The sequence below is a fragment of the Bradyrhizobium sp. sBnM-33 genome, from assembly GCF_032917945.1.
GTDB lineage: Bacteria > Pseudomonadota > Alphaproteobacteria > Rhizobiales > Xanthobacteraceae > Bradyrhizobium.
In genome coordinates this window covers 4574751-4685237 of record NZ_CP136624.1, presented here as the reverse complement: position 1 = coordinate 4685237, position 110487 = coordinate 4574751, and the positions used below count along the sequence as shown (strand labels likewise).

General features: G+C 62.5%; 119 protein-coding genes, 1 tRNA gene and 3 pseudogenes (2 of these 123 running past the window's edge). 29 read left to right on the top strand and 94 right to left on the bottom strand.

The genetic code is table 11. The features are described 5' to 3' along the window. The 9 genes from RX328_RS21695 to RX328_RS21655 all read right to left on the bottom strand — a co-directional run. Positions 1-551 carry the 5' portion of an SDR family oxidoreductase gene (locus RX328_RS21695; protein WP_213245393.1) on the bottom strand. It extends 328 nt beyond the left edge of the window, so 551 of the gene's 879 nt are visible here — the first part of the coding sequence; the start codon lies at positions 549-551; its stop codon lies beyond the left edge, outside the window. A 156-nt stretch (positions 552-707) separates the two neighbouring features. Beyond that, on the bottom strand, positions 708-1568 hold the full coding sequence (locus RX328_RS21690) for a MaoC/PaaZ C-terminal domain-containing protein (RefSeq protein WP_213245394.1): 861 nt from the start codon (positions 1566-1568) through the stop codon (positions 708-710). Between the two features lie 197 nt (positions 1569-1765). Continuing rightward, positions 1766-2155 (bottom strand): Zn-ribbon domain-containing OB-fold protein, encoded by a 390-nt coding sequence (locus RX328_RS21685; protein WP_213245395.1) that lies wholly within the window; start codon positions 2153-2155, stop codon positions 1766-1768. Next, positions 2155-3306, bottom strand: a complete 1152-nt coding sequence (locus RX328_RS21680) for a thiolase domain-containing protein (protein ID WP_213245396.1) — start codon at positions 3304-3306, stop codon at positions 2155-2157. The genes RX328_RS21685 and RX328_RS21680 overlap by 1 nt, the downstream gene beginning before the upstream one ends. Positions 3307-3549: 243 nt before the next feature. After that, positions 3550-3879, bottom strand: coding sequence for a GcrA family cell cycle regulator (locus RX328_RS21675; protein ID WP_213245397.1), 330 nt, complete (start codon positions 3877-3879; stop codon positions 3550-3552). A gap of 205 nt (positions 3880-4084) precedes the next feature. After that, on the bottom strand, positions 4085-4657 hold the full coding sequence (locus RX328_RS21670; RefSeq protein WP_213245398.1) for a hypothetical protein: 573 nt from the start codon (positions 4655-4657) through the stop codon (positions 4085-4087). Between the two features lie 47 nt (positions 4658-4704). Next, positions 4705-6306 carry a hypothetical protein gene (locus RX328_RS21665; RefSeq protein ID WP_213245399.1) on the bottom strand — a complete coding sequence of 534 codons (1602 nt, stop codon included), beginning with the start codon at positions 6304-6306 and terminating at the stop codon, positions 4705-4707. 584 nt (positions 6307-6890) lie between these two features. Next, a complete protein-coding gene (locus RX328_RS21660) occupies positions 6891-7871 on the bottom strand; it encodes a CorA family divalent cation transporter (RefSeq protein ID WP_213245401.1) in 981 nt (326 codons plus the stop codon). A 235-nt stretch (positions 7872-8106) separates the two neighbouring features. Then, positions 8107-11613: an indolepyruvate ferredoxin oxidoreductase family protein gene (locus RX328_RS21655; RefSeq protein WP_213245403.1), complete on the bottom strand. Its 3507-nt coding sequence runs from the start codon at positions 11611-11613 to the stop codon at positions 8107-8109. A 288-nt stretch (positions 11614-11901) separates the two neighbouring features. On the opposite strand from RX328_RS21655, the gene RX328_RS21650 reads away from it, so the two are divergent. Then, positions 11902-13128 (top strand): cytochrome c, encoded by a 1227-nt coding sequence (locus RX328_RS21650; protein WP_213246292.1) that lies wholly within the window; start codon positions 11902-11904, stop codon positions 13126-13128. Positions 13129-13425: 297 nt separating this feature from the next. Next, on the top strand, positions 13426-13836 hold the full coding sequence (locus tag RX328_RS21645) for a hypothetical protein (protein ID WP_213245405.1): 411 nt from the start codon (positions 13426-13428) through the stop codon (positions 13834-13836). A gap of 64 nt (positions 13837-13900) precedes the next feature. Here RX328_RS21645 and RX328_RS21640 read toward each other — a convergent pair whose 3' ends face one another. Continuing rightward, a complete protein-coding gene (locus RX328_RS21640) occupies positions 13901-14713 on the bottom strand; it encodes an oxaloacetate decarboxylase (protein WP_213245407.1) in 813 nt (270 codons plus the stop codon). A 68-nt stretch (positions 14714-14781) separates the two neighbouring features. After that, complete coding sequence (locus RX328_RS21635) at positions 14782-15090, bottom strand: NIPSNAP family protein (RefSeq protein WP_213245409.1); 309 nt, start codon at positions 15088-15090, stop codon at positions 14782-14784. 162 nt (positions 15091-15252) lie between these two features. Between RX328_RS21635 and RX328_RS21630 the strand changes: the two genes are divergently transcribed. The 3 genes from RX328_RS21630 (at position 15253) to RX328_RS21620 (ending at position 17439) form a co-directional block, all read left to right on the top strand. Then, complete coding sequence (locus RX328_RS21630; RefSeq protein ID WP_213245411.1) at positions 15253-15957, top strand: ArsR/SmtB family transcription factor; 705 nt, start codon at positions 15253-15255, stop codon at positions 15955-15957. A 133-nt stretch (positions 15958-16090) separates the two neighbouring features. Beyond that, a complete protein-coding gene (locus RX328_RS21625; RefSeq protein ID WP_213245413.1) occupies positions 16091-17101 on the top strand; it encodes an alpha/beta fold hydrolase in 1011 nt (336 codons plus the stop codon). Between the two features lie 83 nt (positions 17102-17184). Further along, complete coding sequence (locus RX328_RS21620) at positions 17185-17439, top strand: GCG_CRPN prefix-to-repeats domain-containing protein (protein WP_213245414.1); 255 nt, start codon at positions 17185-17187, stop codon at positions 17437-17439. Positions 17440-17509: 70 nt separating this feature from the next. Here RX328_RS21620 and RX328_RS21615 read toward each other — a convergent pair whose 3' ends face one another. Continuing rightward, complete coding sequence (locus RX328_RS21615) at positions 17510-17851, bottom strand: twin-arginine translocation signal domain-containing protein (protein WP_213245417.1); 342 nt, start codon at positions 17849-17851, stop codon at positions 17510-17512. Positions 17852-18069: 218 nt separating this feature from the next. Further along, on the bottom strand, positions 18070-18384 hold the full coding sequence (locus RX328_RS21610) for a hypothetical protein (protein ID WP_213245418.1): 315 nt from the start codon (positions 18382-18384) through the stop codon (positions 18070-18072). 206 nt (positions 18385-18590) lie between these two features. Here RX328_RS21610 and RX328_RS21605 point away from each other — a divergent pair, with 206 nt between their 5' ends. Beyond that, positions 18591-19838: a glycerophosphodiester phosphodiesterase family protein gene (locus tag RX328_RS21605; protein ID WP_213245420.1), complete on the top strand. Its 1248-nt coding sequence runs from the start codon at positions 18591-18593 to the stop codon at positions 19836-19838. 114 nt (positions 19839-19952) lie between these two features. Here RX328_RS21605 and RX328_RS21600 read toward each other — a convergent pair whose 3' ends face one another. Next, positions 19953-20942: a Bug family tripartite tricarboxylate transporter substrate binding protein gene (locus tag RX328_RS21600; protein ID WP_213245422.1), complete on the bottom strand. Its 990-nt coding sequence runs from the start codon at positions 20940-20942 to the stop codon at positions 19953-19955. 327 nt (positions 20943-21269) lie between these two features. On the opposite strand from RX328_RS21600, the gene RX328_RS21595 reads away from it, so the two are divergent. Further along, positions 21270-22025, top strand: a complete 756-nt coding sequence (locus tag RX328_RS21595; protein WP_213245424.1) for a ThuA domain-containing protein — start codon at positions 21270-21272, stop codon at positions 22023-22025. Positions 22026-22065: 40 nt separating this feature from the next. Here the strand turns inward: RX328_RS21595 and RX328_RS21590 are convergent, their stop codons facing one another. The 7 genes from RX328_RS21590 to RX328_RS21560 all read right to left on the bottom strand — a co-directional run bounded on the left by RX328_RS21590 (position 22066) and on the right by RX328_RS21560 (position 29028). After that, positions 22066-22653 carry a GNAT family N-acetyltransferase gene (locus tag RX328_RS21590; protein ID WP_213246294.1) on the bottom strand — a complete coding sequence of 196 codons (588 nt, stop codon included), beginning with the start codon at positions 22651-22653 and terminating at the stop codon, positions 22066-22068. A gap of 126 nt (positions 22654-22779) precedes the next feature. After that, positions 22780-23499, bottom strand: coding sequence for a DUF899 family protein (locus RX328_RS21585; RefSeq protein WP_213245426.1), 720 nt, complete (start codon positions 23497-23499; stop codon positions 22780-22782). Between the two features lie 125 nt (positions 23500-23624). Next, complete coding sequence (locus tag RX328_RS21580; protein WP_213246296.1) at positions 23625-25172, bottom strand: FAD-binding oxidoreductase; 1548 nt, start codon at positions 25170-25172, stop codon at positions 23625-23627. Positions 25173-25281: 109 nt separating this feature from the next. Then, positions 25282-26019, bottom strand: a complete 738-nt coding sequence (locus RX328_RS21575; RefSeq protein WP_249725964.1) for a protein-L-isoaspartate(D-aspartate) O-methyltransferase — start codon at positions 26017-26019, stop codon at positions 25282-25284. 166 nt (positions 26020-26185) lie between these two features. Further along, positions 26186-27001: a hypothetical protein gene (locus RX328_RS21570; protein WP_213245428.1), complete on the bottom strand. Its 816-nt coding sequence runs from the start codon at positions 26999-27001 to the stop codon at positions 26186-26188. A gap of 224 nt (positions 27002-27225) precedes the next feature. Beyond that, positions 27226-28473, bottom strand: a complete 1248-nt coding sequence (gene ftsZ, locus RX328_RS21565; protein WP_213245430.1) for a cell division protein FtsZ — start codon at positions 28471-28473, stop codon at positions 27226-27228. Positions 28474-28521: 48 nt separating this feature from the next. Then, positions 28522-29028: a hypothetical protein gene (locus RX328_RS21560; protein ID WP_213245432.1), complete on the bottom strand. Its 507-nt coding sequence runs from the start codon at positions 29026-29028 to the stop codon at positions 28522-28524. A gap of 238 nt (positions 29029-29266) precedes the next feature. Here RX328_RS21560 and RX328_RS21555 point away from each other — a divergent pair, with 238 nt between their 5' ends. The 3 genes from RX328_RS21555 to RX328_RS21545 all read left to right on the top strand — a co-directional run bounded on the left by RX328_RS21555 (position 29267) and on the right by RX328_RS21545 (position 30700). Next, on the top strand, positions 29267-29476 hold the full coding sequence (locus tag RX328_RS21555) for a hypothetical protein (protein WP_213245434.1): 210 nt from the start codon (positions 29267-29269) through the stop codon (positions 29474-29476). 201 nt (positions 29477-29677) lie between these two features. Further along, positions 29678-30028: a cupin domain-containing protein gene (locus tag RX328_RS21550; protein WP_213245436.1), complete on the top strand. Its 351-nt coding sequence runs from the start codon at positions 29678-29680 to the stop codon at positions 30026-30028. A gap of 210 nt (positions 30029-30238) precedes the next feature. Beyond that, positions 30239-30700 (top strand): VOC family protein, encoded by a 462-nt coding sequence (locus RX328_RS21545; RefSeq protein ID WP_213245438.1) that lies wholly within the window; start codon positions 30239-30241, stop codon positions 30698-30700. 112 nt (positions 30701-30812) lie between these two features. Here the strand turns inward: RX328_RS21545 and RX328_RS21540 are convergent, their stop codons facing one another. Continuing rightward, entirely contained in the window at positions 30813-32345 is a 1533-nt protein-coding gene (locus RX328_RS21540; RefSeq protein WP_213245440.1) for an acyl-CoA carboxylase subunit beta, read from the bottom strand. A 138-nt stretch (positions 32346-32483) separates the two neighbouring features. Between RX328_RS21540 and RX328_RS21535 the strand changes: the two genes are divergently transcribed. Then, a complete protein-coding gene (locus RX328_RS21535; protein WP_213245442.1) occupies positions 32484-32891 on the top strand; it encodes a DUF4260 domain-containing protein in 408 nt (135 codons plus the stop codon). A gap of 106 nt (positions 32892-32997) precedes the next feature. Here RX328_RS21535 and RX328_RS21530 read toward each other — a convergent pair whose 3' ends face one another. Beyond that, positions 32998-34236, bottom strand: a complete 1239-nt coding sequence (locus tag RX328_RS21530) for a serine hydrolase (RefSeq protein ID WP_213245444.1) — start codon at positions 34234-34236, stop codon at positions 32998-33000. Between the two features lie 264 nt (positions 34237-34500). On the opposite strand from RX328_RS21530, the gene RX328_RS21525 reads away from it, so the two are divergent. Then, positions 34501-34989 carry a hypothetical protein gene (locus tag RX328_RS21525; RefSeq protein ID WP_213245446.1) on the top strand — a complete coding sequence of 163 codons (489 nt, stop codon included), beginning with the start codon at positions 34501-34503 and terminating at the stop codon, positions 34987-34989. Between the two features lie 7 nt (positions 34990-34996). Here the strand turns inward: RX328_RS21525 and blaOXA are convergent, their stop codons facing one another. The 7 genes and pseudogenes from blaOXA to RX328_RS21490 all read right to left on the bottom strand — a co-directional run bounded on the left by blaOXA (position 34997) and on the right by RX328_RS21490 (position 41399). After that, entirely contained in the window at positions 34997-35815 is an 819-nt protein-coding gene (blaOXA, locus tag RX328_RS21520) for a class D beta-lactamase (protein ID WP_213245448.1), read from the bottom strand. 132 nt (positions 35816-35947) lie between these two features. Beyond that, the gene (locus RX328_RS21515) at positions 35948-36214 is read right to left on the bottom strand and encodes an EscU/YscU/HrcU family type III secretion system export apparatus switch protein (protein ID WP_213245450.1); all 267 of its coding nucleotides are present in this window, start codon (positions 36212-36214) and stop codon (positions 35948-35950) included. Beyond that, positions 36211-37800 (bottom strand): flagellar hook-length control protein FliK, encoded by a 1590-nt coding sequence (locus RX328_RS21510; RefSeq protein WP_213245452.1) that lies wholly within the window; start codon positions 37798-37800, stop codon positions 36211-36213. Before RX328_RS21510 ends, RX328_RS21515 begins: the two co-directional genes overlap by 4 nt. Before the next feature lie 72 nt (positions 37801-37872). Beyond that, positions 37873-38646 carry an ATP12 family chaperone protein gene (locus RX328_RS21505; protein ID WP_213245454.1) on the bottom strand — a complete coding sequence of 258 codons (774 nt, stop codon included), beginning with the start codon at positions 38644-38646 and terminating at the stop codon, positions 37873-37875. Between the two features lie 218 nt (positions 38647-38864). Then, a pseudogene (locus tag RX328_RS21500) lies at positions 38865-39299 on the bottom strand (amidohydrolase family protein); the annotation flags it as partial. Next, a complete protein-coding gene (locus RX328_RS21495) occupies positions 39197-40087 on the bottom strand; it encodes a hypothetical protein (RefSeq protein ID WP_249725965.1) in 891 nt (296 codons plus the stop codon). The gene RX328_RS21495 and the pseudogene RX328_RS21500, both read right to left, overlap by 103 nt. Before the next feature lie 115 nt (positions 40088-40202). Continuing rightward, a complete protein-coding gene (locus RX328_RS21490) occupies positions 40203-41399 on the bottom strand; it encodes an RluA family pseudouridine synthase (RefSeq protein ID WP_213245456.1) in 1197 nt (398 codons plus the stop codon). 133 nt (positions 41400-41532) lie between these two features. On the opposite strand from RX328_RS21490, the gene RX328_RS21485 reads away from it, so the two are divergent. From RX328_RS21485 to RX328_RS21465, 5 genes are all read left to right on the top strand, one after another. After that, positions 41533-42468, top strand: coding sequence for an alpha/beta hydrolase (locus RX328_RS21485; protein ID WP_213245457.1), 936 nt, complete (start codon positions 41533-41535; stop codon positions 42466-42468). A gap of 128 nt (positions 42469-42596) precedes the next feature. Beyond that, a complete protein-coding gene (locus tag RX328_RS21480; protein WP_213245459.1) occupies positions 42597-43031 on the top strand; it encodes a hypothetical protein in 435 nt (144 codons plus the stop codon). A 24-nt stretch (positions 43032-43055) separates the two neighbouring features. Continuing rightward, positions 43056-43736 carry a winged helix-turn-helix transcriptional regulator gene (locus RX328_RS21475; RefSeq protein WP_213245461.1) on the top strand — a complete coding sequence of 227 codons (681 nt, stop codon included), beginning with the start codon at positions 43056-43058 and terminating at the stop codon, positions 43734-43736. 11 nt (positions 43737-43747) lie between these two features. Then, positions 43748-44143, top strand: coding sequence for a TfoX/Sxy family protein (locus RX328_RS21470; protein ID WP_213245464.1), 396 nt, complete (start codon positions 43748-43750; stop codon positions 44141-44143). Beyond that, the gene (locus tag RX328_RS21465; RefSeq protein WP_213245466.1) at positions 44140-44427 is read left to right on the top strand and encodes a hypothetical protein; all 288 of its coding nucleotides are present in this window, start codon (positions 44140-44142) and stop codon (positions 44425-44427) included. Before RX328_RS21470 ends, RX328_RS21465 begins: the two co-directional genes overlap by 4 nt. A gap of 18 nt (positions 44428-44445) precedes the next feature. On the opposite strand, the gene RX328_RS21460 is transcribed toward RX328_RS21465, so the two are convergent. From RX328_RS21460 to RX328_RS21445, 4 genes are all read right to left on the bottom strand, one after another. Then, entirely contained in the window at positions 44446-45162 is a 717-nt protein-coding gene (locus tag RX328_RS21460) for a tetratricopeptide repeat protein (RefSeq protein WP_213245468.1), read from the bottom strand. Further along, on the bottom strand, positions 45159-46496 hold the full coding sequence (locus tag RX328_RS21455; protein WP_213245470.1) for a replication-associated recombination protein A: 1338 nt from the start codon (positions 46494-46496) through the stop codon (positions 45159-45161). Before RX328_RS21455 ends, RX328_RS21460 begins: the two co-directional genes overlap by 4 nt. Then, positions 46493-47890 carry a DegQ family serine endoprotease gene (locus tag RX328_RS21450; protein WP_213245472.1) on the bottom strand — a complete coding sequence of 466 codons (1398 nt, stop codon included), beginning with the start codon at positions 47888-47890 and terminating at the stop codon, positions 46493-46495. The genes RX328_RS21455 and RX328_RS21450 overlap by 4 nt, the downstream gene beginning before the upstream one ends. 82 nt (positions 47891-47972) lie before the next feature. Next, positions 47973-48350, bottom strand: coding sequence for a winged helix-turn-helix transcriptional regulator (locus RX328_RS21445; RefSeq protein ID WP_213245474.1), 378 nt, complete (start codon positions 48348-48350; stop codon positions 47973-47975). 128 nt (positions 48351-48478) lie between these two features. On the opposite strand from RX328_RS21445, the gene RX328_RS21440 reads away from it, so the two are divergent. Further along, entirely contained in the window at positions 48479-49492 is a 1014-nt protein-coding gene (locus RX328_RS21440) for a zinc-binding alcohol dehydrogenase family protein (protein ID WP_213245476.1), read from the top strand. A gap of 211 nt (positions 49493-49703) precedes the next feature. Beyond that, positions 49704-50072 carry a hypothetical protein gene (locus RX328_RS21435; RefSeq protein ID WP_213245478.1) on the top strand — a complete coding sequence of 123 codons (369 nt, stop codon included), beginning with the start codon at positions 49704-49706 and terminating at the stop codon, positions 50070-50072. A gap of 53 nt (positions 50073-50125) precedes the next feature. Here RX328_RS21435 and RX328_RS21430 read toward each other — a convergent pair whose 3' ends face one another. The 34 genes and pseudogenes from RX328_RS21430 to rpsL all read right to left on the bottom strand — a co-directional run bounded on the left by RX328_RS21430 (position 50126) and on the right by rpsL (position 70594). After that, the gene (locus RX328_RS21430) at positions 50126-50470 is read right to left on the bottom strand and encodes a DUF1236 domain-containing protein (protein ID WP_213245480.1); all 345 of its coding nucleotides are present in this window, start codon (positions 50468-50470) and stop codon (positions 50126-50128) included. Between the two features lie 149 nt (positions 50471-50619). Next, a pseudogene (locus RX328_RS21425) lies at positions 50620-50918 on the bottom strand (DUF1330 domain-containing protein). A gap of 27 nt (positions 50919-50945) precedes the next feature. Beyond that, a complete protein-coding gene (gene greA, locus RX328_RS21420; protein WP_213245482.1) occupies positions 50946-51404 on the bottom strand; it encodes a transcription elongation factor GreA in 459 nt (152 codons plus the stop codon). 124 nt (positions 51405-51528) lie between these two features. Beyond that, the gene (gene rplQ / locus RX328_RS21415) at positions 51529-51945 is read right to left on the bottom strand and encodes a 50S ribosomal protein L17 (RefSeq protein ID WP_028349036.1); all 417 of its coding nucleotides are present in this window, start codon (positions 51943-51945) and stop codon (positions 51529-51531) included. Positions 51946-52105: 160 nt separating this feature from the next. Continuing rightward, positions 52106-53146 (bottom strand): DNA-directed RNA polymerase subunit alpha, encoded by a 1041-nt coding sequence (locus tag RX328_RS21410; RefSeq protein ID WP_213245484.1) that lies wholly within the window; start codon positions 53144-53146, stop codon positions 52106-52108. 109 nt (positions 53147-53255) lie between these two features. Further along, complete coding sequence (gene rpsK / locus RX328_RS21405) at positions 53256-53645, bottom strand: 30S ribosomal protein S11 (protein ID WP_006021048.1); 390 nt, start codon at positions 53643-53645, stop codon at positions 53256-53258. A 129-nt stretch (positions 53646-53774) separates the two neighbouring features. Continuing rightward, positions 53775-54143, bottom strand: coding sequence for a 30S ribosomal protein S13 (gene rpsM, locus RX328_RS21400; protein ID WP_171578040.1), 369 nt, complete (start codon positions 54141-54143; stop codon positions 53775-53777). A 185-nt stretch (positions 54144-54328) separates the two neighbouring features. Then, a complete protein-coding gene (locus tag RX328_RS21395) occupies positions 54329-55210 on the bottom strand; it encodes an adenylate kinase (RefSeq protein ID WP_213245486.1) in 882 nt (293 codons plus the stop codon). A gap of 77 nt (positions 55211-55287) precedes the next feature. Further along, positions 55288-56619 (bottom strand): preprotein translocase subunit SecY, encoded by a 1332-nt coding sequence (gene secY, locus RX328_RS21390; protein WP_213245488.1) that lies wholly within the window; start codon positions 56617-56619, stop codon positions 55288-55290. Between the two features lie 145 nt (positions 56620-56764). Beyond that, positions 56765-57253, bottom strand: coding sequence for a 50S ribosomal protein L15 (gene rplO / locus RX328_RS21385; protein WP_213245490.1), 489 nt, complete (start codon positions 57251-57253; stop codon positions 56765-56767). 20 nt (positions 57254-57273) lie between these two features. Next, entirely contained in the window at positions 57274-57468 is a 195-nt protein-coding gene (gene rpmD, locus RX328_RS21380; RefSeq protein WP_213245492.1) for a 50S ribosomal protein L30, read from the bottom strand. 37 nt (positions 57469-57505) lie between these two features. Then, positions 57506-58081 carry a 30S ribosomal protein S5 gene (gene rpsE, locus RX328_RS21375; protein WP_029081759.1) on the bottom strand — a complete coding sequence of 192 codons (576 nt, stop codon included), beginning with the start codon at positions 58079-58081 and terminating at the stop codon, positions 57506-57508. A 62-nt stretch (positions 58082-58143) separates the two neighbouring features. Next, positions 58144-58503 (bottom strand): 50S ribosomal protein L18, encoded by a 360-nt coding sequence (gene rplR / locus RX328_RS21370; RefSeq protein ID WP_213245494.1) that lies wholly within the window; start codon positions 58501-58503, stop codon positions 58144-58146. 11 nt (positions 58504-58514) lie between these two features. After that, positions 58515-59048: a 50S ribosomal protein L6 gene (gene rplF, locus RX328_RS21365; protein ID WP_213245495.1), complete on the bottom strand. Its 534-nt coding sequence runs from the start codon at positions 59046-59048 to the stop codon at positions 58515-58517. Between the two features lie 16 nt (positions 59049-59064). Continuing rightward, positions 59065-59463 carry a 30S ribosomal protein S8 gene (gene rpsH, locus RX328_RS21360; protein WP_028349046.1) on the bottom strand — a complete coding sequence of 133 codons (399 nt, stop codon included), beginning with the start codon at positions 59461-59463 and terminating at the stop codon, positions 59065-59067. Between the two features lie 14 nt (positions 59464-59477). Further along, a complete protein-coding gene (rpsN, locus tag RX328_RS21355; RefSeq protein ID WP_065728822.1) occupies positions 59478-59783 on the bottom strand; it encodes a 30S ribosomal protein S14 in 306 nt (101 codons plus the stop codon). Positions 59784-59826: 43 nt separating this feature from the next. Continuing rightward, entirely contained in the window at positions 59827-60384 is a 558-nt protein-coding gene (gene rplE, locus RX328_RS21350; protein WP_213245497.1) for a 50S ribosomal protein L5, read from the bottom strand. After that, entirely contained in the window at positions 60377-60691 is a 315-nt protein-coding gene (gene rplX, locus RX328_RS21345) for a 50S ribosomal protein L24 (protein ID WP_213245499.1), read from the bottom strand. Before rplX ends, rplE begins: the two co-directional genes overlap by 8 nt. Beyond that, a complete protein-coding gene (rplN, locus tag RX328_RS21340) occupies positions 60691-61059 on the bottom strand; it encodes a 50S ribosomal protein L14 (RefSeq protein ID WP_011473865.1) in 369 nt (122 codons plus the stop codon). Before rplN ends, rplX begins: the two co-directional genes overlap by 1 nt. Before the next feature lie 75 nt (positions 61060-61134). Beyond that, entirely contained in the window at positions 61135-61383 is a 249-nt protein-coding gene (rpsQ, locus tag RX328_RS21335) for a 30S ribosomal protein S17 (RefSeq protein ID WP_009797129.1), read from the bottom strand. A gap of 11 nt (positions 61384-61394) precedes the next feature. Continuing rightward, positions 61395-61601: a 50S ribosomal protein L29 gene (gene rpmC / locus RX328_RS21330; protein WP_213245501.1), complete on the bottom strand. Its 207-nt coding sequence runs from the start codon at positions 61599-61601 to the stop codon at positions 61395-61397. Between the two features lie 5 nt (positions 61602-61606). Next, positions 61607-62020 (bottom strand): 50S ribosomal protein L16, encoded by a 414-nt coding sequence (rplP, locus tag RX328_RS21325; RefSeq protein ID WP_057843582.1) that lies wholly within the window; start codon positions 62018-62020, stop codon positions 61607-61609. Between the two features lie 30 nt (positions 62021-62050). Then, the gene (gene rpsC, locus RX328_RS21320) at positions 62051-62755 is read right to left on the bottom strand and encodes a 30S ribosomal protein S3 (protein WP_057843581.1); all 705 of its coding nucleotides are present in this window, start codon (positions 62753-62755) and stop codon (positions 62051-62053) included. 19 nt (positions 62756-62774) lie between these two features. Further along, entirely contained in the window at positions 62775-63161 is a 387-nt protein-coding gene (gene rplV, locus RX328_RS21315; RefSeq protein WP_028349054.1) for a 50S ribosomal protein L22, read from the bottom strand. Positions 63162-63171: 10 nt separating this feature from the next. Next, on the bottom strand, positions 63172-63450 hold the full coding sequence (rpsS, locus tag RX328_RS21310) for a 30S ribosomal protein S19 (RefSeq protein WP_025588653.1): 279 nt from the start codon (positions 63448-63450) through the stop codon (positions 63172-63174). A 12-nt stretch (positions 63451-63462) separates the two neighbouring features. After that, a complete protein-coding gene (gene rplB, locus RX328_RS21305; protein WP_213245503.1) occupies positions 63463-64296 on the bottom strand; it encodes a 50S ribosomal protein L2 in 834 nt (277 codons plus the stop codon). A 12-nt stretch (positions 64297-64308) separates the two neighbouring features. Then, positions 64309-64608 carry a 50S ribosomal protein L23 gene (locus tag RX328_RS21300; RefSeq protein WP_028349056.1) on the bottom strand — a complete coding sequence of 100 codons (300 nt, stop codon included), beginning with the start codon at positions 64606-64608 and terminating at the stop codon, positions 64309-64311. Next, a complete protein-coding gene (gene rplD / locus RX328_RS21295) occupies positions 64605-65225 on the bottom strand; it encodes a 50S ribosomal protein L4 (protein ID WP_213245505.1) in 621 nt (206 codons plus the stop codon). The genes RX328_RS21300 and rplD overlap by 4 nt, the downstream gene beginning before the upstream one ends. A gap of 1 nt (position 65226) precedes the next feature. Continuing rightward, a complete protein-coding gene (gene rplC, locus RX328_RS21290) occupies positions 65227-65949 on the bottom strand; it encodes a 50S ribosomal protein L3 (RefSeq protein ID WP_057843579.1) in 723 nt (240 codons plus the stop codon). A gap of 52 nt (positions 65950-66001) precedes the next feature. Then, positions 66002-66310, bottom strand: a complete 309-nt coding sequence (gene rpsJ / locus RX328_RS21285; protein ID WP_002712302.1) for a 30S ribosomal protein S10 — start codon at positions 66308-66310, stop codon at positions 66002-66004. 93 nt (positions 66311-66403) lie between these two features. Continuing rightward, on the bottom strand, positions 66404-67594 hold the full coding sequence (gene tuf / locus RX328_RS21280) for an elongation factor Tu (RefSeq protein ID WP_213245507.1): 1191 nt from the start codon (positions 67592-67594) through the stop codon (positions 66404-66406). A gap of 40 nt (positions 67595-67634) precedes the next feature. Next, positions 67635-69707 carry an elongation factor G gene (gene fusA, locus RX328_RS21275; RefSeq protein ID WP_213245509.1) on the bottom strand — a complete coding sequence of 691 codons (2073 nt, stop codon included), beginning with the start codon at positions 69705-69707 and terminating at the stop codon, positions 67635-67637. Positions 69708-69736: 29 nt separating this feature from the next. Beyond that, positions 69737-70207: a 30S ribosomal protein S7 gene (gene rpsG / locus RX328_RS21270; protein ID WP_028349061.1), complete on the bottom strand. Its 471-nt coding sequence runs from the start codon at positions 70205-70207 to the stop codon at positions 69737-69739. 15 nt (positions 70208-70222) lie between these two features. Beyond that, the gene (gene rpsL, locus RX328_RS21265) at positions 70223-70594 is read right to left on the bottom strand and encodes a 30S ribosomal protein S12 (protein WP_027536823.1); all 372 of its coding nucleotides are present in this window, start codon (positions 70592-70594) and stop codon (positions 70223-70225) included. A 680-nt stretch (positions 70595-71274) separates the two neighbouring features. Here rpsL and RX328_RS21260 point away from each other — a divergent pair. After that, positions 71275-71450 (top strand): annotated as a pseudogene (locus RX328_RS21260) (FAD-dependent monooxygenase); the annotation flags it as partial. A 99-nt stretch (positions 71451-71549) separates the two neighbouring features. Here the strand turns inward: RX328_RS21260 and RX328_RS21255 are convergent. The 7 genes from RX328_RS21255 to rplJ form a co-directional block, all read right to left on the bottom strand. Then, positions 71550-73577, bottom strand: a complete 2028-nt coding sequence (locus RX328_RS21255) for an ABC transporter ATP-binding protein (RefSeq protein WP_213245511.1) — start codon at positions 73575-73577, stop codon at positions 71550-71552. A gap of 157 nt (positions 73578-73734) precedes the next feature. Beyond that, the gene (locus tag RX328_RS21250; RefSeq protein ID WP_213245512.1) at positions 73735-75789 is read right to left on the bottom strand and encodes an FAD-dependent oxidoreductase; all 2055 of its coding nucleotides are present in this window, start codon (positions 75787-75789) and stop codon (positions 73735-73737) included. Between the two features lie 251 nt (positions 75790-76040). Next, positions 76041-77138, bottom strand: coding sequence for a helix-turn-helix transcriptional regulator (locus RX328_RS21245; protein ID WP_213245514.1), 1098 nt, complete (start codon positions 77136-77138; stop codon positions 76041-76043). A 141-nt stretch (positions 77139-77279) separates the two neighbouring features. Then, positions 77280-81479, bottom strand: coding sequence for a DNA-directed RNA polymerase subunit beta' (gene rpoC, locus RX328_RS21240; RefSeq protein WP_213245516.1), 4200 nt, complete (start codon positions 81477-81479; stop codon positions 77280-77282). A 152-nt stretch (positions 81480-81631) separates the two neighbouring features. Next, complete coding sequence (rpoB, locus tag RX328_RS21235; protein WP_213245518.1) at positions 81632-85750, bottom strand: DNA-directed RNA polymerase subunit beta; 4119 nt, start codon at positions 85748-85750, stop codon at positions 81632-81634. Between the two features lie 370 nt (positions 85751-86120). Beyond that, on the bottom strand, positions 86121-86498 hold the full coding sequence (gene rplL / locus RX328_RS21230; RefSeq protein ID WP_213245520.1) for a 50S ribosomal protein L7/L12: 378 nt from the start codon (positions 86496-86498) through the stop codon (positions 86121-86123). Between the two features lie 50 nt (positions 86499-86548). Next, the gene (gene rplJ, locus RX328_RS21225; protein ID WP_213245522.1) at positions 86549-87067 is read right to left on the bottom strand and encodes a 50S ribosomal protein L10; all 519 of its coding nucleotides are present in this window, start codon (positions 87065-87067) and stop codon (positions 86549-86551) included. A gap of 645 nt (positions 87068-87712) precedes the next feature. On the opposite strand from rplJ, the gene RX328_RS21220 reads away from it, so the two are divergent. Genes RX328_RS21220 through sigJ form a run of 3 tightly spaced genes read left to right on the top strand, consistent with a single transcriptional unit; the run spans position 87713 to position 89490 of the window. Continuing rightward, positions 87713-88090: a hypothetical protein gene (locus RX328_RS21220; protein ID WP_213245524.1), complete on the top strand. Its 378-nt coding sequence runs from the start codon at positions 87713-87715 to the stop codon at positions 88088-88090. Then, positions 88083-88628, top strand: a complete 546-nt coding sequence (locus RX328_RS21215; protein WP_213245526.1) for a hypothetical protein — start codon at positions 88083-88085, stop codon at positions 88626-88628. The genes RX328_RS21220 and RX328_RS21215 overlap by 8 nt, the downstream gene beginning before the upstream one ends. Further along, positions 88606-89490 carry an RNA polymerase sigma factor SigJ gene (sigJ, locus tag RX328_RS21210; RefSeq protein ID WP_213245528.1) on the top strand — a complete coding sequence of 295 codons (885 nt, stop codon included), beginning with the start codon at positions 88606-88608 and terminating at the stop codon, positions 89488-89490. The genes RX328_RS21215 and sigJ overlap by 23 nt, the downstream gene beginning before the upstream one ends. 5 nt (positions 89491-89495) lie before the next feature. Here sigJ and RX328_RS21205 read toward each other — a convergent pair whose 3' ends face one another. From RX328_RS21205 to secE, 5 genes are all read right to left on the bottom strand, one after another. Next, complete coding sequence (locus tag RX328_RS21205) at positions 89496-90449, bottom strand: 2-hydroxyacid dehydrogenase (protein WP_213245530.1); 954 nt, start codon at positions 90447-90449, stop codon at positions 89496-89498. Between the two features lie 116 nt (positions 90450-90565). Continuing rightward, positions 90566-91258 carry a 50S ribosomal protein L1 gene (rplA, locus tag RX328_RS21200; RefSeq protein WP_057843562.1) on the bottom strand — a complete coding sequence of 231 codons (693 nt, stop codon included), beginning with the start codon at positions 91256-91258 and terminating at the stop codon, positions 90566-90568. A 6-nt stretch (positions 91259-91264) separates the two neighbouring features. Then, positions 91265-91693 (bottom strand): 50S ribosomal protein L11, encoded by a 429-nt coding sequence (rplK, locus tag RX328_RS21195; protein WP_213245532.1) that lies wholly within the window; start codon positions 91691-91693, stop codon positions 91265-91267. 244 nt (positions 91694-91937) lie between these two features. Further along, the gene (gene nusG, locus RX328_RS21190) at positions 91938-92468 is read right to left on the bottom strand and encodes a transcription termination/antitermination protein NusG (RefSeq protein WP_057849226.1); all 531 of its coding nucleotides are present in this window, start codon (positions 92466-92468) and stop codon (positions 91938-91940) included. A gap of 20 nt (positions 92469-92488) precedes the next feature. Next, entirely contained in the window at positions 92489-92680 is a 192-nt protein-coding gene (gene secE, locus RX328_RS21185) for a preprotein translocase subunit SecE (RefSeq protein ID WP_213245534.1), read from the bottom strand. A 356-nt stretch (positions 92681-93036) separates the two neighbouring features. On the opposite strand from secE, the gene RX328_RS21180 reads away from it, so the two are divergent. Next, the gene (locus tag RX328_RS21180; RefSeq protein ID WP_213245536.1) at positions 93037-93222 is read left to right on the top strand and encodes a hypothetical protein; all 186 of its coding nucleotides are present in this window, start codon (positions 93037-93039) and stop codon (positions 93220-93222) included. Between the two features lie 73 nt (positions 93223-93295). Here RX328_RS21180 and RX328_RS21175 read toward each other — a convergent pair whose 3' ends face one another. The 5 genes from RX328_RS21175 to RX328_RS21155 form a co-directional block, all read right to left on the bottom strand. Further along, the gene (locus tag RX328_RS21175) at positions 93296-94033 is read right to left on the bottom strand and encodes a hypothetical protein (protein WP_213245538.1); all 738 of its coding nucleotides are present in this window, start codon (positions 94031-94033) and stop codon (positions 93296-93298) included. Further along, on the bottom strand, positions 94030-94425 hold the full coding sequence (locus RX328_RS21170; protein WP_213245540.1) for a phage holin family protein: 396 nt from the start codon (positions 94423-94425) through the stop codon (positions 94030-94032). Before RX328_RS21170 ends, RX328_RS21175 begins: the two co-directional genes overlap by 4 nt. Continuing rightward, positions 94422-95033 carry a hypothetical protein gene (locus RX328_RS21165; RefSeq protein WP_247510269.1) on the bottom strand — a complete coding sequence of 204 codons (612 nt, stop codon included), beginning with the start codon at positions 95031-95033 and terminating at the stop codon, positions 94422-94424. The genes RX328_RS21170 and RX328_RS21165 overlap by 4 nt, the downstream gene beginning before the upstream one ends. Positions 95034-95046: 13 nt before the next feature. Continuing rightward, entirely contained in the window at positions 95047-96075 is a 1029-nt protein-coding gene (locus RX328_RS21160; RefSeq protein WP_213245542.1) for a DUF3618 domain-containing protein, read from the bottom strand. 174 nt (positions 96076-96249) lie between these two features. After that, complete coding sequence (locus tag RX328_RS21155) at positions 96250-96552, bottom strand: YhjD/YihY/BrkB family envelope integrity protein (protein ID WP_213245544.1); 303 nt, start codon at positions 96550-96552, stop codon at positions 96250-96252. Positions 96553-96948: 396 nt separating this feature from the next. Between RX328_RS21155 and RX328_RS21150 the strand changes: the two genes are divergently transcribed. After that, positions 96949-97161, top strand: a complete 213-nt coding sequence (locus RX328_RS21150) for a DUF3072 domain-containing protein (RefSeq protein WP_213245546.1) — start codon at positions 96949-96951, stop codon at positions 97159-97161. Between the two features lie 93 nt (positions 97162-97254). Here RX328_RS21150 and RX328_RS21145 read toward each other — a convergent pair. Then, positions 97255-97330, bottom strand: a tRNA-Trp gene (locus RX328_RS21145). A 149-nt stretch (positions 97331-97479) separates the two neighbouring features. On the opposite strand from RX328_RS21145, the gene RX328_RS21140 reads away from it, so the two are divergent. Then, positions 97480-98700: a serine hydrolase domain-containing protein gene (locus RX328_RS21140; protein ID WP_213245548.1), complete on the top strand. Its 1221-nt coding sequence runs from the start codon at positions 97480-97482 to the stop codon at positions 98698-98700. Positions 98701-98870: 170 nt separating this feature from the next. On the opposite strand, the gene RX328_RS21135 is transcribed toward RX328_RS21140, so the two are convergent. Then, positions 98871-99638 (bottom strand): SDR family NAD(P)-dependent oxidoreductase, encoded by a 768-nt coding sequence (locus tag RX328_RS21135; protein ID WP_028349077.1) that lies wholly within the window; start codon positions 99636-99638, stop codon positions 98871-98873. Positions 99639-99727: 89 nt separating this feature from the next. Beyond that, positions 99728-100438 (bottom strand): histidine phosphatase family protein, encoded by a 711-nt coding sequence (locus RX328_RS21130; RefSeq protein WP_213245551.1) that lies wholly within the window; start codon positions 100436-100438, stop codon positions 99728-99730. 140 nt (positions 100439-100578) lie between these two features. On the opposite strand from RX328_RS21130, the gene RX328_RS21125 reads away from it, so the two are divergent. Continuing rightward, positions 100579-101364, top strand: coding sequence for an SDR family NAD(P)-dependent oxidoreductase (locus RX328_RS21125; protein WP_213245553.1), 786 nt, complete (start codon positions 100579-100581; stop codon positions 101362-101364). 148 nt (positions 101365-101512) lie between these two features. Here RX328_RS21125 and RX328_RS21120 read toward each other — a convergent pair whose 3' ends face one another. From RX328_RS21120 to RX328_RS21105, 4 genes are read right to left on the bottom strand one after another with little or no spacing between them, the layout of a single operon-like run. Next, positions 101513-101869 (bottom strand): NIPSNAP family protein, encoded by a 357-nt coding sequence (locus tag RX328_RS21120; RefSeq protein WP_213245555.1) that lies wholly within the window; start codon positions 101867-101869, stop codon positions 101513-101515. Between the two features lie 45 nt (positions 101870-101914). Continuing rightward, positions 101915-102790: a DMT family transporter gene (locus RX328_RS21115; protein ID WP_410734051.1), complete on the bottom strand. Its 876-nt coding sequence runs from the start codon at positions 102788-102790 to the stop codon at positions 101915-101917. Between the two features lie 54 nt (positions 102791-102844). Further along, positions 102845-103903: a phosphotransferase family protein gene (locus tag RX328_RS21110; RefSeq protein WP_213245559.1), complete on the bottom strand. Its 1059-nt coding sequence runs from the start codon at positions 103901-103903 to the stop codon at positions 102845-102847. 57 nt (positions 103904-103960) lie between these two features. Next, positions 103961-105193 carry an acyl-CoA dehydrogenase family protein gene (locus RX328_RS21105; RefSeq protein ID WP_213245561.1) on the bottom strand — a complete coding sequence of 411 codons (1233 nt, stop codon included), beginning with the start codon at positions 105191-105193 and terminating at the stop codon, positions 103961-103963. Positions 105194-105500: 307 nt separating this feature from the next. Between RX328_RS21105 and RX328_RS21100 the strand changes: the two genes are divergently transcribed. Then, positions 105501-106193, top strand: coding sequence for a TetR/AcrR family transcriptional regulator (locus tag RX328_RS21100; RefSeq protein WP_213245563.1), 693 nt, complete (start codon positions 105501-105503; stop codon positions 106191-106193). A gap of 842 nt (positions 106194-107035) precedes the next feature. Here the strand turns inward: RX328_RS21100 and RX328_RS21095 are convergent. Beyond that, entirely contained in the window at positions 107036-108607 is a 1572-nt protein-coding gene (locus tag RX328_RS21095) for a winged helix-turn-helix domain-containing tetratricopeptide repeat protein (RefSeq protein WP_213245565.1), read from the bottom strand. A 148-nt stretch (positions 108608-108755) separates the two neighbouring features. Here RX328_RS21095 and RX328_RS21090 point away from each other — a divergent pair, with 148 nt between their 5' ends. Then, positions 108756-110012 (top strand): vanadium-dependent haloperoxidase, encoded by a 1257-nt coding sequence (locus RX328_RS21090; RefSeq protein ID WP_213245567.1) that lies wholly within the window; start codon positions 108756-108758, stop codon positions 110010-110012. Between the two features lie 131 nt (positions 110013-110143). Here RX328_RS21090 and RX328_RS21085 read toward each other — a convergent pair whose 3' ends face one another. Next, positions 110144-110487, bottom strand: the 3' end of a protein-coding gene (locus RX328_RS21085) for a Bug family tripartite tricarboxylate transporter substrate binding protein (RefSeq protein WP_213245569.1). It continues 619 nt past the right edge of the window; 344 of the gene's 963 nt are visible here — the last part of the coding sequence; the start codon falls outside the window, past its right edge; it ends in the stop codon at positions 110144-110146.

The window sequence follows — 110487 nt, the reverse complement described above, 5'->3', positions numbered from 1 at the left end:
TTGCGGCCCTCGATTGCCAGCACGTTCGACAGTCCCCAGATACCGCCCTTGGCGGCGCCATAATTGGTCTGGCCGAAATTGCCGATCAGGCCCGAGGTCGAGGAGGTGTTGACGATGACGCCGCCGCCGTTCTCGCGCATCCATTTGAACACCGGCTGGGTGCAGCAGAAGGTGCCCTTGAGGTGCACCCTGATCACCTTGTCCCAATTGGCCTCCTTGGCCTTGGCAAAAGTCTCGTCGAGCAGGATACCGGCGTTGTTGACCAGGATATCGGCGCGGCCGAAATTCTTGATGGCGTCGTCGAACACCGACTGCCCGCCGGCCATGGTCGAGATGTCGGCGCCATTGGCGACGGCGCGGCCGCCCTCTTCCTTGATGGCGTTGACCACCTTCTGCGCCATCGAGACGTCGGCACCGGAGCCGTCGCGGGGACCGCCGAGGTCGTTGACCACGACCGCTGCGCCCTCGCGCGCGAACAGTTTGGCGTAGGCCTCCCCGAGCCCGCCGCCTGCACCAGTGATGATGGCAACTTTGCCGTCGAGCAATCCCATGGTGTGTTCTCCCTTACATCTTCTCGCTTTCGTGTCCCGGACGCGATGCAGCGTGCAACGCTGCGTCGCAGAACCGGGACCCAGCACCCACCCGGCCAATGGGCCCCGGCTCTGCAGCGCATCACTACGTGCTGCGCTGCGTCCGGGGCACGAGATCTAGCCCAGCACCGCCTTGCCGCTCTTGATGACGGTAACGCCCCTGGCCTTCACCTTGGCTTCGAACGAGATCACGTTGCCGTCCTTCCACATCTCCATCGTCACGGTCTCGCCGGGATAGACCGGCGAGGAAAACCGCGCGACGTGCTGCTTGAAGGCGGACGGATCGTAATCGGCGTAGGTCTGCAGCACGCCGCGGCAGGTGATGCCGTAGGTGCACATGCCGTGCAGGATCGGCCGCGGAAAGCCGGCCTTCTTCGCAAACTCGGGATCTGAGTGCAGCGGGTTGCGGTCGCCGCACAGACGATAGACCAGCGCCTGGTCCGGGCGCGTCGTGATATCGACGATCCTGTCCGGCGCGCGGTTCGGAACCTTGTGCGGCTCGGGCTGGCCTTCGGACGGGCCGCCAAAGCCGCCGTCGCCGCGCGCGAACCGCGAGGCAACCAGCGTCGCTAGCTTCTCGCCGTTCTCGTCCTTCAGCACGGTCTGGTGCCGGATGACCGCGCCCTTGTCCTTGCCCTTGTCAAAGACGTCGAGCACGGTCGAGTCGGCGGTGATCTTGGCCGCGCTCGGCAGCGGCTTGTGGAAGGTAATGTCGCGCTCGCCGTCGACCACCATCACGCGGTTGAGGTTCATCTCGCCGGGCCCAGCGCCCCAGGCCGCCACCGAGGCGAAGGTCGGCACGACCCTGAGCGGACGCGGCGTGAGTGTGCCTTCGTTGACGAACGCGAGTTCCTTCTCGTCCATCGGGTCGGCGCCCATGCCGATGCCATAGGCGTAGAGCATCACCTCGCGATCGGTGTAGGCGTATTTCTGGCCTAGATTTTTCAGGGCCATGAGCTGTTGGTAATTGATCGGCATGTTTGAATGCTCTCCCCATTCGTTTCTTCTGCGGCGCCCGTTGCTGTGCCCTCTCCCCTTGTGGGAGAGGGCTACACCGGCAGCACCTCAAATTCGTTTTGGTGAGGGGTTCGCGCCGCAGACACATTGCTCGCGGACAGAACCCCTCATCCGGCGCTTCGCGCCACCTTCTCCCACAAGGGGAGAAGGGAAGGAGGCTACGCCGCCGTGAAGAACGGCAGTGGGGCGCCTTCGGTTGGCTTCCACACCAGCTTCACCGTCTGGCCGATCTTGATCTTCTCCAGATCGCAGTCGACGATGTTGGTCTGCAGCGAGGGGCCTTCCTTCAGCGTCACATAGGCGATCGCGTAAGGACCGGTCGGCGATTTGCGCATCAGGCTGTAGGTGTAGACCGTTGCCTCGCCGGAAGCCTCCTCCCATACCGTGTTGTCGGAGAAGCAGAATGGGCAGATCGAGCGCGGGAAGTAGTGCGCCTCGCCGCAAGCCGTGCAGCGCTTGATCATGAACTTGCCGGTCTTGGCCGCTTCCCAGAACGGCGCGGTCTCGGGATTGGTCACCGGCGCCGGATATTTTTTCGTTTCAGCCATCACACGCGCTCCAGAATGCAGGTTGAGGCGGCGTGACGCACGCCGAGAAGACCGCCGGTGCCATGGGCAATCGCGAGGTCGCAGTTCGGCACTTGCACTTTTGGATGGGCTTCGCCGCGCAATTGGCGGACGGCTTCCAGGATTTTCGTCATGCCGCCGCGATTGACGGGGTGGTTGCTGCAGAGGCCGCCGCCGTCGGTGTTGAACGGCAGCTTGCCGACGCCGGAGATCAGATTGCCGTCGGCGACGAACTTGCCGCCCTCGCCCTTTTTGCAGAAGCCGAGGTCTTCGAGCTGCATCAACACCGTGATGGTGAAGCTGTCATAGATCGAGGCATATTTGATATCCTTCGGCGTCACGCCCGCTTCCTCGAAGGCGCGCGGGCCGGACCAGACGCCGGCGGAATAGGTCAGATCGAGATCCTTGCCGCCGCGCGGACCCTTCATCGCCTCGCCATGGCCGATCAACCGCACCAAGGGCTTCTTCAGGCTTTTCGCGATCTCCGGCGTGGTCACGATCATCGCGCCGCCGCCATCGGTAACGACGCAGCAGTCCATCCGGTGCAGCGGGTCCGAGATCATCGGCGAGTTGATGACGTCCTCGACGGTGACGACATCCTTGAGCATCGCATGCGGATTGTACTGGGCGTGATGGGAGGCCGCGACCTTGATCCAGGCGAGCTGTTCGCTGGTGGTGCCGTAGTCGTGCATATGGCGCATGGCACACATGCCGTAGGCATTGTGGGTGGTGGCGCCATAGGCCGCCTCGAAATCAGCCTCCGCGCCCGCTGCGCGCGGCGGCATCACCCCGGTGCGCGGCTTGCCGGCGAGGGTGACCAGCGCGATCGAGCATTTGCCCGCCGCGATCGCTTCGGCGGCGTGGCCGAGATGGATCAAATAGGAACAGCCGCCGGTCTCGGTGGAATCGACGTGGCGCACCTTGTTGAGCCCGAGGTAATCGACCATCGGCCAGAGGCCGCCCGGCGCGTCGCCGGCGAGGAAATAACCGTCGATATCGGCGTTGGTGAGGCCCGCATCCTCAACCGCCCCCTTGGCGACCTCGGCGTGCAACTGTGCAGTTGATTTATCCGGTGCGTGCCGGGTGGGATGCTCGTAGATCCCGGCAATGTAGGCTTTGCCTTTGATGGTCAAATCGTTCTCCGTTGGCGCTTCTTCTTTCCGAAAGTTTTTCTGGCCTGTCGGACGGACCTTGGCAAGCGCGGAAATATTCCGCCGGGCGAGAGGGTAGCGACTAGACTCAAGTCGGGATGATTATCGGCGGAAATCTTATCAGGCCCGGAACGCCTGTCCGCCGTTCGGCTTCACGTTTCACGACGCCGCGTTCTCGCGGCGCGGTCGGCGCCTGCTGATTGCCGACTGGCAAGTCGGCAAGCGTCAGCCGGTATTCCTGACTGCATCGACCAGCATCGCGTAAAGCTGACGCTTGGTGAATTCCTTGGGCTGCGTTGCTGCCGGCTTGCGCGGCGACATGACCTTGTCCGCCGGTCGGGCACAGGCCGCCAACGGCGCCACCTTTCGCTTCGGCACCGATACGATCCTGGGGTTTGCGGTTGGCGGCTTACGACCGCGCTTCTGGCCCATGCGCTTCAACTTGGCGCTCACGGCATTGCGGCTAAGGCCCAGCCGATTTGCGATCTGGCCGGCGCTGTGGCCATCGGCCCAGAATTTTTTGAGCAGTGCTACGCCGTTCGCATCCCAACCCATGGAGATGATTATACATCGACTGCGAGCGACAGGCTAGTCGTTGCTCACGTTGCTTCAGCGAGGAGATGATCTCGTCGCTAACGCCGCGTGGTTGAGGATCGCTCGGGCATTGTCGCGCCTTCTGCGCCAACGAAGAGCGACAAGGTAAAGCAGTCCCCGCTCGATCTGGTGCGACGTCGGCGTCGGATAATTAGTCCTCAAAGCCTCACAAGCGTTTGTACGCCGCAATGGCACGCTTGAGGTCGTCGTATTCCTCGCAGGGAAGCAGGCAGAGATTCTCCAGCGCCTCCAATAGCTGCTGTGCCTTGGCCGGTTCCCCCAGCACCAGATAAGCCTCGCCGAGATGCTCATGCGCGCTCCGGTGGCGAGAGTTCAGCATCAGCGCTTTTTGGTAATGGCCGATCGCCGGCCCGATCTGACGCAGCCGCCGATAGGCATAGCCGATATAGTTCTGGATATCGGCATTGGTCGGATCGCGTAGTGCCGCAAGTTCGAACGCTGCGATTGCGCCATTCCAATCCTCCGCGCGCAGTGCCCTCTTGCCGCCCGTGAAATCGGGATCGAGCTGCGCCCAGTCGGCGTCTGACTCAACGGCTGCCATGGTGGTGCAGATCGGCCAGGCCTCTGCAACAGTCGCCGTCCCGGCGCGGCTCTCGGTCCCGCCGAACGGCGGTGCAGTCGCGGTCCGCCAGCCCGGCGAACTGATGGTATAAGCGGCTACGCCGCTCACCAGCACGCCGAGCATCATTGCCAATGCGACCGCGCGGATCATCGTCATGTTCTCGATCCGATAGCTTTCGGGCGCTGCCCCGGGCAACCGAGAAGCTATTTTCGTGCACTACCTATCGTGTCGTCCCGGTGTGAATGTGCCTTGGCCACACGGATTTCCTGCCGCTCGGTATCGGCGTTGCTGGTCAGGTTCACCAGCTTGCCGAAGTAATCGGCGGCCTTCTGGCGGTCACCTGCGCCGTCGGCCGCGCGGGCGGCTCCCCAGAACGCGCGGAAGCGGTTGGGCGTCTGCTTGAGGGCAGTCTCGAACTCGTTCAGGGCAGCAGCGGGCTGCCCCATCTCGAGGAGTAATTCGGCCAACAATTCGCGGAACGGATAGAGGCGATTCTCCATCGCCACGTGCTTGATGCTGCCGTCTTCGCCATCGGCCGCTGCTCGCATGAACCGCAGCGCCCGATCGGTCGCACCTTCCTTCAGAGCGATCCAGGCCGAAACGGCAAGCATCTGCTCCTCGGTCCGGTCTGCCCAGTACGACTGGTCGGCGCGCTGCAGTGTCGTTCGCAACGCCTCCATCGCCTCGATCTCCGCTTTGGCGCCTGCAAGATCACCCGTGCGGGCCATGCCCAGGCCGCGCGTGAAGCGGATCAACGAATCCGCCATGGGATATTGGGTGGCAGTTATCGGCAGCTCGGCAGCGCCGGCCCAATCCGCCCGTTCAAGGACGTAACGCGCGGGCATGGCGGCCTTGGCGGTGAAATTGCCGAAAGTGATCGGACGATCGCCGCGATCGGCGGTGGCGAGCGACTTCTTGATCATCGCATCGGCCTTGGCATCCTGCGCGAGCTGCAGATAGGCGTAAACCATAAAATCCGACGCGTGATAATAGTCCGGCTGGATCTCAAGCGACGACGCGTTGGAGGCAATGGATTCCTCCCAGAGGCCAACCATGGAGTAGATGTGCGACGGCATGTGCCGCGCGTGCGGCACGGCCGGCGCGATGCCGGCATAGCGCCGCGCTGACGCTATTCCCTTCTCGGCGAGCGGCGGGAAGTCGTAAGCGTGAATGAGGTAGTGCGTCACGCCCGGATGCTGCGGATTCTGCTCGTAGAGCTTCTCCAACAGCGCCGCGGACTTGATCTGATTGGCATAGGTGAGGTCGCTCTTCGGTGCCGCGGCTTGAAGCGTCAGGGCATAAAAGGCCTGGACCTCGTAGTCGTCAGGATAATTCTGCGCCATCTGCGCCATCGCGGCATTGTAGGCTGCCAGCCGGGCATTTACGGCGACCTTGTCATGGTCGCGAAAGTAGGCGCTCAGCGCCTCGATCCAATCGCGCTCGCGCTGGGTCTTCGGCCCGGCAGCCCGCGCCCTTTCGAGTGCCTCCCAAGCTGCCTGCGCGTCCGCCCGTGACGGGGTAGTTGCAAGGGTGTTACCAAGCAAGTCCATGGCCACGCCCCAATATGCCATGGCGCAAGTGGGATCCTGCTGCAGGATCTCTTCGAATTTTCGGCGGGCAATCAAGAACCAGTACGAATGAAGCATGGCGACGCCGCGGTCAAACTCGACTTGGACTTTGGGGTCGCAGGAGGTAGGAAAGTTCACCTTACCGAGCTTTTCGTTTTGCTGGCCGGTTGCGCCGCTTGCGAGCGTCGCAGTAATCAGGCCGGCGGCAAATAAGGTTCGTCCCGATTTCGCGTTCATCGTGAGTCTCCTTTAAGCCTTGTAATCGTCCGTAAGTTTGAGTGATCAGATAGCTCTCTGTCCCTCCTCATTCTCCGATCTCGGTTTGTTGCTCCGTGCCTGGACATTGCACGCACCGGTCCATTGCGCGACAAACTGCGCCTGCAACCCGTTTTGAATGTGCAATGCTTGCTGTTGAAGGCACCGACGTTGCCCTCAATCATAGGATTTCGGCACGTCTATCTGGCGCTGATCGACTGAACTCTAACTCTCTTTCCACGCTCCCGAAAGAGCGGAGAGCCAGGTCCAGAATGTGCACAAAAGCGGGCATTTGGCCGCCTCCACGGATTCATGAGTTCCGCATGGGGGCAAAGCCAACGGATCGCGCGGACGCGCGCCCGATGACAGGCTCCGCGTGCCCACCATAACCACCGGTGGCGATGGGCGCTTTGCTTTGCCCACCCTACGCAGCTAGCTAGTTTCATGATCTTTCGATTGGGACGGGAGTTGCGGCACGACGCGAGTATGTGCCACGTTCGCCATAGCCGGGGCGATGCCTGCTTCGCGGGCATGCCGGCCGAGGCTCCTGTCACACCATGATCGGCCTACAAGGCCTTGGTCCGCCTAAGCAGCCACCAGGTCAGTGCTCCCGCGGCGATCACCAGCAGAAGCGCATACCAGGTGCCGCCGTCGCCGGTCTGGAATGGCATGTCCTTGGTGTTCATGCCGAAGAAGCCGGTGACCAGCGTCGAAGGCAGCATGCACGCGGTCAGGACCGATAGCGTGAACAGGCGTCGGTTGGTGATCGCCGTCATGCGGCCGGCGATCTCGTCCTGCAGCAGCCGCGCGCGCTCATAGATCGCGCTGAACTCGTAGTCGAGCGCATCGAACTTCTGCGCAAGCTTGCGCATCGCCGATAGCAGGGTTTCCGATTCAACGTCCTCGCGCGTCTCCATGCGATGAAACAGCGCACGGATCTGCGACAGCTGCCGCCGCGTGCGGATCGCCTGCAGGCGCACGCGGCCAAGCCGCAATCGCTCATCGTCGATCTCATCGTGCAGTACATGATTCTCAACGATGTCGAGTTCGTCCCCGAGGCTCGCCGAGTAGCGTCCGATCACATCGGCGAACTGGTCGACGATCGCATCGAACAGTGACACCGGGGTGGGAAACTTGCGGCCGCTATCGAGCGCACGCCGCGTCAGCTCGATCGCGCGCAGCGGCTTGCGCCGAGCCGTGATCATCAGCTTTGACGATATCGCAAAGTGCACCCGCAGGAGATCGTCGCCCTCCTGCATGAACTCCTGGTGCAGGTCGGGCAAAACGCCGGCGATCTCCTCGTCGAAAATATCGAGGCGGATATGCTCGTCGGCATCTAGCAAGGTCTCGCGCGCAACATCGGACAGCGGCGCACTGGCGAGCCAGTCGTGGCAGCGACGGTTGGACAGATTGAAATGCAGCCACAGCCAGCCGTGCGGATCGGCGAGTTCCGCATCGAGGTTGGCGACGTCGAGCTTCGTCGCGGAACCGTCGCCCGCAAAGCGATAGGCGGAGATGATGCCGATGTCGGCGAGGGGCTGGTCCATCTGCTAACCCGTTGCTGGTGCGAAGCAGGCAATGCGTCAACGCAGTGACAAGCTGATGGCGACTACACCCCATCGAAGCTCTGGAAACAAGGCGTTGATTCAATCGGGCAATTCGTCCGGCCGCTCGTCCCCGGAACGCAGCGTTCGTAGGGTGTGCAAAGCGAAGCGTGCCCACCATCACGAGCGGAGTATAGATGGTGGGCACGGCGCGAGCGCCTTTGCCCACCCTACGCGATCATTCCGCCGCCAACTGGCGCGGTGCCGGCGGCGGGTTGGCGAGATCGGCGGTGAGTTGCGCGTGGCGCGCATTGGCGTCCGCGACCGCCTTTTCCTTGATTGGACCGTAACCGCGGATGCGGTCGGGCAAGGACAGGAGTTCGACGGCAGTGTCGTGCGTGATCGGCGACAGCGCGCCGAGCACGGTGGCGACGTCCTTCTCGTAAGCCACAATCAGGTCGCGTTCGAGCTTGCGGTCGGCGCTGTAGCCAAAAATGTCGAACGGCGTGCCGCGGAGGAAGCGCAGCCTTGTCAATGTTCGGAACACTGGCATCATCCACGCGCCGAAGGCGCGCTTCTTCGGCCGGCCGAGCGCGTCGAGCCCTCCGCCGAGGATCGGCGGCGCCAGGTTGAAGTTGAACTTGAAGTCGCCTTCGAACTGGTCGCGGAGCTGCTTTTCGAAGCGGCCATCGGTGAACAGCCGTGCGACTTCGTACTCGTCCTTGTAGGCGAGCAGCTTTGCGTAGTTGATCGCAACTGCGCGCGGCAAGGCCTCGCCATAACCGCCGTCGATCGCCGCATCGCGCACGCGCTTCACGAGAGCCCGATAGCGCTCGGCGAGCGCGGCATTTTGATAATCGGTCAAGAAGGCGCTGCGATGGGCGATGATCTCGTCGAGCGTCATCGCCTCCAGCGTCTTCGCGACCACCGGCTCGTCCTGGCCCTTCATCATGGCCTCGATCCGCGCCGGATCGGCGGCGGCGAGACGGCCGAGCTGGAAGGCCTGCGTGTTCATCTTGATCGAGACGCCGTTGACCTCGATCGCCTGCAGAATCGCCTTCGCCGACAGCGGCAGCAGCCCCTTCTGATAGGCGTAGCCCAGCATCATGATGTTGGTGGCGATGGAGTCACCGAGGAGAGCCTCGGCGGGCTTGGTGAAGTCGTAGAAAGAAGAGTCCTTGCGCAGCTCGGTCTCCAGCACGTGGTTGACCTTGCGGCTCTGGAAGTTGAAGTCGCGGTTGAGGATGAAGTCGGCGGTCGGAATCACGTGCGTATTGATCACGCCGACGGTGCGGCTGGCTTCGCAAAGCGTGATGGTGTCCTTGGCGGCCGCCACCACCTCGTCGGCGGCCATCACCAGATCGGCGGTGCCGGTGACGATGCGCGAACAGGTGACGTCGGCGGTGTGCTCCGAGAGTCGGACATGACTCAGCACCGCGCCGCCCTTCTGCGCGAGACCGGACATGTCGAGGATCATGCTGGCCTTGCCTTCGATATGCGCGGCCATGCCGAGCAGCGCGCCGATGGTCAAGACGCCGGTGCCGCCGACGCCGCCGACTGCGATGTTATACGGCCGCTCCAGCGAGGGCTGTGACGTGGGCTCCGGTAGATCGCCGATGTCGCCAAGACCTGTACCATCAAGGCTGGCCGGCGCGCGGCGGCGCGGCTTGCCGCCGTCGATGGTGACGAAGGACGGGCAAAAGCCCTTGAGACACGAATAGTCCTTGTTGCAGGTCGACTGGTTGATGGTGCGCTTGCGCCCCATCTCGGTCTCTAGCGGCTCGACCGAAATGCAGTTCGACTGCACCGAGCAATCGCCGCAGCCCTCGCACACCGCCGGATTGATCATGACGCGGCGCGCCGGGTCTTCCATCAGGCCGCGCTTGCGTCTGCGGCGCTTTTCGGCGGCGCAGGTCTGCACGAAGACGATCGCCGAGGTGCCCTTCAGCGTGCGGCAGGTCCTCTGGACAGCGTCGAGTTCGTCGCGATGCGCCGTCTTGACGCCGGGCGCGATCTCGGACGCCGGATAGGCGTCAGGATTTTCCGAGACCAGATAGATGTTGCGGATGCCCTCCGAGTGGAGCTGGAAGGTGATCTGCTGCGGCGACAATTCGCCGTCGACATGCTGGCCGCCGGTCATCGCGGTCGCGTCGTTATAGAGGATCTTGTAGGTGATGTTGGCGCCGGAGGCGATCGCCTGGCGGATCGCGAGGCTGCCGGAGTGGAAGTAGGTGCCGTCGCCGAGATTGGCGAACACGTGCTCTTCCTTGGTGAAGGGAGCGACGCCGACCCACGGCACGCCCTCGCCTCCCATATGGGTGTAGGTCTCGGTCGAGCGATCCATCCACAGCGCCATGAAGTGACAGCCGATGCCGGCGAAGGCGCGGCTGCCTTCCGGCACCTTGGTCGAGGTGTTGTGGGGGCAGCCCGAGCAGAAATACGGCGTGCGGGTGATCGGGGCGACCGCCTGCATCTGGGTCGCCTGACGGCCGTTGAACCAGTCGGCCTTGGCGCGCAGCATCGCTGCGATTTCAGGATTGAGATTAAGTCGAAGCAGCCGCTCGGTCAGTGAGCTCGCCAGTGAGGCGACAGAAAGTTCAGCGGCGAAGGTGAGAAACCGTTTGTCGTGGTCGTCCATCTTGCCGACGATGCGCGGCCGGACGTCGTCGCGCCAGTTGAACAGCTCCTGCTTGACCTGATTCTCGACGATCTCGCGGCGCTCTTCGACGATGAAGATTTCCTCGAGGCCGACGGCGAAATTGCGCACGCCTTCCGGCTCCAGCGGCCAGGGCATCCCGATCTTGTAGAGACGGAGCCCGATCTTGGCCGCGACCTCTTCGGTGATGCCGAGTTCGCGCAGCGCCTGACGGATGTCCTCGTAGCTCTTGCCGGACGCCATGATGCCGTAACGGGCATTCGGCGAATCCATGGTGATGCGGTTGATCTTGTTGGCGCGGGCGAAGGCGATCGCCGCATAGCCCTTGTAGTCCTGCAGGCGCAGGTCCTGCGCATAGCGATCGTCGGGCCAGCGCAGATTGAGGCCGCCCGGCGGCATCTCGAAATCGGTCGGGATCGCGAACGGCGTCATCTCGTCGGTAAGATCGATCTCGGCGGTAGTCTCTACCGTCTCGGTGATCACCTTCATGCCGACCCAGCAGCCGGAATAGCGCGACATTGCGATGCCCAGCAGGCCCATCTCGATCATTTCATGGATGCTGGAAGGATAGAGGTAAGGCATCAGCGCCGAGATGAAGGCGTGGTCCGACTGATGCGGCACGGTCGAGGACTTCGCACCGTGATCGTCGCCGGCGAGACAGAGCACCCCGCCGTGCTTCGCCGAGCCGGCCGTGTTGCCGTGCCGGAACACGTCGCCGCAGCGGTCGACGCCGGGGCCCTTGCCGTACCAGATGCCGACCACGCCATCATATTTGGCGCCGGGCGAAAGGTTGAGCTGCTGCGAACCCCAGATCGCGGTGGCGGCGAGGTCCTCGTTCACGCCAGGCTGAAACTTGATGTTGTATTGTTCGAGGTGCTTGCGGGCGGCGAAGAGTTGCTGGTCATAGCCGCCGAGCGGTGAGCCGCGGTAGCCGGAAATGAAGCCAGCGGTGTTCAGTCCCGCGGCGCGGTCGCGGCGGATTTGCGCCATCGGCAGGCGGACCAGCGCCTGGATGCCGGTCAGGAAGATGTGGCCGGAGCCTTGCGTGTACTTCTGATCGAGACTGATCGGACCCTGGTTGATTCCCATGCAGCAGCCCTCTTTGGCCTTAGCCTTGATCGCGACGACTGCTTTTTTAGCTAGTCATCTGAACTCATTAGAACCAGTCTATGTCGAATTTTTCCGCGGGCGCACCATTAATCTCGCCTTCTGAGCCGTGCCTTCAAAAATCGCAACTTCGTGCCGGGAAGAGCGGCAGCCCTTTTCGGTTTGTGTCGTCCGGAAGCCTCGGCGCGAAACGGCATGACGCCCCCTCTCGATCCGCTTTCGCGCTATAACGCCTTGGGAGGCCAGATGGTGCAGGGACTACGCCGGATCATGCGGACGATTCTTGCCGGCGTGCTTTTGTGCACTGCGTTCGCTGTTGGCGAAGGACATGCCCAGTCCAGCGAGCAACGAAGGCCCGAGCCGGCGCCTGAGGACATCGCGCGCGGCAAGGCGCTGACCGAAGCCGGCGACTGCGCAAGCTGCCACACCGCCGATCCCGCAAAGCCGTTCGCCGGCGGCAAGCGGATCGATACCCAGTTCGGCGGCATCTACGCGCCCAACCTGACGCCGGATCGCGAAACCGGGCTCGGCGCGTGGAGCGATGACGATTTCTACCGCGCGCTCCGCTTCGGCGTGGCGCGGGACGGCTCGCGTTATTACCCGGCCTTCCCCTATCCGAATTTTACGAAGCTGACGCGGCAGGACATTCTTGCGATCCGCGCCTATCTGGCGACGCTGACGCCGGTCAAAAACGCACCGCGTGAGCCGGAGCTGCGCTGGCCATTCAATTACCGCTTCGTCATGCGCGGCTGGAACTGGCTGTTCTTCAAGCCCGGCATCCTGATGCCGGACCAGGCCAAGAGCGCGGAATGGAATCGCGGCCGCTATCTGGTCGAGGGCGTCGCCCATTGCGGCGCCTGCCATACGCCGAAGAACTTTCTCGGCGCGGACAAGCGCGGCCAGACTTATGGCGGCGGGCGCGTCGCGGGCATGTTCGCGCCGCGCCTCGACGCCGCCGAGCGCAGCGGCCTGAAATCCTGGAGCGTGGAAGAAATCGCCGAATATCTGCAGAGCGGCCGCAACGCCAAAAGCCACGCCGGCCAGTTGATGTCGGAGGTCGTGGTCAATTCCACCTCGAAGATGAGCGATGCGGATGTTCGCGCCATCGCGGTTTATTTGAAAGACCTGCCGGCGGGTGCACCGGAACCGAAGGTCACCCCGCCCTCGCCTTCGCAAATGGCCGCAGGCGAAAGGCTCTACACCGGCGCCTGCATCGCCTGCCACGAAACGGACGGATCGGGTGCGCCGCGGATTTATCCGCCGCTGCCCGGCAATGCCAATTTGCAATCGGCCGATGCCTCCTCTGCGCTGCGCATCATTCTCGACGGCGCCGAGACCGTGACGACGCCACGCGCGCCCAACAAGGGATCGATGCCTGGTTATGCAAAGTGGACCGACCAGGAGGTCGCCGACGTGACCAACTATATCCGCAATGCCTGGGGCAATGCCGCGCCGCTGGTGACGGCGGCGGAAGTCGCGAAAGCGCGGCGTAAATGATCGTGTCCGGGACGGGGTGCAGAGCTTCTTCAGCGGTGCGCCGCAGAGCCGGGGCCCATGCTTCCTCGATGCACTGGACCCCCGATCAGCAGCGCACCGCCATAGCGCGTCGAAGGCGCGTGTAAACGCGCTTATGGCGCTGCGCGGCATCCGGGGAACGCCGCCGTCAACGCGGACCGCCCTGAGGAAATCGCGGGTTCCAACATTACGGGGGTTGCAACGTTGGCGCGGAACATCCGCGCACGCCGGCCATTGTCCTCATGCTTGACTTCGGGATGCTAACGGAGGAACCCATTCATGGCATACCAACCCGATCCGAACGATCCGTACCGCGCCGGCCTGAGCGATGAAGAAGTCCGCCGTCAGGCCCGCCTTAATAGTCTCGACAATGAGCTGCAGCCCGATCCCGCGCTGTCCGAAGGTCCGCCCAGTGGAGGCAAGGTCGCGATGTTCGCCGTTGCCATCGCGCTCGTACTCGGCGCGCTGTTCTATGGCCTGAACAACACCACCGTGCAGCAGGCCGGTACCTCGTCGACCAACCAGAGCGCGCAGACGCAGCCGGCCAATCCGTCGGCACCTCCGGGAATGCGTGACGTAACGCCGCGCGCGAATACCGAACCGGGAACGACCACCGGCGCCGCGACCAATCGCCCGACGCCGCCGTCACAAAACCCGACTGGCACGGAGGTCGACCGCGCCAAGCAGTAGAGTGGACACACGCTAACAAAGCAGCGGGTTTAACGCCCGCTGCTTTTCTTTTGCGCCTTGCTTGCTAACTGAACATCTTGTTGAGCTCGCCGCCCGAGTAGCCGTTGGCGAATTCGCCGAAGGTGCCCTTCTCTACCATCTCCTTTGACGCCTTCATGAAGCCGGCCCAGGCCATCCGCGCCAGCGAAGCGCCGACGCTGATGCGGCGCACGCCGAGATCGGAGGCCGCCTGCAACGACGGGCCGGCCGCCCCGACCAGGAGATTGACGGGTTTTGGATACACCGCCTTCACGACCGCCGAAATCTCTTCCGGCGTCGCGATGCCGGGCGCGTAGAGGCAATCGGCGCCGGCTTCGGCATAGGCGGTGAGCCGGTCGATGACGAGCTTCAAATCCTTCTGCCCACGCAGAAACGCCTCGCAGCGGCCGGTGAGCAGCACGCCGCTATTGTCGGCATCGATCGCCTGCCGCGCCGCCTTGATGCGATCAACCGCCAACGCGCGATCGAACAGCGGCTTTGCGTTGTCGCCGGTAAAATCCTCGATCGACAGGCCGGCCACGCCGGTCGTGACGGCGCGCGCGACATTGGCGCCGACCTTGTCCGGCTCGTGCGCAAAGCCATCCTCGAAGTCGGCATTGACGGGAATATCGACCGCAGCGCAGATCGCGGCGAGATGGGTGCAGACGTCGTCGACGGTGACGCAGTTGTCGGCCTTGCCTATGGTCCAGGCGAAGCCGGCGCTGGTGGACGCCAGCGCCTTGAAGCCGAGATGCTGCAACGCCTTCGCGCTGCCGACGTCAAACGGGTTGGGGATGATGAAGCATCCGCTCTCGTGCAACTTCCTGAATGCGGCGCGTTTGTCAGCAGATGTCAGCATGGGTTTCGCTCCCCTCGGTTTGTTGGCGCCGCCTACATAGCAACGCTGCGTCTGCTCCGCCAGACGTCTCACGCCACGACCTTGCGCAGGAACGTCCGCTCCTCCGCGAGGATGAACTTGTTCTCCTCGGCGAAATCAAAATTGGCCTTGCCTTCGCCGTCCGCACGCAGCCGCGCGCGGTAGCTTTCATAAGACGCGAGGCTGTCGAACGAGATCAGCGCGAACGCGATGTTGTTGGTGCCCTCGTGCGGCATCCAGTAGCCGAGGAGATCGCCGCCGCATTTCGGAATGATGGTGAGCCAGTTTTTGGAATATTCTTCGAACAAGGCGCGCTTGAACGGGTCGAGTTGGTAGCGGATGAAGACGGTGACGGTCATTAGTTGGCACTCCGATGGTTTCTCCGTCATTGCGAGCGCAAGCGAAGCAATCCATCGCGCCGCAAGCGGAGGAATGGATTGCTTCGTCGCTTGCGCTCCTCGCAATGACGGCTGTGAGAATAGCGCCTTGCCTCACGTCGATGCTTCGGCTATCATCGAACTATGAAAGCAGGTCCTGATATCGCCATGGTCGCCTCCCTGGTCGGCGATCCCGCCCGCGCCAACATGCTGACCGCGCTGATGGACGGCCGCGCGCTGACGGCGAGCGAGCTGGCGCACCAGGCCGGCATTACGCCGCAGACCGCGAGTTCGCATCTTTCCAAGCTCGAGGCCGGCGGGCTGATCGAGCCGGAGAAGCAGGGCCGTCACCGCTACTACCGCCTCACCGGCCCCGATGTCGCGGGCGTGCTCGAAGGACTGGCAGGCCTTGCCGAGCGCGCCGGGCACACGCGCGTGCGCACCGGGCCGAAGGAGCCGGCGCTGCGCCGCGCACGGATCTGCTACGATCATCTGGCCGGCGATCTCGGCGTGCAGATGCTCGACAGCATGCGAAAGCAAAAACTGGTCCGGCAAACCAAACAGGCCATCGAACTCACCGGCGAAGGCAAGCGCTTCATGGCCGAGGCGCTGCAGATCGATGCGGATATGCTCGCCCACCCGCGCCGTCCCGTGTGCAAGGCCTGTCTCGACTGGAGCGAACGGCGGCACCATCTCGCCGGCACGCTGGGCGCTGCGGTGATGAACCGTTTCACCGAATTGAACTGGGCAGCGCGCGATCCTGCGCCCGGCAGCCGCGTCGTGAACTTCACCCGCACCGGCGAAAAGCGGTTCGCGGCGCTGTTTGGGAACGAGCAACGCATTACCTGATCGGCGGCGATTTCAGCGCGGCCTGAAGCCCGGATGAGGCTGGCCTGATCTCCGCAAAATGTGAAGCTGAGCCGGCTTTACCAAGCTGCCTCATCGCATCATTAAGGCCGCTTCCCATCTGCCGGAGGCCGCCATGCAACGCGCGATCATCATCTGCTTTTCGATTTTCATAGGCAGCCTTACCTGCGTGCAGGCAGCCGAGCCTGCGACGCGCGAACCCTATGGCATTGGTCTCGAAGGTTTTGCCTATCCCTACCCGGTCCATTTGCTGCCGCTGGTCAATGACGGCGAGCAGGTGCGGATGGCCTATATGGACATAGCTCCCGCGCAGTCGAACGGACGCACCGTGGTGCTGCTACACGGCCGCAATTTCCCGTCGAGCTACTGGGCGCCGGTCATCAAGACCTTGAGAAATGCCGGCTATCGCGTGGTCGTGCCGGACCAGATCGGCTTCGGAAAATCGTCGAAGCCGCAAGGCGAGCTGCATTTCGACACGCTGGCGCGCAACACGGTTGCGCTGCTCGATCACTTGCAAATCGCCAAGGCCGATATCGTCGCCCATTCGCTCGGCAGCATGCTTGGAGTACGGATCGCACGCGCCTACCCTGACCGGATCGCGCATCTGGTGCTGACGGCTCCGATCGGGCTGGAGGATTATCGGCTCTACGTGCCGCCGACGCCGACCGAAAAGATTTTGGAGAACGAAGATAGACTCACAGCGGACGCATATCGCAAGCAGCTCGAAACCAACTACGCCCTGAAACTGCCGCCCGAACAGATCACGCCCTTCATCGATGCGCGCTTCAACATCAAGGGCAGCGCCGAATATCCGCGCTGGCTGCGCGCGTTCGTCAGCTCGGGGCAGATGATCTACCGCGAGCCGGTCGTGCACGAGATCCCGCTGATCACGCAGCCGACGCTGTTCGTGATGGGGGCCGACGATCACAACGCGCCGGGAAAAGCGAATGCGCCGGAGGCGCTGCGCGCGAAGATGGGACAGAACGCCGAGCTGGCCAAGGCGCTCGCCGCCAGAATGGCGCGCGGCCGGGCCGAAGTGATACCCAACACCGGACACCTGGTCTTTCTGGAGGTGCCGGCGAAATATGACGAGCTGGTGCTCGGATTTCTGGCCGCAGCCCCATGACAAATCACGACATTCATGTTCCATTCAGGCGTTCGTGACTAGGTTGCAAACGTGCCGCCTTGCGGCCAAGAACGGGAGAAAACATGAAGTACCTTTTCGCAGCAGTTTTGGCCCTGGGCACGGTTGCCAGCTTCAGCGCGGCGGAAGCCGCGCAGGGATGCGGGCCCGGCTGGCATCGCGGCCCCTATGGCGGCTGCCAACCCAATCGCCGGGTCGTTGTTCGGCCGGCGGCCCCGGTCGTCGTGGTGCGGCCTCCAGCTCGGACCGTCGTGGTGCGGCCCGGCCGCGTGTGTCCCTACGGCACCGTGTGGCGCTACGGACGCTGCCGCGCTTACTGAAATTTCCAACGACGAAAGCCCCGCTCGCGCGGGGCTTTTTTTGCTTGCTCGAGCAATTCCCGACGGCGGCTTACCAGTAGTAACGACGACGGCGCCAGTAACGGCGGCGCCAACGACGGCGGCGATGCCATCCCCAGTGCCTGCGGCGCCAACGGCGGCGGCGCCAGCCCCAGTGCCGTCGGCCCCAGCCGCGACGACGGCCGCGGCCGCGGCCCCAGCGTACTTCTTCGGGCGAGAGGCGATCGACCTCATCGCCTGACGTGACGGCGGGTTGCGTGTCCTTGTTGGCGGGCAGTTTGTCGTCGTCGGCAAGCGGCGCCGGCATCAGCGGCGCGGCCTGCGCGCTCGCTGCAAGCGCGACGCCGCCCGCAGCAAATCCAAAGGCGAGTTTCAAAAAGTGTCGGCGTTCCATCACATCCCTTCCTCCGTTTGCTGCGTGCGAGAAAGAGAGTTTCGAGGTGCCGAGATGAACGCGCGGTGAACTCCGTGTTCAGCTTTGTCGCCAATCGGAGCCGATGCATATTTATTTCAGGCACTGTTGCGTTGCGGCACCCTTATCGTTACCGCGGCTTTTCTGTTTCGAGCAGGCGTGACGATCCGCTTTCGCTCGACGAGGCACACGTCGCCGTTTCAGGCCACAAGCTCTTCCGCCAGCACCAGCACCTCGCGCGTTCGCGTCACGTCGGGCCAATCGCGGTTGAAATCGGCCACCAGTCGCTTCAACTCCGGCCCCTTCATCGCGCGATCGAGCGCCGCCTGGTCCGGAAATTGATACATCGCCTGGTGCAGCGACGGATCGGTCGCGCTCCAATAGCGCCATGCCTTCACCGCGCCGAACGATTTCATCGCATCCGGCAGATGTTCACGCGAATACCAGGCGTCGAATGCCTGACGCTTGGCGGGATCGGACACGGTGGCGCGGACGACGAAAAAGGCTGCGGGCATTTTTTCTCTCCCTAGTTCATATTTTTTGTAGGGTGGGCAAAGCGCAGCGTGCCCACCACGCAAGAACGGCGCAAGAATGGTGGGCACGGCGCAAGCGCGCCTTTGCCCACCCTACGCATTGTCCGCTCTAACACCCTTCAACACGCAACTGTCATATGCTCCGTGATATTAAGTCTGCACGCAATGCGTTATCCGAGGTGTCTCCCATGTCCGTCCGCTATCGCTCCGTCCTGTTGTCTGCGCTTCTGTGCCTGACCGCGATCCTTCCCGCCGCGGCCGAGGACATCATGCTACCGCGCGAGCCGCAGATCGGGCCTCGGCCGTTCTATCTCGTCGACAAGATGAAGGACGGGCCGCTGAAGCAACAGCTCAGCCAGTGCACCGGACCATTTCGCAAGACCGATTTTTCCATCGGCCACCGCGGCGCCGCGCTGGAATTTCCTGAGCATACCAGGGAGTCGTATATTGCTGCCGCCCGCATGGGCGCCGGCATCGTCGAATGCGACGTGACGTTTACGAAAGACCGCCAACTCGTGTGCCGCCACTCGCAATGCGACCTGCACACCACCACCAACATCTTGACCGTGCCCGAGCTTGCCGCAAAATGCACGCAAGCTTTCAGCCCGGCTGATCCCGCGACTGGCAAGAAAGCCTCCGCAAAGTGCTGCACGAGCGACATCACGCTCGCCGAATTCCGAATGCTCAGTGCGAAAATGGACGGCTTTAACCCGGATGCCAAGACGCCGGCGGAATACCAAAACGGCACGCCGCGCTGGCGCACCGACCTCTACGCCAATTCCGGGACTCTGATGACCCATGACGAGAGCATCGCGCTGATCAAGAGTCTCGGCGCCAAGTTCACGCCTGAGCTCAAGGCGCCGGAGGTGCCGATGCCGTTCGACGGCGATTACACGCAGGAGAAATACGCGAGCCAGATGCTGGACGCCTACAAGAAGGCCGGCATTCCGCCGTCAGACGTGTTCGCGCAAAGTTTTAATTTCGCCGACGTGCTTCACTGGGTGAAGACCGAACCGGAATTCGCGAAACAGGCGGTCTACCTTGAAGAGCGCTACGAAAAAGAGGGTCTCGATCCCAATAAGCCGGAGACATGGAAACCGTCGATGGCGGAATTGAAGGCACAGGGCGTCGCAATCCTTGGCCCGCCGATCTGGACCATGCTGACGCTGAACGACAAGAAGGAAATTGTCCCCTCCGAATACGCCAAGGCCGCCAGGGCCGCAGGCCTCGACCTGATCGGCTGGTCGCTGGAACGCGATGGCCCGCTCAACAAGGGCGGCGGCTTCTATCACAAGTCGATCAAATCGGCGGTCGACCGCGACGGCGATACGCTGACGGTATTGGATGTGTTGGCCAAACAGGTCGGCATCCGCGGCATGTTCTCGGACTGGCCGGCGACGACGACGTTCTATGCGAGCTGCATGGGAATGAAGTGAGAATCGTAGAATCGCAGGGTGGGCAAAGGCGCGTTGGCGCCGTGCCCACCATTTCTTGCACCGCTGTTGATGGATGGTGGGCACGCTTGCGCTTTGCCCACTCTACGCGCTCATCTACGCCGGCTCCAGGCCGAGCGCCTGCGCGCTTTCGATCCAGGTCGGCAATTCGCGCTGATACAACGCATTGCTTTCCTTGAAGCCGAGCGCCGGCTCGAGCACGAACGTGGCGAGAACTTCCTTCACCTTCGGATCGTTGTTGGCGGCCACGCAGAGTTCCGACAGCCGATCGACGATCGGCTGCGGCGTCGCCTTCGGCACCGCCCAGCCCGTGAAGCCGCTGATTGTGAAGAACTTCGATGTGGCGCCCTGTTCAGGCAGCGTCTTGACGTTCGGAATCGCGGCGACCTTCTTCGAGTGCACCGCGAACACCACGCCGTGATTGCCTTGCAGGACGGGTTGCGCGGCCGTGTAGCTGCCCATCGCGACGTCAAGCGTGCCGTCCATCAGCCCGGTCCACATCGGCGCTTCGCCCCGGTAGTGGATCGGCTCGATCTTGAGGCCGTACTGCTTGTTGAGTTCGTTGATCGTCATGTGCGGGGCCGAGCCCGCGCTATAGGTACCGAAGTTGACCTGGCCCTTCTTGCGCGCGAACGCGACGAAATCGTCCAGCGTCTTGACGCCGGACGCCAGGCTCGCGACCAGCAGCAGCCCGGCGCCCGGAATGATGCTGACGAGCGTCAGGTCCCTGTCCATGTCGTAGCCGGGGTTCTTCATCATGACCCGGTTCATCACATAGGTCGTCGAGATCGAGCACAGGATGGTGTGGCCATCGGGCGCGGCGCGTGCGACTTCCGCCGCGCCGATCGAGCCGGAGGCGCCCGCCTTGTTTTCGATGACGACGTTCTGACCCACCTGCCTGGAAATGTAATCGCCGAACGCGCGCGCGAGCAAGTCGGTCTGCCCGCCCGCCGGGTAGCTGCAGACCATGCGGATATTCCGCGACGGCCAGGGGGCTTGCGCGAAGGCGCCACGCACGAGGAAAGGCGTTGCGGCGGCGGCCGCGCCGACGGCGATGAAGTGACGGCGGCTGATTCTCACTGGCATATTCGCTCCCTGATTTTCGGCGAGCGTACCGCATCGTCCCCCCTCTGCCATAGGCGAAAGGCGGGACAGATTGGCGCACATCAGATTCGGGCTTTCGCGGGTGGCCTCCGGATCATGGCATTCGCAACCGCCATTTTCCGAGACGCGAAAATACCGACGGCGACAGCCCGCCAAATCTCTCGATCGCCTGTCGCGACCTCAAAGAGCTGAAGGCATGAACTGAACGTGGGCGTTGCATAGGTCGGCAGAGAGTGGCGATGCCGCAAGGCCACGGCCGGGCTGATCTGTGGTAAGCTTCTTTCAATACATTGCTGAGCGGAGGGGATTGTGCGGCGACGCGATTTTATTGCGCTCCTCGGCGGCGCGGCGGCCATGCGACCACTGGGCACGCATGCGGAACGCCCGCGTCAGCGCGTCCTCTATTTCACGTACTCGGCCGGCTACCGGCACGATGTCATACCGCTTTCCAAGGCAATCCTGACCCAGCTTGGAAGCAACTCGGGTGTCTTTGAAGTCACGGCAACGGAAGACACGTCTGAATTCTCTCCCGATAACCTCGAGCGCTACGCCGCGGTGATGTTCTACACGTCAGGAGAACTTCCGATGAGCGAAGCGCAAAAGAACGCTCTTCTCAACTTCGTGCGCTCGGGCCGCGGGTTCCTCGGTGTTCATTCGGCGACGGACACATTTTACACCTGGCCGGATTATCTCGACCTCGTCGGCGGCTACTTTAATGGTCACCCCTGGCATCAGGCCGTGACAATCGAGGTGGTCGATCCCAGCGATCCTCTGGTGGCTTTTCTCGGGAATTCGTTGCAGGTCGAGGACGAGATCTACCAAATCAGCGACTTCGACTATCGTCGATCACGCGTGCTCCTGCGCCTCGACCCAAGCTCGGTGGACCTTGGCAAGACAGGCGTGCATCAACGATTCTATGGGTGGCCTCTTGCATGGAGGCGCTTCTACGGCGAGGGACGCGTATTCTATACGGCGCTGGGCCACGAGCCGTCAGTTTGGCAGGACGCCCGCTACCAGCGAATCCTCACCAACGCGATCCTCTGGTCTATGCGAAGGTCGCCCTAAATCTCCAGCGTGCAGGTGATAGCGCGAGCGTGTCGAACGTTCAGGATGCGGGCCGCAGCATCGGCGTCAGCACTGGAGAAGAGCCGCTTTGGATCCTGCCAACAGCTTCGAAGCCATGGCGTTCATAGAGCGACATGTTACGCGGGTTCGAGCTTTCGAGATAGGCCGCGATGCCCTCCCCGTCGCATCGTCGGAGCGCGTGTTTCATCAGCAACGCGCCAAGCCCTTGCCCGATCCAGTTCGGATCGGCGGCGAAAAGGGGTAAGTACCAATGCGGCTCGCGGGGATGATGTTCGGCCATGCCTTTCATCACGGCCCCGATATCGTCGGCGATATCCGGTCGCACCGATTCCTCCATGATTGCGCCCATTTCTGCTTCGTCTGGCTCGACACCCGGCGGCAGCCATAAGGCGACAGCGCGTCCCCCTTCAGTGATGTAGGCTGTGCCATGCTCGAAAGCCCGGCCGCCGAAAGCATTGACGAACCGAGGCATTATTCTGAGATATTCCGACGAGTCAGACCATACCCAACGCGCCATCGGGTCAGCCGCAAAGCCGAGCACAATGGTACTGATTGCGCTTGCCCGGTTGTTCGCGCTTGCGGACTTGACTTCTGGTGTCGCTGACATCGTGTCGCTCCCTCGATCACCCCTCAATGTAAACAAGCCGATGCCTTCTTTCCAGCCGGATAAACTCGCGTGTAACTTCCGATAACGGTCAAACCTTCGACCCTTTGGCTGCACAGGGCCCGAGGGTCAATCGTAGTTTACCTTGGGAAAAAAGTCTCCGCGCCCTTCGGGGGTCATATCGAGCAGCCCCCACAAGGGGTCGACCTGATCCCCGGCGCGATGATGTTGATTGGGTTCGGTTGGTGCGAAGCTCATCTCTGAACCCCAGAAGTGACGGATTGCTCCGCCGCTCTTCTTGAACACGTTGAAGATCGTTTCGTCCCAGTTCTCGCCGTCCGGAACGCGATGCTGTGTACGCAACCCCTTGGAAAACTTCGACGTGTCACCAAAATAATCCGCGTCGAAGCTATTGCCCGCCGTAGACACGAACGACAGATGGTCCCAGCCGCGCCCGTGAGCCCACGCGGAGAGACGAGCAATTGAGGATTTTGCGACGATGTAAAGTGCAGCTCGCTGGCCGATGTGCCTTGCCGCGCCGTCGAGCCCATCAAGCAGGTGCGTGCAGCCGGGACATGGTAGCTCCCGCTCGGGTCCATACATGAAGCTGTACAGAATGAGCGTGTCGTGCGGACCGAACAACTCGGACATCTTGACCTTCTCAGGCGCTGCATTCTTGCCTATCCGCTCGAATACATAGTCTTCCGGTACTTCGCCGCCGAGCGGCAAGGCGCGGCGCTTGGCTGCTACAGCTTCAATGTGGGCACGAAGCGCGATCTCGTCGTCCAGAAGCGCGTTTCTGGCAGCACGATACTCGGCGGTCTCGTTCGGGTAGCGGAGATGCTCCATGGCTTCCCTCCAGACTAAAAGGTCTGTGAGCCCTGCGGACAAACTCATCCGTGAGTAGCGGGTTCCCTATTGCACCCGCTTGCCGCCTATCCTTGCGACCAACCCCGTTGGCGCGCCAATTGTCCTTAGGGGTCAATGAGCACTCCAGGATTGAGCATGCCTTGCGGATCGAGCTCTCTTTTTGCGGCCCGAAACGCGGTCGCGAAAAGCTCCGGGCGCTGACGGTCGTACCAAGGCCGATGATCACGGCCAACGGCATGATGATGCGTGATCGTCCCGCCCGCCTCAATCAGCGCATCGCTGGCCGCATTCTTGATCGCCTGCCACTGTTCCAGAAGAGCACCGTGGCGGCCGAGTGCATGGAAAGAAAAATATGGCGCGGGTCCGTCAGGATAGACATGGGTGAAGCGGCATGTGACCTCGCCTTTTACGCCAGTCGCATCAACAATTGCACGCTCCGTTGCCGCCTTCACTTTGTCGTGGAAGCTTTCGAACCGCTCCCAGGTGATAGCGGTCTCGAAGGTGTCGTTGATGATGCCGGCCGGGGCCAGAAACTCGCGCGCATAGGGCATACGAATGAATGCGTTACGCCAGATTCCTGCCGCGCCTTCGAGATGTGCATCGCCGGCCTTTGCCGCCTCCGGTATCCCACCATGGTCGGCGCAGCATTCGAGCGCGCGTGCCATCCAGGCATCCGGCGAATGGTCGCCCGATTCAAAGCCGAGCACCATAATCGCGACGCTGCCGTCGGCAGCCCCAGTGTTGAATGCCTCTTGCGCGTCGAGGATGCGGCAGTTCGATGGATAGAGGCCGGCCTGTGCGATCGCGCGCAGCGCGCGGGCCGCACTGAAGAACGAGTGGAAACGAACCGATGCGCCAGCACGGAATTTGGGACGTGGCTGCAATCGCATCCAGGCGCGCGAGATCACCCCGAGCGTTCCTTCGGAGCCTATGAACATGCGGTCGGGGCTCGGTCCGGCACCCGATCCCGGCAAGCGACGTGTTTCCATTACGCCGCGCGGCGTCACAACGCGCAGGCTTTCAACGAAATCGTCTATATGCGTGTAGAGACTGGCGAAATGGCCGCCCGACCGCGTCGCGATCCAGCCGCCAAGGGTTGAATACTCGAAGCTCTGCGGAAAGTGACGCAACGTGACGCCATACGGCTTAAGCTGGTTCTCCAGAGATGGACCAAAGGCACCACCTTCGATCAGTGCGGCGCGCGATATCTGATCCACCTCGACGACCTTGCCGAGATTGCGTAAGTCCAGCGTGACGGCCGCCTTGTAGCTGATACCGTCGACGCGCGGCTCGACACCGCCGCAAACGCTCGACCCGCCCCCGAACGGCGTAAGCGACGCGCTGACACCACCGGCCCAGTCCATGACAGCGGCAATCTCTGCTTCGTTTCTTGGATAGGCGACCACGTCGGGCGCGCTGCCGTATTCGCCGAGCATGGCTCGCACGTAGTCTGGATAGGATTTGCCGTAGGCGTGCGCGACGCGGTCGTATCGTTCGCTCGTGCAAAAAGCGGCAAGCGAGGCCGGCGGCACCACGCGCGGCGCGCGCAATGTCAGGTCCTCAAGGCGCGGGACGACTGTTGTTTCAAACGAATCGCGCGCAAATTTTTCGCGATAACGGCCGAGCACAAAGGCCCGCTCCTCGGCAGTCATGCCTTCGTCTTCGCGGCCCCAGCCGTAATGTTTTAGCCTTGCACCGCTCACGGCCGCCTCCCCTGCTTTTTCCTATCTGTAGTTTTCGACATAGCCGCCATACTGGCTCTTAATCTTTTGAACGCGTGAAGGGCACAAAGCGAACGGGGGCGACGGCACGCGTCGTCGTCTTGTCGGGGGCGGTTTTCTCGACGACCGTGAGCTGCTGACTGGTGTAAGCGGCGCCCACCGGCATGACGAGTCGGCCACCTACTTTAAGCTGCTCAATCAGCGGCGCCGGTACTTGCCCGAGTGCGGCGGTTACGACGATGGCGTCAAACGGACCGCAATCGGGCCAGCCAGCATAACCATCGCCCAGCCTGACGCTGACATTATCGTATGCGAGTTCTTTGAGTGTTTTCGTGGCGGCTTCGGCCAATTGCGGGATGATCTCGATGGTGCAGACCTTCCGCGCCAGATGCGCAAGGATGGCGGCCTGATAGCCCGAACCGGTACCGACCTCGAGCACAACATGATCGGGCGCGACCCCGGCCAACTCTGTCATCAATGCCACGATGAACGGCTGCGATATCGTCTGGCCGTGTCCGATGGAAGCCGGCCTGTTCGCGTAGGCGATGGAGCAAGACCGTTCAGGCATGAACAGGTGGCGTTTCGTTCGCCCCATGGCCTCAAGAACTCTCTCCGAGAGGCCCTGTTGTCCCACAACACTGGCGTGGGAACGATGGGCGTAGGCCCTGATGGCTTCGACCATGGCCGCGCGTTCGCGGTCGCATTGTGGTTCCTGTGCCGTCGCCTCCCGCGCGACGACAACCATGCACAGAACGAGCAGCAAGATCTTCATGATCATGCGGCCATCCAAAATCGAAGGCACCGTCCGCTATCTAAGGTCGAAGCCCCAGTGGAACAAGCTGTCTGGTCCTTGGCAGAGTGAACATACTCTGCCCAGGTTCCAACTGTCAGTTTGTCCCCTTCTGCCGGCAGGAGGACAGGCCTTCGGCCAGCGCCGGCGAAAACTATTGTTGTCCGGACTGCAACGGCATCGGCGCTCGCGCTTGCTCTCTGGTTTGTGTCGGCGAAGGAGTCGACACCGGCTTACGCGGAGAGGTGGCAATCGGCGGTGGCGGATTGGCTGATGCCGTCGCTGACGGTTTGGGCCGCGGCTGTTGCGCGGAGGCGTTCGCGATCACGCGCGCCATTTGCTCCTGGTTTGCCTTGAGCTGCTCGGCGGTGCTGGCATTTTCGCGCACCAATTCTTCCTGGCCAGCCTTGAGCCGTTCGATCTCCTGCTGCACGTTGGCGAGATCACGCGCCATCGTTTCGAGCAACTGTGTTACCTCTGGAGAGGCCGGGGGGGCTACTGCCTCTTGCGGTACGGTCTGGGCCGCAAGTGCCAATTGCGAAACTGCTGCGTCCGCCGCAGCTACCTGAACAGTAGGCTCGCTCTGCTGGGCGGCGAGCTTCGGTGCTTGCGATGGCAACGACGAAGCCGGAGCCAGTTGCGGCACCCATGGGGCGATCATCAGCCTCGCCGCCTCGCCATAAGATTGCGAAGCGAAAGCAGCGATACAGATGCCCGCTGTTAACAGCAGACCGACAAAGCCGCGCAGCGCCGGCCTGCCGCGCGATGACTGACGCCTGTTAACGGGCTTTTTCTCCAGCCTGGCAATCTGTTCATTGACAAGCGCGAGTTGTTCATCCGCGCGGGCGATCTTTTCATAAGCATGCGCGAGCCGTTCATCGGCGCGCGCGACCAGCTCGATGTCTTGCGTGGATAGTCCCGGATTAACATCACGTGGGTCGGTTGGCCTGGTATTCACCGCGGTATCCATGAGCGCCTCCTGCCCGGTTTGCGATCACCCGAATGGACGGTCGTCGGATTTTGGACACTCCCTACCGCCGTTTTGACCAAAGCAAGGCTGGAGGATGGAAAGTATAGGACCGATTTTGGGCATTAGACCTTCAGGCGCCGCCCGGGTGCCGCCTCGACGAGGGACTTGCTGAAGTCGCATCGCGGCGGTCTACTACCTCCAAGCGAGTTGGCTCTTATGACGGGTCAGTTGGCCCTGCTGCCCAGGAAGGCCGGGATATCCAGAACCTTTTCCTCGATCGGATTGCGCGGGGGAGGAGCGCGACCGTGGGGATCGAGGCGCTGCGGTGCCGCATGCCGCGCTTGTTGGGCGATCGGCGGCCGCGCTTCGAGGTGGCGCGGCGGCGGGATGAGCGAGGGCGGGTTGGCGAATTGCGGCGGCGGTACGCTACGCTCGGCGATGCGGCGCCGGTCGTTGCTCAGCCTGCCGGCAAGATCCGTGAGCAGGCCTTCCGCGGCTTGCGTCGGGCCTGTCGCGTCGAGATTGTCGATGCCCGTGGCCACGACCGAAACGCGGACGATGCCTTCGAGGCTGGCATCGAAGGTCGCGCCGACGATGATGTTGGCGTCCTGATCGGCCTCGTCGCGGATGCGGGTGGCGGCTTCGTCCACCTCGAACAGCGTCAGATCCCTGCCGCCGGTAATGGAAACGATCAGGCCGCTGGCGCGCTTGATCGAGGGATTCTCGATCAACGGGTTGGAAATCGCAGCCACCGCAGCGTTGAGCACGCGCTTCTCGCCGGAAGCCTCGCCCCTGCCCATCATGGCCTTGCCCTTCTCGCGCATCACCGAGAGAACGTCGGCAAAATCGAGATTGATCAGGCCTTCCTTGACGATGAGATCGCTGATGCAGGCCACGCCCGAATAGAGCACCTGGTCGGCCATTGCGAAGGCATCGGCAAACGAGGTCTTCTCGTTGGCTACCCGGAACAGGTTCTGGTTCGGAATGATCAGGAGGGTGTCCACTGCCTTCAAGAGTTCCGCGATTCCGGATTCGGCATAGCGCATGCGGCGCTGGCCCTCGAACTGGAACGGCTTGGTGACGACGCCGATGGTAAGAATGCCGAGCTCACGCGCGGTCCTGGCGATGACGGGCGCGGCTCCGGTGCCGGTACCGCCCCCCATGCCGGCCGTGATGAACACCATGTGCGCGCCGGTCAGATGATCGCGGATCTCGTCGATGGCCTCTTCCGCCGCGGCGCGGCCGATATCGGGCTGCGCGCCGGCGCCAAGGCCTCCGGTCACCTGCGTGCCCATCTGGATGACGCGCTTGGCCCTCGAACTGGTGAGTGCCTGGGCGTCGGTATTGGCGACGATGAATTCGACGCCTTCAAGGCCCGCGTCGATCATGTTGTTGACGGCATTGCCGCCGGCACCGCCCACCCCGAACACGATAATGCGCGCCCTCAACTCGCGAATATCGGTGCCACCCATTTTTGCCCCACGGTTGCTCCGCCAAACCGCGGAATAGGAAAAGATTTGTTACCCACGAGCAGCCTTGCGGTCTGCTTCCACCAAGCTCGCAGCCAGATGCCCCACCCGGCGCGCAGAATGTCCGTGATTCTCGTCCGAACTGCCAGTTCGGAGAGCGGTCCGAAGAGCTGCCACCTCCCCCTCAAGCCGCGCCGTTGCCTCCCTGGCGGCTTTGGTCTCGGCAGTCGCCTGTAGCAGCTCAGCCATCAGGCGATCGGCGCGCTCGCGTTCATGCTCGAAATCCGCGCGGTGACCGGCTGCCCTGGCGTCAAGCTGCGCGACCTCCGACTGCAGCGTCACGACGAGCGCCCTCAACTGAGCGGCCTCGCCCGCCCGGTGACCGGCCGGTGGCTGCGGCGTATGCCTCACTTCAGCGAGATCGACGCTCACCAGCGCCTTCCCATCATCGGAAAGCGAGCGCGGCAATCGGAGCCGTCTGGCAAGCGAGCGGGCGGCCGCTGCCGAGATGTTCAGGCGGGCGCCCAGGTCTGCGTAGGTCAGAATCTCAACGGACATCGGCTGTTCTCCTCGAACGAACCGCGCTGGAATCGTCTGATGATGGCCGGGTAGTCCCCTAAGTTAGGGGCCTTATGGTTAACAAACAGTTAACGGACAGCCAGGTACCGACTTGAGCGTGCCGCAGCCGCCACTTTGCTCGGCCGGGTGGTGAATCCCACCGGGATTGGGGTGGTGCAAGCTGTGCGAGATCAACGGGTTGCGGTATATTCCGGATCGCGGCTGAGGCGCGATAGAGATGGATGACGAACAGCTTGCTGACTTGCACAAATTCCTGGCCGAGTACCACCGACGACTCGCCAAGGAAGCGGTCCTCGACGTCGTGCAGCAATATCACTCCGACCTTGCGCAACGGCTCGCCGACGAAGCCGCGCTGATCCCAAGGCGAACGGCCATCGCGCAGCGGCTGCGGGAGGGTGAGCAGCGGCTGAGGGACGCCGAGGAGTGAACGAGAGCAGCTTCGTAAGGTGGGTTATCGCAGCGTAACCACCGAAGTCTCGATGCGCGGTCGGTGCGGTCGGTGGGTTGCGGCTTCGCCTACCCTACGCTCGCTACCGACTTTCCCTGACAGTTTCGCGAACGGCAGAGCAAGGCTATCATTGCGCGGCATCACCACGCGATGGGGGCGGATGATCCGAAGGAGGCCGTCATGAACCAGCCGCAGCCCGTCAAGGACGCCGGTCACCTTTACGAAGTCGAGCGTCGCGCCGAGCACGCCGCGCGCCCCGGCTTTCGCATCATGGAGTTGCAGCTCTCTGCAACCCAGAAGGTGCCGTGGCACACGCACACCAATGTCTCCGATACTTTTTACGTTCTGCAAGGCCAGATGAGGCTGTTCCTGCAGGATCCGAAAGAGGAAGTGAATTTGAGGCCCGGCGAAGTCTATGTCGTCAGGCCCGGGCGTCCGCACCTGGTGACCAACGGCGGCGCGACGTCCCTCACCTTCCTGGTTCTGCAGGGGGTCGGCGAATACGATTTCGTTCCGCTGGTGTCGCGTTAGGCCGAGCTTTCAAGATGTTGAGGAATGCTCTGCGCGAGTTCCTATTGCTCCGAGCATGCATATAGCGCGCCTTGTAGCGCGAGCGCCCGCGGACCCGTCGCGGCAATGAGGTTGTCACACTTTCTACAAACAACCGCGTGAAAATCCAAAGGACAAGGGGAATGTTGGGTCGTTCTGCTGCAGGAGTCATCCAAACCAGAGGAGACAGCGATGGCAACTCAAGTAAAGCCCATTCCTGACGGATATCACACGCTCACGCCTTATCTCGTCGTCGACGGCGCGGACAGGATCATCCAGTTCATGAAGAACGCATTCGTCGCAGAATTCGTGTTCGAGCCGATGATGCGGCCCGATGGCAAGATCATGCACGCGGAGCTCAAGATCGGCGATTCCGTCGTGATGATTTCCGATGCGTCCGAGCGTGCCAAAGCCACTTCGGCCATGCTGCACGTCTACGTGCCCAATGTGGATGAAGTTTACCAGAAGGCGCTGAAGGCTGGCGGCACCTCGGTGATGGAGCCTACGGACATGTTCTACGGCGACCGTAGCGGCGGCGTGACGGACCCGGCCGGCAATCACTGGCACATCGGCACTCACGTCGAGGACGTTTCGCCTGCCGAGCTCAAGAAGCGAGCAACGGAATATATGAAGCAGCAAAACAAGGCGGCGTAAGCGAGCTCGTGAGACCTTCGTAGGGTGGTTAGCGCAGCGTAACCCCAAAGTCTCAATACGCCGTTGGTGCGGCCGGTGGGTTACGCTTCGCTAACCCACCCTACGGCACCGGTTACAACGGCAAATTGTCGTGCTTCTTCGCGGGCATTTCGACCTTCTTGTCTTTCAGCATCGCCAGCGCCCGCGCGATGCGCTTTCTCGTCGAATGCGGCATGATGACGTCGTCGATGTAGCCGCGTTCGGCGGCGATGAAGGGGGACAGGAAGCGGTCTTCGTATTCCTTGGTGCGCTTGGCGATCGCCTCGGGATCGTTCATGTCGGCGCGGAAGATGATTTCGACGGCGCCCTTGGCACCCATCACGGCGATCTGCGCAGTCGGCCAGGCGTAGTTCATGTCGGCGCCGATTTCCTTTGAGGCCATCACGTCGAAGGCGCCGCCATAGGCTTTTCGGGTGATGACGGTGACGAGCGGCACCGTGCATTGCGAGTACGCAAACAACAATTTCGCGCCGTGCTTGATCAGGCCGCCATACTCTTGAGCGGTGCCCGGCAGGAAGCCCGGTACGTCGACAAACGTCACGATCGGGATGTTGAAGGCATCGCAGAAGCGGACGAAGCGCGCGGCTTTCCTTGAAGCGTCAGAGTCGAGCACGCCCGCCAGCACCATCGGCTGGTTGGCGACGAAGCCGACCGTGCGGCCGGCGATGCGGCCGAAGCCGGTGATGATGTTTTTCGCGAACGCCTCCGAGATTTCGAAGAAGTCGCCCTCGTCGACGACCTTGCTGATCAGCTCCTTCATGTCGTAGGGCTTGTTCGGATTGTCGGGGATCAGCGTATCCAGCGACATGTCCACGCGCTCGATATCGTCAAAACTCGGCCATTCCGGCACGCCGTCGGTGTTGTTGGACGGCAGGAAGTCGATCAGCCGGCGCATCTGCAGCAGCGTCTCGACGTCGTTCTCGAACGCGCCGTCGGCGATCGAGGAGCGCGTCGCGTGCACCGAGGCGCCGCCGAGCTCTTCCGCGGTCACGACCTCGTTGGTGACCGTCTTCACCACATCGGGGCCGGTAACGAACATGTAGCTCGTGTTCTTCACCATGAAGATGAAATCGGTCATCGCGGGCGAATAGACGTCGCCGCCGGCGCAGGGCCCCATGATGACGGAGATCTGCGGGATCACGCCCGAGGCAATGACGTTGCGGCGGAATACGTAGGAATAGCCCGCGAGCGCCGCGACGCCCTCCTGGATGCGCGCCCCGCCGGCGTCATAGAGGCCGATGATCGGCGCCCTCGCCTTCATCGCCATGTCCTGCAGTTTTGTGATCTTCAGCGCGTGGGTCTCGGACAGCGAGCCGCCAAACACGGTAAAATCCTTGGCGAACACAAACGTCTTGCGGCCGTTGACGGTGCCCCAGCCAGTGACGACGCCGTCACCCGGCACCTTGGTCTTTTCCATGCCGAATTCGGTCGAGCGGTGCTCGACGAACATGTCGAACTCCTCGAACGAGCCCTTGTCGAGCAGAAGCTCGATGCGCTCCCGCGCGGTCAATTTTCCGCGAGCGTGCTGCGCCTCGATGCGCTTTTCGCCGCCGCCGAGCTTGGCGCCGGCGCGCCGTTCTTCGAGGGTGTCCAGGATATCCTTCATGCTGCTTCCGCCCGTCTTTTGGGTAACGATTTGAAGGCCTTCTAACACGGCCTTTTCGGAAGCGGAAACACCCTCATCCGGCATCTGGTACCGCGCTCCGGCACCCCCTATATGCGCATCCTGACTAGGGGGACCGGAATGACCGATACCGCAAGCGCCGACACCTCGGGCGCCGTTACAGGGGGCGTGCGAACTGTGCTGCGGCTCGAGGGATTAGCGCTCTTTATCGGTATGACGCTGCTTTATTATATCTGGGACGGCGACTGGTGGATCTATGCCCTCCTGTTCTTCGTGCCCGATCTCAGCTTTGCAGCCTACCTGTCGGGACCGCGTTTCGGCGCCCTCATCTACAACGCCGCCCACAGCTATCTCGCGCCGATGGCAATCATGACGACCGGATTTGCCACCGCCGCGCCGCTCACACTCTCGATCGCCATGATCTGGCTGGCCCATATCGGCCTCGATCGCGCGCTCGGCTACGGGTTGAAATACGCCAGCGGTTTTGGCTTCACGCATCTGGGGCGGATCGGGAAGTCTCCGAAGTGACAGCCGATTGGCTGCTTGCTGTCGTCCCATTCGAAGCCGCCGCGAACTGGGAAGGCGGCGGTTGGTTTCCTGCTGGCGCTGTTGAAGCTCGGTCAGCTACGCCTGCCTAAGGCAGGCGCCTGCCCGGCAGGTCCTTGCCGTTCTGATGCAGGACCAGCGACGACACCATGCCGCCTCCGGACCGCGCGAAGGTGATCTGGGCATTGCCCACGCGACTGAAGAAGTCAGTCTCGCTCTCGGCGAAGGCTTCGAGTTCTTCCTGACCTGTCCACTGCACGAACAGCCGCCCGCCATCGGCGCGCGCCGTCAGCACGAAGTCCGGTGTGAGCTCGTAACGTCCGGCATAGGTTGCAAGCACGGCCGGATCGACCGGCACCTCGCGCCGAATTTTTGCGAGCGGGTATGCCGCGTTGATGAGATGGGTGCCAAGCGCGATATTTGGGTCATAGTCGGCTGCATTGGAGAGCACGATGCAGTTTCGCCAGGTCTTGGTCGAGTAACCGATGAAGGCTGCATAACCGCCTGTGCCCCCACTCTTCCAGATCACCTCGTCGCCGAACTGCGACGAGATAAACCAGCCCAGCGCCACGTCACGCTCCTCCATCATTGGACGCCGTTCGGAAAGCGTCATCTGCAGCGCGGAAGCGAGCGGCCCTTCAGCGGGATTCATGCATATCCGCAGAAATTTCATCAAGTCGTTCGCCGTCGAACGGAAGGCACCGGCGCCGGCGAACGCCGAATAATCCCAGTTCGCGACGGGTGCGAGCGTCGCGCTGTGGCCGCGCGCCAGGCGTCGCTGCATCGAGCTCGAAAGCGTGATGCGCGTATCCTCCATGCCGAGCGGCGCGCAAATGCGCGAGACCACCAGCTCCTCGTAGCTCTTGCCGGCGCGCAGTTCGAGGATGTGGCCAAGCAGGCCGAAGCCGAGATTGGCGTATTCGTAATGCTTGCCAGGCTTGTGGGCGAGCTTGTGGTTCGAGAGATAGTCGTAGAGCCGCTCGGGGGTGTAGTCGATATAGGGATTGCTCCAATCCTTCGGCGCGAAATTCGACGGCATCCGCGGCAGGCCCGACGTATAGGTCGCAAGGTCTATCAGCGTGATCGGCGCCCCTTCGAAATCGGGCATCCTGACGCTGGCAGGCAGATATTTCGCCGCAGGGTCATCAGGTGCGAGCTCGCCGCGCAGCACCATGTCGGCGAACAGCAGCGCCGTGAACACCTTGGTGATCGAGCCGATCTCGAACACCGTATCGCCATCGAGCGGGCGATTGCCGGGGGAGTCGGATTGACCATACGCCGCGATGCTGTGCCGGTCCCCGTCGAGGAAAGCGGCAACGAGGCCCATCGTTTCACGCCCGACATCCACCCTCTCCTTAAGAGTGGCGGCAACATCCTGCCCCCGTAGCATCTGGGCCCAACCCCAATCCGGCCAAGCGAAAACGCCAAGCCTCCTGACAGCACCGAGCGACGATGCGGCATGCACAATCCTCTGGTAGCCATGACAAGCTAGTACAACTTGCTCCCCGGCGGAACCTCGCCGTACACTTGCCGGTGAAGGAACCGTGAACCCTTGGATGGCGTTGATTGCCAAACCGAAGGAGGCCATCAGATGTACGGATCCAATCTCACGAGAGCAGCGCTTCTTTTGGCATCACTCAGCCTGACCGGCAGCGCGGCGCTGGCCGCACCTGCCTCGCCCTTCACCGCGATGGCGGGTACGTGGTCGGGCGGCGGCGTGATCAGCACCAGTGATGGACAACGCGAGCAATTGCGCTGCCGCGCGTCGTACGACGTCGCCGGAAGCGGCGAACAGCTCCAGCTCAACCTGAGGTGCGCCAGCGCGAGCTACAATTTCGATCTCGCAAGCGAGGTCCAATACCGTGGCGGCGCGATTTCGGGTTCATGGAGCGAAGCGAGCCGTAACGCTTCCGGGACGCTTACCGGGCGCGCCGCCGGCGATCATGTCGAGGCTGCCGCCCGAGGCGACAACTTTTCGGCCCATCTGTCGCTGACGACCCGCGGCGGCAGGCAGACGGTGTCCATCCAGCCCCAGGGCACCAATATCACGTCGGTCTCGCTGGCGTTGAACCGGCGCTAACCGCGAACTAGATCGCCACGATATCGGCGAGGCATTGCTGTACGACCGTCATGCGCGCGGCGACGTGGCTTTGCTCCTTGCAATCCATGTTCATGGCGAACACGGTCTGCTGGTTGCCCTTCTCGGCCCAGCCTACCATCCAGCCCAGTGAAGGCTTGCCCTGCTCCGCGCCCAGCAAGCCGCTCTTGGCGCGGATGGTGGCGTCGCCGACCTTTGTTACCGGCAGGATATCGCGCGTCAATTCCTGGCTGCGCTTGGAGACGGGCAGCACGCCGCGCCGCAGCCGGTCGATGAAATCGATCTGCTGCACCGGGTCGATGCGCAAACTGCCGGTCAGCCAGAACTGGTCGATGCCGCCGCCGATGTCGCGGTTGCCATAGTCGAACAGGTCGACATATTTCTGCATACGCTCCTGCCCGATGCGGCGAGCGATCTCCTGATACACCGGCACCACTGAAGCCGCGATCGCCGAACGCAACGTATGATCCTTGTTCCAGGGCTCGATACTGCGCTTCACGCCATCCCACTTGAAGACATCCTTGTCGGGGTCCTCGACCACGCCGGTCTCGAGTGCGATGATCGAATTCGGAACCTTGAACGTCGAGGCCGGCAGGCTGCCCTCGCCCGACCGCACCTTGTCGCTGGCGATGATCAAATAATCGTCCACCTTGTAGCCGACGAAGGTGCCGGTCGTGCCGAGATCGAAAAACCGCTTGGCCAGATCGTCGCGAAACTCGCTGCGCTGGTAGGAGACATTGGCAAGGGCGCGCGCGGGCAACAGCGTGGTCGCGGCAAGCAGGCCGAGCGCATGACGACGATTGATCACGAGGATATCCGGGCTGGTTGAGGAATGCCGACGATGCGGATGGCATCGTGGAAAAACTATGACAAGTGGGCCTTTAGTTGCCCTGTGTTCCCGGCGCAAGCCGGCATCCGCTCGCGCGAAAAACCACCGCAATCACCGTATCCGACCCGACAGCCGCAGCACGAAGATCAGCACTTCGGCGACCGCCTTGTAGAGCTCCGGCGGAATCTCGTCGCCGATTTCGACATGGGACAAGGCGCCCGCCAGCACCTCGTTCTCCTCGATCGGGATGTCGTGTTCCCGGGCGAGCTCGATGATTTTCGCGCCGATGCCGCCCTTGCCTTTGGCGACAACCCGCGGGGCGCCGGTCTTATCATAATGCAGCGCGATCGCAACCTTGTTCCTGGTTCCGACGATCATAGCGCACGGTCCAGAAAATGACCGGCACGGGCGGCGGGCGCGGCCTGCGGCGGCGCACCGTCGCGGATCACGATATCGCCAGGCTGCAATTCGGCCCGGCTGAGCGCCTCGCTCAGTTGCGACGTCCCGGCGCGCAGTTGCTCTGCGGTCGCCGGTCGTTCCGCCCAGATCCGCACCGAAGTTTTGTCGCCGGTTAGCGATATCAGCGCGTGAACCGGACCTGCCGGTTCGACGTCGAGCGAAAACCGCGCGCGCCACACCCGCTTCACTGCCTCGACGGCCTCGCTGCCGCCATCGCGGGAAATCTCGAACTGCGCCATCGCGGTGCCCTGCGGCGTCACGAAGGGAATTTCGAAATTCCAGCGTGGCGCCGCGACGTCAGCTTTCGGCCCCGTATCGATGCGATCAGGCAAGGAGGCGACCTGCAGCAGCGTCTGCCGCGCGATGGCGGCATCGGTAACATCGAGCAGATGATGCGCGGTCGCCTCGAGCGGTGCATGCGGCGTGATGCTGGGCGAGGCGATCGGCTGTGCGGCCGGCAGCCCGCCCCGGATGGGTGGCGGCGGCGTGTTGGTGTGGAAGGTGATGTCGCCGCCCCGAACGTCTTTCGATGTGGCCGCGGCAGCCCGAACTGGAACGCCGAGCTCCTGCAGCGCCTCCTGCAGCAGGTTCAGCGTTGCGCCCGCCGAAGACCCAGGCGGGGCCGTCAGTGAGCTTCGGGCGGCATGGATCGGCAGCGCGAGATTTTCGGCTGCAAGCAATCGCGCCTGCGGCAGCAGGATTTCCGGCAGATCGACGTTGGGCGACAAAGACGGCGCAAGGCTCGCGCCGGCCTGTGGCGGCGCAGCCTGTTGTGCCCCGGCCGGTGTCGGCGGCGGGGTCGTCGAATTGCCGCCGAGCGCCGACTGCAGCGTCTGACGCAGCACGATCAGCGCGGCCTTGAGATCGGGTACGCCGCTTGGGGGGACGGAGCCCGACGCCAGCGACGCTTCGAGGAATATTCCGGACTTCTGGAACGCCGTCTTGATGTCGGGGCCACCAAGGTTCTGATCGAGATTGGTCTGTTGCGCCAGCACCTGCGTGATTGCCGCTTGCAATTTCGGCGGCAGATTGCCGGAGGAAACTGCCGCGCCCAGGTTGGCAAACAACGGCGCCAGGCTGTCCTGTTCGGTCGCGGCGGCTTGGGCGGCGGCGGAGACGGTTGCGCGCTCCAGCGGCGTCAGCACGTTCTTCGCGGACACGATAGCTGGCCGATTGACGGCATCGGCCAGCGCATCGGGCGACAAGGTGACGGCATCGGCGGATGCCCCGGCGGCATCACTGCCCTGCCCGACCAGGGCCAGGCGGATGCCGCCATCCTTCGTCTGCGATACCGCAAGCTGCAGGTTCTGGCCCTGCTGCAACGGAATTTCCGAGGTCACGTCGATCGAGAGGCTGGCGATCGCAATGCGTACGAGATCGGCGGACAGCACTTTCAGGACCTGGGCGTTGACCACGCTACCCGGCTGCAGCACCAGTTCGGACGCCACGCCGCCAGCTTCTTGGGCAGCAAGCACCGGAAGAACGGGATTGATGGAAATCGCCATAGTGTGATGTCTCGGCCAAGCCCGAAGCCTACCCCGGCGCCGTAAACCTCTCCTTAACCGGACAGCGGGCGCTCAGGTCTTCAGGGCGTCCAGAACGGTCACCACGGCCCGGAAATCGATCAGCCGGGCGGCCCGGCGAGCCGCCACCTCCTCGTCCACGCCCCATTGCTCGGCGTTCCAGTCATCATCGACATGGGCCGCCGTCCAAACCTGGTCGGAATCGAGGGCCCCGCGCAGCAACGCCAACGCCAATAGCGCGGAGCCTGTCAACGTCGTCACCACATGCAGCGCCGCCACGGACCAAGGGTCGGCCGGAAACACGCGACGAGCGGCCTTGATCGCCTGCTCCGGCTGGGTCACATGCACGATCCCCTCGGACAGGATGAAATGGGCTCCGAGCTCGTTCGAGGCCCATGACAGCACGGGGTCCCAATGCGCCGCTTCCCGCGCGACCAGCGCCTCGGGATGGCCGGCCCGGTAGAACAGCAAGTCGGAGCCGAGGTATTTTGCGACGTCGTCGGCCACGGCATCGACGCGATCGGCGACCTCGACGACGGAGTTAGCAAAGCGCGTCAGTGGCATGGTCAGGGGGTCGACGGTCTCGCCTTGCGCATTCCATTCGGCGGCGATCGCTTCCGCGATGGCGCTAACCGGCGCTACGACCTGGCGGCCGGAAGGCGTGCGGATCGACTTGCCGTCGAGCGTCACGGCAAACCCGCCATCGGCCGGCGCAACGCCGGCCTCCTTGTAGAAGCGCTTGCGCTGGGGCGCGCGCGTGGCGCGGCGCACAGCCTCCGTCGGATCGAGCGGAGACTGTCCGGCGACGTCATCGAATAGTTCACGCATGCGGTATCCAGCAGGTCGGTGATTAATCCAGTCCCGACAATACGATGCCGGTGGATGCAAATAAAGGCGATGAGGAGGTTGCGGCGGCAAGCTGCGATGCTGGTTCTGCTGGACGACCCGCTGACGCCGGGTTCCATTCGCCGCACCAGCGAACCTGATGGATTCCGGGATCGCGTGCGCGCGCCCCCGGAATGACGGGGACAGGCTTAGACGTCAGCTCACTTCTGATAAATCACCTTCCCCGCCCGGATCGTGTAAGCGACCTTGGCGAGGTTGGTCACATCGGCGAGCGGATCGCCGTCGAGCACCACGAGGTCGGCGTCAAATCCGTTCTCGACCCGCCCCTTCTTCGCCGCCTTGAAATATTGCGCGGGATTAGTGGTCAGCGTGGCCAGGATTTGACGCGCGGACAGTGCGCGATGCATCAGCTCAAATTCGAGCGTGGTATCGTAGAGTTTGGTGAAGCCGACATCGGTGCCGAACAGGACCGGGCCGCCATTGTCGGAGAACGCCTTGACTTGAGCGACGGTCGTCGCGATGAGGCGTGCAGCTATATCTGGCGCAACGGAAGCTTTGCAAATAGCGAGAGCGTCGGAACCAGGGCAATGCCCTGCTGCTTGAATCGCGTGAGCTGCTCGGGCGAATAGATCGGCTCGCCGGGTACCGTATGAGCCATGATGTCGACGCCGGCCGCAATCACGGCGTCGACGCCCGCCATGTTTTGCGGATGGGCGAACGCTGGCTTGCCTGCGGCATGCGCAACGTCGACCGCCGCTTTGGCAATCGCTGGGTCCATATTCACGACCGGCTTTCCGGTGCCCTTGAAGGAGCCGGTGAACAGTTTCACGCCATCAAGACCGAAGCCCATATAGGTGCGCGTCAATTGCGTGGCTTGTTCCGGCGTGGAAGCTTCCGGCAGCTTGATCTCGGGGGGCAGGTAGGCAGGATGGCCGTCCCTGGGGAAGATGCTGCCTGCGGTATAGATATCCGGGCCCGGCACCTCGCCGGAATTGACCCGGCGGCGCAATGCCAGCGTATCTTTCCCGTCTGAGCCGATATCCCAGACGGTCGTGAACCCCCACCGGGTCAGCATCGCCTGCATGTGCTCGGCCAGCGGTGCGGCAGGAGCTGAGCCGGCGTTCTTCCATACTTCTTCCGTGAAATGGATGTGGCTGTTCCAGAATCCCGCAACCACCGTCTTGCCTGAGCAATCGACGACGCTGGCATCAGCGGGAATGTGAATATCGCTGCGGTTGCCGAGCGCAGTGATCGCGCCGTTGGGCGTGACAATGACTGCATCGGCAAGTGGAGCGGAATCGGGTGATGCGTAAACGCTGCCGCCCACGAGAGCAAGCGTCTGCGCGTTGGCCAGACCACTTGCGCCGGGCGCTCCGATCAAAACGAAAAAGCAGAACGCGAGCCTGACCAGATTTCCGTTCATGCGCGGTCCCCTGCACCTGACGGCGTGATGTTAGAGGCCGCCTCAATCGCGCAATATCAAATTGGCGCGTTCTGCGTTTGACAGTTATTGCGCCAGCCAGCGCGTTGCGTACCCGCTATTCTTCCGGCGCGTTCTCGATAGGATCGAACCGATCGTGCTCCAGCCCGAGCAGATTCCAGGATTGCAGCATGTGCGGCGGCAGCGGCGCACTGACATCGATCACGCCGCCGCGCGGGTGCGGGATCACGATCCGCCGCGCGAGCAGATGCAAGCGGTTCTGCAGCCCGCCCGGCAGATCCCAGTTCTCCTTGTTGAAATATTTGGGATCGCCGACGATGGCGTGATCGATATGCGCCATGTGAGCGCGCAATTGGTGGGTTCGCCCGGTGACCGGCTTCAGCGACACCCAGGCGAGCTTCTGCGCCGAGGTCTCGACCACGGCGTAATACGTCACCGCGTGGCTGGCGCCCTCGTCGCCATGTTTTGCGACCCGCATGATGCTGTCCTCTTCGCTCTCCTCCTTGGCTAGATAGGTCGAGATGCGGCCCTGCTTCGGCTTCGGCACGCCCGCGACCAGCGCCCAGTAGATTTTTCGCGCGGAGCGGTGGCGGAACGACCCGGTCAGGGCGGTCGCCGCGAAGCGCGTCTTGGCGACCAGCAGGCAGCCCGACGTTTCCCTGTCGAGCCGGTGCACCAGCCGCGGCTTCTGCCCCTTGGCGTCGCGCATCACTTCCAGCATTTGGTCGACATTGCGCGTGATGCCGGAGCCGCCCTGCACCGCCAGCCCCGCGGGCTTGTTCAGCACCATGACGTCGGCGTCCTCGAATAGCGTCATCTCCTTCAGCGCCTGCAGCGTCTTCGTTGCGGCTTCCGAGAGCGCGCCTGCGCCCTTCGGCGTATCGAGCTTGAGCGGCGGGATACGAACGCTCTGGCCTTCTTCCAGCCGGTCCTTGCTGTCGGCGCGCTTGCCGTTGACGCGCAGCTCGCCTTTCCGGACGATGCGCTGGATGTGGGAGAACGACAGGCCGGGGAAACGCGCTTCCAGGAAGCGGTCGACGCGCATGTTGTTCTCGTCCGCAGTGACGACGACGGTCTGGACCTTCGTCGGCAGCGGCGGCGGCTCGGCGATGACCTTCGCGGGCTCGGCGACAAGATGCTTTGAGGCACGAGGTGGCGAGGCCGCAAACCGCGCCGCTGGCTTTCCGCCCGGGCGATGTGCCGGCGGCCGCTCGGCCTGCGAACCCCGATACGGACGCGCACCCTTGGGGCGATCGCCCGCTGGGCGGAGAGGTCTCTTGACGCGTCGGCTCATGATGGCTGCGGCTCCGAAAGTTGAGCGGTTGAGTAGCGCAAAAGCAGCGAATCGTCACGGCGAATTCAGTACAAATCAGGCGCCGGATCGGCCATGTTAGGCCAAACAACCAAGAAACGTGGGGGCAGGCCGGATGAACTTATCAAGATCGGCTTTGACCGTTCTGGCGGCAATGGTCGCAAGCACGGCGTGGGCACAGATGCCGGAGGATCTGGCCTGGAAGCTCCTGGAACTCGGCCGCGTCATCGACCCACCCAAGACGGTGGAGCTCTACGCGCCGCTGCAGGAAAAAGAGCCGTATCAGGGCGTCAAGGTCGAACGAGACGTTAAATACGGCCCCGCCGATCGCAACCTGCTCGATATATTCGCACCGGATAACGTGACATCGGCCCGGCCGGTGCTGATCTTTGTCCATGGCGGCGCCTTCGTCGGCGGCAACAAGCGGACCACACCGACCAGCCCGTTCTACGACAACATCATGCTATGGGCGGCAAGGAACGGCTTTGTCGGCGTCAACGTCACCTATCGGCTCGCGCCACTGGCACCCTGGCCGGCGGGCACGGAGGATATCGCCACCGCGGTCAAGTGGATCACCGACAAGATCGGCGAGCATGGCGGCAATCCCGCGCGCATCTACCTGATGGGACATTCCGCCGGCGCGGTTCACGTCGCAAACTATGTCGCGCATCCCGAATTCCAGAAGGTGAAGGGTGGCGGCCTGGCCGGCGCGATCATGCTCTCGGGAATTTACGACCTGACCGCGACACCGCTTGCCGATACCGGGCGCGCCTATTTCGGCGCCGATCCCGCGCGCTACGCCGAACGATCCTCGCTGTCCGGTTTGGCAACAACGGATATCCCGCTGATGATAGCCGCCGCCGAACTGGACCCGGAAGGTTTCGTGCTGCAATTCGATCTCGCGAAAGATGCAAGCTGCAAGCGCGCCGCCGGATGCGCACGCACTTTCCTGCTGCCGCAGCACAGCCACATGTCGGAGGTGTATTCGATCAACACCGCCGACACCCGGCTGACCGATCAGATCCTGGATTTCGTGAAGACAGGGAAATAGCGACCGAGCTCAGGGCGCATTACGGCCTCGCGCCCGGAACGCCGCACGGCGAAGTTGCCGGCACGAAATATTGACTCCATATTTTATAGCATGTACTATAAAAAATGTAGTACGATGGAGCTGTTCCGATGTCAGCAACGTCCGATGTTGCCCGTCCAACCGGCGTCCGCAGCTTTTGGCTTGGCTTTGCCGCCTACCTGCTTCCCTCGTTTCCGATCGCCTATGTCTGGCACCTCGTCCTGTTCGAGCAGAGATACCACGCGCTCCAGATCTATCGCGACCAGCCGGTGATCGCGTTCGGACTGGGTTCAATGATTATCCAGGGCGCGGTGTTCTCGTGGTTGTTCCCGCGCGTATTCGCACAAGGTAGCGGCTCCTTCCTGAAGGACGGGCTCCTGTACGGTCTTGGCGCTGGCCTGCTGTCGTGGTCGTTCACCACGCTCGCGATCGCAGCCAAGAATGTGATGGTTTCCGTGCCTGATTACGTGCTGCTCGAAACCGCGTTTACGATCCTGCAATTTGCCGTCGTGGGGCCGTTGATCGCCCTCGCCTACCGACGATGATACGGAGGAGCCGACCTCGAAGGCATGAGCAATCTTCACTATCCGCAATTCTGCGCACTCGCCCGCGCGGCCGAGATCATCGGCGAGCGTTGGACTCTCCTGATCATCCGCGAGCTTCTTCTTGGGCCGAAGCGGTTTGGCGATCTCCTGGATCATCTTGACGGCATGAGTCCCACCCTGCTGACAACGCGCCTCACCGCCCTGATCGAGTGCAACGTCGTGCGGCGGACCGCCTTGCCGCCGCCGGCCAATGCGCAGGTGTACGAATTGACCGAAATCGGCCGGGAAATTCAGCCTGCGATCCGGGAGTTGATCCGCTGGGGCGGCCGCTTCCTGTTCCCACCGGTGCCGGGCGACACGTTCGAGCCGGATTGGGTGCTGTTGGGCCTCGATGCCATTGCGAAGCGTTCACCCGTGCCGGAAATCAGGGTCGGCCTTGTGGTCACCCATGGCAAGAAATCGGCAGGTTTCACCGTCGCGGGCGGCGGCGTCGGGACGGCTATTGAGAGAGGCATCACCGATTGTAAGGGAACGCTGGAAGCCCCGTTCGACGCGGTGCTCCAGATTGTCGGGACGAGCGTGTCCCTTCAGGACGCGATCGATGCGAAGCGCGCCAGCGTGAGCGGCTCCATGGCAGCCGTCCGCAAGCTTCCCGTTCTGTTCGACCTTGCGGAACGCCGGCGCATAACAGCTGCTGCAAACTGACGGAGGGACCGGTGGCCTGGACGAAATCGCCGCAGTCGCTGATCGATCTATTCGACAAGTCGGTTCCGTCAGGCGCAAATATCTCCCGCCGCAAGATGTTCGGCTACCCGGCGGCCTTTGCCAACGGAAATCTCTTTATCGGGCTGCACCAGAACGATTTCGTCATGCGGCTGTCGGAGAAGGATCGCGCACGCTTCGCCGCCGAATTTGGCGAACGGATCTTCGAGCCGATGAAGGGCCGACCGATGCGCGAATATGTGCGATTGCCCGAGGAGCTACTGGCCGATGCGGATAAGCGCGCATTCTGGATCAATCTTTCGCTGCACTATGCCGAGGCAATCGCGCCGAAGGCGAAATCTCCAAAGAAAAAGCAATTGCCCCGAACGCTGAAAAGGAGCCAAGCATGAAGAAGTTTGTGCTGCTGCATTACGGATTTGAAAGGCCCACTCCCGAAATCATGGCCGCCTGGGGCAAGTGGTTCGAGGCCACCAAGCCGCATACCGTGGACATGGGCGGCTTCGGCAATGGTCGCGAAATCTCGAAGGGCGGAACGAAGGATCTTCCGCTTGGACCCGACTCCATCACCGGCTTCACAATTGTCAACGCGGCAACGCTCGACGATGCCGAGAAGATGGCGCAAGCCAACCCTTTCATTTCGAGCATTCGAATCTACGAAGTAAGGTCAGGCTGACGCGGAAGACCAGCGGTGCTATTTGCACTGCGCGGCGTTTCTCACCGCGGTCAGGTCGGCCCCGGAATTGTTCGACGGACGCTTCTTGGCGGCTTCATCCGCTGCTGCGCAGGCCGCCGCGTCACCGTTCTGGAAGCGAGCCACGGCGAGATTGGTCCAGGCGTCACCGAAATCAGGCGCATCCTTGACCGCCTGCTCCAACACGGGCTGGGCGTCGCGCGGGCGCTTTGCGATCAGCAACATGCGGCCATAGTCGGCTCTCAATGCCTTCACCGGATTGGGCTGCTTGAGCGCGATCTTGAAAAGCTCGTCCGCGGCATCGAGGTCGTTGAAGCGAAATTGCGCGACCACCGCGAGGCCGTGATAGACGGCGCTCTGCTCCGGTGAAATGAGAAACGCCTGGTTAAACCGCAGCGCGGCTTCCCGGATCTTGCCGGTATTTACCGCCCTCCAGCCCCGCATGGTTATTTCCTCAAACGCCTTCTCGCGCGAGCCGGTGGCCCCGATGATGGCGCTTACGAATTTCTCGTCGCCGGTCTTTTCCTCCGCATTCTTGGCCGCAAATCCGAAGAATGGCTGCTCGTTGGTCGGCGCTGCTGCATATGTTCGCTTTGTCACCTGCACGCCCGGTGCCACCTCGACGCTCTCAGCGGCGGCAGCAAGCGGCGACGCCAGCATCAACACACATGCGACGGCCCGAACAGCCTGCTTCAGATGGTTCTCGAAACGCTTCATTCGCCCTGGCCTCGTTCCTTACGCAGCTTCGCCCAGTAATCCAGCCGCTTGCGGATTTCGCGTTCGAAGCCGCGATCGGGCGGATCGTAAAAGGTCTGCCGCCCCAGCGCTTCCGGAAAGTAGTCTTGTCCGGAGAAGGCATCGGGCGCGTCGTGATCGTATTCGTAGCCGGAGCCATAGCCTTCCGACTTCATCAATTTTGTCGGCGAATTGAGAATATGTTTCGGCGGCAGCAGCGAGCCGCCCTCTTTCGCCGTGCGCATCGCAGCGCCAAAGGCCTTGTAGGCGGCGTTCGATTTCGGCGCGGTGGCGAGATAGATCACGGCCTGCGCGATCGCGAGCTCGCCCTCGGGATGGCCGAGGAAGTCGAAGGCATCCTTGGCCGCATTGCAGATCACCAGCGCCTGCGGATCGGCAAGCCCGATATCCTCCACCGCCATGCGCACGACGCGCCGGGCCAAAAACAGCGGGTCCTCGCCGGCGTCCAGCATTCGCGCAAGGTAATACAGCGCGGCATCGGGATCGGAGCCGCGCACCGACTTATGCAGCGCCGAAATTAGGTTGTAGTGGCCGTCGGCGGACTTGTCGTAGATCGGCGCGCGGCGCTGCAGGATTTCCTGCAACTGCGCAGCATTGAAGATTTCTTCCTTGCGCGCGGCGCGCCAGACCTCTTCGGCCAAGGTCAGCGCGGCGCGGCCGTCACCGTCGGCCATCCGCACCAGCACGGCGCGCGCCTCGGCATCGAGCGGCAGTTTTCGGCCCTCGACCTTCTCGGCATGCGCAAAGAGCTTTTCGATCGCGGGGGCATCGAGCGAGTGGAACACCAGCACGCGCGCGCGCGACAGAAGCGCGGCGTTGAGCTCGAATGACGGGTTTTCCGTGGTGGCACCGACCAGCACCACGGTGCCGTCTTCCATCACGGGCAGAAACGAATCCTGCTGCGCGCGGTTGAAACGATGCACCTCGTCGACGAACAGCAGCGTACCCTTGCCCATCTCGCGCCGGGCGCGCGCCGCGTCGAACACCTTCTTCAAATCGGCGACGCCGGAAAACACTGCCGAAATCTGCTCGAAATGCAGTTCGGTGGCATCCGCCAACAACCGCGCCACCGTGGTCTTGCCGGTGCCCGGTGGCCCCCAGAACACCAGCGAGCCCAGCGTGCGCGTCTCCAGCATCCGCGTCAGCGCACCGTCGGCGCCGAGAATGTGATCCTGTCCGACGACATCGGCGAGCGAGCGCGGCCGCAGCCGGTCGGGAAGCGGACGCGGCGCATCCTCCTCCATCCCTGCCGCAGCAAAGAGATTGGTCGCCTCGCGGGGTTTCTTCGGGCTCATCCGCCCAACGTCACGTTGATCTGCTGGCCGCCGCGCACCACGACGATGCGCCAGAGCCTGGATGAAGTTTTCGAAGCCTTGTCGAGGTCGCTGGTCTTGCTGATCTTCTGGTTGTTGACCGCAAGAATGATATCGCCTTTCTGGAAGCCGACGCTTGCCGCAGTACCACCATCGGCAAGATCGATCACCACGACGCCCTCGGCCTGGGAATCCAGATGCAGCTCGTCGGCAACCGCCGGCGAAATATTGGCGACCTTGGCGCCCTGGAACGGCGAGCGCGCAGTGAGCACGATTTCATCGCGGTTAGTGTCGGGCGCAGTCTCCAGCGGCACCGTCAGCTTGACGGTCTTGCCGGCGCGCTGCACGTCGATCTGCGCGGCGCCGCCGAGTTGCCTTGTAGCGAAGCGGTAGTCGAACGCGTTGGGTTCGTCGATCGGTTGCCCTTCGATGGCGACGATCAGGTCCGACGGCCTCAGACCGGCGCGGGCGGCCGGACTGTTCGGCGCGACATTCGCGACCAAAGCGCCGTTCGGCAGTTTCAGCCCCAGCGTCTCGGCGATTTCAGGCGTCACCGCCTGCAGTTTCGCACCCAGCCACGGCCGCTTGACGGCCTTGCCGCCGCTCTTGGCGGAGGCCACGACGACGCGCACCATGTTGGCGGGAATCGCAAAGCCGATGCCCTGCGAGCCGCCGGAGCGCGAGAAGATCGCGGTGTTGATGCCGACGAGCTTGCCGGTCATGTCGACCAGCGCGCCGCCGGAATTACCGGGATTGATCGCGGCATCGGTCTGAATGAAGAACTGGTAATCGGTGACGCCGACCTTGGTGCGGGCCAGCGCGGAGACGATGCCGTGGGTCACGGTCTGGCCGACGCCGAAAGGATTGCCGATCGCGAGCACGACGTCGCCGACCAGCAATTCATCGGAATTGGCGAAGTCCAGCGTCGGAAATTTCTCTCGTCCGTCCTTCACGCGCAGCACGGCGAGATCCGTGCGGCTGTCCTTCAGCACGATCTCGGCCTCGAATTCGCGCTTGTCGGCGAGCGATATCTTGACCTGATCAGCGCCCTCGATGACGTGGTTGTTGGTGACCACGAGCCCCGAAGCATCGACCATCACACCCGATCCCAGCGAGCGCTGCATCTGCTCGGGCTGCATTCCGGGCACGCCGAAGAAGCGGCGGAAGATCGGGTCGTCCAGGAGCGGGTTGCGATTCTGTACGGTCTTGGCGGCATAGACGTTCACGACTGCCGGCTGCGCGCGCTGCACGATCGGCGCGTACGACAGACGCAGTTCGGCGCCAGAGGTCGGCACGCGCCGGTCCTGCGCCGGCGCCGGCGTTGCAACGACTGCGGAAACCAGCAGCAAGGCGAAACAGCGGATCATCAACGTCATGCAAGAATCCCAAAATTGATGGCCTCAGATATAGATGCGAGGCAGCAACGAGAGAAGATAAGGCGGTACACAATACTGCCGGTCAGGCCGCGCGGTCTGACGTTTTGACGGTGTCGGAGGCCGGCGCACAGGATAGCCGTTCCTGATGGCCCTCGCCCCATGCCCTGAGCGTCTCGATCACAGGCCGCAGGCTCTCGCCGATTTCCGACAGCGTGTATTCGACCCGCGGCGGCACTTCGGCATAGACCTTGCGGATCACGAGCTTGTCGTCCTCGAGCGCGCGAAGCTGCTTGGTCAGCATGCGCTGGGTAATCCCGGGCATCCGCCGCCGCAACTCCCCGAAGCGCTGGGTGCCGGCCTGCAGATGAAACAGGATCACGCCTTTCCACTTGCCGTCGATCAGGTCGAGCGTCGCTTCAACTGCGCAGCCCGGCCGACGGGCAAAATTCCGCCGTTTCATGGGTTTTTCCTGGAGTTTTCCCAATAGTATCCAAACAGGGACTAGTTCCCCGAATTTACAGTGCTTGCCAATCCGATGCCAGCGCGACAGTTAAGCAACTATCCTCAAGCCAGGCAGGAGAAACGGGCATGAAGGCCGTCGGATACAGAAAATCGCTCCCCATCGAAGATGCGAATGCGCTGATCGATTTCGAAGCTCCCACGCCGGAACCGAAGGGCCGCGACATCAGAGTCGCCGTCAAGGCGATCTCGGCCAACCCGGTCGATTACAAGGTCCGCAAGCGCGCCGCCCCGCCCGAGGGCGAGACCAAAATCCTGGGCTACGACGCTGCCGGCATCGTCGATGCCGTCGGCCCGGACGTCACGCTGTTCAAACCGGGTGACGAAGTGTTTTACGCCGGCTCGATCCTGCGCCAGGGCACGAATGCGGAATTTCACCTGGTCGACGAGCGGATCGTCGGCAAGAAGCCGAAATCCTTGTCATTCGCGCAGGCCGCGGCGCTGCCGCTGACCTCGATCACATCATGGGAATTGCTGTTCGACCGGCTCGGCGCCACACCGGGCAAGAGCCTCGATCCGCGCACGCTGCTGATCACCGGCGGCGCCGGCGGCGTCGGCTCGATTCTGATCCAGCTCGCGCGCCGCCTGACCGGGCTGACGGTGGTTGCTACCGCCACGCGTCCCGAATCGCAAAAATGGTGCATCGAGCTCGGCGCGCATGCGGTGATCGATCATTCCCAGCCGATGAAAGAGCAGATCGAGAAACTGAAAGTGCCGCCTGTCGGCCTGGTCGCGAGCCTCACCTTCACCGACCAGCACTACAAGGCGATCGCAGATTTCATCGCGCCACAGGGCAAGTTCGGCCTGATCGACGATCCCCCGGAATTCACCGTCAGTGCCTTCAAGGGCAAGGCGGTCTCCATCCACTGGGAATCGATGTTCACGCGCTCGTCGTTCCAAACGCCTGACATGATCGCCCAGCATCACCTGCTGAACGACGTCTCCGACCTCCTGGACAAGGGCGTGCTGCGCACCACGCTCGACCAGACCTTCGGCACCATCAACGCCGCCAATCTGAAACGCGCGCATGCGCTGTTGGAAAGCGGCAAATCGCGCGGCAAGATCGTGCTGGAGGGGTGGTAGGTGGCTGCTCGCCAATTCCACCCCGAGTTCCACATCGGAAAAAATGGCGGATTCGCCTCCTCCGACGGCGGCTTGGCTGTCGGGCCCTCGCCTGAACACACATTCATCAAAATTAAATTTACCGCCAAAGGCCTTTGAAAGCGGGCACTTAAGCAACAAACTTCACCCCAATGTGTTTAGCGAGTGTCTGCTTTACGGAAAGGAGTAGTCCATGAGGAAAGCACCTTTAGCCTTGGCCGCGGCGGCGGTCCTGGGCTTGACGGCCGTAACGGCACCGTCGCCGGCCGAGGCCCACTGGCGCGGAGGAGGATTTTTTCCGGCCGTGGCTGGCGGATTGATCGCGGGCGCGGTGATCGGCGGACTGGCTTCGAGCGCCTACGCCTATAGTCCCGCATATTACGGCGGGTATTACCCGGCCTACTATGGCGGATATTACGACGAGCCGTACGTGCCTGTGGTTCGCTACCGTCGCGTCGTTCGCCCGGCATTCGCCTACTATGGCGGCCCGCGGTTTTACCACCGCCACCACCACCACTGGGGTCACCACCACTGGGGTCACCGCCACTGGCGTCATTGGTGATCAAGCAAAAGAAAAGGGCCGCCGAGTTGGCGGCCCTTTTTATGGATGAAGCGTCAGTCGATTTCATGCACCACGGTGCGGGTGGCGGGGTCGACCAGCATCACGCGGTTGTTCGAGTACACATAGCGATACTTCGTCACTGACGGGCCCCAATCGGACGGCACCGGCGCGAGTTCGACATCGGTCGGTACCTTGGCACCAACCACGATCCTTTCACGCGTTTCCACCGGACGGATCTTGTGCTCGGTCACGTAGCTCTTGATCTTCGTGCGATATTCCGGCTCGATCCGAACCGTGGCGCCCGCAGCTCCGGTCGTCGTCTCAACGGTGGTGGTCTGTGCATTGGCCATCGTCGCAACCAGCGACGCTGCCGCCGCAATCATGAACAGCTTCTTCATCTAGTTCCTCCTCAAACCGCATAAGCGCGGCTACAGGAAAAACAGATTTTCCACTCACTTGTTCCGGGAAGAATCCGGCACAGCAACGCGTTGAGCGCGCAGCAATATCACCGACGCACCCGTTGTCAGCGCGACGTTGCAGTGCAAGCTCAAGCCAACGGGACCTCGTCAACGAAGATCAACCGCCGATCGAACGCGGTCTGCCGCCCGTTCAGTCCTCCGCGTATTCCGGCGAGGCGTACCATTCGCGCAAACGCTCCATCGTGGGAAATTCGACGACAATGATGTTTTTCGGCGGTGGGCCACCTTCGATCAAATTGGCGGCGCCGGCACGGATCAGATAGCGGCCGCCATAATGCGCGATCGCCTTCGCGGCGAGGCTGCGATAGACTTCGAACTCTGCCGGATCGCGCACATCATCGACTTCGGAAATAACGTAAGCTGACATCCTTCGCCTCACGGACGGTGTTACGCATCACCGGATTTCGACGATCTCCGCTTCACCTCCGGCGATGGCGACGACATCACCGACACCCTTGCCGAACAGCGCGCGCGCCAGCGGCGATCCGTGCGAGATCGTCCCATGCGCGGGCTCGGCCTCGTCTTCACCGACGATCCGGAACGTCTGTCGCCGGTCATCCTCGCGCACGATGGTGACGGTGTGGCCGAAACGCACGACGGAATTGTCTGATGGCTCGGGCGCCACCCTCGCCGTGGCGCGGCGAGCATTCCAATAGCGGAAGTCACGGCGGGCGCTGGCCAGCGCCGCGCGATCGCCAGCAGATTGCGCCGCAGCCTGGGCCGCCTCGGCCACAGCCAACGCCTGCTCGATCCGGCGCAGGCCTTCAGCCGTCACGTCATTCGGAAGATCGGAGATTGGCCGGTCAGGCAGACCTTCGACGTCCTCTGTGTCTTTGACGAACGCCCTACTCATACATGTTGAACGTTTATCGGCCCGGGAGGGTTCCTATGAAGTCACGCGCCGGCGCGATGGCGGGCACGGGCAACAAAAAAGCGGCGCCCGCGGCGCCGCTTTTGAAAACTGCGATTTGGAAGAGTTACGCCGCTTCGGCGGACTTCTCCTCCACCGGGCCGGAATCCTGGCCCTTGGCATCAACGTCGCGGTCGACGAATTCGATCACGGCCATCGGCGCGTTGTCGCCGTAGCGGAAGCCGGCCTTGATGATGCGGGTGTAGCCGCCCTGGCGGTCCTTGTAGCGGGGCGCCAGCGTGTCGAACAGCTTCTTGACCTGGTCGACGTCGCGCATCTCTGAGATCGCCTGACGGCGCATGGCGAGCCCACCCTTCTTGCCGAGGGTGACGAGCTTCTCGACGATCGGACGCAATTCCTTGGCCTTCGGCAGCGTGGTGACGATCTGCTCGTGCTTGATCAGGGCGGCGCACATGTTGGCGAACATCGCGCGGCGATGCTCGGCGGTGCGGTTAAGTTTACGATGAACCTTGCCGTGACGCATTGATCTGTTCCTTGACTTGTCTTCGTCGCGACGGTTCGTCGGACATATTGCTCAGGTGGGCTGCCTGCGTTCGCCCAAGTCATTCCGGGGCGCGCGTGAGCACGAACCCGGAGCCTCGAGATTCCGGATCGCCGCTTCGCGACGTCCGGAATGACGAAAATCAGTAGTGATCCTCGAAGCGCTTGGCGAGCTCGTCGATGTTCTCCGGCGGCCAGCCCGGCACTTCCATGCCGAGATGCAGACCCATCTGGGCCAGCACTTCCTTGATCTCGTTCAGCGACTTGCGGCCGAAGTTCGGGGTGCGGAGCATTTCCGCTTCCGACTTCTGCACGAGGTCGCCGATATAGACGATGTTGTCGTTCTTCAGGCAGTTTGCCGAACGCACCGACAGCTCGAGCTCGTCGACCTTCTTGAGGAACGCCGGGTTGAAGGCGAGATCGGGAATGATCTCCTGCGCGACTTCCTTGCGCGGCTCTTCGAAGTTCACGAACACGTTGAGCTGATCCTGCAGGATGCGTGCGGCATAGGCCACCGCGTCCTCCGGCGAGATCGCGCCGTTGGTCTCGATCGTCATGGTCAGCTTGTCGTAGTCGAGGATCTGGCCCTCACGGGTGTTCTCGACCTTGTAGGAGACCTTGCGCACGGGCGAGAACAGGCTGTCGACCGGAATCAGGCCGATCGGCGCATCCTCGGGCCGGTTACGCTCGGCGGCGACGTAGCCCTTGCCGGCGGCGACCGTGAACTCCATGCGGATTTCAGCGCCCTCGTCCAGTGTGCAGATCTGCAGCTCGGGATTGAGCACCACGATGTCGCCGACGGTCTGGATGTCTCCGGCGGTGACGACGCCCGGACCCGACTTCTTCACGACCATGCGCTTGGGGCCTTCGCCCTGCATCTTGATCGAGATGTCCTTGATGTTGAGCACGATGTCGGTGACGTCCTCGCGAACGCCCGCGATCGAGGAGAACTCGTGCAGCACGCCGTCGATGTGCACCGACTGCACGGCGGCGCCCTGCAGCGACGACAACAGGATGCGGCGTAGCGCGTTGCCGAGCGTCTGGCCGAAACCGCGCTCGAGCGGCTCGGCGACGACGGTCGCAAACCGGGTCGCGTCGGAGCCCGGCGTTACCTGCAGCTTGTTCGGTCGAATAAGTTCTTGCCAATTTTTCTGGATCGTCACTTTGTCACCCCTTCGGGTCAATAGACCGGCCAGTCGATCCGCCTTCAGATCACTGGCGTTGGAGATCGCGGGTCAGTCCGCGGAAAATTCCAAAAGCAATCGCGAGCGGCATAACCGCGCGCGACCAGTATCAAACGCGCCGGCGCTTGCGCGGACGGCAACCATTGTGCGGGATCGTCGTCACGTCGCGGATCGACGTCACGGTGAAGCCCGCCGCCTGCAGCGCGCGAAGCGCCGATTCGCGGCCCGAACCGGGGCCGGCAACTTCCACTTCCAGGGTGCGCATGCCGTGTTCCTGCGCCTTCTTGGAAACGTCTTCGGCCGCGACCTGCGCGGCATAGGGGGTCGATTTGCGCGAGCCCTTGAAGCCCATCGTGCCGGCCGAGGACCAGGCAATGGTGTTGCCCTGCGCGTCGGTGATGGTGATGGTCGTGTTGTTGAAGGACGAATTCACGTGCGCGATGCCGGAGGCGATGTTCTTGCGTTCGCGACGGCGGACGCGGGTGGCTTCCTTGCCCATATTACCTAAAACCTTTCCTGTGATCTCAACGCCGCCGTAATGCCAGCGGCTACACCTAAAAACGCGAGTGGCGAACGGCGAGCAGCGAATAGGTTTCTATTCGCCATGCCCTATTCGCAATTCGCCGAATTACTTCTTCTTGCCGGCGATTGACTTGGCCGGGCCCTTGCGCGTGCGCGCATTGGTGTGGGTGCGTTGACCGCGCACCGGAAGTCCGCGGCGATGACGCAGACCGCGATAGCAGCCGAGGTCCATCAGACGTTTGATGTTGATGCCGGTCTCGCGGCGAAGGTCGCCCTCGACGAGATAGTCGCGGTCGATGACTTCGCGGATCTGCAGGACTTCCTGGTCGCTCAACTGGCTGACGCGACGATCAGTCGGGATCTTGACCTTCTCCATGATCTCGGACGCGTTCTTCTGGCCGATGCCATGGATGTACTGGAGCGCGATCAGAACGCGCTTGTTGGTCGGGATATTCACGCCGGCTATACGGGCCACGGACTTCTCTCCTGTCGCCGATCCCTAATGGATCGGCCTAAAGTTCTTGCTATCTCGGGCAGGCGTCCGCAAACGCGAACACGACGCCCTTCCCCTCATCTTCTTCGGGGCCCGGCATCGTCAAAAAACTATCCGACTTGGATGCGGGGCTTATTAAGGATTCAACTCGGTTTCGTCAACCGTCTCTATCGCTTAGCTCGCTTTTTCGTGACCTTTTTGGCAGCCTTGCGGACGGTGTTCTTGGCGGTCTTTTTGGCCTTGCCGGCCGCCCGTCCCCTGGCAGCCCCTTTGGCAGCCGACGCGGCGGTGCGGGTCGCCTTCAGAGCCCTCTTGGAGGCCGCTTTCTTAGCCTTTCCAGCCGATTTGGCCGCCTTCCCGGCGGTTTTGGCAGCTTTTTTACCCGCCGGCTTCGCGCTCTTGCTGGTGCCCGCCCTGGCCTTCCTGGCCGGCGCCGCGGACCTGGCGGCCTTGGGTTCCACCGCACCGACGGCGGACAGGATCCGGTTAATCTCCCGCGTGACCTGCTCGATGGTCATCATGCCGTCGACGGTAGCGAGCTTCCGACGCTCGGAATAATAGTGGATCAGCGGCTCGGTCATCGAACGGTAGCTCGCCAGCCGCTTCGACAGCACTTCGGGGGTGTCGTCGATTCGCACTTCCTCGCCGCGGGCCTGCATCTCGGCAACCCGCGTCTCGACGCGATTCAGAAGCGCGCTCTCGTTGACGCGCAGTTCAATCACGGCGTCGAGTTTGATGTGCTTCTTCTTCAGGAGCTCGTCGAGGGCAGCGGCCTGCGGCACCGTGCGCGGAAAGCCGTCGAGAATGAAACCCTTCTTCATGTCGGGCTGATCGAGACGGTCGGAGATAATCCCGATCACGATCTCATCCGGCACCAGCGCACCGCTCGCCATGATGTCCTTGGCCTGCAGGCCGACCGGCGTTTCGGCGGCTACCGCAGCACGCAGCATTTCGCCGGTCGAGAGCTGCACGATGCCGTACTTCTGGACCAGCCGCTGTGCCTGGGTCCCCTTGCCCGCGCCCGGCGGACCCAAAAGGATCAATCTCATGACTATTCGCCCCCCGGCTTGGTGAGCGAATCGCCGCACACCTTGTCTTGAATTTCAGACCACGCCTGTCCGCGAAATCAGCGGCGGCGGCCCCTCAGCTTGGATTTCCGGATCAGCCCCTCATACTGATGGGCCAACAGATAACCCTGCACCTGCGCCACTGTATCCATGGTTACGCTGACGACGATCAGAAGCGAGGTTCCGCCGAAATAGAACGGCACCGAGGCGTAGGAAATCAGGATTTCGGGAATCAGACAGACGATCGCCAGATAGATCGCGCCCAGCACCGTGACGCGCGACAGCACGTAATCGATATACTCGGCTGTGCGTTCGCCCGGACGAATGCCGGGTATGAAGCCGCCATGCTTCTTCAGATTGTCTGCGGTCTCGGTCGGGTTGAACACGATCGCGGTGTAGAAGAACGCGAAGAACACGATCAGGCCCAGATAGAGGATCAGGAACAGCGGACGGCCGTGGCTGAGCTGGGTGTTGAGCCACTGGAACCATTCCGGGCCCTGGCCGGCGTTGAAGTTTGCAACGGTCGCGGGCAGCAGCAACAGCGACGAGGCGAAGATCGGCGGGATCACGCCCGAGGTGTTGAGCTTGAGCGGCAGATGCGAGGACTGGCCCTCGAACATCTTGTTGCCGACCTGCCGCTTCGGATACTGGATCAGAAGCCTGCGCTGCGCGCGCTCCATGAACACGATGAAGGCGATCACGACGACCGCCATCACGATCACGAGCAGGATCAGGCCAGTCGACAGCGCGCCCTGGCGTCCCAGTTCCAGCATATTGGCGAGAGCAGACGGCAGCTCGGCAACGATGCCGGCCAGGATGATCAGCGAAATACCGTTGCCGATGCCGCGCGAGGTGATCTGCTCGCCGAGCCACATCAGGAACATGGTGCCGCCGGTCAGCGTGACCGTGGTGGAAATCAGGAAGAACAGCCCGGGTTCGCTGACAACATTGCCGGCGCCCTGGAGGCCGACGGCGATGCCGTAGGCCTGGAATGTTGCCAGAATCACCGTGAGGTAGCGGGTATACTGGTTCAGCGTCTTGCGGCCCGCCTCGCCTTCCTTTTTCAAGGCTTCGAGCTTGGGCGATACCGTCGTCAGGAGCTGGATAATGATCGATGCCGAGATGTACGGCATGATGTTCAGCGCGAAGATCGCCATGCGGTTGATGCCGCCGCCGGCGAACATGTTGAACATGCCGAGAATGCCGCCGGCCTGCGACTTGAATACCTGCTCCCAGGCCGCGGGATCGATGCCGGGCAGCGGGATATAGGTACCGAGCCGATAAACAAGCAGCGCACCCAGCGTAAACCAGATGCGCTTCTTCAGTTCGTCGGCTTTGGCCAAAGCGCCGAAATTGAGGTTTGCCGCAAGTTGTTCTGCTGCTGAGACCATGTTCAGGCTTTCTCCCGCCGCCCTCGCGCCGTCGCTCCGATAACGGGCGACCGGCAGACGCCGGACATTATTTGGTGCTCGGCTTCGATAAGTCCATCATCCTATCGTGCGTAACGCCCGCGGTCAGCGGGCGATGACGCAGATTTTACGCCGCCTCGCCTTCTTCCTTCTTGGCTGGGGCCAGGATCTTCACCGTGCCGCCGGCCTTCTCGACCGCCGCAACCGCGGATTTCGAGGCGCCGTGCACCTCGATCGCGAGCTTGGACTTGAGTTCGCCGCGGCCGAGCAGCCGCACGCCGTCCTTCACGCGACGGATCACGCCGGCCTTGACCAGCGATTCCGCGGTAATGGTTTCCTTGGTGTCGACCAGCTTGGCATCGATCGCCTCCTGCAGCCGGTCGAGATTGATCTCGGCAAAGTCGAGCCGAAAAATGTTGTTGAAGCCACGCTTCGGCAGGCGGCGATGCAGCGGCATCTGGCCGCCCTCGAAACCCTTGATGCGCACGCCCGAACGCGCGGTCTGGCCCTTGCCGCCGCGGCCCGAAGTCTTGCCCTTGCCGGAACCGATCCCACGGCCGACGCGCATGCGCTTTTTGCGCGAGCCGGCGTTGTCGGCGATATCGCTGAGCTTCATCGCCCTGTCTCCTTGCTTTCTTACTGCTCGCCGACGATGCGGACGAGATGCTGAACCTTGCTGATCATGCCGCGAACCTCAGGCGTATCCTGAAGCTCGGCTACCCGGCCGATCTTGTTGAGCTTGAGGCCGATCAGCGTCGAACGCTGCGAGTGGTGGCGGCGGATCGCGCTGCCGGTCTGCTCGACCTTGATCGTCTTTGCGGCCTTGGCCATCGTCTTAACTCCAAATAGCGCTTAAAGTTCGCGCCGGTTATTCAGCCACCGCTTCGGCGTCGCCGCCGACACGGCGCGATTGCAGCGTGGACACCTTGATGTTGCGGCGCGCCGCAACCGAACGCGGCGAATCCTGATGCTTCAGCGCGTCGAAGGTCGCGCGAACCATGTTGTAGGGATTCGACGAGCCGATCGACTTCGCCACCACGTCCTGGATTCCGAGCGTCTCGAACACCGCGCGCATCGGGCCGCCGGCGATGATGCCGGTACCGGCCGGAGCGGCGCGCAGGTAGACGCGGCCGGCGCCGTGACGGCCGGCAATGTCGTGATGCAGCGTGCGGCCTTCGCGCAGCGCCACGCGGGTCAAATTGCGCTTGGCCGACTCGGTCGCCTTGCGGATCGCCTCGGGCACTTCGCGCGCCTTGCCGTGGCCGAAACCGACGCGGCCCTTCTGGTCGCCGATTACAACCAGCGCCGCAAAGCCGAAGCGCTTGCCGCCCTTGACGACCTTCGCCACGCGATTGATGTGGACGAGCTTGTCGACGAACTCGCTGTCGCGCTCCTCGCGATCCCTGCTCCGTTCGCGTCCGCCGCGTTCGCGTTCACCTGCCATGGTGTTTTCCAATCTTTAGGGGAAGAAAGCCCCTGTCCTCGTAATTATCCAAAACCGTTTCGTTAGAAGCTCAGTCCGCTTTCGCGAGCGGCGTCCGCGAGCGCCTTGACGCGCCCGTGGTAGAGATACTGACCGCGATCGAACACCACTTCCTTGACGCCGTTCTTCACGGCGCGTTCCGCCAGCAGCTTGCCGACGGCCTTGGCCGCATCGATGTTGGCGCCGGTGTTGCCGGCCTCGCGCATGGTCTTTTCCAGCGACGAGGCGGAAGCCAGCGTCTCGCCCTTCAGGTCGTCGATGACCTGGGCGTAGATGTGCTTCGACGAACGGAACACCGACAGACGCGGGCGTCCATTGGCGGACCGGCGCAGCGAGTTGCGCACTCGCTGCTTGCGCCGGGCATTCGTAACCTTGAGTGACATGACCGGCTCCGTTACTTCTTCTTGCCTTCCTTGCGGAAGATGAATTCGTTGGCGTACTTCACGCCCTTGCCCTTGTAGGGCTCCGGCGGACGGTAGGCGCGGATCTCGGCGGCGACCTGACCGACGCGCTGGGAATCGGTGCCCGAGATCGTGATCTCGGTCGGCTTCGGCACCGCGATGGTGATGCCTTCCGGGATCGCATAGACCACGTCGTGGCTGTAGCCGAGCGCGAGCTGCAGGTTCTTGCCCTGCATCGCGGCGCGATAGCCGACGCCGGTGATCTCGAGCTTCTTCTCAAAACCCTTGGTGACGCCCTCGACCAGGTTCGCCACCTGCGCGCGCGCGGTGCCATACATGGCCTGCGCACGGTTGGTCTTGAACTTCGGCGCGACCTTGATCGCCCCGCTTTCGGACTTCACCTCGACGTCGTCATGCACGACGAACTGAAGCTGGCCCTTCGGCCCCTTCACCTTGACGGTCTGTCCCTCGACGGTCGCCGTCACACCGGACGGGATCGCCACAGGCCGTTTGCCAACACGTGACATGGCTAAAAATCCTTCCTCAGAACACCGTGAAGAGAACTTCGCCGCCCACATTCGCGTCTCGCGCGGCGTGGTCGGCCATGATTCCCTTCGGCGTCGACAACACCGAAATGCCGAGACCGTTGTTCACGCGCGGCAGGTTCTTCACCGAGGCGTAAACCCGACGGCCCGGCTTCGAGACCCGCTCGATCTCGCGAATGACGGGCTCGCCGTCGAAATACTTCAATTCGATCTCGAGTTCGCTCCGGCCCGAAGCATGCTCCACGCTGGCATAGCCGCGGATGTAGCCCTCGGCCTTCAGCACTTCGAGCACGCTGGCGCGCATCTTCGAGCCCGGGGTCGAGACCTTGGACTTCGAACGCATCTGCGCGTTGCGGATGCGGGTGATGAGATCGGAGATCGGATCGTGCGTTGACATCGTGACGACCCTCCTTACCAGCTCGACTTCACGAGCCCGGGAACCAGGCCCTTGGAGCCGAGTTCACGCAGCGCGATGCGGGAAAGCTTGTTCTTGCGGTAGTTCGAGCGCGGGCGGCCGGTCAGTTCGCAGCGGTTGCGAATCCGCGTGGTCGACGAGTTGCGCGGCATCTGGGCGAGCTTCAGCGTCGCCGCGAACCGCTCTTCCATCGGCTTGGTCTTGTCGGCGATGATCGCCTTCAGCTTCGCGCGCGCAGGCGCGGCGTTCTTGGCCATCCGCTTGCGCCGGTTGTTCTTCTCGATCGAACTCTTCTTTGCCATGCTTGGCTCCTGGGTTTCCGCGTTTGAGAGGCTTAGCTGCGTCTCACTGCCGGAACGGGAAATTGAATGCGGTCAACAAGGCGCGCGCCTCGTCGTCGGTCTTCGCCGTGGTGCAGACCGTGATGTCCATGCCGCGGGCTTCCGAAACCTTGTCGAAATCGATTTCGGGGAAAATGATGTGCTCCTTGAGGCCGAGCGAGTAGTTGCCGCGGCCGTCGAAGCTCTTCGGATTGAGACCACGGAAGTCACGCACGCGCGGCAGCGCCACGTTCACCAGGCGATCGATGAACTCGTACATCTTGGCCTTGCGCAGCGTGACCTTGCAGCCGATCGGCTGGTTCTCGCGCAGCTTGAAGGTCGCGATCGCGATCCGCGAATAGGTCACGATTGCCTTCTGGCCGGCGATCAGCGTCAGTTCGGCAGCCGCGGTCTCGGCCTTTTTGCGGTCGTTAACAGCATCGCCGACGCCCATGTTGAGCACGACCTTGTCCAGCCGCGGCACCTGCATGACGTTGGCATAGCCGAACTGTTCGGTCAGCTTGCCGCGAATGCTCTTGTCGTACTCCGCGCGCAGGCGCGGCACGTAAGCGGTATCAGCCATCGATCTCTGCTCCCGAGCTCTTGGCAATGCGTACCTTCTTGCCATCGGCCTGAATCTTGAAGCCGACGCGGGTCGGCTTTCCGTCCTTGCCGACATAGGCAAGGTTGGACAGGTGGATCGGCGACTCCTTGGAGATGATGCCGCCTTCCTGGTTCTGGGTCTGCTTCTGGTGACGCTTCACCATGTTGACGCCGCGCACCAGCGCCTTGTTCTCGGCGGGGCGGACCTCGAATACTTCGCCGGTGCGACCCTTGTCGCGACCGGTCATCACCATGACCTTGTCACCTTTCCGGATCTTGGCGGCCATCACAGCACCTCCGGCGCAAGCGAGATGATTTTCATGTGGTTCTTGGCGCGAAGCTCGCGCGGCACCGGCCCGAAGATACGGGTGCCGACCGGCTCCGACTGGTTGTTGATCAAGACGGCGGCGTTGCGGTCGAAGCGGATGACCGAACCGTCGGCGCGGCGGATGTCCTTGCGGACCCGCACCACGACGGCCTTCATCACGTCGCCCTTCTTCACCTTGCCGCGCGGAATCGCTTCCTTGATCGACACGACGATAACGTCGCCCACGGTGGCATAGCGGCGCTTGGAGCCCCCCAGCACCTTGATGCACATGACACGGCGTGCGCCTGAATTGTCGGCCACGTCGAGGTTGGTCTGCATCTGAATCATTGATGCACCTCGTCCTCTTTCTGCGCTTTAGCGCGCTCAAAATTTCCCTGAATTCCCTCGGCTAAACCGAAGTTATCAGGCCGTTTTCTTCTGTTCGCCCCGGACCACGGTCCAGCGCTTCAACTTCGAGATCGGCTTGCTTTCCTCGATCCACACCATGTCGCCCGGCTTGAACTCGTTGTTCTCGTCATGCGCGTGGTAGTTCTTGGAGCGGCGGATCGTCTTCTTGTAGATCGGATGGGTGAAGCGGCGATCGACGCGCACCACCACCGTCTTGGCTTGCTTGTCGCTCACGACCACGCCCTGAAGGGTACGTTTCGGCATAATACGGCCTCTTACTTCTTCTTCGCGCGAACCTGCGCGGCGATGGTCTTGATGCGGGCGATATCGCGGCGGGCTTCGCGCAGCCGCGAGGTGTTTTCCAACTGCCCGGTGGCGCGCTGGAAACGCAGGTTGAAGCGTTCCTTCTTCAGATTGAGGACGGCATCCTCCCTCTGGTCGTCGCTCATCGTGCGGATGTCTTCAACTTTCATCGGGGCCATGAGTGTTACTCCGCAATGCGCGCGACGAAGCGCGTCTTGATCGGCAGCTTGGCGGCGGCGAGCGTCAGCGCTTCCTTCGCGGTCTGCACGTTGACGCCGTCGATCTCGAAAATCACCCGGCCGGGCTTGACCCGCGCCACCCACAATTCCGGCGTGCCCTTGCCGGAGCCCATGCGGACTTCGGCGGGCTTCTTCGACACCGGCACGTCCGGGAATACGCGGATCCAGACGCGGCCGGCGCGCTTCATGTGGCGGGTCAGCGCGCGGCGCGCGGCTTCGATCTGGCGGGCAGTGACGCGCTCGGGCGCCATCGCCTTCAGGCCGAACTGGCCGAACGACAACGTCGCACCCGAAGTCGCAACGCCGTGGATACGGCCCTTATGCGCCTTCCGGAACTTCGTTTTCTTTGGTTGCATCATGGCTTTGAGCCCTCAAACTTTCCTAATGTCTCACGCTGCGGCGGTGTCGCGGCGCGGACGCGCGGTATCGCCTTCGGCCATCTTCTTGTCCTGGGCCATCGGATCGTGCTCGAGGATCTCGCCCTTGAAGATCCAGACCTTGACGCCGCAGGTACCGAACGTGGTGAACGCCGTCGCCACGCCGTAATCGACGTCGGCGCGCAGCGTGTGCAGCGGCACGCGGCCCTCGCGATACCACTCCATGCGCGCGATTTCGGCGCCGCCGAGACGGCCCGAGCAGTTGATGCGGATGCCTTCGGCGCCAAGACGCATCGCCGATTGCACCGCCCGCTTCATGGCGCGGCGGAATGCGACGCGGCGCTCGAGCTGCTGCGCAATCGACTCGGCAACCAGGGTGGCGTCGAGTTCGGGCTTACGGATTTCGACGATGTTGATGACGACGTCGGAAGCCGTGATGTCGGCAACCCGCTTGCGCAGCTTGTCGATGTCGGCTCCCTTCTTGCCGATCACGACGCCCGGACGCGCCGAGTGGATCGTCACGCGGCACTTCTTGTGCGGACGCTCGATCACGATGCGGGCGACGGCCGCCTGCTTGAGCTCCTTGTGCAGGATCTCGCGGATCTTGACGTCTTCGTGCAAGAGCTTGCCGTATTCGTTCTTGCCGGCGAACCAGCGCGAATCCCACGTGCGGTTGATGCCGAGACGCAGTCCGATTGGATTGATCTTTTGACCCATCGTTTTCTCCCGCGCCGCTTTAAGCGCTTGCCTCGGCCTCGACCTGACGAACCACGATGGTCAGGTGCGAGAACGGTTTATAGATACGGCCCGAACGGCCACGGCCGCGGGGCGAAAAACGCTTCATGACGATGCCGTTGCCGACATGGGCCTCGGCGACGACGAGATCGTCGACCTCGAGGTCATGGTTATTCTCGGCGTTCGCGATCGCCGATTCCAGGCACTTCTTGACGTCGACCGCGATCCGCTTGCGCGAGAACTGCAGGTCGGCGAGCGCAGCAGACGCCTTCCGGCCGCGGATCAATTGCGCGACAAGATTGAGCTTCTGCGGGCTGACGCGCAGCATCCGGGCGACTGCCTTGGCCTCGTTGTCCGCGAGGCTACGTTCGCGCTTTGGTTTGCTCATCGTCTATTCCTCAAGCCTTCTTGGCTTTCTTGTCGCCCGAGTGGCCATGGAAGGTACGGGTCGGCGAGAACTCGCCGAACTTGTGACCCACCATTTCCTCGTTGACCGAGACCGGCACGTGCTTCTGGCCGTTGTAGACGCCGAACACCAGGCCGACGAATTGCGGCAGGATGGTCGAGCGGCGGCTCCAGATCTTGATGACGTCGTGACGGCCGGACGCGCGCGCAGCATCTGCCTTCTTGAGCAGAGAGGCTTCGACGAACGGGCCTTTCCAGACTGAACGAACCATGTCCGGCGTTCCTTACTTCTTCCGCTTGTGGCGGCTTAGGAGGATGAATCGATTGGTCGACTTATTCGAACGGGTCTTCTTGCCCTTGGTCGGCTTGCCCCACGGCGTAACCGGGTGGCGGCCGCCCGAGGTGCGGCCTTCGCCGCCGCCGTGCGGATGGTCGATCGGGTTCATGACGACGCCGCGGTTATGCGGACGCCAGCCCAGCCAGCGGGTGCGGCCGGCCTTGCCGATCGAAATGTTCATGTGATCGGGGTTCGACACCGCACCGATGGTGCCGCGGCAACGGCCGTGCACCAGGCGCTGTTCGCCCGAGTTCAGGCGCAGAATGACGTATTCCTGGTCGCGGCCGACGATCTGGGCGTAGGTGCCGGCGGAACGGGCGATCTGGCCACCCTTCCCGATCTTCATCTCGATGTTGTGGACGATGGTGCCGACCGGCATGTTGCCGAGCGGCATGACATTGCCGGGCTTCACGTCGACATAGTTGCCGGCAACCACCGTGTCGCCCGCAGCCAGACGCTGCGGCGCCAGGATGTAAGCCTGCTCGCCATCCTGATACTTGATCAGCGCGATGAACGCGGTGCGGTTCGGGTCATACTCCAGCCGCTCGACGATGGCGGGAACGTCGACCTTGTTCCGCTTGAAGTCCACCAAGCGGTAGGCCTTCTTGTGGCCGCCGCCGCGAAAGCGCACGGTGATGCGGCCGGTGTTGTTGCGGCCGCCGTTGCCGAGCTTGCCCTCGGTCAGCGCCTTGACCGGCTTGCCCTTGTAGAGCGCCGAACGGTCGACCATCACCAGTTGGCGCTGGCCCGGCGTCGTCGGATTGTATGTTTTCAATGCCATCGCTGTGTCGCCTTATAGTCCGGTGGTGACGTCGATGCGGTGGCCCTCTTCGAGGGTCACGACAGCCCGCTTCACGTCCGACTGCGAACCGAAATTGCCGCGGAACACCTTGGTCTTGCCCTTGCGGACCAGCGTGTTCACGCTCTTCACCTTGACGTCGAACAGCTTCTCGACGGCTTCCTTGATTTGCGGCTTGGTCGCCTTGCTGGCGACCTTGAACACGACCTTGTTGTGCTCGGACGCTACCGTCGCCTTTTCGGTGACGACAGGAGCTACGATCACGTCGTAATGGCGCGGATCGATGTTCTTCATTTGAAGCGCGCCTCCAGCGCATCGACTGCCGCCTTCGTCAGCACGAGCTTCTGACGACGCAGAATGTCGTAGACGTTGATGCCCTGGATCGGCAGCACGTCGATGTTCGGAATATTGCGGGCCGCGGTCGCGAAACCCTGGTTGAGCTCGGCGCCGTCGATGATCAGCGCGTTGGTGAGCCCAAGGCCGGAGAAGTGACCGACCAGCGCCTTGGTCTTGGCTTCCTTGACCTGCGCGCTGTCGATCACGATCAGGCCGCCATCCTTGGCCTTCGCCGATAGAGCATGCTTGAGCGCGAGAGCACGCACCTTCTTCGGCAGGTCGGTCGCGTGCGAGCGAACCACCGGACCGAACGCACGGCCACCGCCGCGGAACTGCGGCACGCGCGCCGAGCCGTGACGGGCGCCGCCGGTGCCCTTTTGCTTGTACATCTTCTTGCCGGTGCGCCAGACGTCGGCGCGGCCCTGCGTCTTGTGCGTTCCGGCCTGGCGCTTGTTGAGCTGCCATTGCACGCAACGCTGGATGATATCGGCGCGCGGCTCGAGACCGAAGATCGCGTCCGAGAGCTGGACCGATCCGGCTTCCTTGCCCTCAAGGGTCGTGACTTTCAGTTCCATCTCACGCGCCCTCCTGCTCGGCCGGCGCAGCAGCAGCCTGCTCACCGCCAGCAACCCTAAACTTGCCGGGCTTCGGAGCTTCCTTCGGCAACGGCTTCTTCACGGCGTCGCGCACCGATATCCAGCCGCCCTTGGAGCCCGGAACGGCGCCCTCGACCAGGATCAGACCGCGCTCGACGTCGGTCTGCACCACACGCAAATTAAGCGTGGTGATGCGATCGACACCCATGTGACCGGGCATCTTCTTGTTCTTGAAGGTCTTGCCGGGATCCTGACGTCCGCCGGTCGAACCGATCGAACGGTGCGAAACCGACACGCCGTGGGTGGCGCGCAGGCCGCCGAAATTCCAGCGCTTCATGCCGCCGGCAAAACCCTTACCAACCGAGGTGCCGGTGACGTCGACGAACTGGCCGACCACGAAATGGTCCGCCTGGATCTCGGCGCCAACCGGAATCAGCGCATCTTCCGACACGCGAAATTCGGCGACTTTCCGCTTGGGCTCGACCTTGGCCGCGGCAAACTGGCCGCGCTCCGCCTTGGGCAGATACACGGTCTTGCGGGTGCCCGCACCGAGCTGCAGCGCGACGTAACCGTTCTTTTCGGTCGTGCGGTGGCCCAGCACCTGGCAATTGCCCAGCTTCAGCACGGTCACAGGGATATGTTCGCCGGCCTCCGTAAAGACCCGCGTCATCCCGACCTTTTGTGCGATCACTCCGGAGCGCATCGGCGTGCTTCCTGTTCTTTCTGTCCGCTAAGTTCGGACGAGCTAAAAAATCTTAGAGCTTGATCTCGACGTCGACACCGGCGGCCAGATCGAGCTTCATGAGAGCATCGACGGTCTGCGGGGTCGGGTCGACAATGTCGAGAAGGCGCTTGTGGGTGCGCATCTCGAATTGCTCGCGGCTCTTCTTGTCGACGTGCGGCGAACGGTTGACGGTGAACTTCTCGATGCGGGTGGGCAGCGGAATGGGTCCGCGAACCTGGGCACCGGTGCGTTTCGCCGTGTTCACGATCTCGCGGGTCGACGTATCGAGGATTCGATGGTCGAACGCCTTGAGACGGATGCGAATATTTTGGCCGTTCATTGCCGTTTGTCTTTCTTTGTCGCGTAGGGCGAGTGGTGAGCAGCGAATAGCGAATGGAACCAGTCCACTCGCTACTCGCCATTCCCTATTCGCTTATTCGATGATGGCGGCGACGACGCCGGCGCCGACGGTGCGGCCGCCTTCGCGGATCGCGAAGCGCAGCTTTTCTTCCATCGCGATCGGCACGATCAGGTGCACTTCCATCGCGATGTTGTCGCCCGGCATCACCATCTCGGTGCCTTCGGGCAGGTGCACGACGCCGGTCACGTCGGTGGTGCGGAAGTAGAACTGGGGCCGGTAGTTGGTGAAGAACGGGGTGTGACGACCGCCCTCTTCCTTGGTCAGGATATAGGCCTCAGCCTTGAACTTGGTGTGCGGCTTGACCGAACCCGGCTTCGCCAGCACCTGGCCACGCTCGACTTCCTCGCGCTTGGTGCCGCGGAGCAGCGCGCCGATGTTGTCGCCGGCCTGACCCTGATCGAGCAGCTTGCGGAACATTTCGACGCCCGTGACGATGGTCTTCTGGGTGTCGCGCAGGCCGATGATTTCGATTTCCTCGCCGACCTTGATGATGCCGCGCTCGACACGGCCGGTGACGACGGTGCCGCGGCCCGAGATCGAGAACACGTCTTCCACCGGCATCAGGAACGGCTGGTCAATCGGACGCTCGGGCTGCGGAATGTATTCGTCGACATTGCGCATCAGCTCGAGAATGGCGTCGTGGCCGAGCTTCTTGTCCTTGTCTTCGAGGGCGGCGAGCGCCGAGCCCTTGATGATCGGGATCTTGTCGCCGGGGAATTCATACTTCGAGAGCAGTTCGCGAACTTCGAGCTCGACGAGCTCGAGCAGCTCCGGATCGTCGACCATGTCGCACTTGTTCAGGAACACGACGAGCGCGGGAACGCCGACCTGACGGGCGAGCAGGATGTGCTCGCGGGTCTGCGGCATCGGGCCGTCGGCGGCCGACACGACCAGGATCGCACCGTCCATCTGGGCGGCGCCGGTGATCATGTTCTTCACATAGTCGGCGTGGCCGGGGCAGTCGACGTGGGCGTAGTGCCGGTTCTTGGTTTCGTATTCGACGTGGGCGGTCGAGATGGTGATGCCGCGCGCCTTCTCTTCCGGCGCCTTGTCGATCTGGTCGTACGCCGTGAACGTCGCACCGCCGGTTTCAGCCAGCACCTTGGTGATCGCTGCGGTCAGCGATGTCTTGCCATGGTCGACGTGACCGATGGTTCCGATGTTGCAGTGCGGTTTAGTACGTTCAAACTTTGCTTTGGCCATTTGACTCTCCGTTCAGTCGTTAGCTTGCAACCAACGACAATCAGGCAAACTTCTTCTGGACTTCTGCCGACACGTTCGCCGGTGCTTCGGCGTAGTGATCGAATTGCATCGTGAAGGTCGCGCGTCCCTGGCTCATCGAGCGCAGGTTATTCACGTACCCGAACATGTTCATAAGCGGCACCATCGCGTTGATGACGTTGGCGTTGCCCCGCATGTCCTGGCCCTGGATCTGGCCGCGCCGAGAATTCAGGTCGCCGATGACAGAACCGGTATAGTCTTCCGGGGTCACCACTTCGACCTTCATGATCGGCTCGAGCAGAACAGACTTGCCCTTCTGCAGCGCTTCGCGGAATGCCGCGCGCGCCGCGATTTCGAAGGCCAGCGCCGACGAGTCGACGTCGTGATACTTGCCGTCGACGAGCTGAACCTTGACGTCAACAACCGGGAAGCCGGCAACGACGCCCGAGCCCATCACGCTGTTGAGGCCCTTTTCGACGCCGGGGATGTATTCCTTCGGCACCGCGCCGCCGACGATCTTGGACTCGAACTCGTAGCCCTTGCCGGGCTCGTTCGGCTCCACGATGATCGACACTTCGGCGAACTGACCGGTACCGCCGGTCTGCTTCTTGTGCGTGTACTTGACTTCAGCGCGCTTGGTGACGCGCTCGCGGAACGCCACCTGCGGCGCGCCGATGTTGGCGTCGACCTTGTAGGTTCGCTTGAGAATATCGACCTTGATGTCGAGATGGAGTTCGCCCATGCCCTTCAAAATGGTCTGGCCGGACTCCTGGTCGGTCGACACGCGGAACGACGGATCTTCGGCAGCGAGCTTCGCCAACGCGACGCCGAGCTTTTCCTGGTCGGCCTTCGACTTCGGCTCGATCGCGATTTCGATCACCGGCTCCGGGAATTCCATCTTTTCCAGGATCACCGGCTTGTCGGGATCGCACAGCGTGTCACCGGTGCGCGCTTCCTTCAGGCCCGCCAGTGCGACGATGTCGCCGGCATAGGCTTCCTTGATGTCTTCGCGGTTGTTCGCATGCATCAACAGCATGCGGCCGATACGCTCTTTCTTCTCGCGGGTCGAATTGATGACCCCGGTACCCGACTGCAGGATGCCCGAATAGATTCGGCAGAAGGTGATGGTGCCGACGAACGGGTCGTCCATGATCTTGAACGCGAGCAGAGCCAGCGGCTCCTTGTCGTCGGCCTTGCGCACCACTTCGTTGCCGTCATCGTCGGTACCCTTGATCGCGGGCACGTCGATCGGCGATGGCAGGTAGTCGACGACGGCGTCGAGCAGCGGCTGCACGCCCTTGTTCTTGAACGCCGAACCGCACAGCACAGGATAGAACGCGCCGGTCAGCACGGCCTTGCGGATCAGCCGTTTCAGCGTCGCCTCGTCCGGCTCCTTGCCGTCGAGGAAAGCGGCCAGAGCGTCGTCATCGAGCTCGACAGCGGCTTCGACCATCTTCTCGCGGTATTCCTTGGCCTGGTCGACGAGATCGGCCGGGATGTCGACATAGTCGAACTTGGCGCCGAGCGATTCATCGTTCCAGATGATGCCCTGCATCTTCACGAGGTCGACGAGACCCTTGAAGTTGTTCTCGGCGCCGATCGGAAGCTGGATCGCGATCGGCTTGGCGCCGAGGCGGTCGACGATGTCGGCCAGACACTTGAAGAAGTCGGCGCCGGTCTTGTCCATCTTGTTGGCGAAGACGATGCGCGGAACCTTGTACTTGTCGCCCTGGCGCCACACGGTTTCGGTCTGCGGTTCGACGCCCTGGTTGGAATCGAGCACGCATACCGCGCCGTCGAGCACGCGCAGCGAACGCTCGACTTCAATGGTGAAGTCGACGTGGCCGGGGGTGTCGATGATGTTCAGGCGCTTACCGTTCCAGAACGCGGTGGTCGCAGCCGAGGTGATCGTGATGCCACGCTCCTGCTCCTGCTCCATCCAGTCCATGGTCGCGGCACCTTCGTGCACTTCGCCGATCTTATGGCTCTTGCCGGTGTAATAGAGGATGCGCTCGGTGGTCGTAGTCTTGCCGGCGTCGATATGCGCCATGATACCGAAGTTACGGTAGTCCTCGATGGCATGTTGGCGGGGCATGGGCTGTTCCTTAAATCCGTTCTTCGCCGTTACCAGCGATAATGCGAGAAGGCGCGGTTGGCTTCCGCCATCCGGTGCACGTCTTCACGCTTCTTGACGGCGTTTCCCCGGTTGTTCGACGCGTCGAGCAACTCGGCCGAGAGCCGCTCCGTCATCGTCTTTTCGTTGCGCTCGCGCGCGGCCGTGATCAGCCAGCGAATGCCCAGCGCCTGGCGGCGGACCGAACGCACTTCGACCGGCACCTGGTAGGTGGCGCCACCGACGCGGCGCGACCGCACTTCGATGGTCGGCATGACGTTTTCCAGCGCCTGCTCGAACACCGTGAGCGGCCCCTGCTTGGTCTTGGCCTCGATCATGGCGAGCGCGCCATAGACGATGTTTTCGGCGGCGGACTTCTTGCCGTCGTACATGATCGAGTTCATGAACTTCGTAATGATGATGTTCCCGAACTTCGGATCCGGGTTGACTTCACGCTTTTCAGCAGAGTGGCGACGCGACATCGTGTCTGTTCTCGCTTATTTCGGACGCTTCGCGCCGTACTTCGAACGACGCTGCTTACGGTTCTTGACGCCCTGGGTATCGAGGACGCCGCGGAGGATGTGGTAGCGCACGCCGGGCAAATCCTTGACGCGGCCGCCGCGGATCATGACCACCGAGTGCTCCTGAAGGTTATGGCCTTCACCCGGGATGTATCCGATCACCTCAAAGCCGTTGGTCAGGCGCACCTTGGCGACCTTACGAAGCGCCGAGTTCGGCTTCTTCGGGGTCGTGGTGTAGACGCGCGTGCAGACGCCACGCTTCTGCGGCGACTGCTGCAGCGCCGGCACCTTCTTGCGCGACTTCTGTACCGTACGCGGATTTGCGATCAGCTGGTTGATCGTCGGCATGTCAGCCTTCACCCTTTAGTTCACGCGAAACCTTGAATGGCTTTCGCAAATTCTTCTCGGAACTAGCCGTTCCGTTCGGCCCGCCTCACGCGAAAAAACATCCGCGCAAAACGAAATCGCGCCAACCACCCATCGCTGAGCGGAAAGCGCTTCGACGCCACAGAGGACCGCGAATTAGGACCGATCAGCGTTCGCTGTCCGACCCGCTACCGAGATCATGCATCCGAGTTCACTCTCAAGAGGACGTGCTCAAGAGAACTAAAATCGTCCTGGCATTGCCTAGCTATATGATCGACAGCGTTTGAGCGGCATTCGTCGAGGTTGGTGCCCGTCCAGTACCTTTAGGAATTGCCCATAAGGATTTGAAAGGGTGTTCCGTTCCGACGTTGGCGTAGCTCACCGCCTGTCGTTAAGTGGGCGTCTTCTATAAGCGGTGGATAGCTAAGTCAAGCAAAACGAGAACGCTGGAAATGCCTATGGCGTCTGCGGATTCGGCGTTTGCCGCGAAATCGAAAAAGTCGAACGGCGGTGCCCTGCCCCTCTTCCGAGCGCGTCGAGTCGGATATTTTTACCCGGGTAAATAAGACCGGAAACCTGATTCCTTGGTTCCAGTTTTTCCCCGCCAAGCCTTTACTTGTCGTTCCGGGCGCAAAACTTGCGCAACAGGGCCGGAATTCTTCATGAAGTACACCGATATTGCGATCGTCGGAGGCGGCCTCGCCGGTTCGACGGCGGCCGCCATGCTCGGTCGCACGGGAATTTCGACCGCTCTGATCGACCCGCATCGGGTCTATCCATTCGACTTTCGCGTCGAAAAATCAGCGGCGACGAGCAGCTCGGCCGCTTCTACGAGACCTGAATCGCCGATTCGGTGCTGCGCGCGGCCTCCATGACGGCGAAAACTGGATCGCGATTCGCGCCACCTGCGAGTCAGCGCGCGGTCAAACCGCCCCGCTCATTCCTCGTCATCCTCATCATCGTCGTCCTCATCGTCATCGTCGTCGGCCTGAGCGGCGACGTTGTGCGCCACATGGCCCTGGTCGTCCCAGAGCTTGCGATAGACGCCGTTGGCCGCGAGCAACTGCGCATGCGAGCCGCGCTCGATCGCCTTGCCGCCTGAAATCACGATGATCTCGTCCATCTCGACCACCGACGTCAGGCGGTGCGTCGACCAGATCATGGTGCGCCCTTCCGCCACCTTCATCAGCGTGCGGTTGATCGCGGCCTCCGTGGTTTGGTCGAGCGCCGAGGTCGCTTCATCGAGCAGCAGCAGCGAGGGATTGCGGATGATGGCGCGCGCGATCGCGATGCGCTGGCGCTGGCCGCCCGATAGCGTGTCGCCGCGCTCGCCGACCGGCGTGTCGTATTTCTGCGGCAGGCTCATGATGTAGCGGTGAATCTCGGCCTTGCGCGCGGCTTCCTCGACCTCCTTGTCGGTGGCGCCTTCCTTGCCAAGCCGGATGTTCTCGCGGATCGACATATTGAACAGCATGTTCTCCTGGAACACGACGGCCATGCCTGCGCGCAGCGATTCGCGGGTCACGCGGCGGATATCGACGCCGTCGATCGCCACCCGCCCCTCGTCCGGCGTGTAAAGACGCAGGATCAGGTTGAGCAGCGTGCTTTTGCCCGAGCCGCTCGGCCCCACGATCGCGATGCGCTTGCCGACATTGAGTTTGAGGCTGAAATCGTCGAGCACCGGCGTCTCGCTGCCTTCATACGCGAAGGTGACGCGTTCAAAGGCGATGTCGTTGGTGATCGGCGGCAAATCCGGCGCGCCCGGCCGGTCGGCGCCACGGGTCGGCTCATCCAGCAGTTCCTGGATGTGCCGCACCGCCGCCGCCGACTGGATCGACACCGGGATGAAGTGCATCAGATGGGCGATGTTGTAGGACACCTCCCAGAACGCGCTCTCGAAGGTGACGAAGGTGCCGATGGTGATCTGGCCCTTGGTGGCGAGATAGGCGCCGATCGCCAGCACCACGAGATGCAGCAACAGCACCGAAATGGTGACGGTGCGCTCTACCATGGTCGACAGGAACACGGCGGACGCCGTCTTGATGCGGACTTCCTGGTTACGCATGGTGAACCAGCCGAGCGTGCGGCGCTGCAGGCTGAACGCCTTGATCACGGCCTGCGCAGCCACGTTTTCCTGCACCGTGCCGAGCAGTGCTGCTTCATTGAGCTTCTGCTCGTAATTCGCCTGCACCGCCTTCGGCGTCAGGATTCGCGGCCCGATCAGCGTGATCGGGAATACCAGGAGGGCGACCGCCGCGAGCTGCCAGTTCAAAAACAGCATCAGGATGATGCCGGCGACCAATTCCAGGAACGGCAAAGCGGCGCTGTTGGCGAACGTCTTGACCGAGCCCTCAAAGGCCGCGAGGTCGATTGAGAAGCGCGAGAGGATTTCGCCGCGCTTGGTGCGGGCAAAATACGACGCCGGCAGGTTCTGGACGTGCTCGAACAGCCGCGACCGCACATCGGCAATGATGCACGCCGCCAGCCGCGCATCCCAGCGCTCGTACCAGACCGCGATGATCGAGGTGATGATACCGGCGACCGCGAGCACGCCGAGGATCTTGTAGAGCGCCTGAAAATCCTCTTCGCCCAGCGCATCGTCGATCAGGAATTTCAGGCTCAACGGCATGATGACGTTGAACAATGTCTCGACGAGAACGCCGAAGGTCACGAAGACGAGCAGCTTCCTGTAATTGCCCAGATACGGCTTGACGAAGCCGTAGATGGTCGCCATCGCGCCGGCGGCTTCCTTGGCGGTGAAAACGACGAGGTCCTCGTCATCATCATCGTCGTCGAGCTCTATCTCGTCCCCTTCGTCGTCCTTGTCAGCGCCCGGCGGGATGCCGGCCGCCTTACCACCGGCAACGGGCGCAGCGGCAGCCCCGGCCGCGAGCTTCTTCGCACGCTCGGGATCGTCCGCCGGCGCGGGATTCTGATCATCCGAGGACGGAGGCTTGGGCGCCATGAAACCAACCGATGCTGCACGGCCGGCATGACCGCAAATCGAAGGCGGCAGCGGCGAGCGCTACCGCAACGATTCTATGCGATCGGGATCAATTCGGCAAACATTTGGCATGACCGGCTCTGCTTCAGCGGTCACGCTCAACATAACCGGTCGGAGCTCAATCGTCTGATTCGACCTTGTCAAAAAACGAATAGCGCAGGCTGTCGGCGTCGGCATACCACTGCCCCGGTCCCTTGTTGGCAGCCAGCGTCGCCGCCCATACCGCATCGGTGCAGTCGCGCCGGTGCATCGAGAGGTCGAATCCGTTGCCGAAGAATAATTCGGACCATTCCCACCAGGTGCCGAGCTTCTTCACGCCGCGCAACAGATCGTAACGGTCGATCAGTGCAGGCGCCATGTCCGACGTCACCGACCCGAACACCAGGCCGGTCTTCACGACGCGGTTCAGTTCGCGCACCGCTCGCGGGACCTGCTTCTCGGCGACATGACACAGACTGGTCTCGAACACGAAATCGAACTCGTCGTCCTTGAACGGCATGTCGACGATCGAGCCAAGCTTGTTGAACTTCTTCAGCGCCTTCGGCGTCTTGGCGTGAATCGTCTTGTTGTTCTCGATACCCCAGGCATCGATGCCGCGCTCGCGCAGCGCGCCGACCAGTTCGCCGCTGGCGGAGCCGGCGACCAGGAGCTTGTAACCCTTGGCCCTGCTCCAGACGATCTTGATCAGTTCCGTCAGATAGGCCGGATCGGTAAACTGGCTCCAGACTTCGCTGTAAGGGCCTAGCCCACGGTAATTCTCGAAATAGCTGCGATCGATCCTGTCGTACGACACTTCGCCCTGCTGCGCGCGGGCGCGTCGCAACCGCATCATCTCGGTCAAAACGATATCGGTTGCGGCGTCGGAAGAATCGAGCAGGCCATTGAGCGTCGAATCGAACAGATAATCGCCGACCACCACAATCCCCGGATGCTGCTTCGGTTCCGGACGGTGGTTAGTCATGACGTCACGCACCGGCATGCCGCCCGGCAGCGCGTTCACCGACGACAGCCAGCGGTGAATCTTGCCTTCCAGGAAATGATCGCGGGCGTTGCCGAACGAAGCCGGCAGCGACTTGATGGCGGCGTCGATCAATTCCTCGTCGCTGAGATTGGCAAATGCCAGCGCGTCCGATCCCGCGATCAGCCAGTTGAGCACGCCGTGCCGGCCGACGTCGTGGCGGGCGCCCTCGTTGTAGACGCAGCAGCCGCCGAACGCTTCCGACATGAACCAGGCGCCGGGGATCTTCTCGCCCCAGAACGGTTCGTCGAACAGGATCGAGACCCGCAAGTAATGCGCCGGACGGTCGAAATAGGCGACGTGCTTGACCATCGACTTGCGCAGTTCCTCGCCGTCCCACCGCATGGTGGCGAGCCAGGAATGCGGCAGACACATCAAGACCAGATCGAAATCCCGTGTCTCGGGCCCCTTCCCGTTCATCATGTTGAGCTGATAGCGGCCGGCAGCGGTCTTTCCGACCTTCAGCACGCGGTGATTGAGCTGGATATCGGCATCGACTTCCGAGCGCAGGCATTCGATCAACTGCTCATTGCCGTTCTGGATCGAGTACAGGCCGATATAGCCGTCGATATCCATCACGAAGTTCTTCAGCGCATTCAGCCCGTTGGTGTTGTGGGCCTCGGTTGCGATATCCGAACGCGCCATCACCTTGAAGAAACGTTTGGCCGTGGGATCGTCGACTTCCTTGTCGAGCACTTCCTCGCAGGTCATGTAGGCCCAGGGATGCTCGTTGTCGTGGGCGCCGACGCCTTCGTAATATTCGATCGGCGACACCATGTCGGCGCAGCGCTTGCGGAACGCCTCGATCGCAGCCGCGGTCTTCTCGCCATATTTGCGGCGCATCCCCCGGACGTCGCTGAGCAGCTCGCCGTCAAGGTGCACCAGCTCGGCATCCATCGGAATCGTCTGCAGACCGAAATGCTGGATCAGTTCCCGTAAGGGATCTGGGCCGGTCATCGAATAATCGTAGATTTCGGCGACGCCTGCCTCATACATCGCCGGCGCGGAATCGAATTTGCGCGAGACGATCTTGCCGCCGACGCGGTCGGACGCCTCGTAAATCGTGACGCGGCAGAGATCGCCGAGCTTTTTCTTCAAGTACCAGGCGCTCATCAAGCCGCCTGGGCCGCCGCCCACAATTGCAAGATCCAACATGTCTTTCCAGTCGCCCCTCCGGCTCCCCCTGCCCTTAGGAAAGCAGCCGGTCTAGTCCACATTAGCAAAGGCGCTTTTCACCCTGAAGGGAAGATGAACAAATCAGGTCCTCGCAACGCAGCAATGAAAGAAAGCAGCAAAATGACCGGCTTGCGCCGGCCTTTTGTCTTCGCACCGTATTCTTGCGGGTGCCCTATTCTGGCCGCGGCACGGTCGGCCGTTTCGACTCCAGTGCTGCGCGGCACGGTTGTCTATCCGCCACGAAACGCCTTGCCGGCGAGCAGGCTGACAAGCTCCTGCTGGCGTGACAGGCCGGTCTTCGATAGCACGGCCTTGAGCTGGCTGCGCACGGTCTCCCGATTGACGCCGGTCGCATTCGCAAGCGCATCGATGGTTACTGTCTGGCCGATGCCCCGCGCCACGCGCGCCTCCGCCGGCGTCAGGTCGAACAGGCCTTGCAGGACTTCCGCCGTCGGCACCGCAGCGCGATCGACCGGCGTCACCACCAATAGCGCCGTGGCCTGCGTGAAAATATCGCGTGCATCGCCCCGCACAGGGACGACATGCAATACCATCGGCACGCGGTCCGCCGTCGCGGCGATCGGGATCGACTTGACGGTCCGGCCGCCGGCAAGGGACTGCGGACCGAGCGCCTCTGCAAGTAGCACGTCCGCCGTGACATCCGTCACCGTTACGCGCTCGATACGATCCTGAAACAGCGAAGGGACAAGCGCTTCGAACAAGCCGTTTGCCGCGAACACCTTGCCGCGCCCGCGCAGCACTGCGCCCGGCAGGCCAAGCACCTGCAACGCGTCAGCCTGGGCACGGGCGCGCTCGAAGCCAATGCGGTTTGCTGCAAGGGAGGCCCGGGCCAGATGCGGCCGCAGCCCGTCCAGCAGATCGACGACCTGTTGCGGCACCGGGCCGTGATCCTGATGCCGCGGCATCACGATCGCGATTGAATCGCCGGTCGGCATCGGAATGATCGTCCCGGCGCGGTAGCCAATGCCGTATTTGCGGTAGAAGTTGCAGTAGACGTCGTTGGTCGCAATCTCCTCCTCCGAAAGGAGGTCATAGTCGGTGACGAAGCCCGCATGATTGAGGGCGATGGCGCGCGGAAGATTTGGATCGCGCTCGCTCCATCCGTCTCTCCAGAACACGGGCATGAGCTGGTCATATTCGGCAGAATTGACCGCGCTCGTGTAGCCGTCGCGCACGCCGAACAGAAAGCCGCCGTTGCCGCCGATCGCGGCACCGAGTTCGCCGAGCACAGCCGGCCAAAGCGACGGAATGAGCCCCGCCTCGTAGATGCGGTCGATCAGGGGTTCAAAATGATCCGACTCGCTCATGGGGAATTGCAAATATTTTGGCAGGAGGGCATTTCCTGACTTGATAGCAGCGGTCACCCATCCGGGTGAAGCACTATCCTCACTCGTAAAAAGAAAAAGCCGGCTTCGCAGCCGGCTTTCCTGTTGATCGGAGTGGAACCCTTACTCCGCTGGCGGCAGCGCCAGCGGTTCGGCTTCCGGAGCGGTCGGCACGATCGCCGCCTGCTTCTCGCGCTCGTCCAGAATCAGCTTGTCGCGCTTGACCGCGACTTCGCGGATCTTGGCCATCGAGGCGCCGGTGCCCGCCGGGATCAGCCGGCCGACAATGACGTTCTCCTTGAGGCCTTCCAGCGGGTCCACCTTGCCGTTGACGGCGGCTTCGGTGAGCACGCGGGTGGTCTCCTGGAACGAGGCCGCCGAGAAGAACGAGCGGGTCTGCAGGCTCGCCTTGGTGATGCCGAGCAGAACCGGCGTTCCCGTGGCGGGCTTCTTGCCCTCTTCCTTTGCCTTCAGGTTGAGCGCGTCGAACTCGATCTTGTCGACCTGCTCGCCCGAGATCATGTCGGTGTCGCCCTGATCGGTGACCTCGACCTTCTGCAGCATCTGACGGACAATCACCTCGATGTGCTTGTCGTTGATGAGCACGCCCTGCAGCCGATAGACCTCCTGGATTTCGTTGACCAGATAGGCAGCGAGTTCCTCGATGCCCTTGATCGCCAGGATATCGTGCGGCGCCGGATTGCCTTCGACGATGAAATCGCCCTTTTCGACGATGTCGCCGTCCTGCAGATGGATGTGCTTGCCCTTCGGGATCAGGTACTCGCGCGGCTCCTCGGTCTTGTCCATCGGCTCGATCGAGATGCGGCGCTTGTTCTTGTAGTCGCGGCCGAAGCGGATCGTGCCGGCGATTTCCGCGATGATCGCCGCGTCCTTCGGCTTGCGGGCCTCGAACAGTTCGGCCACCCGCGGCAGACCGCCGGTGATGTCGCGGGTCTTGGCGCTTTCGGTCGAGATACGCGCCAGGATGTCACCGGCCTTGACCTTCGCGCCGGTATCCACCGACAGGATGGCGTCGACCGACAGCATGTAGCGGGCATCGCCGCCACGCGCGAGCTTGAGCACCTTGCCGTCCTTGCCCTTGACCACGATGGCCGGACGCAGGTCGGCACCACCGCGCGACGCACGCCAGTCGATGACGACGCGCTTGGCGATACCGGTGGATTCGTCGAGCGTTTCCGAGATCGACTGACCCTCGACCAGGTCCTCGAACCCGATGGTGCCCTCGACTTCGGTGAGAACCGGACGGGTGTACGGATCCCACTCCGCGATGCGCTGGCCGCGCTTGACCATGTCGCCCTCGTCGACGTGCATGCGCGCGCCGTACTGAATGCGGTGGGTCGCACGCTCGGTTCCGTCGGCATCGACGATCGCAACGACCATGTTGCGAACCATCGCGATCAAGTGGCCTTCGCTGTTTCGGGCGATGGATTTGTTCTTGATGGTGACCTTGCCCTCGAAGTTCGATTCGACGAACGACTGCTCGTTGATCTGCGCCGCGCCGCCGATATGGAACGTGCGCATCGTGAGCTGCGTGCCCGGTTCACCGATCGATTGGGCGGCGATGACGCCGACCGCCTCGCCGTGGTTGACCGGCGTGCCGCGGGCCAGATCGCGGCCGTAGCACTTGCCGCAGATGCCGTTGACGAGTTCGCAGGTCAGCGCCGAGCGAATCTTCACTTCCTGGATGCCGGCCTGCTGGATGGCGTCGACATGCGTCTCCTCCATCAACGTGCCGCGCTTGACCACGACCTTGTTGGTCGCGGGATCGCGCAGATCCTCGCCCGCGGTGCGGCCGAGAATACGCGAGGCCAGCGAAGCGACCACCGTGCCGGCATCGACGATGGCGCGCATCTTGATGCCGAGCTTGGTGCCGCAATCGTCCTGCGTGATGATGCAGTCCTGCGCCACGTCGACCAGGCGGCGGGTCAGGTAACCGGAGTTCGCGGTCTTCAACGCGGTGTCCGCGAGACCCTTGCGGGCGCCGTGGGTCGAGTTGAAGTATTCGAGCACCGACAGACCTTCCTTGAAGTTGGAAATGATCGGCGTCTCGATGATCTCACCCGACGGCTTCGCCATCAGGCCGCGCATACCGGCGAGCTGACGCATCTGCGCCGGCGAACCGCGCGCGCCCGAATGCGCCATCATGTAGATCGAGTTGATGTCGGCGTCGGCACCCTTCGGCGTCTTCTTGGTCGAGGAGATTTCCTTCATCATCTCCTTGGCGATTTCTTCGGTCGCCTTCGACCAGGCGTCGACCACCTTATTGTACTTCTCGCCATGGGTGATCAGGCCGTCGTTGTACTGCTGCTCGAAATCCTTCGCCAGCGTACGGGTGGTGTCGACGATCTTCCACTTGCTGTGCGGCACCACCATGTCGTCCTTGCCGAACGAGATGCCGGCCTTGAACGCATTGTAGAAGCCGAGCGCCATGATGCGATCGCAGAAGATCACGGTCTCCTTCTGACCGCAGTGACGGTAGACCTGGTCGATCACGCCGGAGATTTCGCGCTTGGTCATCAGCTTGTTGATGATGTCGTACGAAATCTTCGCGTTCTTCGGCAGCACGTTGCCGAGCATGACACGGCCCGCGGTGGTCTCGATCCAGCGCTTCGCCGGCTTGCCGTTCTCGTCGGTGCCCTCCCACCGGTACTTGATCTTGGTGTGGAGGTGGATGACCTTCGAATGCAGGGCGTGCTCGAGCTCGGCCATGTCGCCGAAGATCTTGCCCTCGCCGGGCAGGCCTTCACGCATGATCGAGAGATAGTAGAGGCCGAGCACGATGTCCTGCGACGGCACGATGATCGGCTGACCGTTCGCCGGATGCAAGATGTTGTTGGTCGACATCATCAGGACGCGCGCTTCCAACTGCGCTTCCAGCGACAGCGGAACGTGCACGGCCATCTGGTCGCCGTCGAAGTCGGCGTTGAACGCCGCGCAAACCAGCGGATGGAGCTGGATCGCCTTGCCTTCGATCAACACCGGCTCGAACGCCTGGATGCCGAGGCGATGCAGCGTCGGCGCGCGGTTGAGCAGCACCGGATGCTCGCGGATCACCTCGTCAAGGATATCCCAGACCTCGGGACGCTCCTTTTCGACCAGCTTCTTCGCCTGCTTCACGGTGGTGGACAGACCCTTCGCGTCGAGCCGCGAATAGATGAACGGCTTGAACAGTTCGAGCGCCATCTTCTTCGGCAGGCCGCACTGATGCAGCCGCAGCTCGGGACCGACCACGATCACCGAACGGCCCGAATAGTCGACGCGCTTGCCGAGCAGGTTCTGCCGGAAGCGGCCCTGCTTGCCCTTGAGCATGTCGGCCAGCGACTTCAGCGGGCGCTTGTTGGCGCCGGTGATGACGCGGCCGCGGCGGCCGTTGTCGAACAGCGCGTCGACAGCCTCCTGCAGCATGCGCTTTTCGTTACGGATGATGATGTCGGGCGCCCGCAGCTCCATCAGCCGCTTCAAGCGGTTGTTGCGGTTGATGACGCGGCGGTAGAGGTCGTTGAGGTCCGAGGTCGCAAAGCGGCCGCCATCGAGCGGCACCAGCGGACGCAGGTCCGGCGGGATCACCGGCACCACGGTCAGGATCATCCACTCCGGCTTGTTGCCGGAATAGCGGAACGCTTCGACGATCTTCAGCCGCTTGGCGAGCTTCTTGTGCTTGATGTCGGACTCAGTCTCCTGCATCTCGGCGCGCAGGGACTGCTCGAGCTTTTCGAGCTCAAGGCCCTTCAACAGCTCGCGGATCGCTTCCGCGCCGATCATGGCAGTGAACGAATCCTGGCCGTATTCGTCCTGCGCCTTCAGGTACTCGTCTTCCGACAAGAGCTGACGGTCCTTGAGCGCGGTCAGGCCCGGCTCCAGCACGACGTAGTATTCGAAGTACAGGATCCGCTCGAGATCCTTCAGCGTCATGTCGAGCAGAAGGCCGATGCGCGACGGCAGCGACTTCAGGAACCAAATGTGGGCAACAGGTGCCGCCAGTTCGATATGGCCCATGCGCTCGCGCCGGACGCGCGACAGCGTCACTTCGACCGAGCACTTTTCGCAGATGATGCCCTTGTACTTCATCCGCTTGTACTTGCCGCACAAGCACTCGTAGTCCTTGATCGGCCCGAAGATGCGGGCGCAGAACAGGCCGTCGCGCTCCGGCTTGAAGGTCCGGTAGTTGATGGTCTCTGGCTTTTTGATCTCGCCGTAGGACCAGGACAGAATCTTCTCCGGGGACGCAATCGAGATCCGGATCTGGTCGAAGACCTGGGCCGGGGTCGTCGGATTGAAGAGATTCATAATTTCTTGGTTCATCGTCTTCTCCTCGCGTGCCGGTCGTCACCGGCAGCAAATTCGAAACTCTTATTTGGTGCGCGCCCCACTCAACGTCCGAGCGAAGCGCGAATGTCCGGCCCTTTGCGCGAAGGCTTGCCTCGCGCTTTGGGCCGGACATGGAATCTCAAGCGTTACTCAGCCGCCTCGGACGTCGGCGCCGGTCCCATCTTGGAATTGTGCAGGTCGACGTTGAGGCCGAGCGAGCGCATTTCCTTGACCAGCACGTTGAACGATTCCGGAATACCCGCCTCGAACGTGTCGTCGCCGCGCACAATCGCCTCGTACACCTTGGTACGGCCGGCGACGTCGTCCGACTTCACGGTCAGCATTTCCTGCAGCGTGTAGGCCGCGCCGTAGGCTTCCAGCGCCCACACCTCCATTTCGCCGAAACGCTGGCCGCCGAACTGCGCCTTGCCGCCCAGCGGCTGCTGGGTGACGAGCGAGTACGGACCGATCGAACGCGCGTGGATCTTGTCGTCGACCAGATGGTGCAGCTTGAGCATGTAGATGTAGCCCACCGTCACCTTGCGATCAAAGGCGTCGCCGGTGCGGCCGTCATAGACGGTCGACTGGCCGGAGGCGTCGAAGCCCGCGAGCTTCAGCATCTCCTCGATGTCGGCTTCCTTGGCACCGTCGAACACCGGCGTCGCGATCGGCACGCCGTGGCTCAGATTGCGGCCCAGCTCCATCAGCTCGTTGTCGTTGAGCGTCTTGATGGTTTCATCGTCGCCATAGATCTTCTTCAGGGTCTCGCGCAGCGGCTTGAGATCCTGCTTCTGATAATAGCCGTCGATGGTCTGGCCGATGCGCTTGCCGAGACCGGCGCAGGCCCAACCGAGATGCGTCTCCAGAATCTGGCCGACGTTCATGCGCGAGGGCACGCCGAGCGGATTGAGCACGATGTCCGCATGCGTACCGTCCTCGAGGAACGGCATGTCCTCGATCGGAACGATCTTGGACACCACACCTTTGTTGCCGTGGCGGCCGGCCATCTTGTCGCCGGGCTGGATCTTGCGCTTCACCGCGACGAAGACCTTGACCATCTTCATCACGCCGGGCGGCAATTCGTCGCCACGCTGCAGCTTTTCGACCTTGTCGAGGAAGCGCTGTTCTAGGCCCTTCTTCGATTCGTCGTACTGCTTCCGCATCGCCTCGATTTCGGCCATCAGCTTGTCGTTCGGTGACGCAAACATCCACCACTGCGACTTCGGATACTCCTCGAGCACGGCGCGCGTGATCTTGGTGTCCTTCTTGAAGCCCTTCGGACCCGCGATGCCCTGGCGGTTTTCCAGGAGCTCGGCGAGGCGGCCGTAAACGTTACGGTCGAGGATCGCCTGCTCGTCGTCGCGGTCCTTGGCCAGACGCTCGATCTCTTCGCGCTCGATCGCCAGCGCACGCTCGTCCTTGTCGACGCCGTGGCGGTTGAACACGCGCACTTCCACGATCGTGCCCTGCACGCCCGGAGGCACGCGCAGCGAGGTGTCGCGGACGTCGGAAGCCTTTTCGCCGAAGATGGCGCGCAAAAGCTTTTCTTCCGGCGTCATCGGGCTCTCGCCCTTCGGCGTGATCTTGCCGACCAGGATGTCGCCGGCGCGGACTTCGGCGCCGATATAGACGATGCCGGCTTCGTCGAGGTTCTTCAGCGCTTCTTCCGAGACGTTCGGAATGTCGCGGGTGATTTCCTCAGGTCCGAGCTTGGTGTCGCGGGCCATCACCTCGAACTCCTCGATGTGGATCGAGGTGAAGACGTCGTCCTTCACGATCCGCTCGGAGAGCAGGATCGAGTCTTCGAAGTTGTAGCCGTTCCACGGCATGAACGCGACCAGCACGTTGCGGCCGAGCGCGAGCTCGCCGAGATCGGTCGACGGACCGTCGGCAATGATGTCACCCTTCTTGACGATGTCGCCGACCTTCACCAGCGGACGCTGGTTGATGCAGGTCGACTGGTTGGAGCGCTGGTACTTCATCAGCCGGTAGATATCGACGCCCGACTTGGTCGGATCGAGATCTTCTGTGGCGCGGATCACGACGCGGGTGGCGTCGATCTGGTCGACCACGCCGGAACGGCGGGCGGCGATGGCAGCACCGGAGTCACGGGCCACCACGCCTTCCATGCCGGTGCCGACGAACGGCGCCTCGGCGCGAACCAGCGGCACCGCCTGGCGCTGCATGTTCGAGCCCATCAGCGCGCGGTTGGCGTCGTCGTTCTCGAGGAACGGGATCAGCGCCGCGGCCACCGAGACGAGCTGCTTCGGCGACACGTCCATATAATCGACCTTGTCCGGCGTGATCGGCAGCACTTCGCCGGCATGACGGCAGACGATCAGGTCTTCGGTGAAGCGGCCCTTGGCATCGAGCGGCACATTGGCCTGCGCGACGCGATAGCGCCCCTCCTCCATCGCCGAGAGATACACGACCTCGTCGGTGACGCGGCCGTCCTTCACCTTGCGGTAGGGCGTTTCGACGAAGCCGTACTTGTTGACGCGCGCGAACGTCGCCAGCGAGTTGATCAGGCCGATGTTCGGACCTTCCGGCGTCTCGATCGGGCAGATGCGGCCGTAATGGGTCGGATGCACGTCGCGGACTTCGAAGCCGGCGCGCTCGCGGGTCAGACCGCCCGGTCCAAGCGCCGACAGACGGCGCTTGTGGGTGATCTCCGACAGCGGGTTGGTCTGGTCCATGAACTGCGAGAGCTGGGACGAGCCGAAGAACTCGCGCACCGCGGCAGCCGCCGGCTTGGCGTTGATCAGGTCCTGCGGCATCACGGTGTCGATGTCGACGCTGGACATGCGCTCCTTGATGGCGCGCTCCATGCGAAGGAGGCCGATGCGGTACTGGTTCTCCATCAACTCGCCGACCGAACGCACACGGCGGTTGCCGAGATGGTCGATGTCATCGATCTCGCCCTTACCATCGCGAAGGTCGACCAGCGTCTTGATGACGGCCAGGATGTCTTCCTTGCGCAGCGTGCGATGGGTGTCGGGCGCGTCGAGCTCGAGGCGCATGTTCATCTTGACGCGGCCGACCGCGGACAGGTCGTAACGCTCGGCGTCGAAGAACAGCGACTGGAACATGGTCTGGGCCGAATCGATCGTCGGCGGCTCGCCCGGACGCATCACGCGGTAGATGTCGAACAGCGCGTCTTCACGCGTCATGTTCTTGTCGGCATGCAGTGTGTTGCGGATGTAGGCGCCGACATTGACGTGGTCGATGTCGAGCAGCGGCAGCTCCTTGTAGCCCTGCTCGTTGAGCGCCTTCAGCGACTTCTCGGTGAGCTCCTCGCCGGCCTCGGCGTAGATTTCACCGGTCTTCGGATTGACGAGATCCTCGGCGAGATAGTTGCCGATCAGCTCTTCATCCGACAGGCGCAGGGCTTTCAGGCCCTTTTCCTGCAACTGGCGCGCGGCGCGCACGGTCAGCTTCTTGCCGGCCTCCAGCACCACCTTGCCGGTATCGGCGTCGATCAGGTCGTTGATGGTCGAGTAGCCGCGGAAACGGGCGGCGTCGAACGGCACGCGCCAGCCGTCCTTGGCGCGCTTGAAATTGATCTTCTTGTAGAACGTCGACAGGATCTGCTCGCCGTCGAGACCGAGCGCGTACATCAGCGAGGTCACGGGGATCTTGCGGCGGCGGTCGATGCGCGCGAACACGATGTCCTTGGCGTCGAACTCGATGTCGAGCCAGGAACCGCGATACGGAATCACGCGCGCGGCAAACAACAGCTTGCCGGACGAATGGGTCTTGCCCTTGTCGTGGTCGAAGAACACGCCCGGCGACCGGTGCATCTGCGAGACGATGACGCGCTCGGTACCGTTGACGACGAAGGTGCCGTTCATGGTCATGAGCGGGATATCGCCCATGTAGACGTCCTGCTCCTTGATGTCCTTGACCGACTTGGCGCCGGTTTCCTCATCGATATCGAACACGATCAGGCGCAGCGTCACCTTCAGCGGCGCAGCATAGGTCATGCCGCGCTGGCGGCACTCGTCCACGTCGTATTTCGGCGGCTCGAATTCGTAGCGGACGAACTCCAGCATCGAGGTGCCGGAGAAATCCGAGATCGGGAACACCGAGCGGAACACCGCCTGCAGGCCCTCGTCCAGCCGGCCGCCCGGAGGTTCATCGACCATCAGGAACTGGTCATAGGATGCCTTCTGAACCTCGATCAGGTTCGGCATCTCGGCGACTTCCTTGATGTGTCCGAAGAACTTGCGGACCCGTTTGCGACCGGTGAATGTCTGCTGCGCCATCGTGGCCTCTCATTTTCGTCGCCTTAGTAGGCGAACCTTCCGAAGCGCGACTGCCATCGCCCCCGGGTTGAATTGTCGAATCGCTCAAAAGGAACAAAGCCCACTTTCAGGAATTAAATCCTGAACCCGCACTTTAGACCTTCAAAACGCAAAACGACGCGCGGGCGCATGACTGCACCCGCCCGTCACAACTGGTTGCTTCACGGACTGAAAAAGCCCGAAATCTGACTGTCTCCCAACGGCTTACGCCGGGAACCCTGCCGTCCCCGCCGCCTACCGCCTTTTCCTGCTGCCGCCCTGATATGGGGCAGAAACGTGGAGATTCGAGGGGCTAACCCCGCGAATCCCCACACTTTTCTGTGTAGTACGCTTACTTCAACTCGACCTTGGCGCCAGCCTTTTCGAGCTGGGCCTTGAGTTTGTCGGCCTCTTCCTTGTTCACGCCTTCCTTGACCGGCTTGGGCGCGCCTTCGACGAGGTCCTTGGCTTCCTTGAGGCCCAGGCCGGTGATGGCGCGGACTTCCTTGATGACTTCGATCTTCTTTTCGCCGGCGGAAGCGAGAACGACGGTGAAGTCGGTCTTTTCTTCAACCGGAGCAGCGGCGGCGCCGCCACCCGCGGGTCCGGCAACCGCCACGGCGGCAGCGGCGGAAACGCCCCACTTTTCTTCGAGGAGCTTCGCGAGCTCGGCAGCTTCGAGCACAGTGAGGCTCGAGAGGTCGTCGACGATTTTCTGTAGGTCAGCCATTGATCAGTTCCTTAAAGGTTTGGTTCGAACCAGATTTGATTAGCGAAGGGTCAGGCCGCTTCGCTCTTTGAGGCATAGGCCTGGACGACGCGCGCGAGCTTGGCCGCGGGCGCAGTGGAGAGCTGAGCGATCTTGGTCGCCGGCGCCACCAGGAGGCCGACAAGCTTGCCGCGCAGTTCGTCCAGCGACGGCAAGGAGGCAAGTGCCTTCACGCCGTTCACATCCAGGACGGTTTTACCCATCGAGCCGCCGAGAATGACGAACCGCTCGTTCGTCTTGGCGAACTCCATGGCAACCTTCGGCGCCGCTACCGGATCGTTTGAAGTCGCGATCACGGTCGGCCCCTTCAAAAGGGACCCGATGGCAACGACGTCCGTGCCTTCAAGAGCAATTTTAGCGAGACGGTTCTTCGAGACCTTCACCGACGCGCCCGCCTGCTTCATCTGCGTACGCAGCTTCTGCATCTGGGCCACGGTGAGGCCGGAATAATGGGCGACGACTGCAACGCTCGTGGTCTTGAAGACCTCGTTCAGCGCCTCAACCGCGTCCTTTTTTGCCGCTCTTTCCACAGCAAGCTCTCTCCGGTTGGCGGCCTTCGCTTAAGAGCGAGACCGCCGGGTTGCACCCATCGTCTCGCCCAAAACCTGACCTCTAGACACCAGTCTCAAGGACACGCCGGGCAGACGACATTTGAAAAGCCTGCCCTCCCGAACCGGATGGTGCGGGGTGTCGAGGTTCGAACCAAATCAGCCATGGCGCCGCGCGAGGCGACGCTAAAGCGAAATCCGGTCTTCACCCGTCTATGCAGGCTATAAGATTAAGCCGTTGAGGAACTTGCGTTCTTCGCGGGCGCCTGCAGTCTCGGACAGGACGGAGCCATTCGGCAAGCCGAACGACCCCTGCCGCATTTCCACGAAACGACAGGTTTTCCTTCCTTTCGAGCAATCCATGCGGATGTCCTGAAAGGAATGATCTCCTACCGTAACGGGTTTTCGGAATGCGCGCACAGCCGTGCCAGCTACGGCCAGCACGCCTGGAAGCCGTTGTTTAGCGAGTCTTGCCCGGCTTGCCAAGGGCAAAATTCACACCAGTTTGTCGACCCGGCCCAGGCAAAGTTCCTCGGCAAAAATTTTCGTTCGAAACGCGCGCCAAAATTTTTGACCCGCGCCGTCACACTGCTCTCTCCACGCTCGTCTTGGTCGCAGGAGGTTCCCATGCGGCGTCAAATAGCGGCGATCCTTGCGATACCGGCCGTTCTGAACGGGCTGGCGATGCTTGTTGCCGGCCCCCTCTGGTACCACAACGTTCCCGGCGTCACCGATACCGGTCCCTTCAACCCGCATTTCGTGCAGGACGTCGGCGCAGCATTTCTGGTGGCCGGTCTGGCGCTGGCCGCGCGGGCATGGCGACCACGGTACTGGCCGGCGGCGGTGGCGGGCGCCGGCTTCCTAGCCGCGCATGGCCTGATCCACCTGGTGCTGATCGCTAGCGGGCACGTCCATCACGCCGTGTTCGATCTTCTTGCCGTGGTTCTGCCCTCCGCACTCGCCCTCTATTCCGCCTTCCCCAACAAAGGAGAACAATATGCGTAGTTGGATCGCCCGCCGCAGTTTGCGTGCATTCGCCAAACGCTATGGTTACGACGTCAGCTATCTCGAGATGATGCTGAACGAATCCCCTACCGCCTTTTTCAAGTTCGCGCCCATCATGAAGGCGGCCGCGCACCGCGAGGCGGTTCCGATCGATGCCAGCTTTGCTGCCAAAATCGTTGGCGCGCTGGCGGAGGATTGCGGTCCCTGTACGCAACTGGTCGTCGACATGGCGCTGGAAGCGGGCATGGCCAAGGACCAGATCGAGGCGGTTCTTCGCCGCGATCCGCGCGCGATGAATGATGCGACCATGCTCGGGTTCCGGTTTGCCGATGCCGTGGTGCGCCGCTCCGCCAACGACGATGAGTTTCGCGACGCCGTCCGCGCCCAATGGGGCCCGAAAGGCGTGATAGACCTGACGATCGCGCTCCAGCTCGGCCGCATGTTCCCGATGGTAAAAGCCGGGCTCGGCTACGCCAAGGAGTGCCGCCGCGTTTCGGTGAATGGACACAATATCGATGTCGTCAAACAGGCCGCATGACGACCCGCTGGCGCCCCATCGCGGGCGCCTGCTCGGGCTCGCCTATCGCATGCTCGGCAGCCGCAGCGACGCCGAAGACGTCGTGCAGGACGCCTATCTCCGCTTTGCCGGCGCCGAGGATGTCCGCAACGCGGAAGCGCTTCTCGTCACCGTCGTGACCCGGCTCTGCCTCGATCGCCTGAGGAGCGCAAAGGCGCAGCGGGAGATCTATGTCGGGCCCTGGCTCCCGGAACCGGCGTTCGACGCGGAAAGTCTGTCGGTCGAAGCCGCCACCGAACTGGCTGACGATCTATCGTTCGCCCTGTTGCTGGCGTTGGACCGGCTTTCCCCGATGGAGCGCGCGGCCTTCCTGCTTCACGATGTGTTCGACACGCCGTTTTCCGAAATCGCCGCGATGCTCGACCATAGCGAGGCCGCCTGCCGTCAGCTTGCCTCGCGCGCCCGCCGAGCGGTGCGCGACAACCGCCCGGCGCCTGCGGCCGCGCCGGACAGTCACGCGCGCCTGCTGCATGCTTTCAGCGAAGCAGTTACCAGCGGTGACGTCAGCCGGCTGGCCGAATTGCTGCGCGAGGATGCGGTTGCAATCACCGATGGCGGCGGCCGCAAGTTCGCGGCGCGCAATCCGATTGTCGGGAAAGACAAGGTCGCCCGCTTCTTCGTCGGTATTGCCGGCAAAACTGCCGGCCAGGACGTCCGTATCGAGCCGGCTGTCATCAACGGCGCCATTGGCGCGCTACTCTATCTGGATGGCGAACTCGACCTCACCCTGAGCATGGCGATCGATGGCGAGAAAATCGCTGCGATCTACGTCGTCCGCAATCCCGACAAGCTGCGCCACGTGCCGGCCGGCACGGCGCACTGAAGCAGTCAGGCGAGCGGCACCGGGTAAGGCAGGCGCTTGCCGGCAAAAAACGCATCGAGATTGGCCAACACGCAATCCTGCATCGCCACATGCGACTCCAGCGTATGACCGCCGATGTGCGGCGAGAGCACGACATTGGGCAGCGCCGTCAGGGCGTCCGGCGCATGCGGCTCCTTCTCGTAGACGTCGAGGCCCGCGCCGGCGATGGTCTGATCGGTCAGCGCCGCAATCAGCGCAGGCTGGTCGATCACCGAGCCGCGCGAAATGTTGACGACGTAACCATCCTTGCCGAGCTTGCGCAGAATATTGGCATCGACAACGTGATGGGTATCCGCTCCTGCCCGCACCGCGATCATCAGGACACTGCACCATTCGGCCAGCGCATCCAGGCTCGGTAAATACCGATACGGCACATCGTGCCGGCTGCGGCTAAAATAGCCGACCTCGGTCTCGAACGCGGCAGCCCGCGAGGCAATCTTGCGGCCGATCTCGCCCATGCCGTAGACGCCGATCTTGCGGCCGAGCATCCCGGCTTGCGGGCGCATCATCGGCGACGGTTTTGCGGCCGCCCAACTCCCGCCGCGCACATAGTCGTCAGCCACGAGCAGCCGCCGCGTGGCCGCCAACATCAGCGTGATCGCGATATCGGCGACTGACGCCGCATTGGCGCCGGGGCTGTGGCCGACGGCGATGTTGCGCTTCGCCGCAGCGTCGAGGTCGACGCCGTCATAGCCGGTGCCGTAGCAGATGATCGCGCCCAGTTTCGGCATCATGTCCATCGCCTCGCTGCGAAGCGGCGTCCCGCCCGCCGTGATCAGCGCGCGAATGTCGGCGAGCTGATCGGCCGAGAACACCTCGTTGGGCGCCTTGCCCGCGGCGTTCAACAACTCGAAGCGCTCGCCAAAACGTTCCATCTGGGCTTTGGGAAAACGCGAATAGATCAGGACTTTCTCGGGCATTCTTTTTCCTTCTTGCCAAGTCCGGCGACGCAACGACTACGAAAACGCGACGTCAAACGCAAAGGGCGGAATCGGTCACCCGATTCCGCCCTGCAATTCACTCAGACCGCCACGGACTAGCCGAGCAATGTGCCCGGCTCGACCTTGACGCCCGGGCCCATGGTGGAGGAGACCGCCACGCGCTGGATGTAGGTGCCCTTGGCGCCGGCCGGCTTTGCTTTTGCCACCGCATCCGCCAGCGCTTTCACGTTCTGCACCAGCTTTTCCTCGGAGAACGACGCCTTGCCGACACCGGCCTGCACGATGCCGGCCTTTTCGACGCGGAATTCGACCGAGCCGCCCTTGGCGCCCTTCACGGCTGACGTGACGTCCATCGTCACGGTGCCGATCTTCGGGTTCGGCATCATGCCGCGCGGGCCGAGCACCTTACCGAGGCGGCCAACCAGCGGCATCATGTCGGGGGTTGCGATACAACGGTCGAAGTCGATCGTGCCGCCCTGGACCTTCTCGACCAGGTCTTCGGCGCCGACGACGTCAGCACCGGCAGCCTTGGCTTCGTCCGCTTTGGCGCCACGGGCGAACACGCCGACGCGCAGCGTGCGGCCGGTGCCGTTCGGCAGGTTGACGACGCCGCGAACCATCTGGTCGGCGTGGCGCGGGTCGACGCCGAGATTGATCGCGATCTCGATCGTCTCGTCGAACTTCGACGTGGCGCGTTCCTTGACCATCTTGATGGCATCCGCGAGCGGATAGAGCTTCTCGCGGTCGATGCCCTCACGGACCTTCTTCAAACGTTTTCCGATTGCCATGGTCCGTTACCCCGCAACTTCCAGACCCATCGAACGGGCGGAGCCCTCGACCATCTTCATGGCCGATTCGACGGAATCGCAATTGAGATCCTTCATCTTCTTCTCGGCGATCTCGCGCACCTGCGCTTTGGTCACCTGGCCCGCCTTGTCGCGGCCCGGAGTTTTCGAGCCGGACTGGATCTTGGCAGCCTGCTTGAGGAAGTAGGACATCGGCGGCGTCTTCATCTCGAAGGTGAAGGAACGGTCCGCATAGATGGTGATGATTACCGGGATCGGGGTGTTCTTTTCTTCCTTCTGCGTCTGCGCGTTGAACGCCTTGCAGAATTCCATGATGTTGAGGCCGCGCTGACCAAGCGCGGGACCGATCGGGGGCGACGGATTTGCCGCACCGGCCGGGACCTGAAGCTTCAGGTATCCGGTCACTTTCTTTGCCATTTATTGCTCCTCATGTTGCTCCGGACAATCCGGAAGCTTCACAGGACCGTGGTACGGTTCGCATGACGGCTGGCGACCGTCAGTCCCCTTCCACGGCATTCCAAAGGCGTCGCCGCCTCCACTCTTGTCATGCCCGGGCTTGACCCGGGCCCGTCGCTCTTGCTTCTCACGAAGCAAGATGGATTGCCGGGTGATCCAGTGCGAAGACGCGCTTCGCGCTTTAGCCCGGCAACGACAGCATCGATCAGACCTTCTCGACCTGACCGAATTCCAGTTCGACCGGCGTGGCGCGGCCGAAGATCGACACCGCGACCTTCACGCGCGAACGCGCCTCGTCAATTTCTTCAACCACGCCGGAGAACGACGCGAACGGGCCATCGGCGACGCGGACGTTCTCGCCGATTTCGAACGACACCGACGCCTTCGGCCGTTCGACACCTTCCTGCACCTGGTGCAGGATCCGCATCGCCTCGGACTCGGAGATCGGCATCGGCTTGTTTTCGGCGCCGAGGAAGCCCGTCACCTTCGGCGTGTTCTTGATGAGATGGAACGCCTCGTCGGTCAGTTTCATCTTCACCAGCACGTAGCCCGGGAAGAACTTGCGCTCGGCGTCGATCTTGCGGCCGCGGCGCACCTCGGTAACCTTTTCAGTCGGCACCAGCACCTGGTCGAACAGTTCCTCGAGGCCGCGCTGCTTCGCCTGCTCCCGGATCGATTCCGCCACCTTCTTCTCGAAGTTCGAGTAGGCGTGAACGATATACCAGCGCTTGTCCATCGTAAGAGTTCCGGTGCTCATCATTGGACGCCCAGCAGGAAGGTGACCACGTAGCGGATGATCAAATCCGACATGAAGAAAAAGATCGAAGCCAAGGCAACCATCACGAACACCATGATCGTGGTGATCGTCGTCTCGCGGCGGGTCGGCCAAGTGACCTTGGCGGTCTCCGAGCGCACTTCCTGCAGGAATTTGAACGGGCTGAAAGCCATCGTTGGTTACCGCGTCCTTCGTGAGACGATTGTGATTTAAAGCGAATCCGAACAGCCCTCCAGTGCCCAGCCCTCTCTCGAAGGATGAGCCACCAAGCGGGCTCGATTGTTCGGGGGAATTCAAGGCCGCGCCGGATATCCGCATCTAACGGGCCAGCAGCAGGTGGCGGGTATCTACTGCCGGCCGGGCAAAAGGTCAAGGTACGGGGTGCCGCGGCCCCTGTCGGCAGACTGAAACGGGGCGGAGCCATTGGTTAACCGCCGGTACCGGGTCGGCTCAAATGCATACAAGGCCGCGATCCCGATTTTAAAAGCTCTTGGATAACCTGTTTGCTCCACTGGGGAGTGACACGACCATGGCAATGTTGGGCCAAGACTGCGAAAGACCTTCGGGCGAGACCGCGTGGACCATTCTCGACGCGGCAAACGACCTCGGCGACACCGTTACCGTCGATGCCTGCCGACGGGTCATCGATGCCGACCTGCGCGGCGACACGCCCGCCACGTCGGACATGGCAGTCCTCACCGCATTCTTCGGCTAGCTTCGCGACAGCTCTAGAAAATTGGGCCAACTAATTGACCTAACAGCAATTTTTCCCCGCCGACGCTCGCTGCCTAGGACCCTACTTTCTGTCGGGCCGCATCCATTGCATCCCGGCCCGCCTGTTGCACCCGATCGGATAATTCGGCGCCGGCGTCCCCGAGTTCCGCTTGGAGCGTGTCGGAGGCCTCTCTGACGCTTTGAGACACGGCGCCGGCGCGGGCGTTCGCGTCCGCCTTCAAACTGTCGCTGAGCTCGCCAACCCACTCATCTTCGAGATGGGACTTCGCCAACGCCCCGGCCACCGTGGCACCGATCGCCAGACCGACGGCACCGAGGACCAGCGGTTGTCGTTCGAGGAGATCGGAAAGCGAGGATTGCGCCTGAGCCAGCGTTTCCCTCCGTGGCAGGGCTCTGCCCAGCCGGTCCCACATTTCCCGCGCACCGGAGATGCCTTCCTCGAACCGATCGCTGATCGTATCCGCCGCATCCGACATCGCATCGGAAGCCCCGCTTCTGGCGTTGCGCACCGTCTCATTGACGCCCCGCGAGGCTTCGTCCTGCATTCGGGAGGTTCGATCCCGGATGGACTCATAGCTATTCTCGAATTTCGAGGCGGCGGCCCGTGAACCACGCGCAGCCGTATCGGCAAGCGGCGCGGCAGCGGCCCTGACCGAGTTCGCCGCGTTCTTCAACTTGTCATTGCCGATAAGTAGCCAAAGTGCACCGCCTCCGATCAGAGCCGCAGCAAGCGGATTGTCGCGGGCAGCAGCCGTCAGGCCATCTATGAAACTCCCTTGTGTTCCGCTCATCGCACCATTCCCTTCACGGTATCCTTGTCCTTTTCGAGCTGCCGCAGCGTTTCACGTGGCGCCAGTTTCCGCGCGTCCAGCCGGTTCATGCCGATCGCAAGCAGGATGGCCGCAATCACCGCGGCCACGATCGCGGAGATCAGATACGAGACGGGCTGCGACCATCCTCCCGCGATCAAGGCCGCGGAAAGGGCGAACAGGGCCATGACAATCGCTGGAACGACGAGAATGGCGCCAGCCGCGACGAGACCAACGGCGACACCGATTTGCTGAACCTTTTCGCCAAGCTCAGCCTTGGCGAGATCGACTTCGTTTTGAAACAGCTTGGCGAATTGCGAAAGTGCATCGCCCAGCAGGCTGGAGATCGTCCGAATATCCGTTTTAGTGCTCATGATGCCTCCGCTTTGTAGGAGGACGAGGTGGAGGGTGATGGCGTGTACGATGAAGGCGAGTACGATGAGGAAGAGCTTTGCGGTGAAGAGCTCTGACTGCCGGATGCCTTCAGGAAGCGGACCGCGGCGAAACCGGCAAGCACCGAGAGACCGAGAAAAGCCGCAGGCTGCCGTCTCGCAAAATCGGTCGCGCCATCGACGAGATCGCGGAGACTTCCGTTGCGGATCTTGTCGGCGGCCTCGTCAACATATTCAGCCGCGGAATTGATGCTGCGGGCAGCAAACGGTGCGTCATTCTCGAACGCGCGCGCCGCATTCCTGATATCGCCGGCAAGCCGGCCGATGAAATCCGCGCCCGTGCGCTGTTGTTCGCCAGCCTGCTCCTGCAGACGATCGGCAGTTCCTGACGCCACGTCCTTGGCGACATCCGCCGCTTCCTTGAATTTTTCGCGTGCCATATCCGTCGACGCCTTCAGCGCGTCGCCGGCGCGCTGCTTCATCTCTGCGCCGGCTTCGGTAGCCTGGTCCTTCAGGTCCTGGGACGACGTCGTCGTATTCTGGTTCTGAGAGGAATTGGTGTTACGGGTGTTGAGGTCCAAATCGCTCATGGCGGTCTCTTTTTCAGCTATGTGGGTTACGGGAAGGATCAAATGCCGTCGTCACGACGTCGTCGGCCACTTCTTGGAGCCTCTCGGTCACGCCTTCCGTGATCCGACTGGCGTGCTTGCCGAGGTCGGCGTCGGAAACGCTTTTCGCCGCGGCGTCCGCAGCCGACATAGCGGCGTCTTTGGCGGCATCAAATCCGGATTGAGCTGCCGTGCCTGCGGCGCGTTTAACGCTGTCGCTCGCTTTACCCAATACGCCGGCCTCGGCCCTGGTACTTGGAAGCGAAGCAGCAAGGATCGCACCAATCGCCACTCCCAGGCCGCCGATCAATGCAGCGTTGTCGCGGATCACCTTGCTTGCCGCTGCGGGTGCCGCGGTCGCTGCCCGGGTGGCGGAGGAGCGAGCGCGCTCCATCTTTTCTTTCGCCATTTCCATGGTGTCATTTGCCATTTCAGAAGCGGCATCCATGCCGGCCTTGACCTTGCCGCTGACGGCGTCAGCGGTTTCGGCGGCCCGATTCCTCGTCTCGCTCGCCATCTCGCCCGCGGCCTCCTGTGCGTCGCCGGCCCTAGCGGCTGCCTCGCTCTGGGTGGAGGATACCGCCTGACGCAGGCTATCGCCGAGTGACTGCGCGCGTGCCGCGGTCTCGTCCATCACTTCCCTGGCTTTTTCAATTCCGGGCGCCGCCGCTTCCGCAGCGCGGTCGCGCACGGTTTTCGAACTCAGGGCGAGCCCCGCGCCGATCATCAGAAGCGGGAGTGGAAAACCGCGGGCCAGCCGCAACGCCGGCACCGCGATCGCGGTGCCGGCGGCAAGCGCCTGCATCGGGTTTTCCATCGCTTGCTGCCTGAGAGCGCCAAGCCAAGTCTGGGTCTTGTGACTGATGAAGCCGGAAACCTCCGCCTTGATGCCATCCGGCGAAACCTTGTAGCGGATGTCTTCTGCAGTGTCGGTGATCTGTTCCCTCAACCGATCGACGGTCGCCGCAAGCTGGGCGCGGCTTATCTCGGAGTCCCGTCGTAGCTCCTCTACGGATCGTGCCATGTCGTCACCGCCCTATTGGGTTCGTGTTGGTTTTGGGACGAACTCACGCGCTATTGAATTGTTCCTCGCGCTCGCTGCGCCTGGCCGAATGACGCTCGTGATCGATCGCCTTCGTCAGTTCAGCACCGCACAGGAAAACCTGCGATGAGTAATAGGCCCAGAACATGAGGACGATCAGCGCACCCCGCCGCGCATAGGCCGAACTCGGCGCTGCGCGACCGGGCTAAAGCCGATCACCGACTTGCCGATAGTGAACAACACGGCTGTGACAAATGCGCTCAGGACGAGATGGCACCAGTAGATGTCCGTATCGGGCAGTACCCGGTAGATCGCTGCGAACAACAACGTGAATATCCCTATCGGCACCACCGTGTTGAGAGCACTCAGGACGACCTTGTCAGCAGCCCACTGTTCCGAGGCGATAGCGCGGCGCTGGCGGCCAACGAAACGATCAACATTAGAGCCGAGGGCGGCCACGAGCCGAGGCTGGCGACACGAGGCCTGATCTAGGAGGAGATGCGCTGTTCAACCGGCTTGGCCGTGAACGTCGCATTCAGTGCAGTGCGCATTCGCCGAAACCCGGCAATGCCGTTATCAGGATCAGGACGGTGACGACCCCGAGAATTGTCGCGGTCGTCCCCGGACATCGGATCGCTTGAGCGCGCGAGGAAGCCCGAAACGGCCTTCGCGATCCCGCCACAGGGGTCCCATTGGTCTTCCCTCGGTCTTCCCTCGCTCTCCCCGATTGCAGCGCAAGCAATGGCATCGTTGCTGAAGCGGCGGTAGTTCGTTGGAGTTGCACCGGTGCTCCCCTGAACGCACTCACGGAACAATACATGAACAAATGCGTTCTTGGACTGAAGAGGACGGCAAATGACTTCCAAGACGCACATCGATTCGAACACAGAAAAGGACCCTGACGACTGGGTCTCCGGCGATGAACCGATGACGGGGGCTCAGGCATCTTACCTGAAAACATTGTGCGAGCAGGCGCATTGCCCCGAGGCATTCAATGAAAACCTCACGAAGGCGGAAGCGTCGAAGCTGATCGACAAGATGCGCGAGAAAGCCGGCGTGGCAGAATAGGCCGGTCGTCGTTGAATGAAGCGCGAGTTCATCGGGAGCCTGAAAGGGGCTCGCCGGCCTTCGCCGAAAATCAATCTAAGTATTTGATTTAGCTGGCAGGAGTGGCAGGGCTCGAACCTGCGACCCCCGGTTTTGGAGACCGGTGCTCTACCAATTGAGCTACACTCCTGCAGGGAACCGCCGCATGCGTCGGTTCGTGCCGTTTCAAGCATAGGCCATGCCCCGATTGCAAGGGGCGAAGCGGCTTGCCGCCCTATCCAAAGCACACCTTCTGCGCCAGACTTGGTCACCACAACAACAAGCGCAACGGGAGAGACCATGAACGCGCAGACCGCCCGCCAGACAACCGCCCCCCAGACCCCTTCTCTCCCCGACGCCAAGCCGGAAACCATCGGCCTCTCGAGCGTCCGCCTGCAGCGGATGTCGGACGCCTTCAAGCGCGAGGTCGACAAGGGAACCCTGCCCGGCGCCACCGTCATGGTGGCCCGGCGCGGACAAGTCGGCTGGTTCGATGCCGTCGGCCGCCAGAGCCCGGCGGCGGCCACGCCGATGGCGCATGACAGCATCTTCCGCATCTTCTCGATGACCAAGCCGATCGTCTCGGTCGGCATCATGATGCTGGTCGAGGACGGCCACTTCATCCTGGGCGATCCCGTCGCTAAGTTCATTCCGGAGTTTGCCGACCAGAAGGTCGGCGTCGAGAACAACGGCAAGCTCGAGCTGGTGCCGGTGAAGCGGCCGATGACGGTTCAGGACCTGCTGCGGCATACGTCGGGCCTGACCTACGACCACACCGGTAACGGCCTCGTCCAGCAGCTCTATCAGCAGTCACGGCTGCGCAGCCGCAAGATCACCAACGCCGAGCACGCCACCATGATCGCCGGCATGCCGCTGATCTGCCAGCCCGGCGCGGAATGGAACTACAGCCGCTCGACCGATGTGCTCGGCCGCATCATCGAAGTCGTCTCCGGCAAGTCGCTCGGCGCGTTCCTGACCGAGCGAATCCTGGCGCCGCTGCAGATGGCCGAGACCGCTTTCCATACCTCAGAAGCGAACGCTGGCCGCCTCGCCGAACCGTTCCCGACCGATCCGTGGAACGGCGAGAAGGTGCAGCTCTTCAACATGCTGGAGAAGCCCGCGATGGAATCCGGCGGCGGCGGGCTGGTCTCGACCACCATGGACTATGCCCGGTTCTGCCAGATGCTGCTCAACGGCGGCACGCTCGACGGCAATCGGATTATCGGCCGCAAGACGCTGGAGCTCATGGCTTCAGATCATCTCACGCCCGATGTGAAGGTCGACTCGCCGCTGATGTCGCCGGGCCACGGCTTTGGGCTCGGCTTCGCCGTCCGCACGCACCGGGGCATCGCGCCGTTCCCGGGCTCGCTTGGCCAGTTCTTCTGGAGCGGTATGGCCGGCACGTTCTTCTTTATCGATCCCGCGGAAGAGCTGTTCACGGTCTTCATGATGCAGGGGCCCGGCCAGCGCGAATACATGCGGAACATGCTGCGCGATTTGGTCTACGCGGCGGTGGAGTGACGCCGAGGCATTGTTCCCGGCATAGCGCCCAACCACAACTGTCATGCCCCGCGAAGGCGGGGCATCCAGTACGTCGTGACATCAATCGGAATCGAGACGCCGGTGTGTACTGGATCACCCGCCTTCGCGGGTGATGACATCGATGGCGCTATGCGCTCCTCCTCGATTCCTCAACTGATCGTAGCACCACCATCGATCACGATGGTCTGCCCGGTCATGAAGTCGCCGGCCTTCGATCCCATTAGCACCGCAGCGCCCGCGATCTCGTCCGGCACGCCGATGCGCAAGAGCGGCGAGCGAGCGGTGGAGGCTTTGAGCGTCTCCGGATTATCCCACAGTGCCTTGGCGAAATCGGTCTTGATCAGGCCGGGCGCGATACAGTTCACGCGGATATTATGCTTGCCATATTCGCAGGCGAGGTTGCGCGCGAGTTGCATGTCGGCCGCCTTCGAGATCGCGTAGGCGCCGAGCACGGTCGAGCCCTTCAATCCGCCGATCGAGGAGACGATGATAATCGAGCCATCCTTGCGCTCAATCATCTGCGGCACCACCATGTTGATCAGCCAATTGTTGGCGACGATGTTGTTGTCCAGGATCTTACGAAACTGTTCATCGGAGATGCCGCCGAGCGGACCGTAATAGGGATTGGATGCGGCGTTGCAGACCAGCACGTCGATCTTGCCGAAAGCGCGGTTCGACTCGTCGACGAGGTTCTGCAGGTTTTCCTTGCTGGAAATGTTCGCGGCGATCGCTACCGCCGTCCCCTTGCCGAACTTGTCGTTGATTTCCTTGGTGACCTGGTCGCAAACATCCTGCTTGCGCGAGGAGATCACGACCTTCGCGCCATGCTCGGCCATCCGCTCGGCGATGGCGCGGCCGATGCCGCGCGTGGAGCCGGTGATGACGGCTACTTTCCCGGTCATATCGAACAAGCTCATGTCTCTCTCCCAATGATCGTCCAGCGCGATTGCCGGTTTCGTCTTGAATTCGAACTAAGCAGCCTTTGCGGTCCTCGACAACTTGAGGCTCAAGCGAGCTTGGTCGACGGCGGCTCGACCTCCGGCCCGGACGGCTGATGCATCGCGTCGTGCGAGGCATCCGCGATCCACGGCTGCTGGTTGACCATCTGCAGCCGCCAACCGCTGTGGCCCTCGCTTGCGAGATGGTCGAGCCGCGTTACCGAACAATTGTCGATATCGAAGACCAGGCCTTTTTCGGGCAAGCCGCCGAGCGCAAGGGCGACGGCGGCCCTGATCGTGCCGCCATGCGCCACGACGATCACGTCCTTGCCCGCTTGTTCGAGATTGATGCGCTCAATGGCGGCGCAGACTCGATTGTAGAGATCCAGGAAACTCTCGCCGCCGGGCGCAGGCTCGTCGAAGGCGCCAAACCAATGGCTGCCGATCGGCCGGCTTGCGATGAATGCCGCGCGATTCATGCCTTGCCATTGGCCGAGATGCTGCTCGGCGAATGCGTGCACATGCGGCATCTCCATCGGCTTGGGAAAGCCGGCGGCCCAGATCGCGTGCGCGGTCTGATGCGTGCGCTTCAGATTGCTTGCATACCAGACCGCGTTGCGCGGCAGGATCTTTCCGACCGCCTCGAACACGATGCGATCGCCGCAGTCGCAGCCGAGATCCTCCTGCCCGTAAATGCAGCCGTTATCTTCGCGCACCGGCGCATGACGCACCCACCACCAGCGCGTGGTGACCAATCGCGGTTTGTCTGCATTGGACATCGCCAAGACCCTTCAATACTGTTCGCTGTCGCTGTACGTCAGAGCACGCATCGTCTCAAGTCACTCTGGCGTTTGAAATCTTGTTTGAATTCCGCAAGGCGGCAGACGCCGGCGCGCATAACACCGTAAGGGAGAAGCTCATGGGCCGCCTCGAAGGCAAATCCGTCGTCATCACAGGTGCTGGAAGCGGCATCGGGCGCGCTGCATCGGTGCTGTTCTCCAGGGAAGGCGCGAAGCTCGTCATCGTCGACCGCGCCGAGGGCGTGAAGGAGACCGCCAAGCTCGTCAGCGATGCCGGCGGTACGGTGGAGGCTGTGATGGCGGATGCCGGTTCGGAAGCCGATGTGAAGGCCTTCATAGACAAGGCGGTTTCGAAATACGGCAGGCTCGATGCGATCTGGGCCAATGCCGGCGTCAGCGGCGGGCTGGTGCCGCTGGCCGAGCAGACCGTCGAGCACTGGCAGGAAGTTCTGCGCATCAATCTGATCGGGCCGGTCCTCGCGATCAAGCACTCGATGCCACACATGATCCGGCAACAGTCCGGCTCGATCGTATGCACCGCCTCCGTCGCAGGCCTCAAGGCCGGCGCCAGCGGACATCCCTATGGCGCCAGCAAGGCCGGCGTCATCAGCCTGGTGCAGACCACCGCCTATTCGCTGTCCGGCACCGGCGTGCGCATCAACGCGATCTGCCCTGGCCTGATCGAGACCGGCATGACCAAGCCGGTGTTCGACCGCGCCAAAGAGCGCGGCACCTCCGACAAGATCGGCCAGCTCAATCCCCTGAAGCGCGCCGGCCAGCCGCACGAACTCGCAGCGATGGGCCTGTTCCTCGCCAGCGACGATGCTTCCTACGTCAACGGCCAGGCGATCCCGGTCGACGGCGGCCTTACCGCGTCGATGCCTTATACGGGCAAGCCGATTTAGCGATGAGCTCGTGCCCCGGCTCTGCAGCGCGACACGCTGCGCTGCAGAGCCGGGGCCCATCGCTTGCACGAGACGCGAAGCGTTTGGGTCCCGGCTCTGCGGCGCGTCACTTCGTGTCGCACCGCGTCTGGGACACAAGAGTGATGTTCTACGCGTAAGTCGCAAGCAGGCTCCTGCCTTTCGCGGGCGAATAGTCCGTTGGCGCCAGCAGGCGGTCTTCGATCTGACCTACCATCAGGCCATGCTCGGCATGCGTCACCCGCTTGATCTCGGACCATTCGGCATCGGCCTTGAAAGCCGTCCACGCCGCGATCTTGGTCGCCTCGTCGGGCCATTCCAGCAGATAGGCGAACTCGGTTCGTTCGCCTAATTTCGTTTCCCACATCGCAACGATCTTGAAACCGTATCTGCTTTGCATGATGCGCGCGGCGTGATCGCGAAAGCGGGCGTGGAAGGCGGACTTGTTCTTCTCGAATATCTCGTAGATGCGCAGTTGCTGGATCATGAACATCTCCAATCAGCTTCGGAGATATGGGCAGGGTCGATGCGCTCACAACCCATCCGGCGGCAGGCCAGATGATTCCGCCGCCAGCGTGCGGTGGCGGATGCGCTCGCGGTAGAAGGCATAGAGGCCTGACAGCACGATGATCGAGGCGCCCAGCACCATCATCGCGTCGGGCACGTCGCCGAACACGACATAGCCTAGCAGCATCGCCCATAGCAGCGCGGAATAGCGGAACGGGGCGACCGCCGAGATATCGCCGGAGCGCAGCGCCGAGATGATGCATTGATAGCCGATCAGCAGCAGCACCGCGGCCAGCGTCAGCAGGCCGAGCGCGCCCGTGGACGGCGGCGTCCAGCCGCCGAGTGGAACGAGGATGGCGCCGCCGGCCGTGGTCACCGTCACCGTGGTCAGCAAGGTGATGAACAGCGACGGGATCTTTGTGGGTATGCGTCGGGTCGCGAGATCGCGCAGCGCGCAGAACGCCACCGACACCAGCGCGAACAGCGCGAACTGGTTGAAGCCCGCCAGCCCCGGTCGCACGATGATGAGCACGCCGATAAAGCCTGCGACAATCGCCGACCAGCGCCGCCAGCCGACCGGCTCGCCAAATATCACCGCGGCGCCCAGCGTGATCGCGAGCGGCAGCGCCTGGAAGATCGCCGAGGTGTTGGCGAGCGGCAGATGCACGAGCGCCGCCATGAACGAGATCGTGCCGCCGATCTCGCCGAACACCCTGAGCGCCACCGGTTTGAGCATCAACGTGCGCAGCGGACGCAGCGCGCCCTGATGGTAGGCGAACGCCGCGACCAGCACGATCGCGAACAGCCCGCGCACCAGCATCACCTGGCCGAAGTTCATCTCTGACGACACGGCCTTGGTGATGGAGTCGTTCATGGTGAACGCCGCCATGGATACCGCCATGAGCAGGCTGCCGCGGATATTCGGTGAGAGTGCCAAGTCGGTTAGTCGCGCTGATTAGGTCGCGCCGGCCTTCTGAGCGTATTCCCAGGAAGACCTCGACAGCGGCACGGTGCGCGCGGCCGACTCCAGAGCCTTGGCGTTTGCCGCGGTGCCGTCGCGGATCCGTCCGGCGATACCTTGCGTGATGCCGGCAAGGCGGAACATGTTGTAGGCGAAGTACCAGTTGAGGTCGGGCACTTCCATGCCGGTAACGTCGCAGTAGATTTGCGCGGCCTCTTCCAGGCTCGGAATGTTCAGCGCCTTGAGATCGGCTTTTTCCAAGCCGGGCATGGTCCACTGCATCAACAGATAGGTGAAGTCGGCCATCGGATCGCCGAGCGTCGACAATTCCCAGTCCAGCACCGCCTGCACGCGCGGTTCCGTCGCGTGGAAAATCATGTTGTCGAGGCGGTAGTCGCCGTGGACGATCGAGACGCGCTTCTGCTCAGGCACAGTGCGCGGCAGCCATTCGGCCACCTTTTCGAATTCCGGAATGTGCTGGGTTTCCGAGGCGCGGTATTGCTTGGTCCAGCGGTCGATCTGGCGCGCGAAATAATTGCCCGGCTTGCCGAAATCGCCAAGGCCTATCTGCTCCGGATTGAAGACGTGGAGCTTCGCCAGCGTCTCGATCTTGCTGGTGAAGATTTTGCGCCTGTTATCCGGCGTCTGGCTCGGAAGCGTCGGATCCCAGAACACGCGGCCGTCTTCCATCGACATGATGTAGAAGGCGGCGCCGATCACGGCGTCGTCGGTGCACAGCGCGCAGGCCTTCGCGACCGGAAAGCCCTGCTTGCCGAGCGCCGCAATAACGCGGAACTCGCGATCGACCGCATGCGCCGACGGCAGCAGTTTGCCGAAAGGTTTTCGGCGCATCACGTAGGATCGGGCCGGCGTTTCGAGTTTGTAGGTCGGGTTAGACTGGCCGCCCTTGAACTGCAGGACCTTTAGCGGCCCCTGGTAGCCCTCGACATGCTCGCGCATCCAGCCGTCCAGGCTCGCCTCGTTGATGCGATGGCGCTCCTCGACTTCCTTGGTGCCCGAGAACTCTTCGTCTTTCCTGACGCCGTCCGCCACGATGACGCTCCCTCAACTTCTTCTTGGACTTTGGGGAGCGCCATTCATGGCCTCCCGTTAGTTCGTAGCGTTTGCATACTTCCGAAGTTCAAGTCTGGCAATGGCGCGGTTATGCACCTCGTCCGGACCATCGGCCAGCCGCAGCGTGCGCACATGCGCGTAGTCCACCGCCAGTCCGGCGTCATCGGAGACGCCGCCGCCGCCGAACGCCTGGATTGCGTTGTCGATGATCTTCAGCGCCATGTTCGGCGCCGCCACCTTGATCATGGCGATCTCGAGTTGCGCGGTCTTGTTACCAACCTTGTCCATCATGTCGGCAGCCTTGAGGCACAGCAGGCGGTTCATCTCGATGTCGATGCGGGCTTCCGCGATGCGCTGCTCCCAGACCGAATGCTCGATAATCTTCTTGCCGAACGCGGTGCGCGACGACAGCCGGCGCACCATCTTCTCCAGCGCCTCCTCGGCCTTGCCAATGGTGCGCATGCAGTGATGGATGCGGCCGGGGCCGAGACGGCCCTGCGCAATCTCAAAGCCCCTGCCCTCGCCGAGCAGGATGTTCTCCCTGGGAACACGGACGTTCTCCAGCAGCACCTGGGCGTGGCCGTGCGGCGCGTCATCGAAGCCGAACACTGGCAACATTTTTTCCACTTTGATGCCGGGCGTGTCGAGCGGAACGATGATCTGCGACTGCTGCTGGTGCCGCGCCGCGTTCGGGTCGGTCTTGCCCATCAGGATCGCCACCTTGCAGCGGGGATCGCCGACACCGGACGACCACCATTTGCGGCCGTTGATGACGTAGTGATCGCCATCCTTCTCGATACGGGTTTCGATGTTGGTGGCATCCGAGGATGCCACCGCCGGCTCGGTCATCAGGAAGGCGGAGCGGATCTCGCCGTCCATCAACGGACGCAGCCATTTGCGCTTCTGCTCCTTGGTGGCATAGCGCATGAACACTTCCATGTTGCCGGTATCAGGCGCGGAGCAGTTGAACACTTCAGAAGCCCAACTGATGCGGCCCATTTCTTCGGAGAGCGGCGCGTATTCCAGATTGGTCAATCCCGCGCCACGGAATTCATCGTCCTCATGCGAGGACGGCGGCATGAACATGTTCCAGAGGCCTTCAGCGCGCGCCTTCTTCTTCAAATCTTCCAGAATCGGGATCACCTTCCAGCGCTCGCCCGCGGCGTCCTGCTGCTTGTAGATCGGCACTGCGGGACGGACATGCGTGTTCATGAACGCGCGGACTCGGTTCAGCCAATCCTTCTGCTTCTCTGACATGTCGAAATTCATGGGACGCTCCTCGGCTCTCGGCTTCTGAAATCGTTTGGCCGCACTGTCTGCCCGTCACTCGCGGCCGGCAAGCCGTTTTGCGAACCTGACAGTCCGGTCGGCGGGAGATGCGACACGCTCGCAAACGTTGTTGACATTTCCAGCCCTTCAAACGATAGTTTCATACAACTGTTTGAATTGCAACTCCCTCCCCGCCAGTCATTCCGGGGCGACGGGCCAGCGTCGAACCCGGAATCTGGAGATTGTGGCGCGAGATTTCCGGGTTCGCGCTTCGCGCGCCCCGGAATGACGGAAAGAGGCTGTAGCCATGTCGAGCGATCGGACCCGGTCCGCCATCCTTGCCGCCGCGGAAAAGCTTTACGCCGACCGCGGCTTCGGCGACGTGACACTGCGCGACATCGTCGCGGAAGCCAACGTCAATCTCGCCGCGGTGAACTATCATTTCGGTTCCAAGGATGAATTGATTGCGGAGCTGTTCGTCACCCGCAGCCTCGCCACCAACCGCGAGCGGCTCAACGAGTTGAAGCTTGCGGAGGAAAGCGGCGGCGGCCGCGCGCCGATCGACGCCATTTTGCACGCGCTCGTAGGCCCCACCCTGCGCGGCTGCCTCGGCCCGGACCGCGAAGGCTCGACCGCAGCGCGCTTCATGATCCGCGCCTCGATTGAATCGGTTCCGCCTATCCGCCGCATCAAGAACCGCGAGGTCGATCATCTGCGGAAATTCATCGCCGCGATGCGCCGCTCGCTGCCCGGCCGCGACGACGCCGAGCTCTATTGGGGACTGCATTTCGCGCTGGCAATGTCGCATCACACCATCCGGGAAAAAGAGCGGCTGTCCAGATTGTCGGAAGGACAATGCGACCTCAATGACGTCGATGCCATCGTCGACCGCGTGGTCGCGGTCTCGGTGATGGCGCTGACGGGCGGCGAGACGCCGGCGAAGAAAGCGCCCGTCCGACCGGCGGCGCCGCATGGCAGGCTGACCCGGCAAGACTTGTGAGCTGGACGTAGTACGCGCTAAATTCTCGTAGCACGGATAAACCAGCGGCTCTCTCCACGTCATTGCGATCAAAGCGAAGCAATCCATAGCGCCGCAAGTGGAGACCTGGATTGCTTCGCTGCCGCTCGCAATGACGCGGAGGTAGTGATGCAACACACTACTGTCATCCCCGCGAAGGCGGGGATCCAGTACGCCGCGGCTTTTCGGTTCAATCACTGGCGTCTCTGGAATACTGGGTCGCCCGGTCAAGCCGGGCGATAACAACTGAGTATGACTTCACGATCTCGCGGCATCATCCGCCCGAGTTTTGCTACTGACCTCCCGCCCTCTTATCAGAGGGCGCAGGGAAGACCGGGTGCTTGCCGCACCCGCGGTCTCGTGTGCAAAGTGCGCAACAGGAAACGCACACGAGCATACAGGTACAGCGGAAACACTCCGGCCTTCCCTGCGCAATGGCTTACGGCTTACTTCGTGCTCTTCCCGGAGAACGGCTCTTTTGCCTCCGTCGGCCGTGAGAAGCTTGCCCCTCTCGGACTTAACGCCAGCACCGCGGCGCCCGAACCACACGACTTCACCGTACGCTTCCTGCGCGTACGTCTAGCGCGCATTCAGCGTCCACCGCATCTCACCGCACGTTCGTGACGATCGCGAGCGCCCCTCATCTTGCCGTGAGACGGGCGGAGTTATGCAGCTGATTTGCCCCTCGTGTTAAGCGGAATATTTTTGATTCCCGGGCTTGACACGATTTCTGAAAATCAGAAGTGATTTGCCTGTCGGGCGCACGGAAAAAACACAAGCCTTGCAATCCTCCAACCTGAATGCCCGCCCTCCCTGCCTCAACCTTATGTCAGCCCGGCCTTACGCATTCCCTCCAGGAAGCGCTCCATCAACTCCGGCGTCTGATAGGGCACGCTTGATCTGATCCAATCGATCGAGAGTTGGGGTTGATCGAGGCGCACGGCGGCGAGAGATTGTTTGGCCTCCTCTACTCTCCCCATCTGGGCCAGGCTCGCGCAACGCAGGCGTTGGGCGCCGTGGAATCCGGGGCGCAGCCGCAACAATTGCTCCGAGGTTTCGAAGGCTTCCGCATATCGGCCCGCGAGATAGTTGGCCACGGTAACGCCGCCGAGAAACATCGCGGTATCGGGATCCAACGGACTTAGCCGGATGGCTTCGTTGCCGTGAGCAATCGCTTCGCAACACTGCCCCGAGAACGCCAGCCCATGACTGAGATAACAATGCGCTGCCGCCGAACTCGGGTTGAGGCTGACGGCACGCCGGAATGCCGCGATCGATTCCTCGGTGCGCCGCTCCATCATTGACCCATAGCCGAGCGCTATCTGTGCCCACGGATCGCAATCGTCCAACGCAATCGCCCGAACGATGTGTGGACGGGCAGCCTGCAAACCCTGATCACGCTCGATCCAACCATTGTGCGCGGCAAACACCAGGCAGAAGCCAAGCAGGCTTCGGGCCGGGGCATAATCCGGATAGGCCTCGGCGGCGCGATTGAGTGCTTCGACGGCGGCTTCGTTGTCCGATCGGGTCAAACGCCAAACATGCGTTTGTGCGCGCGCCACCAACTCCCAGGCGCCGAGATCGCCGGACGAGCGCGAAAACGCGCGAACGCCCTCTGCTGCCAACAGGCGCGGCTGGATCGAGGCAACGACGCTGCTCGTGATCTCATCCTGTATCGCAAAGATGTCGCCCAGTTCGCGGTCATATTGCTCCGCCCAGTGATGGCCGCCGGTGACCGCATCAATCAGCTGCGCGCTGACACGCAGCCGCTGGCCGGCGCGGCGCACACTGCCCTCGAGCACATAGCGAACGCCGAGTTGGCTCGCGACTTGCCTGACGTCGACGGCGCGGCCCTTGTAAACAAACGTCGAATTGCGGGCGATGACGAACAGCCATCGGACGCGGGACAAGCCCGTGATCAAGTCCTCGGATATGCCGTCAGCGAAATAATCCTGGTCCGGATCGCCACTCATATTGTCGAACGGCAGCACCGCAATGGAGGGACGATCGGGCAAAGGCAGCGCGCGGTGTTCATCGGCATCCGTCGCGGCGGGTGCGTTCGAAGAAAGTTCATCGCCGTTGATGGCTGTTACTGGCGAAGCAAACAGATAACCTCGTTTTGAAACGGTTTCGATGATCGCCTGAGCGTCGTCTTGCAGGGCCTGCCGGATCTCCTTGATGCACTGAACCAACGAGTTTGGCGTGACGTTCAGGTTCTGCCAGACGTTTTCGATCAGTTCTGCCTTGGGAATGAGCCGGCCGGGATGCTGCGTGAGATACACCAGCACATCGAAAGATTTTGGCCGCAGCGGCACGTTGACGCCCTCGCGGCGCAAACATGCCGATCGACGATCGACCAGGAACGGGCCAAATCGGTAGCTCTTGAATTCCGACATCTCTGCAATGCGCGTCCTACGCCGGCGTCCGCGGGCAATCTAGCGCATTTCATCACAATTTCACTGGTTCTTCACGGCTGCCACGCTCCCGAATGTGGGACCTTCGGGCAAGCCCTCTTTCGGGGGCGACACGCAAGGAGAAGTTCCAATGAAGCCAATATCAGGGTTCTCACCGGCCATTCAGATCGGCAGCGCCCTCGCGGTCGCACTATTTGCCACCGCCGCCCTCGGTGACGTCATCATGGACTGGAACGCCAAGGCCGACGCGATCGCCGTCGAAAAGCAGATGCCAAATGCCCCAAATGCTCGCGGACAGGCGATGCTTCACATCGCAATGTTCGAGGCGGTTAACGCCATCGACAGACGCTATGCGTCTTACAAGCTTAACCTCACCGCGGACCGCGCCGCGTCAAGAGAAGCCGCAGCGGCTGCTGCGGCGTATGACGTGCTGCTGGCGCTCCATCCCGACAAGAAGGCAGATCTCGATGCTGCGCTTGCCGGCTCGCTCGCCGGGATGGCCGAGGACGAGGCGAAAGCGAAGGGCGTCGAGCTCGGCAAAAAGGCTGCCGCCGGGATCATCGCCTTGCGCGCCAATGATGGTAGCAACACACCGGAAGATTACCGGCCCGCCACCACAGCCGGCGTGTATGTGCCGACCACGATACCGATCGAGTCCAAGAGCTCGAAGATCAAGCCATTCGTGATGGGTAGCGCGTCACAATTTCGCGCCGGCCCACCTCCCGCGCTGACATCCGAAACCTGGACCAGGGATTTGAATGAAATCCGCGAGATCGGCAGCAATGCCAGCGCCAGGCGCTCGGCCGAGCAGACGGCGATCGCCCGCTTCTGGTTCTTCACAGGGCCTAGAACCTACAATGCGATTGTCCGCCAGATCGCCTCGAACAGGAAGATGGACCTGGTCGATTGCGCCCGCCTCTATGCGCTGACATCGATGGCCGGCGCTGATGCCTTTATCGCCGTATTCGATGCGAAATATGCGTACAATCTCTGGCGTCCTGTGACAGCCATCCGCAACGCCGATCTCACGTCCAATCCCGCGACCCCGCGCGAGGCATCTTGGCAGCCTTTGGGCGTGACGCCGATGCACCCGGAATATCCCTGCGCGCATTGCATCGTCGCCAGCGCCATCTCGACGGTGCTGCAGCATGTGGTGGGCAACGAAATCGGCGAGATCACGTTGACGAGCCCGACGGCTGCCGGCGCTACACGCAAGTGGACGCGGCTGCAGGACTATAGCGACGAGGTTTCCAGCGCGCGCATTTATGCCGGCTTTCACTACCGCTTCTCCACCGAAGCCGGCAAAGAAATGGGAAAGAAGATTGGTGACCTGACGGTTGGCACGCAGATGCTGGGCGCCGTGGCCGATGCCCAGCAGAAACGCTGATTGAGTAACACCGAGGCCGGCAGTTCAGTCGGCCTCGGTGCCTGGTGCAAATCGCCGAAGGTCGTAGGGCAGCAATTCGCAGGTCTTCAGGAGCGAACAGGCTTGGAGAGCACCCAGACGGGAGCTACCGCCTACTCGGGTTTGAAGCCGGACGCCCTGATCACCGGCCCCCACAGCTCGGAATCAGCTTTCTGAATTTTCGAGAATTCCTGGGCGGACGTACCGGTCGGCTGGACGCCGAGCGGAGTCAGCCGTTTGCTGAATTCCTCATGACGCACGGCTTCGACGACGGCCCGGTTCAATTGCGCGACCACCTCGGCGGGCGTCTTGACCGGAGCATAGAGTCCATACCAGCCCTCGCCGCGGATGCCATAGCCGCTTTCGGTGAACGTCGGCACGTCGGGCAGCACCGCTGATCGCGCACGGCCGGAGGTTGCGAGCACGCGAACACGCCCGCCCTTGTGGGCTTCGACGA

Excerpts from the sequence above, each read along its gene's own strand:
- RX328_RS21690 (WP_213245394.1), bottom strand. The coding sequence starts at position 1,568 with ATGCCGATCAATTACCAACAGCTCATGGCCCTGAAAAATCTAGGCCAG.
- RX328_RS21685 (WP_213245395.1), bottom strand. The coding sequence starts at position 2,155 with ATGGCTGAAACGAAAAAATATCCGGCGCCGGTGACCAATCCCGAGACC.
- RX328_RS21675 (WP_213245397.1), bottom strand. The coding sequence starts at position 3,879 with ATGGGTTGGGATGCGAACGGCGTAGCACTGCTCAAAAAATTCTGGGCC.
- RX328_RS21670 (WP_213245398.1), bottom strand. The coding sequence starts at position 4,657 with ATGACGATGATCCGCGCGGTCGCATTGGCAATGATGCTCGGCGTGCTG.
- RX328_RS21665 (WP_213245399.1), bottom strand. The coding sequence starts at position 6,306 with ATGAACGCGAAATCGGGACGAACCTTATTTGCCGCCGGCCTGATTACT.
- RX328_RS21660 (WP_213245401.1), bottom strand. The coding sequence starts at position 7,871 with ATGGACCAGCCCCTCGCCGACATCGGCATCATCTCCGCCTATCGCTTT.
- RX328_RS21655 (WP_213245403.1), bottom strand. The coding sequence starts at position 11,613 with ATGGGAATCAACCAGGGTCCGATCAGTCTCGATCAGAAGTACACGCAA.
- RX328_RS21650 (WP_213246292.1), top strand. The coding sequence starts at position 11,902 with ATGCGGACGATTCTTGCCGGCGTGCTTTTGTGCACTGCGTTCGCTGTT.
- RX328_RS21645 (WP_213245405.1), top strand. The coding sequence starts at position 13,426 with ATGGCATACCAACCCGATCCGAACGATCCGTACCGCGCCGGCCTGAGC.
- RX328_RS21640 (WP_213245407.1), bottom strand. The coding sequence starts at position 14,713 with ATGCTGACATCTGCTGACAAACGCGCCGCATTCAGGAAGTTGCACGAG.
- RX328_RS21635 (WP_213245409.1), bottom strand. The coding sequence starts at position 15,090 with ATGACCGTCACCGTCTTCATCCGCTACCAACTCGACCCGTTCAAGCGC.
- RX328_RS21630 (WP_213245411.1), top strand. The coding sequence starts at position 15,253 with ATGAAAGCAGGTCCTGATATCGCCATGGTCGCCTCCCTGGTCGGCGAT.
- RX328_RS21625 (WP_213245413.1), top strand. The coding sequence starts at position 16,091 with ATGCAACGCGCGATCATCATCTGCTTTTCGATTTTCATAGGCAGCCTT.
- RX328_RS21620 (WP_213245414.1), top strand. The coding sequence starts at position 17,185 with ATGAAGTACCTTTTCGCAGCAGTTTTGGCCCTGGGCACGGTTGCCAGC.
- RX328_RS21615 (WP_213245417.1), bottom strand. The coding sequence starts at position 17,851 with ATGGAACGCCGACACTTTTTGAAACTCGCCTTTGGATTTGCTGCGGGC.
- RX328_RS21610 (WP_213245418.1), bottom strand. The coding sequence starts at position 18,384 with ATGCCCGCAGCCTTTTTCGTCGTCCGCGCCACCGTGTCCGATCCCGCC.
- RX328_RS21605 (WP_213245420.1), top strand. The coding sequence starts at position 18,591 with ATGTCCGTCCGCTATCGCTCCGTCCTGTTGTCTGCGCTTCTGTGCCTG.
- RX328_RS21600 (WP_213245422.1), bottom strand. The coding sequence starts at position 20,942 with ATGCCAGTGAGAATCAGCCGCCGTCACTTCATCGCCGTCGGCGCGGCC.
- RX328_RS21590 (WP_213246294.1), bottom strand. The coding sequence starts at position 22,653 with ATGTCAGCGACACCAGAAGTCAAGTCCGCAAGCGCGAACAACCGGGCA.
- RX328_RS21585 (WP_213245426.1), bottom strand. The coding sequence starts at position 23,499 with ATGGAGCATCTCCGCTACCCGAACGAGACCGCCGAGTATCGTGCTGCC.
- RX328_RS21580 (WP_213246296.1), bottom strand. The coding sequence starts at position 25,172 with ATGACTGCCGAGGAGCGGGCCTTTGTGCTCGGCCGTTATCGCGAAAAA.
- RX328_RS21575 (WP_249725964.1), bottom strand. The coding sequence starts at position 26,019 with ATGATCATGAAGATCTTGCTGCTCGTTCTGTGCATGGTTGTCGTCGCG.
- RX328_RS21570 (WP_213245428.1), bottom strand. The coding sequence starts at position 27,001 with ATGGATACCGCGGTGAATACCAGGCCAACCGACCCACGTGATGTTAAT.
- ftsZ (WP_213245430.1), bottom strand. The coding sequence starts at position 28,473 with ATGGGTGGCACCGATATTCGCGAGTTGAGGGCGCGCATTATCGTGTTC.
- RX328_RS21560 (WP_213245432.1), bottom strand. The coding sequence starts at position 29,028 with ATGTCCGTTGAGATTCTGACCTACGCAGACCTGGGCGCCCGCCTGAAC.
- RX328_RS21555 (WP_213245434.1), top strand. The coding sequence starts at position 29,267 with ATGGATGACGAACAGCTTGCTGACTTGCACAAATTCCTGGCCGAGTAC.
- RX328_RS21550 (WP_213245436.1), top strand. The coding sequence starts at position 29,678 with ATGAACCAGCCGCAGCCCGTCAAGGACGCCGGTCACCTTTACGAAGTC.
- RX328_RS21545 (WP_213245438.1), top strand. The coding sequence starts at position 30,239 with ATGGCAACTCAAGTAAAGCCCATTCCTGACGGATATCACACGCTCACG.
- RX328_RS21540 (WP_213245440.1), bottom strand. The coding sequence starts at position 32,345 with ATGAAGGATATCCTGGACACCCTCGAAGAACGGCGCGCCGGCGCCAAG.
- RX328_RS21535 (WP_213245442.1), top strand. The coding sequence starts at position 32,484 with ATGACCGATACCGCAAGCGCCGACACCTCGGGCGCCGTTACAGGGGGC.
- RX328_RS21530 (WP_213245444.1), bottom strand. The coding sequence starts at position 34,236 with ATGGGCCTCGTTGCCGCTTTCCTCGACGGGGACCGGCACAGCATCGCG.
- RX328_RS21525 (WP_213245446.1), top strand. The coding sequence starts at position 34,501 with ATGTACGGATCCAATCTCACGAGAGCAGCGCTTCTTTTGGCATCACTC.
- RX328_RS21515 (WP_213245450.1), bottom strand. The coding sequence starts at position 36,214 with ATGATCGTCGGAACCAGGAACAAGGTTGCGATCGCGCTGCATTATGAT.
- RX328_RS21510 (WP_213245452.1), bottom strand. The coding sequence starts at position 37,800 with ATGGCGATTTCCATCAATCCCGTTCTTCCGGTGCTTGCTGCCCAAGAA.
- RX328_RS21505 (WP_213245454.1), bottom strand. The coding sequence starts at position 38,646 with ATGCGTGAACTATTCGATGACGTCGCCGGACAGTCTCCGCTCGATCCG.
- RX328_RS21495 (WP_249725965.1), bottom strand. The coding sequence starts at position 40,087 with ATGAACGGAAATCTGGTCAGGCTCGCGTTCTGCTTTTTCGTTTTGATC.
- RX328_RS21490 (WP_213245456.1), bottom strand. The coding sequence starts at position 41,399 with ATGAGCCGACGCGTCAAGAGACCTCTCCGCCCAGCGGGCGATCGCCCC.
- RX328_RS21485 (WP_213245457.1), top strand. The coding sequence starts at position 41,533 with ATGAACTTATCAAGATCGGCTTTGACCGTTCTGGCGGCAATGGTCGCA.
- RX328_RS21480 (WP_213245459.1), top strand. The coding sequence starts at position 42,597 with ATGTCAGCAACGTCCGATGTTGCCCGTCCAACCGGCGTCCGCAGCTTT.
- RX328_RS21475 (WP_213245461.1), top strand. The coding sequence starts at position 43,056 with ATGAGCAATCTTCACTATCCGCAATTCTGCGCACTCGCCCGCGCGGCC.
- RX328_RS21465 (WP_213245466.1), top strand. The coding sequence starts at position 44,140 with ATGAAGAAGTTTGTGCTGCTGCATTACGGATTTGAAAGGCCCACTCCC.
- RX328_RS21460 (WP_213245468.1), bottom strand. The coding sequence starts at position 45,162 with ATGAAGCGTTTCGAGAACCATCTGAAGCAGGCTGTTCGGGCCGTCGCA.
- RX328_RS21455 (WP_213245470.1), bottom strand. The coding sequence starts at position 46,496 with ATGAGCCCGAAGAAACCCCGCGAGGCGACCAATCTCTTTGCTGCGGCA.
- RX328_RS21450 (WP_213245472.1), bottom strand. The coding sequence starts at position 47,890 with ATGACGTTGATGATCCGCTGTTTCGCCTTGCTGCTGGTTTCCGCAGTC.
- RX328_RS21445 (WP_213245474.1), bottom strand. The coding sequence starts at position 48,350 with ATGAAACGGCGGAATTTTGCCCGTCGGCCGGGCTGCGCAGTTGAAGCG.
- RX328_RS21440 (WP_213245476.1), top strand. The coding sequence starts at position 48,479 with ATGAAGGCCGTCGGATACAGAAAATCGCTCCCCATCGAAGATGCGAAT.
- RX328_RS21435 (WP_213245478.1), top strand. The coding sequence starts at position 49,704 with ATGAGGAAAGCACCTTTAGCCTTGGCCGCGGCGGCGGTCCTGGGCTTG.
- RX328_RS21430 (WP_213245480.1), bottom strand. The coding sequence starts at position 50,470 with ATGAAGAAGCTGTTCATGATTGCGGCGGCAGCGTCGCTGGTTGCGACG.
- greA (WP_213245482.1), bottom strand. The coding sequence starts at position 51,404 with ATGAGTAGGGCGTTCGTCAAAGACACAGAGGACGTCGAAGGTCTGCCT.
- rplQ (WP_028349036.1), bottom strand. The coding sequence starts at position 51,945 with ATGCGTCACGGCAAGGTTCATCGTAAACTTAACCGCACCGCCGAGCAT.
- rpsK (WP_006021048.1), bottom strand. The coding sequence starts at position 53,645 with ATGGGCAAGGAAGCCACCCGCGTCCGCCGTCGCGAACGCAAGAACATC.
- RX328_RS21395 (WP_213245486.1), bottom strand. The coding sequence starts at position 55,210 with ATGAGATTGATCCTTTTGGGTCCGCCGGGCGCGGGCAAGGGGACCCAG.
- secY (WP_213245488.1), bottom strand. The coding sequence starts at position 56,619 with ATGGTCTCAGCAGCAGAACAACTTGCGGCAAACCTCAATTTCGGCGCT.
- rplO (WP_213245490.1), bottom strand. The coding sequence starts at position 57,253 with ATGAAGCTCAGCGATATCGCCGACAACGCCGGCTCGCGCAAAAAGCGC.
- rpmD (WP_213245492.1), bottom strand. The coding sequence starts at position 57,468 with ATGGCCAAGGCCGCAAAGACGATCAAGGTCGAGCAGACCGGCAGCGCG.
- rpsE (WP_029081759.1), bottom strand. The coding sequence starts at position 58,081 with ATGGCAGGTGAACGCGAACGCGGCGGACGCGAACGGAGCAGGGATCGC.
- rplR (WP_213245494.1), bottom strand. The coding sequence starts at position 58,503 with ATGTCACTCAAGGTTACGAATGCCCGGCGCAAGCAGCGAGTGCGCAAC.
- rplF (WP_213245495.1), bottom strand. The coding sequence starts at position 59,048 with ATGTCACGTGTTGGCAAACGGCCTGTGGCGATCCCGTCCGGTGTGACG.
- rpsH (WP_028349046.1), bottom strand. The coding sequence starts at position 59,463 with ATGTCAACGCACGATCCGATCTCCGATCTCATCACCCGCATCCGCAAC.
- rpsN (WP_065728822.1), bottom strand. The coding sequence starts at position 59,783 with ATGGCAAAGAAGAGTTCGATCGAGAAGAACAACCGGCGCAAGCGGATG.
- rplE (WP_213245497.1), bottom strand. The coding sequence starts at position 60,384 with ATGGCTGATACCGCTTACGTGCCGCGCCTGCGCGCGGAGTACGACAAG.
- rplX (WP_213245499.1), bottom strand. The coding sequence starts at position 60,691 with ATGGCCGCCAAGATCCGGAAAGGTGACAAGGTCATGGTGATGACCGGT.
- rplN (WP_011473865.1), bottom strand. The coding sequence starts at position 61,059 with ATGATTCAGATGCAGACCAACCTCGACGTGGCCGACAATTCAGGCGCA.
- rpsQ (WP_009797129.1), bottom strand. The coding sequence starts at position 61,383 with ATGCCGAAACGTACCCTTCAGGGCGTGGTCGTGAGCGACAAGCAAGCC.
- rpmC (WP_213245501.1), bottom strand. The coding sequence starts at position 61,601 with ATGGCCCCGATGAAAGTTGAAGACATCCGCACGATGAGCGACGACCAG.
- rplP (WP_057843582.1), bottom strand. The coding sequence starts at position 62,020 with ATGATGCAACCAAAGAAAACGAAGTTCCGGAAGGCGCATAAGGGCCGT.
- rpsC (WP_057843581.1), bottom strand. The coding sequence starts at position 62,755 with ATGGGTCAAAAGATCAATCCAATCGGACTGCGTCTCGGCATCAACCGC.
- rplV (WP_028349054.1), bottom strand. The coding sequence starts at position 63,161 with ATGAGCAAACCAAAGCGCGAACGTAGCCTCGCGGACAACGAGGCCAAG.
- rpsS (WP_025588653.1), bottom strand. The coding sequence starts at position 63,450 with ATGGTTCGTTCAGTCTGGAAAGGCCCGTTCGTCGAAGCCTCTCTGCTC.
- rplB (WP_213245503.1), bottom strand. The coding sequence starts at position 64,296 with ATGGCATTGAAAACATACAATCCGACGACGCCGGGCCAGCGCCAACTG.
- RX328_RS21300 (WP_028349056.1), bottom strand. The coding sequence starts at position 64,608 with ATGAAGAACATCGATCCGCGCCATTACGACGTGATCGTAGCTCCTGTC.
- rplD (WP_213245505.1), bottom strand. The coding sequence starts at position 65,225 with ATGGAACTGAAAGTCACGACCCTTGAGGGCAAGGAAGCCGGATCGGTC.
- rplC (WP_057843579.1), bottom strand. The coding sequence starts at position 65,949 with ATGCGCTCCGGAGTGATCGCACAAAAGGTCGGGATGACGCGGGTCTTT.
- rpsJ (WP_002712302.1), bottom strand. The coding sequence starts at position 66,310 with ATGAACGGCCAAAATATTCGCATCCGTCTCAAGGCGTTCGACCATCGA.
- tuf (WP_213245507.1), bottom strand. The coding sequence starts at position 67,594 with ATGGCCAAAGCAAAGTTTGAACGTACTAAACCGCACTGCAACATCGGA.
- fusA (WP_213245509.1), bottom strand. The coding sequence starts at position 69,707 with ATGCCCCGCCAACATGCCATCGAGGACTACCGTAACTTCGGTATCATG.
- rpsG (WP_028349061.1), bottom strand. The coding sequence starts at position 70,207 with ATGTCGCGTCGCCACTCTGCTGAAAAGCGTGAAGTCAACCCGGATCCG.
- rpsL (WP_027536823.1), bottom strand. The coding sequence starts at position 70,594 with ATGCCGACGATCAACCAGCTGATCGCAAATCCGCGTACGGTACAGAAG.
- RX328_RS21255 (WP_213245511.1), bottom strand. The coding sequence starts at position 73,577 with ATGGCGCCCAAGCCTCCGTCCTCGGATGATCAGAATCCCGCGCCGGCG.
- RX328_RS21250 (WP_213245512.1), bottom strand. The coding sequence starts at position 75,789 with ATGTTGGATCTTGCAATTGTGGGCGGCGGCCCAGGCGGCTTGATGAGC.
- RX328_RS21245 (WP_213245514.1), bottom strand. The coding sequence starts at position 77,138 with ATGAGCGAGTCGGATCATTTTGAACCCCTGATCGACCGCATCTACGAG.
- rpoC (WP_213245516.1), bottom strand. The coding sequence starts at position 81,479 with ATGAACCAAGAAATTATGAATCTCTTCAATCCGACGACCCCGGCCCAG.
- rpoB (WP_213245518.1), bottom strand. The coding sequence starts at position 85,750 with ATGGCGCAGCAGACATTCACCGGTCGCAAACGGGTCCGCAAGTTCTTC.
- rplL (WP_213245520.1), bottom strand. The coding sequence starts at position 86,498 with ATGGCTGACCTACAGAAAATCGTCGACGACCTCTCGAGCCTCACTGTG.
- RX328_RS21220 (WP_213245524.1), top strand. The coding sequence starts at position 87,713 with ATGCGGCGTCAAATAGCGGCGATCCTTGCGATACCGGCCGTTCTGAAC.
- RX328_RS21215 (WP_213245526.1), top strand. The coding sequence starts at position 88,083 with ATGCGTAGTTGGATCGCCCGCCGCAGTTTGCGTGCATTCGCCAAACGC.
- sigJ (WP_213245528.1), top strand. The coding sequence starts at position 88,606 with ATGTCGTCAAACAGGCCGCATGACGACCCGCTGGCGCCCCATCGCGGG.
- RX328_RS21205 (WP_213245530.1), bottom strand. The coding sequence starts at position 90,449 with ATGCCCGAGAAAGTCCTGATCTATTCGCGTTTTCCCAAAGCCCAGATG.
- rplA (WP_057843562.1), bottom strand. The coding sequence starts at position 91,258 with ATGGCAATCGGAAAACGTTTGAAGAAGGTCCGTGAGGGCATCGACCGC.
- rplK (WP_213245532.1), bottom strand. The coding sequence starts at position 91,693 with ATGGCAAAGAAAGTGACCGGATACCTGAAGCTTCAGGTCCCGGCCGGT.
- nusG (WP_057849226.1), bottom strand. The coding sequence starts at position 92,468 with ATGGACAAGCGCTGGTATATCGTTCACGCCTACTCGAACTTCGAGAAG.
- secE (WP_213245534.1), bottom strand. The coding sequence starts at position 92,680 with ATGGCTTTCAGCCCGTTCAAATTCCTGCAGGAAGTGCGCTCGGAGACC.
- RX328_RS21180 (WP_213245536.1), top strand. The coding sequence starts at position 93,037 with ATGGCAATGTTGGGCCAAGACTGCGAAAGACCTTCGGGCGAGACCGCG.
- RX328_RS21175 (WP_213245538.1), bottom strand. The coding sequence starts at position 94,033 with ATGAGCGGAACACAAGGGAGTTTCATAGATGGCCTGACGGCTGCTGCC.
- RX328_RS21170 (WP_213245540.1), bottom strand. The coding sequence starts at position 94,425 with ATGAGCACTAAAACGGATATTCGGACGATCTCCAGCCTGCTGGGCGAT.
- RX328_RS21165 (WP_247510269.1), bottom strand. The coding sequence starts at position 95,033 with ATGAGCGATTTGGACCTCAACACCCGTAACACCAATTCCTCTCAGAAC.
- RX328_RS21160 (WP_213245542.1), bottom strand. The coding sequence starts at position 96,075 with ATGGCACGATCCGTAGAGGAGCTACGACGGGACTCCGAGATAAGCCGC.
- RX328_RS21150 (WP_213245546.1), top strand. The coding sequence starts at position 96,949 with ATGACTTCCAAGACGCACATCGATTCGAACACAGAAAAGGACCCTGAC.
- RX328_RS21140 (WP_213245548.1), top strand. The coding sequence starts at position 97,480 with ATGAACGCGCAGACCGCCCGCCAGACAACCGCCCCCCAGACCCCTTCT.
- RX328_RS21135 (WP_028349077.1), bottom strand. The coding sequence starts at position 99,638 with ATGAGCTTGTTCGATATGACCGGGAAAGTAGCCGTCATCACCGGCTCC.
- RX328_RS21130 (WP_213245551.1), bottom strand. The coding sequence starts at position 100,438 with ATGTCCAATGCAGACAAACCGCGATTGGTCACCACGCGCTGGTGGTGG.
- RX328_RS21125 (WP_213245553.1), top strand. The coding sequence starts at position 100,579 with ATGGGCCGCCTCGAAGGCAAATCCGTCGTCATCACAGGTGCTGGAAGC.
- RX328_RS21120 (WP_213245555.1), bottom strand. The coding sequence starts at position 101,869 with ATGATCCAGCAACTGCGCATCTACGAGATATTCGAGAAGAACAAGTCC.
- RX328_RS21115 (WP_410734051.1), bottom strand. The coding sequence starts at position 102,790 with ATGGCGGTATCCATGGCGGCGTTCACCATGAACGACTCCATCACCAAG.
- RX328_RS21105 (WP_213245561.1), bottom strand. The coding sequence starts at position 105,193 with ATGAATTTCGACATGTCAGAGAAGCAGAAGGATTGGCTGAACCGAGTC.
- RX328_RS21100 (WP_213245563.1), top strand. The coding sequence starts at position 105,501 with ATGTCGAGCGATCGGACCCGGTCCGCCATCCTTGCCGCCGCGGAAAAG.
- RX328_RS21095 (WP_213245565.1), bottom strand. The coding sequence starts at position 108,607 with ATGTCGGAATTCAAGAGCTACCGATTTGGCCCGTTCCTGGTCGATCGT.
- RX328_RS21090 (WP_213245567.1), top strand. The coding sequence starts at position 108,756 with ATGAAGCCAATATCAGGGTTCTCACCGGCCATTCAGATCGGCAGCGCC.